Annotated in this window: 118 protein-coding genes, 4 tRNA genes, 2 pseudogenes and 2 riboswitches (2 of these 126 cut by a window edge); of the genes and pseudogenes, 106 read left to right on the top strand and 18 right to left on the bottom strand. The window is 69.5% G+C overall.

Annotated elements, in window-relative coordinates:
• The 3 genes from Aut01nite_RS43230 to Aut01nite_RS03840 form a co-directional block, all read left to right on the top strand.
• Positions 1 to 387, top strand: the end of a protein-coding gene (locus tag Aut01nite_RS43230; RefSeq protein ID WP_052164389.1) for a DUF3152 domain-containing protein. The gene continues 1,815 nt to the left of window position 1, outside the view; the window shows 387 of its 2,202 coding nt (coding positions 1,816-2,202); its start codon lies off the left edge, out of view; the stop codon is at positions 385 to 387.
• 121 nt (positions 388 to 508) lie between these two features.
• Positions 509 to 1,690 carry an adenylyltransferase/sulfurtransferase MoeZ gene (gene moeZ / locus Aut01nite_RS03835; protein ID WP_043531199.1) on the top strand — a complete coding sequence of 394 codons (1,182 nt, stop codon included), beginning with the start codon at positions 509 to 511 and terminating at the stop codon, positions 1,688 to 1,690.
• Between the two features lie 85 nt (positions 1,691 to 1,775).
• Complete coding sequence (locus Aut01nite_RS03840; protein ID WP_043531197.1) at positions 1,776 to 2,579, top strand: prenyltransferase/squalene oxidase repeat-containing protein; 804 nt, start codon at positions 1,776 to 1,778, stop codon at positions 2,577 to 2,579.
• A gap of 10 nt (positions 2,580 to 2,589) precedes the next feature.
• Here the strand turns inward: Aut01nite_RS03840 and Aut01nite_RS03845 are convergent, their stop codons facing one another.
• Together Aut01nite_RS03845 and Aut01nite_RS03850 are read right to left on the bottom strand one after the other, a co-directional pair.
• Complete coding sequence (locus Aut01nite_RS03845) at positions 2,590 to 3,747, bottom strand: glycosyltransferase family 2 protein (RefSeq protein WP_043531195.1); 1,158 nt, start codon at positions 3,745 to 3,747, stop codon at positions 2,590 to 2,592.
• Positions 3,744 to 4,829: a polysaccharide biosynthesis protein gene (locus Aut01nite_RS03850; RefSeq protein ID WP_236643077.1), complete on the bottom strand. Its 1,086-nt coding sequence runs from the start codon at positions 4,827 to 4,829 to the stop codon at positions 3,744 to 3,746. Before Aut01nite_RS03850 ends, Aut01nite_RS03845 begins: the two co-directional genes overlap by 4 nt.
• Positions 4,830 to 5,400: 571 nt before the next feature.
• On the opposite strand from Aut01nite_RS03850, the gene Aut01nite_RS03855 reads away from it, so the two are divergent.
• On the top strand, positions 5,401 to 5,922 hold the full coding sequence (locus Aut01nite_RS03855) for a hypothetical protein (protein ID WP_152629025.1): 522 nt from the start codon (positions 5,401 to 5,403) through the stop codon (positions 5,920 to 5,922).
• A 175-nt stretch (positions 5,923 to 6,097) separates the two neighbouring features.
• Positions 6,098 to 7,246 carry a prolipoprotein diacylglyceryl transferase gene (locus Aut01nite_RS03860; RefSeq protein WP_152629024.1) on the top strand — a complete coding sequence of 383 codons (1,149 nt, stop codon included), beginning with the start codon at positions 6,098 to 6,100 and terminating at the stop codon, positions 7,244 to 7,246.
• A 44-nt stretch (positions 7,247 to 7,290) separates the two neighbouring features.
• Here the strand turns inward: Aut01nite_RS03860 and Aut01nite_RS03865 are convergent, their stop codons facing one another.
• Together Aut01nite_RS03865 and proB are read right to left on the bottom strand one after the other, a co-directional pair.
• Positions 7,291 to 8,532, bottom strand: a complete 1,242-nt coding sequence (locus Aut01nite_RS03865) for a glutamate-5-semialdehyde dehydrogenase (RefSeq protein WP_043531189.1) — start codon at positions 8,530 to 8,532, stop codon at positions 7,291 to 7,293.
• A gap of 53 nt (positions 8,533 to 8,585) precedes the next feature.
• Positions 8,586 to 9,698: a glutamate 5-kinase gene (gene proB / locus Aut01nite_RS03870; protein ID WP_173476735.1), complete on the bottom strand. Its 1,113-nt coding sequence runs from the start codon at positions 9,696 to 9,698 to the stop codon at positions 8,586 to 8,588.
• Between the two features lie 62 nt (positions 9,699 to 9,760).
• On the opposite strand from proB, the gene Aut01nite_RS03875 reads away from it, so the two are divergent.
• On the top strand, positions 9,761 to 10,063 hold the full coding sequence (locus tag Aut01nite_RS03875) for an MGMT family protein (protein WP_043531186.1): 303 nt from the start codon (positions 9,761 to 9,763) through the stop codon (positions 10,061 to 10,063).
• Positions 10,064 to 10,069: 6 nt separating this feature from the next.
• On the opposite strand, the gene Aut01nite_RS03880 is transcribed toward Aut01nite_RS03875, so the two are convergent.
• A complete protein-coding gene (locus Aut01nite_RS03880; protein WP_083999810.1) occupies positions 10,070 to 10,792 on the bottom strand; it encodes a TetR/AcrR family transcriptional regulator in 723 nt (240 codons plus the stop codon).
• 110 nt (positions 10,793 to 10,902) lie between these two features.
• Here Aut01nite_RS03880 and Aut01nite_RS03885 point away from each other — a divergent pair, with 110 nt between their 5' ends.
• Positions 10,903 to 11,826 carry an NAD-dependent epimerase/dehydratase family protein gene (locus tag Aut01nite_RS03885; RefSeq protein WP_043531185.1) on the top strand — a complete coding sequence of 308 codons (924 nt, stop codon included), beginning with the start codon at positions 10,903 to 10,905 and terminating at the stop codon, positions 11,824 to 11,826.
• A 140-nt stretch (positions 11,827 to 11,966) separates the two neighbouring features.
• Here Aut01nite_RS03885 and Aut01nite_RS03890 read toward each other — a convergent pair whose 3' ends face one another.
• Positions 11,967 to 13,358, bottom strand: a complete 1,392-nt coding sequence (locus Aut01nite_RS03890; protein ID WP_043531183.1) for a gamma-glutamyltransferase — start codon at positions 13,356 to 13,358, stop codon at positions 11,967 to 11,969.
• Between Aut01nite_RS03890 and Aut01nite_RS03895 the strand changes: the two genes are divergently transcribed.
• The 6 genes from Aut01nite_RS03895 to Aut01nite_RS03920 all read left to right on the top strand — a co-directional run bounded on the left by Aut01nite_RS03895 (position 13,327) and on the right by Aut01nite_RS03920 (position 20,703).
• Entirely contained in the window at positions 13,327 to 14,745 is a 1,419-nt protein-coding gene (locus tag Aut01nite_RS03895; RefSeq protein WP_373871444.1) for an MFS transporter, read from the top strand. The genes Aut01nite_RS03890 and Aut01nite_RS03895 overlap by 32 nt on opposite strands.
• 22 nt (positions 14,746 to 14,767) lie before the next feature.
• Entirely contained in the window at positions 14,768 to 16,060 is a 1,293-nt protein-coding gene (locus Aut01nite_RS03900; RefSeq protein WP_043531179.1) for a beta propeller repeat protein, read from the top strand.
• Positions 16,061 to 16,115: 55 nt separating this feature from the next.
• Entirely contained in the window at positions 16,116 to 17,561 is a 1,446-nt protein-coding gene (locus tag Aut01nite_RS03905; RefSeq protein ID WP_043531176.1) for a pyridoxal phosphate-dependent decarboxylase family protein, read from the top strand.
• A 29-nt stretch (positions 17,562 to 17,590) separates the two neighbouring features.
• The gene (locus Aut01nite_RS03910; RefSeq protein WP_043531174.1) at positions 17,591 to 18,736 is read left to right on the top strand and encodes a Fic family protein; all 1,146 of its coding nucleotides are present in this window, start codon (positions 17,591 to 17,593) and stop codon (positions 18,734 to 18,736) included.
• Positions 18,737 to 18,740: 4 nt separating this feature from the next.
• Positions 18,741 to 19,274 carry an NADH-quinone oxidoreductase subunit B gene (locus tag Aut01nite_RS03915; protein WP_043531172.1) on the top strand — a complete coding sequence of 178 codons (534 nt, stop codon included), beginning with the start codon at positions 18,741 to 18,743 and terminating at the stop codon, positions 19,272 to 19,274.
• Positions 19,275 to 19,428: 154 nt separating this feature from the next.
• Positions 19,429 to 20,703, top strand: coding sequence for a vanadium-dependent haloperoxidase (locus tag Aut01nite_RS03920; protein WP_043531170.1), 1,275 nt, complete (start codon positions 19,429 to 19,431; stop codon positions 20,701 to 20,703).
• On the opposite strand, the gene hemC is transcribed toward Aut01nite_RS03920, so the two are convergent.
• Positions 20,693 to 21,613, bottom strand: a complete 921-nt coding sequence (hemC, locus tag Aut01nite_RS03925; RefSeq protein ID WP_083999808.1) for a hydroxymethylbilane synthase — start codon at positions 21,611 to 21,613, stop codon at positions 20,693 to 20,695. The genes Aut01nite_RS03920 and hemC overlap by 11 nt on opposite strands.
• Before the next feature lie 49 nt (positions 21,614 to 21,662).
• Between hemC and Aut01nite_RS03930 the strand changes: the two genes are divergently transcribed.
• A complete protein-coding gene (locus Aut01nite_RS03930; protein WP_083999820.1) occupies positions 21,663 to 22,955 on the top strand; it encodes a DUF2252 domain-containing protein in 1,293 nt (430 codons plus the stop codon).
• A gap of 6 nt (positions 22,956 to 22,961) precedes the next feature.
• Here Aut01nite_RS03930 and Aut01nite_RS03935 read toward each other — a convergent pair whose 3' ends face one another.
• Together Aut01nite_RS03935 and Aut01nite_RS03940 are read right to left on the bottom strand one after the other, a co-directional pair.
• Positions 22,962 to 23,939, bottom strand: coding sequence for a hypothetical protein (locus Aut01nite_RS03935; RefSeq protein ID WP_043531166.1), 978 nt, complete (start codon positions 23,937 to 23,939; stop codon positions 22,962 to 22,964).
• Entirely contained in the window at positions 23,932 to 24,468 is a 537-nt protein-coding gene (locus Aut01nite_RS03940; protein ID WP_236643083.1) for an RNA polymerase sigma factor, read from the bottom strand. The genes Aut01nite_RS03935 and Aut01nite_RS03940 overlap by 8 nt, the downstream gene beginning before the upstream one ends.
• Before the next feature lie 134 nt (positions 24,469 to 24,602).
• On the opposite strand from Aut01nite_RS03940, the gene Aut01nite_RS03945 reads away from it, so the two are divergent.
• The 10 genes from Aut01nite_RS03945 to Aut01nite_RS03990 all read left to right on the top strand — a co-directional run bounded on the left by Aut01nite_RS03945 (position 24,603) and on the right by Aut01nite_RS03990 (position 34,116).
• Positions 24,603 to 25,319 carry an NADH-quinone oxidoreductase subunit C gene (locus tag Aut01nite_RS03945; protein ID WP_083999804.1) on the top strand — a complete coding sequence of 239 codons (717 nt, stop codon included), beginning with the start codon at positions 24,603 to 24,605 and terminating at the stop codon, positions 25,317 to 25,319.
• Positions 25,319 to 26,275 (top strand): NADH-quinone oxidoreductase subunit NuoH, encoded by a 957-nt coding sequence (gene nuoH / locus Aut01nite_RS03950; protein WP_043531162.1) that lies wholly within the window; start codon positions 25,319 to 25,321, stop codon positions 26,273 to 26,275. The genes Aut01nite_RS03945 and nuoH overlap by 1 nt, the downstream gene beginning before the upstream one ends.
• A gap of 52 nt (positions 26,276 to 26,327) precedes the next feature.
• The gene (locus Aut01nite_RS03955; RefSeq protein ID WP_043531160.1) at positions 26,328 to 26,975 is read left to right on the top strand and encodes a NuoI/complex I 23 kDa subunit family protein; all 648 of its coding nucleotides are present in this window, start codon (positions 26,328 to 26,330) and stop codon (positions 26,973 to 26,975) included.
• Positions 26,972 to 27,490, top strand: coding sequence for an NADH-quinone oxidoreductase subunit J family protein (locus Aut01nite_RS03960; protein WP_204037435.1), 519 nt, complete (start codon positions 26,972 to 26,974; stop codon positions 27,488 to 27,490). The genes Aut01nite_RS03955 and Aut01nite_RS03960 overlap by 4 nt, the downstream gene beginning before the upstream one ends.
• Positions 27,490 to 27,873 (top strand): NADH-quinone oxidoreductase subunit NuoK, encoded by a 384-nt coding sequence (gene nuoK, locus Aut01nite_RS03965; protein WP_043531157.1) that lies wholly within the window; start codon positions 27,490 to 27,492, stop codon positions 27,871 to 27,873. The genes Aut01nite_RS03960 and nuoK overlap by 1 nt, the downstream gene beginning before the upstream one ends.
• Entirely contained in the window at positions 27,870 to 29,840 is a 1,971-nt protein-coding gene (locus Aut01nite_RS03970; RefSeq protein WP_043531155.1) for an NADH-quinone oxidoreductase subunit 5 family protein, read from the top strand. The genes nuoK and Aut01nite_RS03970 overlap by 4 nt, the downstream gene beginning before the upstream one ends.
• Positions 29,837 to 31,354, top strand: coding sequence for a complex I subunit 4 family protein (locus Aut01nite_RS03975; protein WP_043531153.1), 1,518 nt, complete (start codon positions 29,837 to 29,839; stop codon positions 31,352 to 31,354). The genes Aut01nite_RS03970 and Aut01nite_RS03975 overlap by 4 nt, the downstream gene beginning before the upstream one ends.
• Positions 31,351 to 32,823 carry an NADH-quinone oxidoreductase subunit N gene (locus Aut01nite_RS03980; protein WP_043531151.1) on the top strand — a complete coding sequence of 491 codons (1,473 nt, stop codon included), beginning with the start codon at positions 31,351 to 31,353 and terminating at the stop codon, positions 32,821 to 32,823. The genes Aut01nite_RS03975 and Aut01nite_RS03980 overlap by 4 nt, the downstream gene beginning before the upstream one ends.
• A gap of 218 nt (positions 32,824 to 33,041) precedes the next feature.
• Positions 33,042 to 33,791, top strand: a complete 750-nt coding sequence (locus tag Aut01nite_RS03985) for an HNH endonuclease (protein ID WP_052164388.1) — start codon at positions 33,042 to 33,044, stop codon at positions 33,789 to 33,791.
• A 118-nt stretch (positions 33,792 to 33,909) separates the two neighbouring features.
• Positions 33,910 to 34,116, top strand: coding sequence for a hypothetical protein (locus tag Aut01nite_RS03990; protein ID WP_043531149.1), 207 nt, complete (start codon positions 33,910 to 33,912; stop codon positions 34,114 to 34,116).
• Between the two features lie 196 nt (positions 34,117 to 34,312).
• On the opposite strand, the gene Aut01nite_RS03995 is transcribed toward Aut01nite_RS03990, so the two are convergent.
• Entirely contained in the window at positions 34,313 to 34,759 is a 447-nt protein-coding gene (locus Aut01nite_RS03995; RefSeq protein ID WP_043531147.1) for a hypothetical protein, read from the bottom strand.
• Between the two features lie 306 nt (positions 34,760 to 35,065).
• Here Aut01nite_RS03995 and htpX point away from each other — a divergent pair, with 306 nt between their 5' ends.
• The 7 genes from htpX to Aut01nite_RS04030 all read left to right on the top strand — a co-directional run bounded on the left by htpX (position 35,066) and on the right by Aut01nite_RS04030 (position 41,688).
• Positions 35,066 to 35,986 (top strand): zinc metalloprotease HtpX, encoded by a 921-nt coding sequence (gene htpX / locus Aut01nite_RS04000; RefSeq protein WP_052164387.1) that lies wholly within the window; start codon positions 35,066 to 35,068, stop codon positions 35,984 to 35,986.
• Between the two features lie 93 nt (positions 35,987 to 36,079).
• Entirely contained in the window at positions 36,080 to 37,348 is a 1,269-nt protein-coding gene (locus Aut01nite_RS04005; RefSeq protein WP_043531145.1) for an MFS transporter, read from the top strand.
• Positions 37,349 to 37,397: 49 nt separating this feature from the next.
• Positions 37,398 to 37,829, top strand: coding sequence for a DUF1707 SHOCT-like domain-containing protein (locus tag Aut01nite_RS04010; RefSeq protein ID WP_043531143.1), 432 nt, complete (start codon positions 37,398 to 37,400; stop codon positions 37,827 to 37,829).
• 7 nt (positions 37,830 to 37,836) lie between these two features.
• Positions 37,837 to 38,847 carry an LLM class flavin-dependent oxidoreductase gene (locus Aut01nite_RS04015; RefSeq protein WP_043531141.1) on the top strand — a complete coding sequence of 337 codons (1,011 nt, stop codon included), beginning with the start codon at positions 37,837 to 37,839 and terminating at the stop codon, positions 38,845 to 38,847.
• The gene (locus Aut01nite_RS44205) at positions 38,844 to 39,683 is read left to right on the top strand and encodes a GNAT family N-acetyltransferase (RefSeq protein ID WP_043531139.1); all 840 of its coding nucleotides are present in this window, start codon (positions 38,844 to 38,846) and stop codon (positions 39,681 to 39,683) included. The genes Aut01nite_RS04015 and Aut01nite_RS44205 overlap by 4 nt, the downstream gene beginning before the upstream one ends.
• On the top strand, positions 39,680 to 40,339 hold the full coding sequence (locus tag Aut01nite_RS04025; RefSeq protein WP_043531137.1) for an MOSC domain-containing protein: 660 nt from the start codon (positions 39,680 to 39,682) through the stop codon (positions 40,337 to 40,339). The genes Aut01nite_RS44205 and Aut01nite_RS04025 overlap by 4 nt, the downstream gene beginning before the upstream one ends.
• A gap of 389 nt (positions 40,340 to 40,728) precedes the next feature.
• Complete coding sequence (locus tag Aut01nite_RS04030; protein ID WP_043531135.1) at positions 40,729 to 41,688, top strand: hypothetical protein; 960 nt, start codon at positions 40,729 to 40,731, stop codon at positions 41,686 to 41,688.
• A gap of 347 nt (positions 41,689 to 42,035) precedes the next feature.
• Here Aut01nite_RS04030 and Aut01nite_RS04035 read toward each other — a convergent pair.
• Positions 42,036 to 42,116: transfer RNA gene (locus Aut01nite_RS04035), tRNA-Tyr, on the bottom strand.
• A gap of 148 nt (positions 42,117 to 42,264) precedes the next feature.
• On the opposite strand from Aut01nite_RS04035, the gene Aut01nite_RS04040 reads away from it, so the two are divergent.
• The 4 genes from Aut01nite_RS04040 (at position 42,265) to Aut01nite_RS04055 (ending at position 44,675) form a co-directional block, all read left to right on the top strand.
• Positions 42,265 to 42,756 carry a YajQ family cyclic di-GMP-binding protein gene (locus Aut01nite_RS04040; protein ID WP_043531133.1) on the top strand — a complete coding sequence of 164 codons (492 nt, stop codon included), beginning with the start codon at positions 42,265 to 42,267 and terminating at the stop codon, positions 42,754 to 42,756.
• 107 nt (positions 42,757 to 42,863) lie between these two features.
• Positions 42,864 to 43,175: a hypothetical protein gene (locus tag Aut01nite_RS04045; protein ID WP_052164386.1), complete on the top strand. Its 312-nt coding sequence runs from the start codon at positions 42,864 to 42,866 to the stop codon at positions 43,173 to 43,175.
• A 51-nt stretch (positions 43,176 to 43,226) separates the two neighbouring features.
• On the top strand, positions 43,227 to 43,862 hold the full coding sequence (locus Aut01nite_RS04050) for a LysE family translocator (RefSeq protein ID WP_043531131.1): 636 nt from the start codon (positions 43,227 to 43,229) through the stop codon (positions 43,860 to 43,862).
• 9 nt (positions 43,863 to 43,871) lie between these two features.
• On the top strand, positions 43,872 to 44,675 hold the full coding sequence (locus tag Aut01nite_RS04055; protein WP_043531305.1) for a sulfurtransferase: 804 nt from the start codon (positions 43,872 to 43,874) through the stop codon (positions 44,673 to 44,675).
• Here the strand turns inward: Aut01nite_RS04055 and Aut01nite_RS04060 are convergent.
• Positions 44,672 to 45,064 carry a hypothetical protein gene (locus Aut01nite_RS04060; RefSeq protein WP_043531129.1) on the bottom strand — a complete coding sequence of 131 codons (393 nt, stop codon included), beginning with the start codon at positions 45,062 to 45,064 and terminating at the stop codon, positions 44,672 to 44,674. The two genes, Aut01nite_RS04055 and Aut01nite_RS04060, sit on opposite strands and share 4 nt — an antisense overlap.
• Positions 45,065 to 45,323: 259 nt before the next feature.
• On the opposite strand from Aut01nite_RS04060, the gene Aut01nite_RS04065 reads away from it, so the two are divergent.
• The 56 genes and pseudogenes from Aut01nite_RS04065 to truA all read left to right on the top strand — a co-directional run bounded on the left by Aut01nite_RS04065 (position 45,324) and on the right by truA (position 87,593).
• A complete protein-coding gene (locus tag Aut01nite_RS04065; RefSeq protein ID WP_161790734.1) occupies positions 45,324 to 45,464 on the top strand; it encodes a hypothetical protein in 141 nt (46 codons plus the stop codon).
• A gap of 57 nt (positions 45,465 to 45,521) precedes the next feature.
• Positions 45,522 to 48,047 carry a putative bifunctional diguanylate cyclase/phosphodiesterase gene (locus tag Aut01nite_RS04070; RefSeq protein ID WP_043531127.1) on the top strand — a complete coding sequence of 842 codons (2,526 nt, stop codon included), beginning with the start codon at positions 45,522 to 45,524 and terminating at the stop codon, positions 48,045 to 48,047.
• 97 nt (positions 48,048 to 48,144) lie between these two features.
• Positions 48,145 to 48,217, top strand: a tRNA-Thr gene (locus Aut01nite_RS04075).
• Positions 48,218 to 48,256: 39 nt separating this feature from the next.
• Positions 48,257 to 48,329, top strand: a tRNA-Met gene (locus Aut01nite_RS04080).
• A gap of 111 nt (positions 48,330 to 48,440) precedes the next feature.
• On the top strand, positions 48,441 to 48,608 hold the full coding sequence (gene rpmG, locus Aut01nite_RS04085) for a 50S ribosomal protein L33 (RefSeq protein WP_014687739.1): 168 nt from the start codon (positions 48,441 to 48,443) through the stop codon (positions 48,606 to 48,608).
• Between the two features lie 134 nt (positions 48,609 to 48,742).
• On the top strand, positions 48,743 to 49,189 hold the full coding sequence (locus tag Aut01nite_RS04090) for a MaoC family dehydratase N-terminal domain-containing protein (RefSeq protein WP_043531303.1): 447 nt from the start codon (positions 48,743 to 48,745) through the stop codon (positions 49,187 to 49,189).
• A complete protein-coding gene (locus Aut01nite_RS04095) occupies positions 49,189 to 49,584 on the top strand; it encodes a MaoC family dehydratase (protein ID WP_043531123.1) in 396 nt (131 codons plus the stop codon). Before Aut01nite_RS04090 ends, Aut01nite_RS04095 begins: the two co-directional genes overlap by 1 nt.
• An 81-nt stretch (positions 49,585 to 49,665) precedes the next feature.
• A tRNA-Trp gene (locus tag Aut01nite_RS04100) sits at positions 49,666 to 49,738 on the top strand.
• A gap of 106 nt (positions 49,739 to 49,844) precedes the next feature.
• Positions 49,845 to 50,216, top strand: a complete 372-nt coding sequence (gene secE / locus Aut01nite_RS04105; RefSeq protein WP_043531122.1) for a preprotein translocase subunit SecE — start codon at positions 49,845 to 49,847, stop codon at positions 50,214 to 50,216.
• A gap of 59 nt (positions 50,217 to 50,275) precedes the next feature.
• On the top strand, positions 50,276 to 51,016 hold the full coding sequence (gene nusG / locus Aut01nite_RS04110; protein WP_043531120.1) for a transcription termination/antitermination protein NusG: 741 nt from the start codon (positions 50,276 to 50,278) through the stop codon (positions 51,014 to 51,016).
• 77 nt (positions 51,017 to 51,093) lie between these two features.
• The gene (gene rplA, locus Aut01nite_RS04115) at positions 51,094 to 51,810 is read left to right on the top strand and encodes a 50S ribosomal protein L1 (protein WP_043531118.1); all 717 of its coding nucleotides are present in this window, start codon (positions 51,094 to 51,096) and stop codon (positions 51,808 to 51,810) included.
• A gap of 94 nt (positions 51,811 to 51,904) precedes the next feature.
• Entirely contained in the window at positions 51,905 to 52,840 is a 936-nt protein-coding gene (locus Aut01nite_RS04120) for an ATP-binding cassette domain-containing protein (protein WP_063958856.1), read from the top strand.
• The gene (locus tag Aut01nite_RS04125; RefSeq protein ID WP_043531116.1) at positions 52,837 to 53,535 is read left to right on the top strand and encodes a hypothetical protein; all 699 of its coding nucleotides are present in this window, start codon (positions 52,837 to 52,839) and stop codon (positions 53,533 to 53,535) included. Before Aut01nite_RS04120 ends, Aut01nite_RS04125 begins: the two co-directional genes overlap by 4 nt.
• Before the next feature lie 324 nt (positions 53,536 to 53,859).
• On the top strand, positions 53,860 to 54,405 hold the full coding sequence (gene rplJ / locus Aut01nite_RS04130) for a 50S ribosomal protein L10 (RefSeq protein ID WP_043531114.1): 546 nt from the start codon (positions 53,860 to 53,862) through the stop codon (positions 54,403 to 54,405).
• 51 nt (positions 54,406 to 54,456) lie between these two features.
• Positions 54,457 to 54,840, top strand: coding sequence for a 50S ribosomal protein L7/L12 (gene rplL, locus Aut01nite_RS04135; RefSeq protein WP_043531112.1), 384 nt, complete (start codon positions 54,457 to 54,459; stop codon positions 54,838 to 54,840).
• Positions 54,841 to 55,416: 576 nt separating this feature from the next.
• Complete coding sequence (gene rpoB / locus Aut01nite_RS04140) at positions 55,417 to 58,857, top strand: DNA-directed RNA polymerase subunit beta (RefSeq protein WP_043531110.1); 3,441 nt, start codon at positions 55,417 to 55,419, stop codon at positions 58,855 to 58,857.
• Positions 58,858 to 58,959: 102 nt separating this feature from the next.
• Positions 58,960 to 62,850 carry a DNA-directed RNA polymerase subunit beta' gene (locus Aut01nite_RS04145; RefSeq protein WP_043531109.1) on the top strand — a complete coding sequence of 1,297 codons (3,891 nt, stop codon included), beginning with the start codon at positions 58,960 to 58,962 and terminating at the stop codon, positions 62,848 to 62,850.
• Between the two features lie 84 nt (positions 62,851 to 62,934).
• On the top strand, positions 62,935 to 63,282 hold the full coding sequence (locus Aut01nite_RS04150) for a hypothetical protein (RefSeq protein WP_043531107.1): 348 nt from the start codon (positions 62,935 to 62,937) through the stop codon (positions 63,280 to 63,282).
• 77 nt (positions 63,283 to 63,359) lie between these two features.
• Positions 63,360 to 64,097: a phage holin family protein gene (locus Aut01nite_RS43240; RefSeq protein ID WP_239124591.1), complete on the top strand. Its 738-nt coding sequence runs from the start codon at positions 63,360 to 63,362 to the stop codon at positions 64,095 to 64,097.
• Between the two features lie 425 nt (positions 64,098 to 64,522).
• Positions 64,523 to 64,897 carry a 30S ribosomal protein S12 gene (gene rpsL / locus Aut01nite_RS04160; protein WP_014440718.1) on the top strand — a complete coding sequence of 125 codons (375 nt, stop codon included), beginning with the start codon at positions 64,523 to 64,525 and terminating at the stop codon, positions 64,895 to 64,897.
• Between the two features lies 1 nt (position 64,898).
• A complete protein-coding gene (gene rpsG / locus Aut01nite_RS04165) occupies positions 64,899 to 65,369 on the top strand; it encodes a 30S ribosomal protein S7 (protein ID WP_043531103.1) in 471 nt (156 codons plus the stop codon).
• Positions 65,370 to 65,454: 85 nt separating this feature from the next.
• Positions 65,455 to 67,557: an elongation factor G gene (gene fusA, locus Aut01nite_RS04170; RefSeq protein WP_043531299.1), complete on the top strand. Its 2,103-nt coding sequence runs from the start codon at positions 65,455 to 65,457 to the stop codon at positions 67,555 to 67,557.
• 118 nt (positions 67,558 to 67,675) lie between these two features.
• Entirely contained in the window at positions 67,676 to 68,869 is a 1,194-nt protein-coding gene (gene tuf / locus Aut01nite_RS04175; RefSeq protein ID WP_043531101.1) for an elongation factor Tu, read from the top strand.
• Positions 68,870 to 69,234: 365 nt separating this feature from the next.
• A complete protein-coding gene (rpsJ, locus tag Aut01nite_RS04180; protein ID WP_007073037.1) occupies positions 69,235 to 69,543 on the top strand; it encodes a 30S ribosomal protein S10 in 309 nt (102 codons plus the stop codon).
• Between the two features lie 10 nt (positions 69,544 to 69,553).
• Positions 69,554 to 70,213, top strand: coding sequence for a 50S ribosomal protein L3 (gene rplC / locus Aut01nite_RS04185; protein ID WP_043531099.1), 660 nt, complete (start codon positions 69,554 to 69,556; stop codon positions 70,211 to 70,213).
• Complete coding sequence (gene rplD, locus Aut01nite_RS04190) at positions 70,210 to 70,857, top strand: 50S ribosomal protein L4 (protein ID WP_043531097.1); 648 nt, start codon at positions 70,210 to 70,212, stop codon at positions 70,855 to 70,857. The genes rplC and rplD overlap by 4 nt, the downstream gene beginning before the upstream one ends.
• A complete protein-coding gene (gene rplW / locus Aut01nite_RS04195) occupies positions 70,854 to 71,156 on the top strand; it encodes a 50S ribosomal protein L23 (protein WP_043531095.1) in 303 nt (100 codons plus the stop codon). The genes rplD and rplW overlap by 4 nt, the downstream gene beginning before the upstream one ends.
• Positions 71,157 to 71,170: 14 nt before the next feature.
• Positions 71,171 to 72,010, top strand: a complete 840-nt coding sequence (rplB, locus tag Aut01nite_RS04200) for a 50S ribosomal protein L2 (RefSeq protein WP_043531093.1) — start codon at positions 71,171 to 71,173, stop codon at positions 72,008 to 72,010.
• 13 nt (positions 72,011 to 72,023) lie between these two features.
• Complete coding sequence (rpsS, locus tag Aut01nite_RS04205; RefSeq protein WP_014687760.1) at positions 72,024 to 72,305, top strand: 30S ribosomal protein S19; 282 nt, start codon at positions 72,024 to 72,026, stop codon at positions 72,303 to 72,305.
• 31 nt (positions 72,306 to 72,336) lie between these two features.
• Positions 72,337 to 72,780: a 50S ribosomal protein L22 gene (gene rplV / locus Aut01nite_RS04210; RefSeq protein WP_043531091.1), complete on the top strand. Its 444-nt coding sequence runs from the start codon at positions 72,337 to 72,339 to the stop codon at positions 72,778 to 72,780.
• Complete coding sequence (rpsC, locus tag Aut01nite_RS04215; RefSeq protein WP_043531089.1) at positions 72,780 to 73,640, top strand: 30S ribosomal protein S3; 861 nt, start codon at positions 72,780 to 72,782, stop codon at positions 73,638 to 73,640. Before rplV ends, rpsC begins: the two co-directional genes overlap by 1 nt.
• Before the next feature lie 3 nt (positions 73,641 to 73,643).
• Positions 73,644 to 74,069, top strand: coding sequence for a 50S ribosomal protein L16 (gene rplP / locus Aut01nite_RS04220; protein ID WP_014440729.1), 426 nt, complete (start codon positions 73,644 to 73,646; stop codon positions 74,067 to 74,069).
• Positions 74,069 to 74,302, top strand: a complete 234-nt coding sequence (rpmC, locus tag Aut01nite_RS04225; protein ID WP_043531087.1) for a 50S ribosomal protein L29 — start codon at positions 74,069 to 74,071, stop codon at positions 74,300 to 74,302. The genes rplP and rpmC overlap by 1 nt, the downstream gene beginning before the upstream one ends.
• Entirely contained in the window at positions 74,299 to 74,571 is a 273-nt protein-coding gene (gene rpsQ, locus Aut01nite_RS04230) for a 30S ribosomal protein S17 (protein ID WP_043531085.1), read from the top strand. Before rpmC ends, rpsQ begins: the two co-directional genes overlap by 4 nt.
• Before the next feature lie 95 nt (positions 74,572 to 74,666).
• Positions 74,667 to 75,035 (top strand): 50S ribosomal protein L14, encoded by a 369-nt coding sequence (gene rplN, locus Aut01nite_RS04235; protein ID WP_043531082.1) that lies wholly within the window; start codon positions 74,667 to 74,669, stop codon positions 75,033 to 75,035.
• On the top strand, positions 75,032 to 75,352 hold the full coding sequence (gene rplX / locus Aut01nite_RS04240; protein ID WP_152629023.1) for a 50S ribosomal protein L24: 321 nt from the start codon (positions 75,032 to 75,034) through the stop codon (positions 75,350 to 75,352). Before rplN ends, rplX begins: the two co-directional genes overlap by 4 nt.
• Positions 75,352 to 75,921 carry a 50S ribosomal protein L5 gene (gene rplE / locus Aut01nite_RS04245; RefSeq protein ID WP_043531078.1) on the top strand — a complete coding sequence of 190 codons (570 nt, stop codon included), beginning with the start codon at positions 75,352 to 75,354 and terminating at the stop codon, positions 75,919 to 75,921. Before rplX ends, rplE begins: the two co-directional genes overlap by 1 nt.
• 2 nt (positions 75,922 to 75,923) lie before the next feature.
• Positions 75,924 to 76,109, top strand: coding sequence for a type Z 30S ribosomal protein S14 (locus Aut01nite_RS04250; protein ID WP_014440734.1), 186 nt, complete (start codon positions 75,924 to 75,926; stop codon positions 76,107 to 76,109).
• Between the two features lie 119 nt (positions 76,110 to 76,228).
• Positions 76,229 to 76,636, top strand: coding sequence for a 30S ribosomal protein S8 (rpsH, locus tag Aut01nite_RS04255; RefSeq protein WP_014440735.1), 408 nt, complete (start codon positions 76,229 to 76,231; stop codon positions 76,634 to 76,636).
• A gap of 14 nt (positions 76,637 to 76,650) precedes the next feature.
• Complete coding sequence (gene rplF / locus Aut01nite_RS04260; protein WP_043531076.1) at positions 76,651 to 77,190, top strand: 50S ribosomal protein L6; 540 nt, start codon at positions 76,651 to 76,653, stop codon at positions 77,188 to 77,190.
• Positions 77,187 to 77,582: a 50S ribosomal protein L18 gene (gene rplR, locus Aut01nite_RS04265; protein ID WP_043531074.1), complete on the top strand. Its 396-nt coding sequence runs from the start codon at positions 77,187 to 77,189 to the stop codon at positions 77,580 to 77,582. The genes rplF and rplR overlap by 4 nt, the downstream gene beginning before the upstream one ends.
• Positions 77,583 to 77,595: 13 nt before the next feature.
• Positions 77,596 to 78,219, top strand: a complete 624-nt coding sequence (gene rpsE, locus Aut01nite_RS04270) for a 30S ribosomal protein S5 (protein ID WP_043531072.1) — start codon at positions 77,596 to 77,598, stop codon at positions 78,217 to 78,219.
• A complete protein-coding gene (gene rpmD / locus Aut01nite_RS04275) occupies positions 78,219 to 78,401 on the top strand; it encodes a 50S ribosomal protein L30 (RefSeq protein WP_043531070.1) in 183 nt (60 codons plus the stop codon). Before rpsE ends, rpmD begins: the two co-directional genes overlap by 1 nt.
• Positions 78,402 to 78,851: a 50S ribosomal protein L15 gene (gene rplO / locus Aut01nite_RS04280; protein ID WP_043531069.1), complete on the top strand. Its 450-nt coding sequence runs from the start codon at positions 78,402 to 78,404 to the stop codon at positions 78,849 to 78,851.
• 395 nt (positions 78,852 to 79,246) lie between these two features.
• Positions 79,247 to 80,587, top strand: a complete 1,341-nt coding sequence (secY, locus tag Aut01nite_RS04285; RefSeq protein ID WP_043531297.1) for a preprotein translocase subunit SecY — start codon at positions 79,247 to 79,249, stop codon at positions 80,585 to 80,587.
• A gap of 74 nt (positions 80,588 to 80,661) precedes the next feature.
• The gene (locus Aut01nite_RS04290) at positions 80,662 to 81,315 is read left to right on the top strand and encodes an adenylate kinase (protein ID WP_043531067.1); all 654 of its coding nucleotides are present in this window, start codon (positions 80,662 to 80,664) and stop codon (positions 81,313 to 81,315) included.
• 88 nt (positions 81,316 to 81,403) lie between these two features.
• Positions 81,404 to 82,237, top strand: a complete 834-nt coding sequence (gene map / locus Aut01nite_RS04295) for a type I methionyl aminopeptidase (protein WP_043531065.1) — start codon at positions 81,404 to 81,406, stop codon at positions 82,235 to 82,237.
• A gap of 49 nt (positions 82,238 to 82,286) precedes the next feature.
• A pseudogene (locus Aut01nite_RS44735) lies at positions 82,287 to 82,452 on the top strand (DUF1707 SHOCT-like domain-containing protein); the annotation flags it as partial.
• Between the two features lie 493 nt (positions 82,453 to 82,945).
• Positions 82,946 to 83,167 carry a translation initiation factor IF-1 gene (infA, locus tag Aut01nite_RS04305; RefSeq protein ID WP_007073013.1) on the top strand — a complete coding sequence of 74 codons (222 nt, stop codon included), beginning with the start codon at positions 82,946 to 82,948 and terminating at the stop codon, positions 83,165 to 83,167.
• Between the two features lie 55 nt (positions 83,168 to 83,222).
• A complete protein-coding gene (gene rpmJ, locus Aut01nite_RS04310) occupies positions 83,223 to 83,339 on the top strand; it encodes a 50S ribosomal protein L36 (protein WP_014440745.1) in 117 nt (38 codons plus the stop codon).
• Between the two features lie 151 nt (positions 83,340 to 83,490).
• Positions 83,491 to 83,871, top strand: coding sequence for a 30S ribosomal protein S13 (gene rpsM / locus Aut01nite_RS04315; RefSeq protein WP_043531063.1), 381 nt, complete (start codon positions 83,491 to 83,493; stop codon positions 83,869 to 83,871).
• A 17-nt stretch (positions 83,872 to 83,888) separates the two neighbouring features.
• On the top strand, positions 83,889 to 84,296 hold the full coding sequence (gene rpsK / locus Aut01nite_RS04320) for a 30S ribosomal protein S11 (RefSeq protein WP_014440747.1): 408 nt from the start codon (positions 83,889 to 83,891) through the stop codon (positions 84,294 to 84,296).
• Between the two features lie 13 nt (positions 84,297 to 84,309).
• The gene (gene rpsD, locus Aut01nite_RS04325) at positions 84,310 to 84,936 is read left to right on the top strand and encodes a 30S ribosomal protein S4 (protein ID WP_043531061.1); all 627 of its coding nucleotides are present in this window, start codon (positions 84,310 to 84,312) and stop codon (positions 84,934 to 84,936) included.
• Between the two features lie 92 nt (positions 84,937 to 85,028).
• Positions 85,029 to 86,051: a DNA-directed RNA polymerase subunit alpha gene (locus tag Aut01nite_RS04330; RefSeq protein ID WP_014440749.1), complete on the top strand. Its 1,023-nt coding sequence runs from the start codon at positions 85,029 to 85,031 to the stop codon at positions 86,049 to 86,051.
• A 36-nt stretch (positions 86,052 to 86,087) separates the two neighbouring features.
• The gene (rplQ, locus tag Aut01nite_RS04335; RefSeq protein ID WP_043531059.1) at positions 86,088 to 86,651 is read left to right on the top strand and encodes a 50S ribosomal protein L17; all 564 of its coding nucleotides are present in this window, start codon (positions 86,088 to 86,090) and stop codon (positions 86,649 to 86,651) included.
• 120 nt (positions 86,652 to 86,771) lie between these two features.
• Complete coding sequence (truA, locus tag Aut01nite_RS04340; protein WP_043531056.1) at positions 86,772 to 87,593, top strand: tRNA pseudouridine(38-40) synthase TruA; 822 nt, start codon at positions 86,772 to 86,774, stop codon at positions 87,591 to 87,593.
• A gap of 21 nt (positions 87,594 to 87,614) precedes the next feature.
• Here truA and Aut01nite_RS04345 read toward each other — a convergent pair whose 3' ends face one another.
• Positions 87,615 to 88,364: a hypothetical protein gene (locus tag Aut01nite_RS04345; RefSeq protein WP_043531054.1), complete on the bottom strand. Its 750-nt coding sequence runs from the start codon at positions 88,362 to 88,364 to the stop codon at positions 87,615 to 87,617.
• 148 nt (positions 88,365 to 88,512) lie between these two features.
• On the opposite strand from Aut01nite_RS04345, the gene Aut01nite_RS04350 reads away from it, so the two are divergent.
• The 9 genes and pseudogenes from Aut01nite_RS04350 to thiC all read left to right on the top strand — a co-directional run bounded on the left by Aut01nite_RS04350 (position 88,513) and on the right by thiC (position 96,659).
• A complete protein-coding gene (locus Aut01nite_RS04350; protein ID WP_043531294.1) occupies positions 88,513 to 89,130 on the top strand; it encodes a class I SAM-dependent methyltransferase in 618 nt (205 codons plus the stop codon).
• 28 nt (positions 89,131 to 89,158) lie between these two features.
• Complete coding sequence (locus Aut01nite_RS04355; protein ID WP_043531052.1) at positions 89,159 to 90,805, top strand: ABC-F family ATP-binding cassette domain-containing protein; 1,647 nt, start codon at positions 89,159 to 89,161, stop codon at positions 90,803 to 90,805.
• 151 nt (positions 90,806 to 90,956) lie between these two features.
• Positions 90,957 to 91,067: riboswitch (TPP riboswitch) on the top strand.
• On the top strand, positions 91,061 to 91,645 hold the full coding sequence (locus Aut01nite_RS04360; protein WP_043531050.1) for a thiamine phosphate synthase: 585 nt from the start codon (positions 91,061 to 91,063) through the stop codon (positions 91,643 to 91,645). (Overlaps the previous riboswitch by 7 nt.)
• Positions 91,642 to 92,655 (top strand): glycine oxidase ThiO, encoded by a 1,014-nt coding sequence (gene thiO / locus Aut01nite_RS04365; RefSeq protein WP_043531048.1) that lies wholly within the window; start codon positions 91,642 to 91,644, stop codon positions 92,653 to 92,655. Before Aut01nite_RS04360 ends, thiO begins: the two co-directional genes overlap by 4 nt.
• Complete coding sequence (thiS, locus tag Aut01nite_RS04370) at positions 92,652 to 92,852, top strand: sulfur carrier protein ThiS (protein WP_043531046.1); 201 nt, start codon at positions 92,652 to 92,654, stop codon at positions 92,850 to 92,852. The genes thiO and thiS overlap by 4 nt, the downstream gene beginning before the upstream one ends.
• Before the next feature lie 2 nt (positions 92,853 to 92,854).
• Positions 92,855 to 93,601 (top strand): thiazole synthase, encoded by a 747-nt coding sequence (locus Aut01nite_RS04375; protein ID WP_043531044.1) that lies wholly within the window; start codon positions 92,855 to 92,857, stop codon positions 93,599 to 93,601.
• Positions 93,595 to 94,170: pseudogene (locus Aut01nite_RS04380) on the top strand (thiamine phosphate synthase); the annotation flags it as partial. The gene Aut01nite_RS04375 and the pseudogene Aut01nite_RS04380, both read left to right, overlap by 7 nt.
• A 119-nt stretch (positions 94,171 to 94,289) precedes the next feature.
• Entirely contained in the window at positions 94,290 to 95,057 is a 768-nt protein-coding gene (gene thiD, locus Aut01nite_RS04385; RefSeq protein WP_043531043.1) for a bifunctional hydroxymethylpyrimidine kinase/phosphomethylpyrimidine kinase, read from the top strand.
• A 72-nt stretch (positions 95,058 to 95,129) separates the two neighbouring features.
• Positions 95,130 to 96,659, top strand: a complete 1,530-nt coding sequence (gene thiC / locus Aut01nite_RS04390; RefSeq protein WP_052164385.1) for a phosphomethylpyrimidine synthase ThiC — start codon at positions 95,130 to 95,132, stop codon at positions 96,657 to 96,659.
• A gap of 23 nt (positions 96,660 to 96,682) precedes the next feature.
• On the opposite strand, the gene Aut01nite_RS04395 is transcribed toward thiC, so the two are convergent.
• The 4 genes from Aut01nite_RS04395 to Aut01nite_RS04410 form a co-directional block, all read right to left on the bottom strand.
• Positions 96,683 to 99,898, bottom strand: a complete 3,216-nt coding sequence (locus Aut01nite_RS04395) for a DUF5305 family protein (RefSeq protein WP_052164384.1) — start codon at positions 99,896 to 99,898, stop codon at positions 96,683 to 96,685.
• Positions 99,899 to 100,007: 109 nt separating this feature from the next.
• Complete coding sequence (locus Aut01nite_RS04400; RefSeq protein WP_043531039.1) at positions 100,008 to 100,460, bottom strand: hypothetical protein; 453 nt, start codon at positions 100,458 to 100,460, stop codon at positions 100,008 to 100,010.
• Positions 100,461 to 100,476: 16 nt separating this feature from the next.
• A riboswitch (cyclic di-GMP riboswitch) is annotated at positions 100,477 to 100,551 on the bottom strand.
• Between the two features lie 328 nt (positions 100,552 to 100,879).
• Complete coding sequence (locus Aut01nite_RS04405) at positions 100,880 to 101,299, bottom strand: ribonuclease domain-containing protein (RefSeq protein WP_043531037.1); 420 nt, start codon at positions 101,297 to 101,299, stop codon at positions 100,880 to 100,882.
• Between the two features lie 390 nt (positions 101,300 to 101,689).
• Positions 101,690 to 103,702, bottom strand: a complete 2,013-nt coding sequence (locus Aut01nite_RS04410; RefSeq protein ID WP_043531035.1) for a hypothetical protein — start codon at positions 103,700 to 103,702, stop codon at positions 101,690 to 101,692.
• Between the two features lie 563 nt (positions 103,703 to 104,265).
• Here Aut01nite_RS04410 and Aut01nite_RS44210 point away from each other — a divergent pair.
• From Aut01nite_RS44210 to Aut01nite_RS04430, 4 genes are read left to right on the top strand one after another with little or no spacing between them, the layout of a single operon-like run.
• Positions 104,266 to 107,064 carry a sensor histidine kinase gene (locus Aut01nite_RS44210; RefSeq protein ID WP_043531033.1) on the top strand — a complete coding sequence of 933 codons (2,799 nt, stop codon included), beginning with the start codon at positions 104,266 to 104,268 and terminating at the stop codon, positions 107,062 to 107,064.
• The gene (locus Aut01nite_RS04420) at positions 107,061 to 107,468 is read left to right on the top strand and encodes a roadblock/LC7 domain-containing protein (RefSeq protein ID WP_063958855.1); all 408 of its coding nucleotides are present in this window, start codon (positions 107,061 to 107,063) and stop codon (positions 107,466 to 107,468) included. The genes Aut01nite_RS44210 and Aut01nite_RS04420 overlap by 4 nt, the downstream gene beginning before the upstream one ends.
• A 40-nt stretch (positions 107,469 to 107,508) precedes the next feature.
• Positions 107,509 to 107,871 carry a DUF742 domain-containing protein gene (locus tag Aut01nite_RS04425; protein ID WP_043531029.1) on the top strand — a complete coding sequence of 121 codons (363 nt, stop codon included), beginning with the start codon at positions 107,509 to 107,511 and terminating at the stop codon, positions 107,869 to 107,871.
• Positions 107,852 to 108,463, top strand: a complete 612-nt coding sequence (locus Aut01nite_RS04430; protein WP_043531027.1) for a GTP-binding protein — start codon at positions 107,852 to 107,854, stop codon at positions 108,461 to 108,463. The genes Aut01nite_RS04425 and Aut01nite_RS04430 overlap by 20 nt, the downstream gene beginning before the upstream one ends.
• A gap of 45 nt (positions 108,464 to 108,508) precedes the next feature.
• Here the strand turns inward: Aut01nite_RS04430 and Aut01nite_RS04435 are convergent, their stop codons facing one another.
• On the bottom strand, positions 108,509 to 109,663 hold the full coding sequence (locus Aut01nite_RS04435) for a uroporphyrinogen-III synthase (protein ID WP_083999796.1): 1,155 nt from the start codon (positions 109,661 to 109,663) through the stop codon (positions 108,509 to 108,511).
• Between the two features lie 682 nt (positions 109,664 to 110,345).
• Between Aut01nite_RS04435 and rplM the strand changes: the two genes are divergently transcribed.
• Both rplM and rpsI read left to right on the top strand, forming a co-directional pair.
• On the top strand, positions 110,346 to 110,789 hold the full coding sequence (gene rplM, locus Aut01nite_RS04440) for a 50S ribosomal protein L13 (protein WP_043531025.1): 444 nt from the start codon (positions 110,346 to 110,348) through the stop codon (positions 110,787 to 110,789).
• Positions 110,790 to 110,809: 20 nt separating this feature from the next.
• Positions 110,810 to 111,188 carry the 5' portion of a 30S ribosomal protein S9 gene (gene rpsI / locus Aut01nite_RS04445; RefSeq protein WP_152629022.1) on the top strand. Its footprint extends 146 nt past the window's final position, so 379 of the gene's 525 nt are visible here — the first part of the coding sequence; the start codon lies at positions 110,810 to 110,812; its stop codon lies beyond the right edge, outside the window.

The raw sequence follows: 111,188 nt of genomic DNA on the forward strand, positions 1-111,188 counted from the left end.
CTGCGGCTGCGGCGGGTGCCGAAGGCCGGCGCCGACGCGGACTTCACCGTCTACCTGGCCTCGGCGAAGACGTCGGAGCGGATGTGCGCGGCCGGTGGCCTGGACACCGAGGGTTACACCTCGTGCCGTGTGCCCGGCCAGGTCGTCATCAACGCCGATCGGTGGGACGGCGCGGTCCCCGACTACGACGGCAAACTGGACGTCTACCGGCGTTACACGATCAACCACGAGGTCGGTCACGAGCTCGGGCACGGGCACGAGGCCTGCCCCGGCAAGGGCGAGCCGGCGCCGGTGATGCAGCAGCAGACCTTCGGCCTGAAGGGCTGCACCGCGAACGCATGGCCCTATCTGGACGGCAAGCGTTACGCGGGCAAGCCGATAGCGTGAATTATTCCGCGATCCCGCATGTCGGGCCCGTGGCCAACGTCATGGGTGCTGGTGCGCGAATCGAGCGACAATGGGCGGCGTTCCAACACATCCGAATTCACCGAACCCCGGGGAGTGAACTGTGGCTCTGCCCCCGCTCGTCGAGCCGGCCGCCGAGCTGAGCGTCGACGAGATCCGCCGCTATTCGCGTCACCTGATCATCCCCGACGTCGGGATGGACGGGCAGAAGCGGCTCAAGAACGCCAAGGTCCTCGCCGTGGGCGCGGGCGGCCTCGGCTCGCCGACCTTGCTCTACCTGGCCGCGGCCGGCGTGGGCACGCTCGGCATCATCGACTTCGACACCGTCGACGAGTCGAACCTCCAGCGCCAGATCATCCACGGCGTCTCCGACATCGGCACGCCCAAGGCGGAGTCCGCGGCCCGGAGCATCGCCGAGGTCAACCCGCTGGTGAACGTGGTCATCCACAACACCGCGCTGGACCGGGACAACGTCAAGGAGATCTTCTCCCAGTACGACCTGATCGTCGACGGCACCGACAACTTCGCGACCCGTTACATGGTCAACGACGCCGCGGTGCTGCTCGGCAAGCCGTACGTCTGGGGTTCGATCTACCGCTTCGACGGTCAGGCCTCGGTCTTCTGGGAGGAGCACGGTCCCTGCTACCGCTGCCTCTACCCGGAGCCCCCGCCGCCCGGCATGGTCCCGAGCTGCGCCGAGGGCGGCGTGCTCGGCGTGCTCTGCGCGTCGATCGGCTCGATCCAGGTCAACGAGGCGATCAAGCTGATCACCGGGATCGGTGAGCCGCTCGTCGGGCGTCTGATGGTCTACGACGCCCTGGAGATGGAGTACCGCAAGATCAAGGTGCGCAAGGACCCGAACTGCGCGCTCTGCGGTGACAACCCGACCGTCACCGACCTGCTCGAGGACTACGAGGACTTCTGCGGCGCCGTCTCCGAGGAGGCGCAGGAGGCGGTCACCGGCTCCACGATCACCGTCCGCGAGCTCAAGGACTGGCAGGACAGCGGCAAGGACATCTTCCTCGTCGACGTCCGCGAGCCCGCCGAGTGGGAGATCAACCGGATCCCCGGCGCGGTCCTGATCCCCAAGGGCGAGATCCTCTCCGGCGAGGCGCTCGCGAAGTTCCCGCAGGACAAGCAGATCGTCCTGCACTGCAAGTCGGGCGTGCGCTCGGCGGAGGCGCTGGCCGCGCTCAAGACGGCCGGCTTCAAGGACGCCGTCCACGTGCAGGGCGGCATCGTCTCCTGGGTCAGCGTCATCGACCCGTCCCTGCCGTCGTACTGATCCACGCTTTGGGGAGTCACCTTCGGGTGACTCCCCGGGTGGGACGGGCCTGCGGTTCGCCGATCCGGCCGGTACCGTCTTTATCGTGATCGATATAGATGCCGCGATCGGTTACGTGGTCGCCCATGGTGATCCGGTGGAACGGGCGCGGTTGTCACATCTGCGCACCGGGCATCCGGCCCCGCCGGAGGTCATGGTCCGGATCGCTGCCGGGCAGATGGCCGAGGGCGGCTGGCCCGCCTCCGCCGACGGTGCGATCCCGTCGATCGACGCCACCTGTTTCCGCCTCGCCGAGCTCGACGACATCGGCGCCCTCAACGACGCGGTCGGTGTGCGCGCCCTGCACTGGCTGGCCAGCGCACAGCGCGGCGACGGGACCTGGCAGGAGCACGAGTCGCTCGCCGACCAGGCGCCACCCTGGGCGCTGCCCGGCGACCCCGAGGCGACCCTCTATCTGACCTCGGTCGCCGGTTTCTGGCTCACCGTCGCGGCCGTCCAGATCGACCCTCATCAGACCCGGTCGCCGTGGGGCGAGGTCCTGCGGTCCGCCGCCGGGTGGGCGGTCTCCCAACTGCGCCCGGACGGTACGTGGCCCTCGTTCCTGGCAACCGGCTGGCACGCCGCCGGATTGCTGCACCAGCAGCAGTTCTTCTACGAGTCGGCGCGGGTCCAGCAGATCCTCGGCGACCGCCTGCCGGACATGTCGCCGGCCGATGTCGCCTCGATGGCGGCGGCCCTGCGCCGGGTGAACCTGGGCGACGACTGGCTGTTGCAGAGCGCCCGCAAGCGGCTGGCCGCGACCCAGCGCGGCGACGGCGGCTGGGACAGCGACGAAGGCCCGCTCTTCGACGTCAACATCACGCTGACGGCGCTGCGGGCCTGTCGTTGAAGATCTGCCGCTATGCGGTGGCCGGCACTCGTGGGCGGGCGGTGCGGATGAATCCGGCGTTGCGGTCGGCGATTGCCATCCGTACGTACCAGACTGCTCCGAGCGGGGTCATGACCAGGCTGTTGAACAGGGAGTACAGCGGGAGGAGCGCCAGCATGGGGCTGCGTACCCGCCAGTGGACGATCACGGTGGCGATGGCGTGCAGGGTGAAGATGGCCAGTAGCGCCCAGCCGCCGGTCGCGAGAGTGATCCAGCGGAACGGCAGTCCCACAGTGGTCACGATCGCGCCGTAGATCCAGAAGAACGGGTGCCGGGCGAGCAGGTGCAGGTTCATCACGAACAGCCGGAACTCGCCGCCGGACCACGCCAGACGCTGCCGGTACCAGCTCTTGAGGGTGTCCGGCACCGCGGTGCGGACAGCGAACGGCAGGTGCCCGACCCGATAGCCGAGAGCCTTCGCCAGCAGGCCGGCCTCGACGTCGTTGCCCTGGAAGAACAGTGAGTGCCGGCGCATGACCTCGCGGTGTGCCTCGGCCCGCGCCACATGGCAGGCTCCCGACACCTGCCAGGGGGCGATGAGGCGCAGCTTCATGGCGCTGCGGTACTCGTAGGCCTGGAGACGGGCGAGCACCGACCGCGTGTTCGTCGGGACGAGCGGCACGGACGCGAAGTCGTACCCGTTGGCGGCGAGCATGCCGACCAGGACGCCGAACGGCTGGTCGGTGATGCTGTCCGCGTCGATGCACACCACGTACGGTGCGCGCACCTGATGTTCGAGCGCTTCCCGGACGAGCATGTCCCGTGCCGCCCCGGAGGTCGCCCGCTTGCCGTCCGCGCCGATCCCACCGGCCACGGCGGCGGCGCGGAAGATCCGGAAGCCGTACTGGTCCGCGATGGCGGCGAGTTCCCGGTAGAACTCCGGGCTCTCGCCGTTCGTCGTGCAGAGCAGTACCCGGTCGCCGTATTGGCGCAGGTACTGCACGTTCTCCAGGTAGGTGACCGACCCGTAGATCGGGACCAGGACCTCGAAGTCCTCGACCGCGGGGCCGACGGCCGGCTTACGACCGCCGAACGCGGCGACCAGCGTGGGCGACCGGTCGATGAGCACCCATATCACCGGGATGATCAGGAACGACAGAGCGAAGACCGACCAGGAGACCGGCGTCATCGAACACCGGCCAGATCAGCCGCCGTGCTGTCGACGAGGTCCCACAGCTGGTCGCGCAGCTCCTCGTCGGCCAGCGTGGTCAGGTCATCGGCGAGCCGATCGACCCGGTCCAGCAGGGTGGCCGGGGCCGGCCCGTTGGCGATCACGGCTGACACCCGGGAGTGCCGGGTGCCGGTGAGGTTCTCGATCCCGTCCAGCAGTTCCTCGTGCAGCTTCTCGCCGGGCCGGAGCCCGGTGTAGACGATCTCCGGCGTCACCTCGAGATCGATGGCGAACCGGCGAACCAGGTCCTCGATGCTGACCGGGTCACCCATGTCCAGCACGTAGGTCTCACCGGTACGGGCCATCTCACCGGCCTCGATCACGAGACTCGCCGCCTCCGGGATCGTCATGAAGAACCGGGTGATCCGCGGGTCGGTGATGGTCACCGGCAGGTCGTTGCTCAGCTGCCAGTGCAGTGTCGGCAGGAAGGATCCACGACTGCCGAGCACGTTGCCGAACCGTACCGAGGCGACCCGCATCGGACCGCCGGACCAGGCCGCCACGACCCGCTCGGCGAGCCGCTTGGTGGCGCCGAGAACACTGGTCGGGGCCGCCGCCTTGTCGGTCGAGATGTTGACGAACGTGCCGGTGCCGGCGTGGGCTGCCGCCGCGATCATGTTGGCGGTGCCGAGGAGGTTCGTCTTGATGCCCTCGGCCGGGTACCGCTCGAGCAGCGGGAGGTGCTTGTGGGCGGCGGCGTGGAAGACGATGTCCGGGCGGATCCGCTCCATCAGGCGGCGCATGACATCGCCGTCCCGGATGTCGGCCAGCACCGTCCGGTCGTCGTCCAGCAGTCCGTGGCCGTTCAGCTCGACCTGAAGGCTGTGCAGCGCACCCTCGTCGTGGTCGAGCAGGTAGACCGGACCGGGGGAGAGGCGGTGCAACTGGCGGACGATCTCGCTGCCGATGGAGCCGCCGGCGCCGGTGACGAGCACCGAACGGCCTTCGACCGACGCCCGCGCCGCCGCGCTGTAGGTCGGATCGGAGTCCTTACCGAGCATTCGGGCCAGGGTGGCCGGGTCGGCCAGGAACTTGTGCACTGAGCGATCTCCTTGGTTGACCAAGGACGTCGGTTTCGCCGCTGGCTCCCCGCCGGACATGGGCGACCAACTCGCCCGACGGTTCAGTGCCTCGCCCACGGCCTCCTGCAGGCCGCATGCGAATATCATTCCTTTGTCATAGATTCCCGGCATCAGCTGATCAGTCGGTATCAGGTGGGTTTGCGGTAGCCCTTGATCAGGCGGATGTGGTCGCCGACAGTCAGGACCCGTGGTTGCTCTCCGTAGTCCTTACTTCAGGCGTTCGGGCGCTGCCGACGCCAAGAGGAGCCGACGTTTCGCGGTGGTGTGCGCGGGATGTCAAGAGACGCCGCGCCTTTGTGCCGGGAAAAGACCGAAAGGCTATGGTCCTGCTGTCCGGCTGATGGGTCACGCACAGTAATAAGGGCTATTGGGTCAAGGCGGGCATGTCACGCATAGTTGTGGCAGGCCCGGCGAGGGCCTAGGCGAGACGAAGATCCGCTGGGCGATGAAGATGGTCGCTCCAGTCCGGCGGGGAGTCAGTAGCGAAACCGGCGCCTGCGAAGCATTTCTACTTCGGAGGAACGCCATAATGCGTAAGTCTGTCAAGCGTGCAGTTGTTGCCGGTGCGATCTTCGCCGTGACTGCCGGCGCCGGTACCGCGGCCCTGGCCGCCTGGAACGTCCAGGGTGCCGGTACCTCCTACGCCAAGGCCGGCACCGCCGTTGAGCTGAAGACCGTCGAGACGGTCGTCGACGCCTCGCTCTACCCCGGTGTCACCGGCAATGCCAAGATCCGGGTCCAGAACGACAACAAGTTCCCGGTCAAGATCACGAAGATCGTCTGGAACCCGGCGGATGGCGTCGCCGCCACCCCGCTGCCGGGCAAGAACTGCAACAACACCGGTGTCTACTTCGGTGACTTCAGCGCCAACACCATCGGCACCAACGGCGTCCTCGGCGTCGCCGGCAGCAACATGATCGTCGACAAGGACGGCTCCGCCTCCTTCACGCTCAGCAAGGCCGTGCGCATGATCAACAACTCGGAGGACGGCTGCCAGGGCGCCACCTTCCGCATCCCGGTCAAGGTCTACGGCGAGAGCGCCGCCAACTGATTCCCGGCCGAGGGGCGAGGCGTCCGCCTCGCCCCTCGGTGGTGTGTCTCCCCACATCCGACCCTAGGAGAGGCCTCTCATGCGACTGCCGCTCAGTGCGTACGTTCTGACCGGCGGCGGCCTGGTCGCCGGCGCTCTGCTGGCCGCGCCGGGAGCCGCCTACGCCTCCTGGTCGGTGGAGAGCGACGGCGGCGCCGCAACCGCGCGGGCAGCCGAACTCCCCGCTGTCGACAGCCCGGAGGCGCGTCCCGGCGGATCGACGTCCTCGGTGATCGTGAGCTGGCCGACCACCGACCTCGCCGACGGCTACCACCTGTCCCGGATCGACACCGTCACCGGTGCGACTGTCGGTCTCGTCGGCAGTTGCGCCGGCGTGATCACCGGAACGACGTGCACGGACATCGGTGTTCCCGACGGCCGGTGGACCTACCGCGTCCGTGCCGTCCTGGGAGCGTCCTGGGCCGGCCCGTGGAGCACACACAGTGATCCGATCCTGGTCGAGACCACACCGATCAAAGCCGCGATCACCTTCCCGGCCGCGGGCGGGCGCTATGACACCGGATCGTTCGACGACTGCGGCACCACCGGCTTCTGCGGCACCGCGACTCCCGCCGGGGGTGCCGAGTCGACCGACGTCCGGATCAGCCTGAAACAGGGCCACAGTTACTGGAACCCGGTGACCGGCGCGTTCAGTGGTGCCGCCGAGATCCTCTTCCCGGTCGAACACCGCGGCGGCACCTGGCTTTCGGGCTTCGACGTGAATGACTTCCGCAACGGCAATCCGGCCTACACCCTGCGCGTCGTCGCCCGCGACGATGCCGGCGGAAGCACCGACGACACGGCGAGCTTCCACTTCAAGAATGAAAAGCCGGAGCCGGCCGTGGTCCAGAAGCCGACCGAACCGGTTGACCCGTCGACGCCCGGGAAGGCCACGGATCCGGCTCCGGCCGACGATCCCGGCATGATCTCCCCCGGAAGCGGTGAATCGGGCGACGGCTCCGGCCCGGCGGGCGGGAGCTCCGGCCCGGACGGGGGGACGAAGCCCGGCGACGACTCGGATGCCGGTGATAAATCGGGCGAGGGCGAAAAGCCCGGCGAGAGTGAAAAGCCTGGCAAGAGCGAAAAGCCCGGCAAGAGCGAAAAGCCCGGCAAGAGCGAAAAGCCCGGCGATAACAGCAAGCCGCACGAGGCTACCGAGCCGGACGATGCCACCGAGCCGGAGAAGTCCGTCGAGCCGGAGAAGACGCCCGAGACCGACGGCGGCAAGGGCAACGACGACGGCAAGGCGAAGAAGGAAGACGCCGCCGAAGCAGAACAGAGCTGACCCGTCGTGGCGCCTGGATCATCCAGGCGCCACGAAGCCGTACGTCAGCGGGTGTGGCCGTTGCCCGTCACGATGTACTTGGTGGAGGTCAGCTCGGGCAGGCCCATCGGCCCGCGGGCGTGCAGTTTCTGCGTGCTGATGCCGATCTCCGCCCCGAACCCGAACTCGCCGCCGTCGGTGAACCGCGTCGACGCGTTGACCATCACCGCCGCCGCGTCCACGCCGGCCACGAAACGCCTGGTCGCGGCGATTGACTCGCTGACGATGGCCTCGGTGTGGCCGGTTCCGTACTGCCGGATGTGGTCGAGCGCGTCGTCCAGGGAGTCGACGACCGCCACCGAGATGTCCGCGGACAGGTACTCCGTACCCCAGTCCGCTTCGGTGGCCGCGACCACCGCATCGCTGTAGCCGGACACCCGGGCGTCGCCGTGCACGGTGACGCCACGCTCGGCGAGCTCTTCGAGGACCAGCGGCAGGAACGTGTCGGCGATCTCGGCGTGCACCAGCAGCGACTCGGCGGTGTTGCAGGTCGAGAGCCGTTGGGTCTTCGAGTTGACGGTGACGGCGAGGGCCTTCTCCAGATCGGCGGCCGCGTCCACGTAGACGTGACAGTTCCCGACCCCGGTCTCGATCACCGGCACCGTGGACTGCTCCACCACCGTCTTGATCAGTGAGGTGCCGCCGCGTGGGATCAGCACGTCGACCAGGCCGCGGGCCCGCATCAGCTCCTTCACCGAGTCGCGGGTGGTGGCGTCGAGCAGCTGGATCGTGTTGGTCGGCAGGCCCGCGTCGGCGACCGCCTTGCGCAGCACCGACACGATCGCCGCGTTCGACGAGAAGGCCGAGCCGGAGCCGCGCAGCAGCGCCGCGTTGCCGCTTTTGAGGCAGATCCCGGCGGCGTCGACGGTCACGTTCGGCCGGCCCTCGTAGATCATGCCGACCACCCCGAAGGGCACCCGGACCTGCCGCAACTCCAGCCCGTTCGGCAGGGTGGAGCCGCGCACCACGTCACCGATCGGGTCGGGCAGGGCGGCGAGCTGCCGCAGGCCGTCGGCCATCGCGGCGACCCGCTCCGGGGTCAGGATCAGTCGGTCGATCATCGCCTCGCTCGTCCCGTTCTCCCGGGCGTTGGCGATGTCGACGCCGTTGGCGTGCACGATGTCGTCGGTCCGCTCGACCAGCCGGTCGGCCATCAACAGCAGCGCCGCGTCCTTCTCGGCTCGGGTGGCCCGGGCGAGATCGATGGCGGCGACCCGGGCGGCTGCCGCCTGCTCCAGCACACTCATGACAAACCCTTCAAGATCAAACGGGGGGTACGAACTCCACACGCGGCCGAGGCTTACAGCAGCACCAGGTCGTCGCGGTGGACGACCTCTCGTTCATATCCCGGCCCGAGCTCCGCGGCCAACTCGGGTGTGGACCGCCCGAGCAGCGCCGGCAACTCGACCGCGTCGTAGTTGACCAGGCCGCGCGCGACGGGCGTACCGGATCCGGCATCGACCAGATCCACCGGATCGCCGGCGGCGAAGGAACCGTCGACCGCGGTGATGCCGGCCGGCAGCAGTGACTTGCGCCGGGCCACGACCGCCGCGACCGCGCCCTCGTCGAGGTGCAGCCGCCCGCGCGGCGAGGTGGCGTGCGCCAGCCAGAACAGCCGGGCCGCCGGCCGGGTGGGGGAGGCCTCGAAGAGGGTGCCGACGTCCTCGCCGGCGAGGGCCGCACCGGCCAGCGGGGCGGCGGTGAGCACGACGGGGATGCCGAAGCCGGTGGCGATCCGGGCGGCCTCGACCTTGGTGACCATGCCGCCGGTGCCGACCCCGGACCGGCCCGCGGTGCCCACCTGCACACCGAGCAGGTCGCTGTCGTCGCGGACCAGCGGAATCTTGCGGGACGCCGGGTCGGCCGGGTTGCCGGTGTAGAGCGCGTCCACATCGGAGAGCAGCACCAGCAGATCGGCGTCGGCGAGCGCGGCGACCAGCGCGGCGAGCCGGTCGTTGTCGCCGAACCGGATCTCCTCGGTGGCGACCGTGTCGTTCTCGTTGACGATCGGCAGCGCACCCAGATCGAGCAGTTTGCGCAGCGTGCGATAGGCGTTGCGGTAGTGCGCCCGCCGGGTCACGTCGTCGACGGTGAGCAGCACCTGCCCGACCGTCAGCCCGTGGCGTGCGAATCCGGCCGCGTACCGCCCGATCAGCAGACCCTGACCCACACTCGCGGCGGCCTGCTGAGTGGCCAGGTCCCGCGGTCGGCGGCGCAACTGGAGCGGAGCCAGCCCGGCGGCGATCGCGCCGCTGGAGACCAGAACCACCTCACGCCCGCCGGCTGCCAGCTTGCCCAGCACGTCCACCAGGGCGTCGACCCGCTGCTCGTCGATGCCGCCCGCCGCGGTGGTCAGCGAGGACGAACCCACCTTGACCACGATCCGGCGCGCACCGGTAACCACTTCCCGCACCCGGCCCATTGTGCTCGGCTGGCCGCTGTCGATCGTTGTCAGATCCCATATCGTGGCGGGTGATGACACCGCAGGAGTACGTGGAAGAGGTCCTGGCCCTGGTGGAGAGCATCCCTGAGGGCCGGGTCATGTCGTACGGCTCGATCGCCGACGCCCTGGCCGAGCGCTCCGGCCGGAACTCGCCGCGCCAGGTCGGGCGGATCATGTCGTTGCACGGCGGTGGTGTCCCGTGGCACCGGGTGTGCAGCGGCGGCGGCCGGCTCCCGCCCGGTCACGAGGCCCGCGCGAAGGCGTTGCTGCTGGCCGAGGGCGTCCCGATGCGCGGCGACCGGGTGCTGATGGCCTCCGCCGGCTGGACGCCCTGAGCCCGCTCAGGGTTTCTCCTCCAGGCCGGCGGTCCGGGCCAGTGTGCGCAGCTGATATTCGAAGAAGCCCCGACGGTCCTCCTCGATCGACTTGTTGAGCTGCCCGAACAGTTCCGCGCTGATCGCGCCACCCATCTGGATGAACGCGGTGATCGCGTCGGCCACCACCCGGACCGGCAGGTCGGGAAGGACCGAAGCGGCGATCGGTTCGAGTTCTTCGGCGAAGAGCCCGGCGAGCGGTTCGCGCGGAGCCAGGACCCCCGCGGTGTACGCCTCCGTCAGGATCGCCCCGAGCAGCAGCAACACCCGCGTGGCCGGGATGACGGTGTCCTGGGGCGCCTGGTACCCGGGCACCGGGCTGCCGTAGATCAGCGCCCACTCGTGCGGGTTCGCCAGCGCCCAGTCCCGTGCCGCGTGCCCGGCCGCCAGCCACTTGTCCAGCGGTGCCGCCTTCTCGGCCGCGGCTCGCTCGGCGGCTTCGCCGATCGCGTTGTACGCGTCGATGATCAGTGCCGTGAGCAGGTCGTCCCGGCTGGCGTAGTACCGGTAGACGGCGGACGAGACCATCCCGAGGTCCCGGGCGACGGCTCGCAGCGACAGGTTCGCCCCGTCGGTCGCCAGGTGCTGCCGTGCCACCGTCTTGATCTCTTCGGTCATCTCGGCCCGCACCCTGGCCCGCAGGTTCGCCGCGCCTTTCGTCCGGGTGGGGGGCGTTTCGTTCGCACTCATGTGGCCAGTGTGCCATAACGAGAGCACTGCTCTTGCATCTGCGGCACTGTCTGTGTAATCGTTGTTCTCAGCAGAGAGCAGTGCTCACAAAAGCGAGCAGGGAGAACGTCATGCATGTCGTCATCGGTTCCGGCCCCATCGGCTCCACCGTCGCCCGCCTGCTCGCCGAGCGTGGCGAGCGCGTCCGCATCGTCACGCGCAGCGGCAGCGGCCCGGAGCATCCGCTGATCGAGCGGGCCGCCGCCGACGCGTCCGACGCCCGCCGCCTCACCGAGCTGTCCACCGGCGCCGAGGTCGTCTACAACTGCGCGAACCCGAAGTACACCGAGTGGGCCGAGAAGTGGTTCCCGATGAACAACGCGATGATCGCCGCGGCGAAGGCGTCCGGCGCGGTCTACGCCATCACCGGCAATCTGTACGGTTACGGCCCCCAGCCCGGCGGCCTGATGACCGAGCACAGCCCGCTCGCCGCGACCGGCCGTAAAGGCCGCATCCGCATCCGGATGTGGCAGGACGCCCTGGACAGCGGCGTCCGCACGGTCGAGGCCCGCGGCTCCGACTACCTGGGCGCCGGCGCGGTCGGCGTCTTCTCCGCGGTCCTGCTCCCGGCGATGAAGGCCGGCCGCACCGCCTGGGTCCCCGGCGCCCCGGACGCCCCGCACACCTTCACCTACACCGGCGACATGGCCCGCGCCCTGGTCGAGCTGGCCCGCGACGAGCGCGCCTGGGGCAAGGCCTGGCACGTCCCGTCCGCCCCGGCGATCTCCATCCGCGAGCTGGCCGACCGCTACGCTGCCCTGACCGGCCAGCCCCGCCTGACGATCCGCAAACTGCCCCGCTTCGTCATGCGCACTGCCGGCCTGGCCGTCCCGATGGCCCGCGAGATGGCCGAGATGGACTACCAGTTCTACGCGCCGTTCCTTCTGGACGCCGCCCTGACCGAGCGCACTTTCGGCCTCACCGCCACCAGCCTCGACATCCCGCTCCGCGAAACCGCCACCGACGCCGCCTCCATCGCCGCCCGCACGATGTGAGTCAGCTCGCACGATGTGGCCAGCTCGCACAATGTGAGCCAGCTCGCACAATGTGAGCCAGCTCGCGCGGGGTGGGCCGCCCGCGCGGGAAGCCGCTCGCGCGGAATGAGATGTCCGCGCGGGGTGAGCGGCCCGTCCTGTCAGAGCAGGAGGCCGACCCCGCCACGGCGGGGGTCGCCGGCCGCGCCGGCGCGGCCCACGGCGGTGACGCCGCCGAAGTAGTGGTCGATGTCCGGCCACTCGACGATCTGCCAGCCGGCCGCCGCCAGCTCCGCGAGTTCGCCCGGCGGGCAGCCGGCCTCGGCGTGCACGGTGTCCCCGACCACGTGGAACCGGGGCCGCGCGATCGCCTCGGGCACGCTCAGCCCGTCGACCAGCACGCCGAGCAGCGTGTCCACCAGGGCGGTCCGGATCCGCGAGGCTCCCGCCGACCCGGCCGCCACGGCGAGGCCGCCGTCGGGCGCGGTCACCACGAGCGGGCACATGTACGACGACATCCGCCGCCCCGGCGCCAGTTCGTCGGTGAGCAGTTCGCCCTCGCCGAGCATCGAGTTCAGGTTGACGCCGAGGCCGGGCAGCCACACCCCGGCGCCCAGCCCGAGCGTCGTGGTGATCACGCAGGCGTTGCCCTCGGCGTCCACCACCGAGACGTTCGTGGTGTCGCCGAGCCGCTGCTGACCCCGGTTGATCAGCGCCGTCGCGACGGCGGGCGCCCGCGACGGCCGGGACAGATCGGACGGCAGCGCGGCGATCGTGTCGATGGTCCGGTTCAGATCGTGCCTGGCGTGGACCTGGTGCCCGGCGAACGTCGCGTGGGCCACCCCGACCGACTCGACCCGGTACGAGGCGAGGTCGGCCGGCCCGATCGTCCCGCCGGCTGCCCGTACCGTCTCGACGAGCAGTTTCCCGTACTCCCCGGTGTAGAAGATCTCCGGACCGTCCACCGCCAGAGCGTCCATCGCGGTCGCCAGCCCCGGCAGGAACAGCAGTTCGTCGCCCTGCAGCAACCGCCCGCCCGGCTGGTAGAGGGCGGCCCCGTCGCCGTACGCCAGCGCCGGCGCGCACGATTCCAGGGTCCGGGCGTGCGCGTCCGGCAGCAGCACCCCGGTCCGGGCCAGGCCCGCGGCCGGCGCCACCACGTCCGGCCACGGCAGCTTGCCCCACCGCCGGTGCACCTCGCCGAGCCCGGCGGGGACGCCCGGCACGGCCACGCTGGCCCCGCCGATCGAGTAGATCTGTGGCAGCCCGCCGAAGAACACGTCCACGGCCACCATCGGTGACGGTTTGCGATCGTCGTCCAGCCCGGGCACCGCGACGAAGAAGTCCAGGCAGGTGACCTCCTGCGTGGCGGCCTCGAAGAAGGTGGCGAAACCGCCGCCGCCGAGCCCGGTGTAGACGGTCTCCGACACACAGCAGGCCAGTACGGCGGCCACTGCCGCGTCGGCGGCTGTACCTCCGGACTGCAGAACGCGCAACCCGGTGCGAGCGGTCGCCGGGTGACTGGCGGCGACGCCGGCAGCAACGCTTTTCATAGCGGCGAGCGTAGGCGGAGCAGCCCGATCATGGTTACGATGCGCGTCGATGACGGCCGCCGGTCCCCCTCCCGTGGTAACCCCGTCGAGTGTTCTGCCTCGCGGCGTTTTGGCTGGTTATGCCCTCGGGTCCCTGGTCACCGGCGCGTTCGGCACGGTGCCCGGTTTGCTTCTTCTGCCTTATCTGACCGACACGCTCGGTGTAGCCGCTGGCGTGTCCGGACTCCTCGTGCTCCTCCCGAAAGCGTGGGACGTACTGGTCAACCCGGTGGCCGGCCGGATCTCCGACCGCACCGGTTCGCGCCGCCCGTTCCTGCTGGTGGCGGGCCTGCTGCTGGGCGTGCTGTTCGCCGCGATCTTCGCCGCGCCGTTCGCCGGCGGGGCCGCCTCCGGCGCGTACGTCGCCGTCGCCTTCCTCGCCGCCGCCACCGCGTTCGCCTTCTTCCAGGTGCCCTACGTCGCGATGCCGGCCGAGCTCACCGACGGCTACGCCGAGCGGACCCGCCTGATGACCTGGCGCGTCGCGGTCCTGGCCCTGGCCATCCTGGTGTCCGGCGCGCTCGCCCCGCTGGTGGTGGAGACCACCGGCGGCGGCCGTGAGGGTCACCGGTGGTCGGGGTTGTTCGTCGGCTCACTGATCATCGTGGGCACGATCGCCACCTTCCTCGGTACGCGGAAAGCACAGTCCCGTACCGCCGGCGAATCCGAGCCGACCCTCCGTGCGCAACTGCGCGTGGCCGGCGGCAACGCCCCGTTCCGCGCCCTGCTGATCTGCTGGGTCGTCCAGGCCGCCGGCATCGGCACCATGCTGGCCGGCGTCCAGTACTTCGCCGATCACGTGCTGGGGCAGAAGTCCGGCGCCACCTTCCTGTTCGCCGCGTTCGTCGGCCCGGCCCTGCTGGTCATGCCACTGTGGACCGCGGTCGGCAGGCGACACGGCAAGCTCCGCTCCCTCGTCGCCGCCTCGGTTCTCTTCGTCGTGGGCGCGCTGGCCCTGCTCACCGCCCGGGCGCTGTCGCCGGTGGCGGTCTACCTGATCGTCGCCGTGGTCGGCGCCGGTTACGCCGGCCAGCAGGTCTTCGCGCTGGCGATGCTGCCGGACTGCATCGCGTACGACACCGAGCGCACCGGCCGCCGCCAGGCCGGTGTCTTCACCGGCCTGTGGACCGCCGGCGAGACGCTCGGACTGGCCCTCGGCCCCGGCATCTACGCGGTGCTGCTGCAGATCTTCGGGTACGCCTCGTCGTCCAGCGGCGAGTCGGCGGCGCAGAGCGGCACGGCCCGCCTCGGGGTGCTGCTCGGCTTCACGCTGGTGCCGGCGATCCTCGTCGGAACGGCGATGGTGGCGCTGCGCGGTTACCGGGACACCCGGCAGACCGCGTCTTGACGACGGCGGTCAATATCGCCGGGTGAGTCCTCAGCTCTCCCGCCTCCGGGCGATCACCGCGCTGGCGGCCGGCGCCGTCCTCCTCGCCTCCTGCGTCCGGACGGCCCCCGGCGGCGGCCCGAGTGCGGGTCCGGAGCCGCACCGGGGACTCGGTGACGTGCCGGCGGCGGATCTCGGGTTCGTCCAGCATCCCGATGCCGTCCAGTGGGCTTCCGCGAGCGACTGGATCCCGCCCGGCGACGGCGTGCGCGCGCTGCTTCCGGTCGGCGACTGCGCCCTGGGCCTGGGCACCTACCAGAACGGCCACCGGGCGGTCACCGCGAATTGGACCGGACCGGCCACCTGTGACCGTCTCGATCTGGATCCGGCGCCGGACGGGAGCACCCGGGCCGGCGACGGGCCGCCCGATGTCTCGAGCGGCTGGCCCGGCGGTGGCATCGGGGCGGACGCGGCAGTGCTCGAGCGCGACGGGTCGATCCTGGCCGCCGACAGTTCCGGCCTGATCCGGTACCGGCCCGGAGGACAGGTCGAGCGGCTGGCCCGGGACGACTTCGCCGAGCCCGGCTTCGAGGGGCAGGGCACCCGCAGCTCGATCCGGCAGCTGGCGGTCACCGGTCGTGGCACGGTGGTGCTCGACGCCGGACGGAGCAACCCGGGCAGTACCGCGCCGGTGCTGCTGATCTCCCGCGACGGCGGCCGGACGCTGAGCCCGGTGAACCTGCCCGGACCGGCTGCCGGGATGGAGGCGCAGCCGGTGATCGGGGTGCTCGCCGCGGCCGGCGAGACGATCGTCGCCATCGGGTCCGGCCCGCGCCGGGCGGCCACCTGGCGTTCCACCGACAGCGGTCGGACCTGGCAGGTGTCCGCGGTCGAGGATCTGCCCCAGCATCTGCTCCTGACCCGGCTGGTCCGGGCCGGCGACCGGTGGCTGGCCTTCGGCGGCGTCGACCACGAGTCCGGCGCACAGGACGACACCGTCGTGCTGACCAGCACCGACGGCCTGCGCTGGGATCGGGGTGTCACCACCGGCATGGGGGTGGGCCGGATCCGGGACGTGACGGTGACGCCCGGCGGCACGATCGTCGCCGTCGCTTCGATCGACGACGCCACCCGGCCCGCCGTCGACCAGCGTCCCGAGTACTGCGGTGTGGTCTGGGTCGGTGACGGCGGCAAACCGTGGAGACGGGGCGAACTCGGGTGCGGCGACTCGCCACCCCAGGCAGTGACCACCCTGCGTGACGGGCGGGTGCTGATCGCCGGGAACCGGGATCTCTGGCTGCGTCCCGCCGCCGTGGGGGCCGCGGCCGGCGGTTGACGCCGGCTATGTTTCGCCGATGCGCGGGCCGCGGCCGGCGACTAGCGTCACGGGCATGATCGATGCGCTGCCGGAGAAGGGCGTCCCCGCCGAGCAGATCCTTGCTGAGCTGCACCGGTTGCGGGGCGCTGACCTGCCGACGCACGGGGGTCGCCTCTTCGCGTACGTCTATGATCCCGCCCTGGACGGCCTGGACGATCTGGCCCAGGCCGCCCACGCCACGTCGGCGCACGTCAACGGCCTCGACCCGACCGCGTTCCCGTCCCTGCTGGCGATGGAGAACGCCCTGGTCGCCGCCGCGGCCAAACTGCTCGGCGGGGATGAGCGGACGGTCGGCAGTGTTACCAGCGGCGGCACCGAGTCCCTGATCCTGGCCGTCAAGGCGGCCCGCGACGCCCACCCGTCGATCCGCGCGCCTCGGCTGCTCATCCCGTCGACCGCGCATGCCGCGTTCGCGAAGGCGGCGCATTACCTGCGGGTGGAGCTCGACGTCGTACCGGTGAAAGGGTGGAGAGCCGACCCGCAAGCGATGGCCGCGGCAGTCACCCCGGAAACCGTCCTGATCGCGGCCTCCGCCCCGAGTTACGCCCACGGCGTCGTCGACCCGATCCCGGAGATCGCCGCGATCGCCGCCGCCCACGACATCCGTTTTCACGTCGACGCCTGCTTCGGCGGGTGGATCCTGCCGTACCTGCGCCGCCTGGACGCTGCCCGGCCCGCTTTCGACCTCTCCGTGCCGGGCGTCACCAGCATCTCGGTCGACCTGCACAAATACGCGTACGCGCCGAAGGGTGTGTCGATCCTGCTGCACGCCTCCGAGGAGTTGCGCCGACCGCAGTACTTCGCCTACGCCGACTGGCCCGGCTACACCATGATCAATCCGGTGATCTCGTCGACCCGCTCGGGCGGCCCGATCGCCGCCGCCGTCGCCACCCTCCGCAGCATCGGCGACACCGGCTACCTGGACCTGGCCCGCAAGACCCGCGACGCGGTCACGGTCCTGGCCTCCGCGGTCTCCCGGACCGACGGGGTACGCCTCTTCGCCCCGGCCGAGACCAGCGTCGTCTGCCTGGCCTCCGACGGCGTCGACCTCTTCGTCCTGGCCGACGAGCTCGCCGCCCGCGGCTGGCACACCCAGCCCCAGATGGCCTACGCCGACTTCCCGCCGACCCTCCACCTGACGGTCACCGCCGCGGTCCACGACACCGCCGCCTCGTTCGGCCCCGACCTGGCCGACGCGGTGGCCGCCGCCACCGCCCGCGGCCCGATCGAGCTTCCCCCGCTCCCGCCGCTGACCCCCGAGACGGTCACCCCCGACCTGATCGCCTCCCTCGCCGACGGCGTGGGCCTCACCGGCGGCGACTTCACCGAGATGGCCACCGTCAACACCATCCTCAACGCCGCCCCACCGGCCCTCCGCGAAGCCTTGCTGACCGGCTTCCTCAGCTTCCTCCAGCGCCCGGCCGAGCCGCCACGGCAGGGGAACGGCGAAACGCGATGACGCGATGACGGCGTCGTAGGATCGATTCCATGTTGTATCCGGCTCCGGTCCTGTCCGCAGCCGACGGTCAGGTTCTGGCCGAGATCGACGAGATGCGCCACAGTCTGCGTCATCGACTCCAGGCCGGCCCCGCCAAGTGGGTCATGGGGCTCCGTGACTTCCTCACCGCTGACGCGGTGGCCGCCTCGAACACCATCGAGGGCTTCCGCGTCTCGACCGTCGATGTCCAGGATCTGATGGCGGGTGAGAGGGACGTCGACGTCTCCGACGAGAATCGGGAGGAGACCCTTGCCTACCTGCGCATGATGACCTATGTGCAGTCCTTGCACGACGTCCCTGACTTCGCATACAGTAAAGGTCTCCTGAACTCACTGCACTGGATGTTGCAGGGCCATCGCCACACTCGGGACAAGGTCGCCGGCCAGTGGCGGCGTGGTTCCGTCTACGTCACCGACGGCGGCAACCGGAGGTCCGTCGCCTATACGGCGCCGGATGCGGCCGAGGTTCCCCGACTGATGGCTGAATTGGTGGAATGGCTCAATGCCGACTGCAGCGATCACCCACTGGTTCGCGCAGCCATGGCACATCTGCAGTTGGTGTCGATCCACCCGTGGCCTGACGGCAACGGCCGGATGTCTCGATCGCTGCAGACCCTCGTGATCTCTCGAGAGGGCGTACTCGCTCCGGAGTTCTCGTCGATCGAGGCATGGCTCGGCCGGTCGCAGAACACTTGGAGCTACTACCTGGAACTCAAGCGCCGAGGTGCCACCTATCGCCCGGATCAGGATGTCTCGAGTTGGATCCGGTTCAATCTCACTGCCTATCACCAGCAGGCGCAGGCTGTGCAAGGTGAAGCGAGTCGATCCGCTGCGGTGTGGGACCTTCTCCTGTCCTTCGCCGGTTCTGCAGGCCTGGATGAGCGAATGGTTTCAGCGTTGCATGATGTCGCGGTGCACGATCGTGTCCGACGGGCTCGGTATGAGCAGGCCGAAGGATTGACGCTGCAGCAGGCGCAGCGGGATCTGCGGGATCTGGTGGCGGCGGGGCTGCTGGAGCCGGTCGGGCGGACGCGGGCGCGCTACTACACCGAGGGGCCGCGGTTCCCGGAGCGGGTGCTGGAGGTGGCGCGGACGCCGATGACGCTGAGCCGGCCGTACCCGGATGCGTTAGGTTGACCGGATGGCCGGTCTGCCAGGAGTGCTCGGGGAACCCATCCGGTTCGTGCTGAACTGGGGGCGCCGCTATTCCCTGTGGGTGTTCAATTTCGGGCTGGCGTGCTGCGCGATCGAGTTCATCGCGTCCAGCATGGCCCGGCACGACTTCATGCGGCTCGGGGTGATCCCGTTCGCGCATGGTCCGCGGCAGGCGGATCTGATGGTGGTCTCGGGTACGGTCACCGACAAGATGGCTCCGGCGATCAAGCGGCTGTACGACCAGATGCCCGAGCCGAAGTATGTGATCTCGTTCGGGTCGTGTTCCAACTGCGGCGGGCCGTACTGGGATTCGTATTCGGTCACCAAGGGTGTCGACCAGATCGTCCCGGTGGATGTCTACGTGCCCGGTTGCCCGCCGCGGCCGGAGGCGTTGCTGCACGGCATCCTGCGCCTGCAGGAGAAGATCGCCGCTGAGCAGTCCGGTCTCGGCGGCGTGCACCGCCCCGACCCGCTGGCCCTGACGGCCCCTCTGGTGAGACCGCCGGCGCAGCCGGAGTGAACGGTGGCACGCGGATCTGACAGCCTGCCTCATTTATCCACGGATATGAATGGATGAGGCGGAAGTCCGTCACTGCGTTGCACCCGCTCCATCCCGCTTGAAGGCTGGATGCCGTTCGTGCGAAACGGCAACTCCAGCCAACCGGGGGTTTCACATGCCACGTTTCCGCAGGTTCTTCGGCGTGGTCGTCGCGACCGCGCTCACCTTGACCGTTCCATCGGTGCTGGCGCCGGCCCCGGCTCGGGCCGACGCCGCCCGCCCCAACTCCGTCGTCGCCTGGCACGCCCACGCCCAGGCCACCATCTACGACACCGCGCGGCAGTCGCCGAACGCGGCCGCCCGCAGTTTCGCGATGGTGCAGGGAGCCGTCTACGACGCGGTCAACGCGATCTCCGGCACCCCGTACGAGCCGTACCTGATCGCGCCACGCGCCCACCGTGGCGATTCGGTGCCCGCCGCGGTGGCGGCTGCCGCCCACCACGTACTGCTGTCGCTGTTCCCGGCGCAGGCCGATGCGCTCCGGGCCCGGTACGCCGAAGAGCTTGCCGAGATCCCTGATGGTCGTGCGAAGCGCGGCGGCATCGCCGTCGGTGAGGCGACCGCCGCCGCCATGATCGCGGAGCGCGCCGGTGACGGCGCGTTCGACACGAGCGTGACGTGGCCGGTCGGGACGGCGCCGGGCGAGTACCGGCTGACGCCGCCGGGCTTCGTGCAGACCGGCGCCTGGTACGCGTTCCTGAAGCCGTTCGTCGTCCGCGACCCGAGCCGTTACCGTGTCGCCGGCCCGCCCTCGCTGACCAGCGCCGAGTACGCGCGCCAGCTGAACGAGGTGAAGGCTCTCGGGTCGGCGACGAGCACGGTCCGCACGCCGGGGCAGACGGAGGCGGCGATCTGGTGGGACGACTACGACATGGTGGAGTGGGATTTCCGGCGAGTGCTCGCCACGAGCCGGCGGCTCAGCGACCTGCAGACGGCCCGCCTGTTCGCGCAGACCGACATGGCGACCGTGGACGCGCTGATCTCGTGTTATCAGCAGAAGCGCCGCTGGAGCCTGTGGCGGCCGGTGACCGCGATTCCGCTGGCCGACACCGACGGCAACCCGGCGACGGTCGCGGATCCGTCGTGGCAGCCGTTGCGGGTGACGGCCCCGTCGGCGGAGTGGCCGTCCGGGCACACCTGTTACACGTCGGCGACGATGGTGAGTTTCCGGACGTTCTTCGGGCGTGACGACGTGCCGTTCCACGCCTACAGCCCGGCTTCCGGCACGACCCGCTACTTCACGAGCTTCGCGGCGGCGCAGGCCGAGGTGCAGCTGGCCCGGATCTGGGCGGGTGTGCACTACCGGGAGGCGGCCGTTCTGGGTGACCGGCTCGGCACGGCGGTCACGAAGGAGGTGCTCCGCGGGTTCGCCCGGCCGGTCAGGCGTTGAGGATCTCCCGGGCGCCCTGGCGGAGCAGGGACGCCGCCACCGACGTGCCGAGGACGACGGGATCGGACGCCCACTCGTGGGCGTCCAGGACCGTCTTGCCGTCCAGGCTGATGACCCGGGCGCGCAGGCTGATCCGCCCGTCCGGCTCGCTGCGCGCGTAACCGCCGATCGGCGAGCTGCAACTGCCCTGGAGGATGTGCAGCATGGTGCGCTCCGCCTCGGTCTCCAGCGCGGTCGTCCGGTCCCCGAGCGCGGCGGCGATCTCCAGCAGCGGCTCGTCGTCCTGCCGGCACTGCAGCACGAGCGTGCCGGAGCCGACCGCGGGCACGAAGGTGTCCACCTCGATCGGATGGGTGATCCGTTCCGGCAGGCCGATGCGGTGCAGGCCGGCGACGGCGAGGAGCAGCACGTCGTACTCGCCGGCGTCGAGTTTGGCCAGGCGGGAGTTGGCATTCCCGCGGATCGGGAGGGCGGTCAGGTGCGGGTGGTGCAGGGCGAGCTGGGCGATGCGGCGTACGGCCGACGTGCCCACCCTCGTCCCCGGCGGAAGGTCCTCGATCCGCCGCCCGGCCGGGTCCACCAGGGCGTCGCGCACGTCGTCGCGGGCCAGGTAGGCGGCGAACACCGTCCCGGCCGGCGCGGGCCGGTCCCCGGGCACGTCCTTGACGCAGTGCACGGCCAGGTCGGCCCGCCCGTCGAGCAGCGCCTGGTCGACCTCTTTGGTGAACGCGCCCTTGCCGCCGAGCTCGGACAGCGCGCCCTGCCAGCGGTCGCCGCTGGTGGACAGCGCCACCACCTCGACGGTGACGTCCGGCCGCCGCTCGGCGAGCATCCGGCGGACCCGTTCGACCTGGGCCAGAGCCATGGGGGAGGAGCGGGTGCCGATACGCACCAAGCGGGAAGCGGACATAGCGGAAAGGGTAACCGCTGGCAGGCTCCGGCTGAGTACCGTGACCGGCATGAGGGCCGACTTCATCATCGACGTACTGACCCGTGAGTTCGGCGAGCTGATGGCGCTCGACCCGGCCGCGTTCCGCCGCAAGTTCCGGAAGATGGCGGCGTCCCCGTTCGCTTTCTATCGGGGCAGCGCCGCGCTGTTCTACGCCGACCTCAGTGGCGACTACCGTGACGACAGTTTCCTGGATGCCCGGACCAGCCGGGTCTGGATCCACGGTGACCTGCACGCGGAGAACTTCGGCACCTACATGAACTCGTCGGGCCACCTGGTCTTCAACGTCAACGACTTCGACGAGGCGTACGTGGGCCCGTACAGCTGGGATCTGAAGAGGTTCTCGGCGAGTGTCGCGCTGATCGGCTATTCGAAGGCGCTCTCCGACGAGAGCATCACCGCGCTGGTGACGACGTTCGCGCAGGCGTACCTGACCGAGTTGCGGGCGATCGCGCACGGCGGCGACGACGCGATCGGCTCGATCACCCTGAAGAACGCGACGGGCGTGCTGCGGCGGGTGCTTCAGGAGGCGCGGCTCAACACCCGGGTCGGCCTGCTCGCCCAGCAGACCACGATCGACGACTACGAGCGGCGGTTCTCGCTCGGCGACGGTGTCTACGAGGTGGACGAGGCTGTCGACGCCAAGGTCCGGGAGGCGTTCGGCCGTTACCTGTCCACGCTGCCGAACGACGGCGCCCGGCCGGTGTCGCTGCACATCAAGGACATCAAGCTGCGCAAGGGCGTCGGGATCGGGTCGGCCGGGCTGCCGTCGTACAACCTGCTGCTCGAGGGGCACACCGAGGCCCTGGAGAACGACGTGATCATCTATATGAAGCAGGCGCAGGTCCCGGCCGTCGCCCGCTGGATCGACGACGACCGGGTCCGCGGCTACTTCACGCATCAGGGGCACCGGACGGCCGAGTCGCAGCTGGCCCTGCAGGCGCACGCCGACCCGTGGCTGGGCTACACCGAGCTGGACGGGGTGGGGCAGCTGGTCGCCGAGGTGTCGCCGTACGCCGCGGACCTGGACTGGTCGGACGTCAACGAGCCGGAGGAGCTGTCCGGGGTGATCGCCGACCTGGGCCGCGCGGTGGCCAGGATGCACTCGGTCGCCGACGACGAGTCCAGTCACGACCTGGTCGACTTCTCCACCGAGGAGGCGATCGTCGCGGTCGTCGACAAAGACGAGGCCGGTTTCGTCCGGCACCTGGTGGAGTTCGCGCACCGGTACGGTGACCAGGCCCGCGAGGACCACCAGGACTTCGTCGACGTGTTCCGCAACGACCGCCTGCCCGGCCTGTGACAGTGGCTACCGCTTCTCCAGCTGGATCATGAAGTCGGCGCCCGCCCGCGAGTCGGTGGTCGGCTGGTAGGCGACGTGCAGGACGAGTTTCCCGCTGCCCCGGGCCGGTTCCCAGTCGTACCGTTTCGCCGGCCACCGACAGGTCGCCGTGGTCGTGTCGACGAGCTTCCCGCCGGCCTGCCGGAGCTCGATGGTGAGCGTGCCGATGCCGGTGCAGGCGGTCATCACCCGGAACCGTGTGCCGAACCGGGACGGCACCTCCTCCTCGTGGCTCCGGTTCTCGTCGATGGGGGAGCCGAACCCGTACCCCGTGTTGCTCTGCTCCTCGGTGAGTCGCAGGGCGCTGATCGCGTACGAGTCGTCCCCCGACCCGTCGAGCGGTTTGCCGGTCTCGACGGTGACCCGGAAGGCGAAGACGGCCCGGCCTTCGGCGTCGGCCGCGTCCTCGATCCGGTATTCGACGGTGGTGAAACCCTGCCCGAGCACATACCGTTCGGTCGCCGGCTCCGGCCGGTCCGTGCACGGCAGCTTCAGCCGGGTCACCTCGACGGGTTCCTTCTCGAGGCTCTCGCCACCCGGGATGCCGTCGACGATCAGCGTCATCGTGCCGGTTCCGGCGCAGGCGGCCCGCAGCGTCAGCTCACCGAGGTGACTGGCGCTGGTGGCCTTCCATGTGGACTTCACCGCGGCCTGCTGCGCGACGGCGACGGCGGCCGGGGCGGTGACCGGCCCGAGCGCGGCCTTCGCGGCGCCGGGCAGATCGACCGGGGTGGCGGCGGGCGGTGTGGGCGGAGGTGATGACGGCGCGATCCAGGTGACCACGCCCCCCAGGACGGCGAACACGGCGGCGGTGGCGAGCACCACGGCCCGGCGGCGACGGCGGCGGCGTACGGTCGACCGGGCCGCCTCCGCACCCGGCGGGCGCACCTCCCGGATCGCGTCCGGGCGCGCCCGAACGAAGATCTCTTCCAGCTGGTCAGACATTGGCCACCCCCGAGGCCTCGGCGCCGAGCAGCCCGGCGAGTGTTCCACGGGCCCGGTGCAGCCACGACTTGACCGTCCCCGGAGCCACCCCTTCCCGTTCCGCGATCTCGGCGATCGTCAGGTCGCCCAGGTAGTGCAGCACCATCGCGCGGCGCTGCGTCGCCGGCAGTTCGGCGAGGGCGGCCACCAGCGCCACCCATTCACCGGTCGGCCCGGCCAGTTGCGGCTCGTCGGTCCGCTGCCGGCGCAGGAAGTTGAGCGCGGTACGGGCCCGCCGCCACCGGCTCACGGCCAGGTTCCAGGCGGTCCGGCGGATCCAGGCGGCCGGGCTGTCGTACCGGGAGACCGTGGACCAGCGTGCCAGCGCCCGGCAGAACGCCTCCTGCACGACGTCCTGGGCCTCCTGCCGGTCGCCGAAGTATGCGTACAGCTGCACGGTGAGGCCCGCATAGTGCGCGGCGTAGACCTCATCGAACGACGGTGGGTCGTGGTGCACGGCGGCCGGCGTCTCCGATCGGTGTCTGGCGATGACTGTCACGGCGACTACACGTTCCGGTCCGGCGTGCGGTTGCGGTTCGACCCCGGCCGGCTGTCAGTGCTGTCTCGGCCCGGCCGAGACAGCACTGACAGCCGGCCGGATCTCCAAACCCTAGGATGTGACGCATGACGCCCGAAGAGGTCGGTGAACGCCTGGTCCACCTGCTGGCGACCGACGACCCGGAGAAGGGCACCATCACCGCCGGCGTGTCCGGCGGCGGCCCCGGCCACGCCCGTGCCGTCGTCGACGTGCCGGCCGCCCGCTGGTGGTTCGCGGCCGAGGCGGCCCGCGACGCCGGTGCTCTGGGCTGTGACTTCTTCGACTGGCTGTCCGCCGTGGACGAGCTGGACGGCGGTTTCTCGGTGCTCGCCCACCTGTGGTCGACCCGACGCCGGCACGGTGTGCTGCTCCGGGCCCGGGTCCCGCGGGAGAGTCCCGAGATCGAGTCCCTGGTGGACCTCTATCCGGGCGCCGACTGGCACGAGCGGGAGACGTTCGAGATGTTCGGCATCGTCTTCGCCCGGCATCCGGGCCTGCGCCCGCTGCTGCTGCCGCCGGAGTTCGAGGGCCATCCGCTGCGCAAGGAGTTCGTGCTGGCCGCCCGGGTGGCGAAGCCGTGGCCGGGCGCCAAGGAGCCGGGGGAGTCGGAGGGCGGCGCCGCCAAGCGTGCCCCGGTGCGCCCACCCGGCGTCCCCGACCCGAACGAGTGGGGCCCGATGAAGGGGAAGGTGCCCCCGCCGGAGACACCGGCCCGTCCGGCGCGCGGTGAGCGGCCGGTGCGCCCGGCCGGTGAGCGCCCGGCTCGGCCCGTGCGCCCGCCGAGGACCGAGGGGGAGAGCTGATGCCGCTCTGGTTGGACCTCCTGATCCGGGTCGCCGCGGTGATGGCCGGTTTCCTGGTGCTGCCGCTGGTCATCGGCCAGGCCGAGCACAAGGTGATGGCGCACATGCAGGGCCGGGTCGGCCCGATGTACGCGGGCGCCTTCCACGGCTGGGCGCAGCTCGTCGCCGACGGGGTGAAATTCGTCCAGAAGGAGGACATCACCCCGCGCGACGCCGACCGGGCCGTCTTCCAGCTGGCCCCGATCGTCGCCCTCTTCCCGTACCTCGTGGTCATCCTGACCATCCCGCTCGGCCCCGGCCTGGTCGCGCAGAGCCTGGACATCGGGCTGTTCCTGGTTCTGGCGGTCCTCGGCATCGGCGTGGTCGCGGTTCTGATGTCCGCCTGGTCGTCGGCCAACAAGTACAGCCTGCTCGGTGGCGTCCGCGGCGCCGCCCAGCTGCTCGGTTACGAGCTCCCGCTGGTCCTGGCCGCGGCGAGCGTCGCGATGGCGGCCGGCACGCTGAGCCTGCCCGGCATCGTCGAGGCGTGGCAGCCGTGGTGGCTGATCTGGCAGGCCCCGGCCGCGCTGGTGTTCTTCATCGCCGGCCTGGCCGAGATCCGCCGCCCGCCGTTCGACATGCCGATCGCCGACTCCGAGCTGGTCTTCGGCTACATGACCGAATACACCGGCCTGCGCTTCGCGTTCTTCCTGCTCGCCGAGTACGTCGGCATCGTGGTGATCGCCGCCCTGACCACCGTCCTGTTCCTCGGCGGCTGGCACGGCCCGTTCGAGGAGACGTTCGGCTGGCTGTGGACGCTGCTGAAGATCGGCGCGCTGTCCTTCGTGATCATCTGGCTGCGGGTCACCTACCCCCGCCTGCGCGAGGACCAGCTCCAGCGTCTCTGCTGGCTGGTCCTGGTTCCCGTCTCGCTGGCCCAGCTCGTCCTCACCGTCGCGGTGAAGTCACTCCTCTGAAAGGCCGGGGCAAGGTCGCGCCGACCGGGCCGAACGGGCAGGATGTTCCCTTGTGAGTGAGAACGGTGAGCGCAACGTGCCCGGCAAGGGCCTGCTCGACGGGCTCGCCGTAACGCTGAAGACCTTGACGCGGCGGTCCACCACCCAGCAGTACCCGGACGTGCAACCCGATCTGCCCCCGCGGTCCCGGGGCGTGATCGCGCTGTCCGAGGAGAACTGCACGGTCTGCATGCTCTGCGCCCGTGAGTGCCCCGACTGGTGCATCTACATCGACTCGCACAAGGAGGAGGTCGTCGTTCCCGGCGCCGCGCGCGCCCGCCAGCGCAACGTGCTGGACAAGTTCGACATCGACTTCTCCCTCTGCATGTACTGCGGCATCTGCATCGAGGTCTGCCCGTTCGACGCGCTGCACTGGACGCCGGAGTTCGAGTACGCCGAGACCGACGTCCTCTCGCTGCTGCACGACAAGGACCGGCTGGGCGAGTGGATGCGCACGGTTCCGCCGCCTCCGGTGCACGACGTGCTCGGCGAGCCCTCCAAGGAGGAGGCGACGGCGGCGCGCAAGGCAGCCGGTCCGGGTGCGGCCACTGCCGCCAAGACCGCAAGACCGGGTGGCGTACGTACGAGGCCGCCCGCCACCGCGCCGCCCGCCGTCCCGCCGCCCCCGGCAGCCGAGCCCGCCCCGGAGACGGACAAGTGACCGTCGCCGACGTGCTCCTGCTGGCGCTCGGCGCTGTCGCGGTCGGCTCCGGCGCCCTCGTCGTCACCAGCTCCCACCTGGTCCGCTCCGGCCTCTACCTGGTCGTCAGCCTGGGCGCGATCGCCGGCCTCTACCTGGTCCTCGGCGCCGAACTGGTCGCCTGGGTGCAGATCCTGGTCTACGTCGGCGCGGTCGTCGTCCTGCTGCTGTTCGCGGTGATGCTGACCCGCGCCCCGATCGGCCCGTCACCCGACCTGGACCGGCCCGCCCTCCCGGCCGCCCTGATCGGCGGCGGCATCGGCATCGGCCTGGCCGTCCTGTTCGCCGACGCGTTCCGCTGGGTGCGTCACCCGTACCCGGAGCCGGCGACCGCCGAGCGGGTCGGCGAGCAGATCTTCGGCGCCTGGGTGCTGCCGTTCGAGGTCATCTCGATCCTGCTGCTGTCGGCCCTGGTCGGCGCGATCGTCCTGTCCCGCCCCGACATCGGCGCCCGCGCGGCCACGGAAGGGGACTGATGCACGTCGTCATCCCGTACGTCGTCGCCGCTCTGCTCTTCGGCCTCGGTGTCTACGGCGTCCTGCGCCGGCGCAACGCGGTCCTGGTGCTGATGGCCGTCGAGTTGATGCTGAACGCCGTCAACCTGATCCTGGTCACCGCCGACGTCTCCCTGCGTTCCGCGCTGACCGGCGTCGCCGTCGAGTCGTGGGCCCGCCCCGCGGCTGCGGCGCCCGGCACCGGCGGGGTCCTGGCCCTGTTCGTGATCGTCCTGGCCGCCGCCGAGGTCGGCGTCGGGCTGGCGATCATCCTGCAGTACTACCGGATGCGGAAGGCCGTCGTGGTCGACGACGTGCGGCTGGACCGCGACGAGGACACCGACGAGGAACGGGTGGCCGGGTGAGTGCCGACGTCCCCGGGCTCCTGCTCCCGGCCGTACCGCTGCTCGCGGGTCTGATCGGTCTTCTCCTGCCCCCGGGCGACGGTGACGGCGCCCGCCGGCGCCTCGCCGCCGGAATCGGTGTCGCCGGCGCCGGAGTCGCGCTGGTCCTCGCCGTCCTGGCCGGTATCGCCCCGATGACCGGCGCAGACGCCGTGGGGAACGGCATCGATCTGGCCACCTTCGGTTCGCTGACTGTCGGGCTCACCCCGTTCGTCGACGCCGCGGCCGCCTACGTCGCCGTCGCCGTCGCCCTGGTGGCCCTGTTCGTGCAGATCTACTCGATCGCCTACCTGCACGACGACCCCCGCTACGCGCCGTACGCCGCCCAGGTCAGCCTCTTCACCGGCGCCATGCTGCTGGTCGTCACCAGCGGCGACCTGATCGTCATGCTGATCGGCTGGGAGGTGATGGGCGCCTGCTCCTACCTGCTGATCGGCCACGACCGCCGGCTTCCCGAAGCGCCCGCCGCCGCGGTCAAGGCGTTCCTGGTGACCCGGGTCGGTGACGTCGGCTTCCTGCTCGGTCTCGCCGTGCTGATCGCCGGTGCGGACAGCACGAGACTCGCGACCGTCCTCACCCACGATTACTCGACGACGGCGCTGACCGCCGCCCTGCTGCTGATCCTGGCCGGGGTGGCCGGCAAGAGCGCGCAGTTCCCGCTGCACACCTGGCTGCCCGACGCGATGGCCGGCCCGACCCCGATCTCCGCGCTGATCCACGCCGCCACCATGGTCGCGGCCGGCGTCTACGTGGTGTTCCGGCTCTACCCGCTCTACCAGCAGTCCCCGGCCGCGCTCGCGACGCTGGCCGTGATGGCCGCGATCACCATCCTGATCGGCGCCCTGTCCGCGACCGCGCAGGACGACCTGAAACGCGTTCTGGCCTGGTCGACCGTGTCGCAGATCGGCTACATGACCGGGGCCCTGGCCGTCGGCTCGCCCGCCGCCGCCCTGTTCCACCTGCTCACCCACGCCGCCTTCAAGGCCCTGCTGTTCCTCGCGGCGGGCGCGGTGATCCACGCGGTCGGCACCAACCTGCTGTCCCGGATGGGCGGCCTGCGCACGCACATGCCGGTCACCTTCTGGTCGTTCGTGATCGGTCTCGGCGCGCTGGCCGGCCTGCCGCCGCTCTCCGGCTTCTGGTCCAAGGAGAACGTGCTGACCGCCGCCGCGCACGCCACCGAAGGCGGCGAGACGGCCCCGGCCTGGGCCGCCTGGCTGGTCTGGCTGGCCGCGCTGCTCTCGGTCGGGATCACCGCCTGGTACGCGACCCGCCTGCTGCTGCGTGCCTTCTTCGGCGCCTCCCGCGCCGACGGCCCTCCCTTGACCGACGGTCCTCCCTCGGCCGGTGGTCTCGACGACGCCCGGCTCCACAGTCCGTCCTGGCAGGTGGGTTTCGACGACGCCGGCTACCACCGCCCCGCCGAACCGCACGACCCACCGGCGCTGATGCGCTGGCCGTTGATCCTGCTCGCGATCCCGGCCGCCCTTCTCGGCCTCGCCGCCTTCGCCCCGGGTTTCCGGACCGCCCTCGAACTCGAGAACCCGCACCTCGGTGTGGCCGTCGCCCTGCCGATGCTGCTGCTCGCCACCGGCGCCGGAACCGCGTTCTGGCTCTGGTGGGCCGTCCCCGGCGCCGACCCGGCGACCGCGCTGGGCCGCGCCCGGCCGTTCCTGGCCGCCGGCTTCCGCCTCGACGACGTCCAGCACCGATTCGTCGTCCGCCCCGTCCAGGCCCTCGCCCGGTACGTCACCGCCGCCGACACCCACATCGTCGACGCGGCCGTCATGGGAACCGGCGCCGGAACCAGCCGGGCCGGCGACGCGCTCAAGGAGGCGCACCGACTTCCGCTGCCGGCCGCCGCCGTGGCCGTCTGCGCCGCCGCGCTGCTGCTCGGCGCCATCGCGTGGTGGGGAGCCGTCGCATGATTCACGGGGAACAGGCGCTGCTCCTGGCGCTGCTCGCGGTGCCGGCCCTGGGCGCCGCCCTGGTCGCGCTGATCCCGGCGACCCGGGACCGGCAGGCCCGGATCGTCGCCACCGTCTTCGCCGCCATGACGTTCCTGCTGTCCCTGGCCCCGCTCGCCTATCAGGGGGACATGCCGCGCAGATGGGACCAGTACACCAGTGGGCTGGAACCGTGGATCGACCTCGACCTGCCATGGGTGCCGGCCCTCGGGCTGGAGTTCCACCTCGGCGTCGACGGGGTGTCCGCGCCGCTGATCGCGCTCACCGGGCTGCTCACGCTGCTCTGCTGCGCGTACACGATCAGAAAGGTCCCCTCCGGCGGCGCCGGGCGCACCCTGGCCGCGCTGCTGCTGGTCCTGGAGGTCGGCGTCCTCGGCACCTTCCTGGCCCTGGACCTGGTCCTCTTCTTCCTGTTCTTCGAGGTCGTGCTGCTGCCGATGTACGCGGTGATCGCCGGCTGGGGCGGCCCGAGGCGCCGGGCGGCGGCCCGCAAGTTCGTCCTCTACACCCTGGCCGGCTCGGTCCTGCTGCTGCTCGGCGTCCTGATCGTGGTGGCGAGAGCGGGCACCGGCGACCTCGTCGACCTGACCGGCAGCGTGCAGCTCACCGCCACCACCCAGCAGGCCGTGTTCGCCCTGCTCGCCGTCGCGTTCGCGGTGAAGGCCCCCCTCTGGCCGCTGCACACCTGGCTGCCCGACGCGCACACCGAGGCCCCGACCGTCGGCTCGGTGATCCTGGCCGGAGTGCTGCTGAAAATGGGCACCTACGGCCTGATCCGGGTCGGTGTCGGCGTCGCCCCGCTCGGCGCCGCCTGGGCCGCGCCCGCCCTGGGCATCCTGGCCGTGATCGCGATCGTCGCCGGCGCCCTGATCTGCCTGCGCCAGACCGAACTGAAACGCCTGATCGCCTACTCCAGCGTCGGCCACATGGGTTTCGTGCTGCTCGGCATCGCCACCCTGTCGATCACCGGAATCCAGGCCGCCCTGGTCGGCAACATCGCCCACGGCCTCATCACCGGCCTGCTGTTCTTCCTGGCCGGCACGATCAAAGACCACACCGGCACCGGCTCGTTGAACCAGCTCAGCGGCCTCCGGGAGACCGCCCCCCGTCTGGCCGGCCTGTTCGGCTTCGCCGCCGTCGCCTCGCTGGGCCTGCCCGGCCTGGCCGGTTTCTGGGGCGAAGCCTTCGCGGTGGTCGCCGCCGTCCAGCGCGGTGGGCCCCTATGGATCACCCTGGCGTCGATCGCCGCGGTCGGCGGAGCCCTCACCGCTGCCTACTTCCTGCGTCTGCTGCGCCTGCTCACCCACGGCCCCGCCACCCCCGAGACGCACGCGATGCCACCGGCGCTCTCCCGTACCGAATGGCTGGCCTGGACCCCTCTGGTTCTGCTGACCATCGCCGTCGGCATCGTCCCGGCCCTGGTCCTGCAGGGCACTTTCGAGTCCCTCACCACCCTGCTGGGAGCCCGCCGGTGAGAAGCCAGGCCGTCGACCACATCGCGCTGCTGCCGCTGTACGCCGCGGCCGCCACCGCCGTCCTCGCCCTGCTGGCCGACCTGTTCGTGGCCAAGCGCGCGGTGACCGCCGCCGCAACCCTGCTGGGGGCGCTGGCCACCGCGGTCTGCGCCCTCGCGGTCGGCCCGTGGGACCCCACCTTCTGTACGACCGGTGGCTGCTCCTGGGTCCCCACCTGGCCGGCCGCCGTGACCGCCGCCCTCTTCGCCGCCCTGACCGCGGCCGTCCTCGCCCTCTCCCTGCCGGCCCTACGGCTCGGGACGGCCCCCGCCGGTGAGTTCTGCTTCCTGCTGGCCTGCTCGATGACGGGCGGAGTGACGATCGCCTACGCCGGCGACCTCCTCACCCTGATCGTCGGCCTGGAAACCCTCACCCTCCCGCTCTACATCCTGGTCGGCCTCCGCCGCTCCGCCCCGGACGACTCCGCAGCCGACGGCCGGGCCGCGACCCGAGCCGCCTCCGCCTCCGTCACGTTCTTCCTGATCAGCGTCATCTCGACGGCGATCGCCCTGCTCGGTATCGCCCTCAACTACGCCGCGACCGGGACCGTCCACCTGAACCTGCTCGGCCCCGCCCCGACCCCGTTCGCCGCGCTCGCCGGCGTCGGCGCCGCCCTGCTGGTGATCGGCCTCGCCTTCAAGGTCGCCGCGGTCCCGCTGCACGCCTGGGCCCCCGCCACCTACGACGACTCGCCGCTGCCGATCGCCGCCTTCCTCTCCACCGCCTCCAAGCTCGGCGGTGTCCTGGCCCTGGCCGCCATCGTGTCCCGGCTGGACACCGGCGCGGTCATGTCCGCCTTGGCCGTCCTGACGATGACCGTCGGCAACCTGGTCGCGCTCCGGCAGACCCGGATGGTCCGCCTCCTGGCCTGGTCCTCGATCGCCCAGGCCGGTTACATCCTGGCCGCCCTGACGATGGGCGCCCCCGGCGTCCCCGCCGCCCTCGCCTACGCCACGTTCTTCGTGATCCTCGAACTCATCGCCTTCGGCGTGGTGACCGCCCTGCGCCCACCCGGCGCCGACGGCGGAACCCTCGACGACCACCGCGGCGCCGCCCGCCGCCACCCCTGGCTGGGTGCGGCAATGGTGCTCGCCCTCGCCGGCCTCGCCGGGCTGCCACCCGGCCTGGCCGGCCTCTTCGCCAAGGTTTCGGTGGTAGGCGCGCTGGTCACCGAAGGCTGGACCTGGCTGGCCGTCGTCGTCGTGATCAACGCCGTGATCGCGCTCGCCTACTACATCCGCGTCGCCGCCCTCCTCTACACCCTTCCCGCCCAGCCCGGCATCGCGGTCGCCGACCCGATCCTGGTCTACGACGCCACCCATCCCCGGGTCACGGTCACCCGCCCGGTCATCGTGACCCTCCTGATCGCCGCGACGGTTGCCGTCGTTGTCGGCTTCGCTCCCCAGTTGGTCTTCAGCGCGCTGATGTAGACGCCGATCGGCATGCCGTAACTTGCCGTGGGTTGCCGCGAATCAATCATTTGACCAGTTCCACGCGCCGCGTGCCCCATGCGGTCTTGCCTCGACCTGTGACCTCCGTGTGGGCCATGGGCGTGAATACCTCATTGCCGCGAATCGTTCGAGGGCGCGGCAGGGGACGACTCACGAACTTGCCGTAGATGCCGTAGCATCCTGCGGCATGCTATGGTGTGACCGTGGAGGAGAGAGCGAATGAGCCCCTGAGCCGGGAGGGTGAAGCTGCCACGCTCCCGGATTGGCGTGACGAGAAATGGGGGCTGCGGGTCCGGCTGGCCCTGTTCTTGGTGTCGCAGGTCGGCGAAGGAAACACGTTCACACTGGCTCAGCTCCGGGAAGCGTTCCCGGGTCACTCGGAGATCGGGCGGCGGCTCCGTGACCTCCGCCCTGGCGGTTGGGGGATTGAGGGGCCGCGCGACGATCGATCCCTTCGGCCCGACGAATACCGTCTGGTCAAGATCGGCTCACCGGTCTGGGAGAAGGCGCACCGCTCCGACGGTCTCCGCATGATCTCGGCGAGCGTCCGCCATCAGGTGCTATTGCGCGACGGATATCGGTGTGCCGCTTGCGGTGTCCTCGCCGGCGAGCCGTACGCGGAGGATCCCACCTCGCAAGCCCACCTGACGGTCCAGCACATCACGCCGATCATGCATGGCGGCGGGACCGATGCGAGCAACCTGATCACCCTGTGCTCGCTCTGCAACGTCGCCGTCGGCTCCGCCCCACCTGTCGCGTCAGCTGAGGAGGCGTGGTCGCGGGCCGTCAGCCTTTCCCCGAAAGACCAGGCCAGATTGTTGGCCTGGCTGATCCGTGGCCGACGTGAGGCGTCCCCGTTGGAGTCCGCCGCTTCCGCGATCTTCCGCCTGCCGCCCGGCGAGCGTGCCGAGATCCTCGGCCGATTGGCCGATCACCTGGCGCAGTGACCGTCTGCCCCCGGGATCGCCATCGTCCCGGGCGGCAGTGACAAGTGTGGCGGCACCCGCTCCAACGGGTGCCGCCATGAAGGAACCCGCCCCAAACCCATGGAGAAAGGATCCAACCTTGAGCCTACGTCAGATCCCGCCGCCGGAGCCGCCGCGGAATCCCGGAGACGGTGAGGTGTCTCTGCGTGTCCTGCTGATCGCCCTCGTGGCGCTGGCGCTCGGCGCGATCGCATGGCGCTTCCCGTTCACGGTGAACCCGATTCTCGTCACCGTGGCGGCCTACGCGGTCTTCGACCGCCTGACGGCGAAGCAGCCGGCCCGCTAGGAGTCGTGCCAGGGGGCATCCTGGCGTTCACTACCCGACGGCCGGGCGGTGAGAGCCGGGATGCTCCCAGCACGGCAGGGGGCTTTTCGGGAAGAGGTGAACGCGGGGCATTGCCCTGGCCGTCCCGCGCTGTTGTCACCCGCCGTCGTTCGTCGAAGCCACCTGATCGGCGGCCGGCGACGGTGAGCCTCCGCGGTCAATCCCCGGAGAAACCCCAGAAGTAGATCTCCGCCGGCTCACCGGCCTGGTCGTGCAGGACCGCGCAACGCCCGACCCACCGCTCCGTGGCGAGCGGCTCCAACTCCGCCACGTGCTCCCGGGTCGGTCTCGCCACCCCGACCCGCTCCAGGGCCTCCGCCTCATCGACGACATGAACGGTCCCGCACGTGGCCCGCCCCGGGACGGTGACGATCTCCCGCACGTCGAGGATCGAGTGAGTGCCGGAATCCTGCACGATCTCCTCGGCCCACAGCTCCTCCTCGGTGCGTGGCCGGTCCGGGAAGTCGGCGGCCGAGGTCTTGTTCTGACGGGGGACCGCCCACCAGTAGTCACCCTCCGCGAAGGCCCGCTCCCGCAACCCGTCGAGCGCCGCCTGCAGATCAGGCTGGTAGGGGACGTGGTAACTCCACCAGGAAGCGCCCATGATTCCTCCTCATCGTTCTCCCGAGGACGCTATCCGGACCCCCTGACATTTTCGGCGGAGCGGGAGGCGTGCTCGCGAAGGCGGGGCGGGAGGCGTGCCCGTGAAGGCAAGGCGGGAGGCGTGCCCGTGAAGGCGGGGCGGGAGGCGTGCCCGCGAAAGGCGGGGCGGGAGGCGTGCCCGCGAACGCCGCGACGCACGGCGTACCCCCGAAGAAAGCCGGCAAAGCCGGTCATGACCGCCATCCCGAGCCCTCGCTGGTGTTCAGCGAAGTCACAGCGGGCACTCGGATGAACACGATGCCGGCCGATGTTCCGTGGAGGGCGGGTCACAAGCCCGCAACCTGAAGGAGTGAACGTGCATCGCCACCACAACGGCCTCAAAACGGCCGCCCTGCTGGGTCTGCTGACCGGTCTCATCCTGACTGTCGGCTACTGGCTCGGAGGCAGCACCGGCCTGATCCTCGCGGTGATCATCTCGCTGGTCACCAACGCTGTCAGCTACTTCTATTCCGACCGGATCGCGCTGCGGGCGATGGGCGCCCGCCCGGTGACCGAGCCCGAGCTGCCCGGTCTCTACCGGATCGTCCGTGAGCTGGCGACGACCGCCGGCCAGCCGATGCCCCGTCTCTACGTCTCTCCGGCCTCGCAGCCGAACGCGTTCGCGACCGGCCGTGACCCGGAGCACGCCGCGGTCGCGGTGACCGCCGGCATCCTGAACCTGTTGGAGCCGCGTGAGATGCGCGCGGTGATCGGTCACGAGTTGTCCCATGTCTACAACCGCGACATCTTGATCTCCAGTGTCGCCGGGGGTCTGGCCGGCATCATCACGATGCTGGCGAACCTGGCGTTCTTCCTACCGTTCGGCGGTTCGGGCGATGATGACGGCCCGAATCCGGCCGGCTTGCTGATGATGATGATTCTCGGTCCGCTCGCCGCGTCGGTCATCCAGCTGGCGATCAGCCGGAACCGGGAGTTCCAGGCGGACGCCTCCGGCGCCACGCTGACCGGCGATCCGCTCGCGCTGGCGAGTGCCCTGGAGAAGATTCATTTCGGTACGCGACGCGCGGCCCTGCCCGCCGACGGCCGGTTGACGAGCGCCGCGCACCTGATGATCGCCAGCCCGTTCTCCGGTGGTGGGGTGGCCGCTCTGTTCTCCACCCACCCGCCGATGGTGGAGCGAATTCGCCGTCTGCATGAGCAGGCCGCTCTGACCAGGCACGCCGCGTGATCAACGTGACAGCGCCTCACGTTTGGATCGGGGTGGTCGGCCGCCGACGTTAACCTCGGAGCCCGTTACCGATCAGCACCCGGAGGCCAGTTCGTGACCGCATTGCGTCAGTACCTTGGCGTGTGGCAGCTTCCGGGCGCACGGACCCTGCTGATCGTCGGGATCCTCGCCCGGCTCGGCATCGGGATGACCCCGCTCGCGCTGCTCCTGCTGGTCGAGCAGGCCACCGGGCGGTACGCGGCGGCCGGCCTGGCCGGTGGCGTCTACGCGCTGGCCGGCGCCGCGCTCAGCCCGATCGCCGGCCGGCTCGCCGACCGGATCGGCGCCTCCCCGATCCTGCTGGCCACGGCCGTGCTGCACCCGCTCGCGCTGGGCGGTCTGCTGCTGGCCAGCCGGGGTGGCGCGGAGGCCCTGGAGTGGATCTTCGTGGCGTCGGCGGCGGCCGGGGCCACGTACCCTCCGCTGACCGCGGCGATCCGCCGCGCCTGGACCGACATGACCGCCCCCGGCACCGGCCGCCACGATCTGCGGTCCGCCGCCATAGCCGCCGAGACCTCGCTGTTCGAGCTGGTCTTCGTGCTCGGCCCGATGCTCGTCGCGGCGTTCATGGTGCTCACCGGTGAGCCGGAGTCCGCACTGATCAGTGCGGCCGTGGCGACGCTGGCCGGCACCGCGTGGATCGCCCGTCTCCCGGTGATGCGGCACCGCGGCGCCCATGACCCGGAGACCGCCGCCAAGGGCCTGGGCCCGCTGCGGACCGGCGGCTTCCCGGCGCTGTTGCTGTGTGTCGGCGCGCTCGGCGTCGCGTTCGGGGCGGCCGGTGTGATCGTTCCCGCGTACGCTGCCCAGCACGGCGGCGGCGACTCCCTCGGCGGTGTCCTGCTCGGCGTCTGGGGCATCGGCAGCGCGATCGGCGGCATCTGGTTCGGCACCCGGCGCCCGGCGATGGCGCTGACCAGGCAGTTCGCTTGGCTGCTGGCCGCGGTGTCGGCGAGTTTCCTGGTGCTGGCGTTCATGCCGAGCCCGCTCTGGCTGGGCGCCGCCCTGGTGTTCGGCGGCGCCACCATCGCCCCCGCCCTGACCGTGGAGAACAGTCTGGTCGGCCGGATCTCCCCGGCCGGCATGCTGAACGAGGCGTACACCTGGATGGTCACCGTGTCGGTCGGCGGCAGCGCGGCCGGCGGCGCCCTGGCCGGCGTGATCGTCGACCAGCCGGGCGGCCTGCCCTGGTCGTTCGGCTTCGCGGCCGCCGTGTTGCTGGTCGCCGCGGCGGTGGCGGCGCTCCCGGACGGGCCGATGGCCCGGGCCGACCGGCAGGCCGCCGAGCGGCTCGACTCGGCGCTCGCGGCGGACCCCGCATGATCGCCAGGATTGGATAGCCTGGCGGGAAGCGGGTAGCGAGGGGGCGGCGATGTCCAAAGAGGTCGACACCATGCGCGCTGCTGACGCCGACCGCCAGCAGATCGCCGACCGGTTGAAGACCGCCCTCGACGAGGGCCGCCTCTCCCTGCATGAGTACGACGAGCGCGTCGGCGCCGCCTACGCCGCACGCACCTACGCCGAGTTGATGGTCCTCGTCAAGGATCTGCCGCGGCCCGGGATGACGAGCGCCGAGGTGGCCGCGCAGGCCCGCCGGTCCGCCCGTCGTCTGCCCACCGCCCTGATCGTCCTCTGGACCGTCTGGGGCGCCGTCACCGCGATCAACGTCGTCGCCTACCTCCTGGTCGCCGTCACCGTCGACCTGGTCTATCCGTGGCCGCTCTGGCTGCTCGTGCCGGGCGCCGCGCTCGGCGCGGTGACCGTCGGCACCCAGGTGATCCGTAATCAGAATCGGAAAGATTGAGCTCCGCATGACCGCACCGACCCGCGTTCCCCTGTCCGTGCTCGACCTGGCCACGGTTCGGGAAGGACACGGCAGCGCCGACGCGCTGCGCGGCACCATCGAGATCGCCGAGGCCGCCGACGAGCTGGGCTACTCCCGTTTCTGGGTGGCCGAGCACCACAACATGCCGGCCGTCGCGTCGACCTCGCCGCCCGTTCTGATCGGCGCGATCGCCGCGCACACCCGCGACATCCGGGTCGGTTCCGGCGGCGTCATGCTCCCCAACCACATGCCGTTCGTGGTGGCCGAGCAGTTCGCCCTGTTGGAGGCGCTCTATCCGGGCCGGGTCGACCTGGGTGTCGGCCGTGCTCCCGGCACCGACCAGGCCACCGCGGCCGCGTTGCGCGGCGTCTCGCCGTACCTGACCGTCGAGCAGTTCCCCGAGCACCTGAAGACGCTGCTGGGCCTGCTCGGCGACGCCCGGGTCCCGTCGTCCCGGCTGACCGCGACCCCGGCCGCCGAGACGTTCCCCGAGGTGTGGATGCTCGGCTCGTCCACCTACGGCGCACAGATCGCCGCCGCGCTCGGCCTGCCGTTCTGTTACGCGTACCACTTCGCCATGTCCTCCGACGTGGACAGCGCCCTCGGCCTCTACCGGGACGGTTTCCAGCCGTCGCCGCGCTACCCGCATCCGTGGGCCATGGTCAGCGCCTCGGTCCTGGCCGCCGAGACCACCGAGGAGGCGCAGTTCCTGGCCGGCCCGAGCCGGATCATGGCGCTCAGCCTGCGCACCGGCCGCCTCGGCCCGATGGTGTCCCCGGAGACGGCCGCCGGCCGCGAGCTCACCGACCTGGACCGCGCCGTCCTGGAGTCCCTGCCCGGCACGCAGTACGCGGGCACCGCCGACGAGGTCGTCGCCGCCCTGGAGGCTCTGATCGAGCGCACCGGAGCCGACGAGCTCATGCTCGCCGGCTCGGTCTACGACCCCGCCACCCGGATCGACAGCCTGGCCCGCATCGCCAAAGCCTGGTCGAGATGACCTGGCATCTCACCTCCGACGTCCTTCTCTTCGAGAAGACCATCGGGCCGTTCCTGAGGTCCGCCCCGGTGCGGCACACCCTCCTTCTCACGGTGACCGCCGCCTTGCGCTTGCGAGGCCCGCATGTGTACGGCCCCCACGATCCGATCCTCGGCTGGTGGACCGACGACTCCACCGGCGCGATCTGCGGCGCCCTGCTGCGGACACCGCCGCACCCGCTGACCCTCACCGAGGTCCCGCCGGAGGCTCTCTCGGCGGCCGCCTCCGCCTTCGTGTCGCACCCGCTGACCGCGGTCAATCTGCTCGCCGCTGACGCGCCCGCCTTCACCGAGGCCTGGCTGTCCCTGGCCGGCGGCGTCGCGCGGGCCGGCCGCCGCACCCGCCTGTTCCGCCTGTCCGGTCTGGAGGAGCCCACCGTGCCCGGCACCGCCCGGCTCGCCACCAGCGCCGACCGCTTGCTGCTCCACCACTGGTCCCGCGCGTTCCACGACGACATCGACGAGCAGCCCGGAGACCTGGGTGCCACCATCGACGACCGTCTGAGCTACCAGGGCATCGTCCTGTGGGAGTCGGCCGGCACTCCGGTGTCGATGGCCGCGTACAGCCGCATCGAATCCGGCATGGCCCGCATCCAGTCCGTCTACACGCCGCCGGAGCACCGCCGTCAGGGTTTCGGTGGCGCCGTCACCGCGGCCGCCACCGGGAATGCGCTGGACGCCGGCGCGATCGACGTGGTCCTCTTCACCGACGTGGCCAACCCGACGAGCAACGCCCTGTATCAGCGTCTCGGCTACCGGCCGATCGAAGACCGAGTGGTGGTGGAATTCTCCTCATGACAAGCGGAATCGTTCTCTCCCTGAACGTCGGCCGAGCCGAACCCAACCCGGCCAAGGGCGTCAACGAGACCGGCATCGGCAAACGCCCGGTCGACCACGCCGTGACGGTCCGCCCACCCGGCCCCAAGACGACCGGCCTGCACAGCGGCGTGGTCGGCGACTTCATCGGCGACACCAAGCATCACGGCGGCGACGACCAGGCCGTCTACGCCTACGCCATCGAGGACTACGCCTGGTGGTCCGCGGAGCTGGGCCGCGATCTGCCACCCGCCCTGTTCGGCGAGAACCTGACCACCGAGGGCCTGGACCTCTACAACGCCGTCCTCGGCGACCGCTGGCGCGTCGGCGACTCGGTGATCCTGGAGACCACGTTCGGCCGCATCCCGTGCGCCACCTTCCAGCACCGGATGGGTGAGCCCCGCTGGATCAAACGCTTCGCCGCCTCCAACCGCACCGGCGCCTACCTGCGCATCCTCCAGGGCGGCGAGATCCGTCCCGGCGACTCCATCGAGGTCTTCGAACGCCCCGACCACGGCCTGACTCTGTCCGAGGCCTTCGACATCTACATGCACCACCCGGAGAACCTGTCCCGCCTCCTGGTCGCCGACGCCCTCCCCGCGTCCACGCGCACCGAGATCGAGAAGCGCATCCGCTGAGAAACCTCCAGCACCTCCCCGTCTAGGCCCGCCACCCCCAGCAGTACCGCCGACCGGCGACCCGGCCACCGCGACCATCCCTTTCCAGCCCTGCTCCGCGTGCCATCCGGTACGCCCAGCACCGCGCCTACCGGCAGGACTGGATCCTGTCCGGCTGGCTATGACTGCTGTCTCCCGCCAGTTGAGACAGCACTGAGAGCCAGCCGCGGTTCTCCGGCTGGTCGTCACTGCTGTCTCGCCGGCTCCGAGACAGCAGTCATAGCCAGCCGGAAGGAACCCGGTGCCCGGCTTACCCGCCGGTCGGCCGCGAGACAGTCCCGTAGCGGCTGCCGCGGGGTGAGAGGGCCGAGCGCTGAAACCCGGTTGCCGGGTGGCGGAGGATGTCGTCGATGAGGAAGACACCAGCCGAACGCGATCGGGCTGACCTGGAGCGGCGGCTGGAGAGCTTGCAGCTGCCGGTCGTGCCGCTCCAACACCATGGGTTTCTGGCGCCGTCGGACCGTGCGGTGACCGAGGGCGTTCCGGAGGCGGTCGGCGTTGGGCCAGACGGCACTGCCTTCGCCGTCTGGCCACACCGGGAGGAGTCCTGTCGCAAGCAGGTGACCTGGCACTTCGGCGGGAAGGAAGTCGCCGGTGCGATCGATGTGGAGACGAACCTCCGCGTGTCGTTCGTGCAACCGCTACCGGAAGGACGGGTCGTGCTGGCGGCGGCTCGCGCTCGGCGTGGCACGCCCAACGGTGAGGTGTGGACGCGCGACGGCGGTCTGGAGCACAGGGGCAACCTTGGTGATGCCATCGAGGAACTCCAGACGACGCCCTCGGGCAAAATATGGGCGGGATACTTCGACGAGGGTGCGCTGGGCGGAGCCGGGCCGGAGGGCCATGGTCTTGCCCGGTTCAATCAAGACCTGACCGTCGACTGGCTTTACCCGCGAGGTGCCGGGCTGCCCTACATCTCCGACTGCTACACGCTCAACCTTCACGGCGAAACCGCCCACTTCTGCCCTTACACCGACTTCCGCATCCAGTCGGCGTCAGGTGACAAGGTCACGGACTGGGGAGCGTCTCCCTATCGGTTCGCCCACAGCATGCTGGTCAGTGGCGCAGACCGTGCGCTGCTGAAGGGATCCGGCTCCGAGTACGACGTCGTGACCCTGCTGCGAATCGACAGCGACGGGGTGCGCCGCGTCGGCGGGCAGTGCCGCATCGTTCTGCCCAACGGCATCGAAGCGCAACGGCTTCGCTACACCTGCAGGGGCGGCGATCTGCACGCTTTCGACAAGTGGGGAAAGTGGTACCGCACCAGCTTGGACGCGCTGAGCGCGGTGGCCGGCGCTGCTCAACCATGACGGTGATCCCGCAACTGTGATCAGGGTCCCTGGTCACAGAAGAGGGCCGGCGACGGAATCGAACCCGCAGTTCGGGCCGAGGGATGTGTACACGCTCGAGCTGCGGCTACGGGCGGTCCATCCGCGTCGTCGGAGGCCGGCCTTCTCTCTATGGGGTGACGCCCGGCGATGCGACTCCAACAAGTCCCACGGCGAGGTATCGGCGAGCCCCAGAACCGAGGTGAAGAGGGGGAGAGGCGTTCCCGTGGAGGGTCGTAGACAGCCGGATCTTGCCGGACTTGCTAGATCACAACGAGAACGGCCCCGGACCGCGTTTCCGCTGGTACCGGGGCCGTTCTGTGTGCCTGTGGCGGGTAGAGGATTCGAACCTCTGTAGCTTTCGCGACGGATTTACAGTCCGCTCCCATTGGCCGCTCGGGCAACCCGCCTGGGCAGCCACCCCGGTTTCCCGCGGCGGCGGACATAAGAATAGCCGTAGCGCGGACGGCTTCAACAACCGGGTACGGTCGGCATGTCGCGGGCCGTAGTGCGCCCGCTGTAGAGCATCGACAAGCATCCAGCCGCAGGAGTCTGATCATGGCAGCCAACCCGTCGTTCGACATCGTGAGCAAGGTCGACCGGCAGGAGGTCGACAACGCGTTCAACCAGGCGGAGAAGGAGCTCGGCACCCGGTTCGACTTCCGGGGTACGGGTACCACGCTGGCCAAGTCGGGTGAGGCGTTCACGATCACCTCGGAGACGGAGGAGCGGGCCACGGCCGCGCTCGACGTCTTCAAGGAGAAGCTGGTGAAGCGCAACATCTCGCTGAAGGCGCTGGACGCCGGGGAGCCGCGGCAGTCCGGCAAGACGTACAAGATCGACCTGAAGGTGGTCGAGGGGATCGAGGCCGACAAGGCCAAGGCGATCAGCAAGAAGATCCGGGACGAGGGCCCGAAGGGTGTGCAGGCCCAGATCCAGGGCGACCAGCTTCGGGTGACCGGTAAGAAGCGGGACGACCTGCAGGCCGTGATCGCGCTGCTCAAGCAGGAGGACTTCGGGGTCGCCCTGCAGTTCAACAACTACCGCTAGTCGTGCCGGCCGGCTCGGTGACGGGCCGGCCCACGGCGTACCCCCGAAAAGGGGCTGAAAGCAGCGAACCGGGAGCGGGCCGCCGGCCGGGAGCGCAGACTGGGCTGATGAGCAAGGCGGCGGCTCTGGTCGGGCTGGTGCTGGTGGTGCTGGGCGCTCGGATGGCGCTCACCGGCCGCGCGCCCGCGGTGATTGCGCGTTCCTTCCGCACGCCGCGGGAGGCGGGCGTCTATCACCTGCTTTTCGGTCTGGCTCTGCTGGTGTTCTCGTTCGGGATGGCGTTGCTGGCCGATCTCGCCGCCACGATCGCCACGGTTCTGGCGATCGGGCTGTGTGCGGTGGCCGTGGTCTGTTTCCGGCCGGGGGCGCGGGGTCGTGGCGGGCAGCGGCCGCCGGCCCGTACCCCGTCCGGCATGTGATTCCCGCCATGGGCGATGCGCTCGGCGCGGGTGACCGGTTACGAATGGCCCATGGATCTGACCGACGCCGTTCTCTCGTTCGCTGTGCTGGGCGCGCTGCTGACGATCACTCCGGGTCTGGACACCGCGCTGGTTCTCCGGGCCGCTGTCACGATGGGGCGTGGTCCGGCGTTCGCGACCGCGCTGGGCATCGGCGCCGGTTCTCTGGCCTGGGGTGCGGCGGCCGCGGTGGGCGCTTCGGCGCTGCTGGCCGCGTCGACTGCCGGTTACACCGTGCTGCGTGTGGTCGGCGCGGCCTACATGATCTATCTCGGGGTGCGGATGGTCCGGGACGCTCTGCGGCGTGACAAGGGCGCTGCCGAGGCCGAGGCGGCCCCGAGCACGCCGACGTTGTGGAGCACGTTCGGCCGCGGTCTGCTCACCAACCTGCTCAATCCCAAGGTGGGCGTCTTCTATCTGGCGGTGATCCCGCAGTTCATCCCGCAGGGAGCGGATCCGCTGGGCACCGGCCTGCTGCTGGCGCTGGTGCACGGTATCGAGGGTCTGCTCTGGTTCACCGTGATCATCCTGGGCGCGCAGGCGGCGCGTGGTTTCCTGGCTCGGCGCGCGGTGCGGCGTACCGTCGACGCCGGGACCGGAGCGGTTCTGCTCGGTTTCGGTGTGCGACTGGGTCTGGCGAGCGACTAGGGGTCTGTGATGATCGATCCGGTGGTGGACGTGTCCTGGATCCGGGGTCGTCCCGTGGTGCTCGCCGATGTCCGGTGGTACCTGGACGGTCGTTCCGGCCGGGCGGCCTACGAGCGGGGGCATCTGCCGGGCGCGGTCTTCATCGACCTGGACGCGGCTCTGGCCGGCCCGGCGTCGCCTGCCGAGGGGCGTCATCCGCTGCCGGATCCGGAGGTGTTCGCGGCGGCGATGTCGGCGGCGGGCATCAACGATCAAGATCCGGTGATTGGGTACGACGACGCGGGCGGAGTGGTGGCCGCCCGGCTGGTCTGGTTGCTCCGGGCGATCGGACACGACGCCGCCCTGCTGGACGGTGGGCTGACCGCCTGGCCGGGGGAGTTGAGCACCGAGGTTCCGTCCCGCCCGCCGGCCTCGTTCACCGCCCGCCCGTGGCCGGCGGACCGGCTGGCCTCGCTGGAGGAGGCGGCTGCCGGTCCGGCGATCGTGCTGGACGCCCGCGACCGGCCCCGGTTCCGTGGTGACACCGAGCCGGTGGATCCGCGTGCCGGTCACATCCCGGGTGCCCGCAACCTGCCGTGCCGGGACAATGTCGGCGCCGACGGCCGGTTCCTGCCGGTGGCCGATCTGCGGGAGCGGTTCGCCGCCGCCGGGGTGGACGGCGCCGCCGATGTGATCTCGTACTGCGGGTCCGGCGTGACCGCCTGCCACAACCTGATCGCTCTGGAGCACGCCGGCCTCGGGCCGGGCCGTCTCTACCCCGGCTCCTGGTCGCAGTACAGCCACACGGGCCGTCCCGCGGCCATCGGAGACTAGTCCGGCCGTCCGGCGAGGTTGCGTGCCCGTGCCTCGGTGGCCGGGTCGAAACCCTGGTACCCGGTCTCGGTGTGCTGGCGGGCCTGGTCGTCGATCCAGCGCTGATGGGATTCCCAGGCGGCCTGTTTGCTGGTGCCGAGGGCGGTGCCGATCTGGGACCAGGAGGCGCCGGCTCCGCGTGCGGACCGGATCATGGCCTGTCGCCCGTACCCCGCCTTGCGAATGATCACTTCGCTCAGCGCGAGCATCTCGAGGGTCTCCTCACGGGAGAGCGCCGGCTCGTCGTTGGGGTCCATCGCGGCGAGGGCGTCGCGCATCCGCAGGGCGTCGTATCGGTTGGTGGCTGTGGTGAGGGTGTGCTGCCGCTCCAGTTCGTCGGGATCGCTCATCCGCCGAGTCTGTCGTCAGGCCAACTTGACGTCAAGCCATCCTGACGATTCCGGATGAATACAGTTCGCTTCTCCCCCTAAACCGGCTACAAAACCGCCAATTCTTCAGGGGTAGACCTGATGGCATGCTCCACCGTTCGGCCAGGATTTGCTGGAGCGTCGCCACGACCCGCCGATGAACGCTCCCTGTCGCACAACTGGTGTGGCACCATCATGTGCACCCCCAATTGACACGAGTTCCCCAATGGAGGAGCAGGCTATGTCTGCACGGAAGCTGGGCCGGTTCGCCGGTCTGCTATTGGCTCTGGCCATTGCCTTCGGTGGTCTCAGTGACGTGGCTTCGGGCCCGGAGAGCACTCAGGCCGAGGTGCTGCGGACCCAGGTCTGGGAGTGGGCCTGACAACTCGATCCGCGTTGACGAGCTAGGACGGTTGGCGCCGGCTGGAGAGGGGTCACGATGGCCAAACATCCCCCGGCGCGGCCGGCCTCGGATCGTGCTTGGCTGATCACCTACCCGCTGGCGCTGGTGGCGCTCATCCTCACCGTCGGGTTCTGGATCGCCGACCCAGACTGGTGGAAAGCCTGGCCCGTCGCCTGTCTGTTCTTTCTGGGTTACCTGCTCGCGCTGCGAGACGCCTTCTTCATCGTGATCCGGCGGGGCACCTTCACCTTCGCCGTGACCGATGTGCCCTTCGTGCTGGCGCTCTTCTATCTGCCGCCGGTGATGGTGATCATCGTGGTGGTCGGCGCCACCTTGACCTCGCAGTACTGGTCGAGGATGCCACCCGCCAAACTGTGGTTCAACGGCGCGAAGTCGGCAGCCGGCAGTACCGCGGCGGTGTTGCTGCTCGCCGCCCTGCCCGACCTCACCGAGCCTGATCCCGGCACGTGGCTGGCGCTGGCCGCCGCCGCCGAGGTGGCGTCCCTGGTCGAGTTCCTCAGCCTGACCGGCGTGCTCAGCCTGGTGCAGGACGTCCGGACCGGCCGGGCCGCTTTCCGGGCCGGCTGGACCGCGTTCGTCGCCAATGCCGTCTGCGTCGTGATCGGCCTGACCTTCCTGGTCGCTCTCGAGGCCACCATGTGGTCCGCGATCCTGCTGGCGATCCTGACCGGCGCCCTGGTCGTCGTCCTCCGGTCGTACACCGAGTTCTACCGGCGCCACCAGACCCTCGCCGACGTCTACGAGCTCACCCAGGCGCTGCGCGACTCCGGCAGCCACAGCAGCATGCCGGACGTGCTGCTGGGCCGGGTGCGCGCGCTGATGCAGTCCGAGTTCGCGACCCTGTGGCTGGCCCCGCAGGGCCGCCATCCCGAGGTGCTGCTCACCGCCCGGCTCGAGCACAAGGGCCTGCTCGACATCGAGCCGACACCCGAGGTGGTCCGGAAACGGGCCCTCGAGACGCAGGCCGCCACCGGGGTCGGCAACCGGTTCCCCGGCACCGAGGACCTCCGGCCGCACCTGCGGGCCGCCAAGGTCAAGGACGTCCTGGTGATCCCGCTCAGATCCGGCAAGGCGGTCATCGGCACGCTGGAGGTCGCGAACCGCCTCGGGGACAACCGCACCTTCCGCGAGACCGACGTACAGGTGCTCGAGACGATCGCCGCGCACGCCGCGGTCGCCCTGGAGAACTCCCGGCTGGTCGACCGGCTGCGGTACGACGCGTACCACGACCGCCTCACCGGACTGCCCAACCGTCGCCGGGTGATCGACGCGCTCGCCGAGGCGGTGAAGGTGCGGGCCGAGGACGAGGTCGTCGCGATCATGCTGTTCGACGTCGACGGCCAGCGCAACGTCAACGAGTCGATGGGCCACGCCGCCGGCGACAAGCTGCTCAGCGAGACGGCCGACCGGCTCCGCCGGATCGCCGACTCGGGGGCGCTGGTCGGCCGGATCGGCGGCGACGAGTTCGTGGTCACGCTCCGGGCGCCGAGCATCGACGCCACCATCGAGATCGCCACCCGGATGCGCGAGCGTCTGCGCGGCCCGATGGCCGTCGGCTCGCTCACCCTGGACGTGAACACCGCTGTCGGCGTCTCGGTCTATCCGGATCACGGCAACGACCCGGAGACCCTGCTGCAGCGGGCCGAGCTGGCCGCCAACGCGGCAAAGGTCCTGCCGTACGGTGTCCAGCCCTTCCACCCGGCCCTGGAGTCCCGTGCGGTCCGCCGACTGGGCATCGCCGCGGACCTGCGCCGCGCTCTCGACAACGACCAGCTGGAGGTCTACTTCCAGCCCAAGGTGACGCTCGCCGACCGGCACGTGGTGGGTGTGGAGTGCCTGGCCCGCTGGGTGCACCCGGCGCACGGCGAGGTCGCCCCGGAGGACTTCGTGGCGGTGGCCGAGCACACCGGCCAGCTGGCCCGGCTCACCGAGGTGGTGCTGGTCGCCGGCCTGAAGCGCTGCCGGTCCTGGTCCGACGCGGAGCGGCCGTTCTCGGTCGCGGTCAACCTGTCGGCCCGGATCCTGCTCGACTCCCGTTTCCCCGAGCTGGTCCGGGAGTTGCTGGAGGAGCACGGGGTCGAGCCCGGCCTGGTGACCTTCGAGATCTCCGAGCCGGGCATGCTCAGCGACATCGAGCGCGTCCTGCCGTCCCTCTACCGGTTGCGTGACCTGGGTGTGCGGCTGAGCGTCGACGACTTCGGCACCGGCGCCTCCTCGCTGGCCTATCTGCGGCAGTGGCCGGTGCACGAGGTGAAGATCGACGACAGCTTCGTGCAGGGGATGGCGACGGACTCCGGTGACCTCGCGATCGTCCGGGCGGTGATCGGGCTCTCCCGCGAGTTCGGTCTCACGGTGGTGGCCGAGGGCGTGGAGAGCGAACTCACCCTGGAGCTGCTCGAGGAGATGGGCTGCGAGATCGGTCAGGGTTACCTGTTCAGCCGGCCGTTGCCGTTCGAGCGGCTGGAGGCCTGGCTGAACGCCCAGACGGAGCCGGAATCCACCCCGACCGGTGAGGTCCGACGGCTCCGAGCAGTGATCTGAGCAGGCGTTCCGATCAAAGGGGGGTACTGATTTCACCCCCGCTCGCGGGCCGTGTAGTCTTACTTCTGCAAGCGAGCGAGAGATCGCAAGCGGGCAAGCCCCCTTAGCTCAGTCGGCAGAGCGTCTCCATGGTAAGGAGAAGGTCTACGGTTCGATTCCGTAAGGGGGCTCTACCGGGTTCGTTCCGCCTGGAGCTGGACTTGGAGCTCGGCGGTGTAGCTCAGATGGCAGAGCAAGCGGCTCATAATCGCTGTGTCGCCGGTTCAATTCCGGCCACCGCTACTTTCTCTCCTGTGGATCCCCATCCGGGGCCCCACTTTGCGAAGCGGCGGACTTAGCGTCTACGCTGGTTCGTCGTCAGTTAGAACCCCGTTAGCAGGAAGGCACCCCGCCGTGGCCAAGGCGACCGACGTCCGTCCGAAGATCACCCTGGCGTGCACGGAGTGCAAGGACCGGAACTACATCACCAAGAAGAACCGGCGTAACGACCCGGACCGCGTGGAGCTGAAGAAGTTCTGCCCGCGCGACGGGAAGCACACCCTGCACCGCGAGACCCGCTGAGGTTCAGCACCACGTTCTTTCACTGCGCCGCCCGGAGTCACTCCGGGCGGCGCAGTGCTGTTTCCGCAGTCCGCGGAATATTTCTGCACTCGTAGTGCTATATCTTTGCCGGGTCCGGCCGGTAGTTTGTGGACATGCCTCTGGACCAATCCTTCGTCGGCCGCAGCTGGCCGCCCACCGAGCCCTACCTGGTCGGCCGCGAGAAGATCCGGGAGTTCGCCCGGGCGATCGGCGCCACCGACGCCGAGTTCCACGACCCCGCGGCCGCTCGTGCCCTGGGCTACACCGATGTGGTGGCCCCGCCCACCTTCCCGGTCACGATCACGATGGCGGCCAGCCGCGAGGTGGTGGCCGACCCCGCGCTCGGCGTCGACTACAGCCGCGTCGTCCACGGCGACCAGCGCTTCGCGTACAAGCGGCCGGTCGTCGCCGGTGACGCGCTGGTCTGCGTCAACACGGTCGAGGAGATCACCAGCCGGGGCGGGCACGAGTTCCTGACCACCCGCACCGACGTGACCACCGAGGCCGGCGAGCCGGTCGTGACCGTCTGGTCGAAACTCGTGGTGCGAGGAGAGGGCTGATGACCGCAGAGCTGGAGCCGCAGACCTTCCGGGTGACCCGGGCCGATCTGGTGCGCTACGCGGGCGCCTCAGGCGATTTCAACCCGATCCACTGGAGTGACCGGATCGCCACCGGCGTCGGGCTGCCCGGCGTCATCGCGCACGGCATGTTCACGATGGCTCTGGTGGGCCGTGCCGTCACCGCGTGGGCCGGCGCCCCGGACGCGGTCGTCGAGTTCGGTGTGCGGTTCAGCCGCCCTGTCCCGGTGCCCGACACCGACGAGGGGACCGAGGTCGTGGTGACCGCCACGGTCAAGGAGATCACCGACGAGGGACACACTCGACTGAGCCTGACTGCGACATGCAACGGGGACAAGGTACTGTCCATGGCACAGGCGCTTGTCAGGAAGCGGTAACCCGGGTTGGGATAACGCCGGGCGTACCCGTACACTGGTGCGCCGTGGGGCTCTGAAGTCGTGAGGCATCAGGTCCCGCAAAGGGGTGTAGCTCAATTGGCAGAGCAGCGGTCTCCAAAACCGCAGGCTGCAGGTTCAAGTCCTGTCACCCCTGCGCAATCCTCCTCGACGTGCCCGCCCGGTGCGCGGTCCGCACAAACTCCGCGTCCGGTCGAGCCCTGACGGGAGCATCAGGACCACCACGACGGAAGTAGGGCGAAGTGGCCGAGAAGGACCGGCCCGGTGACGACGTCCCGGGCGACGACGCGCTCGGCGACGCCGCTACCGGCGGTGAGTTTCCCGATGACAACGCCGACGATGCGCTGACGAGCCGTGATGGTGGCGTCGCACTCGCCGAGGCGAAGGACGCGGACAGCTCGAAGGCCAAGAAGGTCCGGGGCGGGGGCCCGTTCGGCCGGATCGGCGGTTTCTTCCGCGAGGTGGTCAGCGAGCTGCGCAAGGTCATCTGGCCGACGCGCAAGGAGCTTCTGACCTACACCAGCGTGGTGATCGTTTTCGTGGTGATCATGACGGCCCTGGTCGCCGGCCTGGACTACGCCTTCGGCAAGGCCATCCTCGCGGCCCTGGGTTGATCCACGCGGACCGTGTCCCCGCCAGTCAGGACCGAGAGACATTCTGGAAGTGAGCGAGCGTGCCTGAGTACGACGACGAGACCGCGCAGTACGGTGACGAGCCGTCGTCGCTGGAGACCGACGAGTCGGTAGAGGCTGCCGACTCGCCGGCCGAGGTCGAGGCTGAGACCGAGGCCGAGGAGACCCAGGCGCCCGAGGCCGACGAGGACTACGACCCGGTCAAGGAGCTGCGGCAGAAGCTGCGGTACGCGCCCGGCGACTGGTACGTGGTGCACTCGTACGCCGGTTACGAGAACAAGGTCAAGACCAACCTCGAGACCCGGATCACCAGCCTCGACATGGAGGATTTCATCTTCCAGGTCGAGGTGCCGACCCGCGAAGAGGTCGAGGTCAAGAACGGCAAGCGCAACCAGGTGCAGGCCAAGGTCTTCCCCGGTTACATCCTGGTCCGGATGGATCTGACCCCCGAGTCGTACTCCTGCGTGCGCAACACGCCTGGGGTGACCGGCTTCGTGGGCGCCACCGACCGGGTCGACCGGCCGGCCCCGCTCTCCCTCGACGAGGTGCTGAAGTGGCTGGCCCCGGCCGTCCAGGCCGAGGAGAAGAAGCCGAAGGCCGAGGTCAGGGTCCTCGACTTCGAGGTCGGCGACTCGGTCACCGTCACCGACGGCGCGTTCGCCTCGCTGCCGGCGTCGATCAGCGAGATCAACGCCGACCAGCAGAAGCTGAAGGTCCTGGTGTCGATCTTCGGCCGAGAGACCCCGGTCGAGCTCAACTTCAACCAGGTCACCAAGATCTGATCGCCGGATCCCCGGCGATGTCAGTGGGAGGGGCCGCCATGGCGCGGCCCCGCCATCTACCACAGGAGTAATGAGAAATGGCTCAGCGCAGCAAGGCGTACCGCGCCGCAGCGGAGAAGATCGACGCGAACAAGCTCTACGAGCCCAAGGACGCGATCACTCTGGCCAAGGAGACCAACCCGGTCAAGTTCGACGCCACCGTCGAGGTCTCGATGCGCCTCGGTGTCGACCCGCGTAAGGCCGACCAGATGGTCCGCGGCACGGTCAACCTGCCGCACGGCACCGGTAAGACCGCCCGCGTCATCGTCTTCGCCCAGGGCGCGAAGGCCGAGGAGGCCGTCGCGGCCGGCGCCGACGAGGTGGGCACCGACGAGCTCGTCGCCCGGATCCAGGGTGGCTGGCTGGACTTCGACGCCGCGATCGCGACGCCGGACCAGATGGCCAAGATCGGCCGGATCGCCCGGATCCTCGGCCCGCGTGGCCTCATGCCGAACCCGAAGACCGGCACCGTCACCGTCGACGTGACCAAGGCCGTCAACGAGATCAAGGGCGGCAAGATCACCTTCCGGGTGGACAAGCACTCGAACCTGCACCTGATCATCGGCAAGGCCTCCTTCTCGGCCGAGCAGCTGATCGACAACTACGCCGCGGTGCTGGACGAGGTCCTCCGCTCGAAGCCGTCCGCGGCCAAGGGCAAGTACCTGAAGAAGGTCACCGTCGCCACCACGATGGGTCCCGGCGTCCAGGTGGACCCGAACGTGCAGAAGAACCTGCGCGGCGACGCCTCCGCCTGATCCAGCTCGACCGAGTGCCCCCGGGATTCTCCCCGGGGGCACTCGGCATTTCCAGGCCTGCGTCGTGGTCGCGATCTGTGAGAGGCTTCCGGCCGTGCGTTTCGACAAGGTCTGGTTCCGGTACGCCCGCCGCGCTCCCTGGACCCTGCACGACATCGACGCGTCCCTCGAGCCCGGCCGGACGATCGTGCTCCTCGGCCGCAACGGCGCCGGCAAATCCACGCTGCTGCAGCTGGCGGCCGGGGTGCTGCGCCCGTCCCGCGGCGTGATCCGGGACCGTCCCGCCGTGATCGGCTGGGTGCCGGAGCGGTTCCCCGCCGCCCAGCCCTTCACCACCCTCGGTTACCTGCGGGCGATGGCCGGGATCCGTGGCCTGCCCGCCACCGCGGCCGACCCGTGGATCGACCGTCTCGGCCTGGCGCCCTTCACCGAGACCCCGCTGCCGGACCTGTCCAAAGGCACCGCCCAGAAGGTCGGCCTGGCCCAGGCGCTGCTCGCCCCACCCGGCCTCCTCGTCCTCGACGAGCCCTGGGAGGGCCTGGACGCCCCCTCCCGCGAACTGATTCCGCAGATCGTCGCCGAAGTCACCACCGCCGGCGGCTCGGTCCTGGTCAGCGACCACCGCGGTGAGATCGCCAACCTTCCCGACGCCCTGCACTGGACCATCGCCGACCACACGCTCCACCGGCCCACTCCCGCCCTCGTGCCCACCGCCGGCCCGAACCCGCCCTCTGCCATGGGTTCCGGCGCCATCGCGCCCTTCTCCGCGGGAACGGCTGCACCGTCCTCCCGCCCGGCGCATGACGGTGGGGGAGTGGTGATCGAGGTGGTGGTGCGGCGGCACGAGGCCGCTGCGGTGGTGGACCGGCTCCGGGCCGAGGGACACCGCATTCTGGGGGTACGGGACGAGCACCCCACCCGGACCGCCGGCATGCTTGAGCACCTCCGGGACGACGACTCGGGTATCACGCCGATCGGGGACGCTCCGGGCGTACCCCGAAAGGAGACCGCGGAGAGGGAGGGGCGATGATCGCGCTCGCCCGGATGAGGCTGGCCGGTTTTCTGCGGGGTGGCCGGGCGCTCGCGCCGCTGATCGCCGTCCTGGCGGTCCTGTCCGTCATCTACGGCGGTGGCCCGTCGACGGCCGCCAGCGCCTACGGCTATTCGGCCGTCTGTCTGTTCCCGATCCTGGCCTGGCTCACCAAGGTCCTGCTGGACACCGAACCGGACGGTCAACGTCACCTGGCCCGCCTCGCCGTGGGCCCGTTCCGTGAGGGCGCCGCCGGTCTTCTCGCCGCGACGGTCCTGGCTCTGGGCGTCTCGGTGCTGGCGATGGCGACCCCGTGGCTGTTCCAGGGGATCCGCCCGCCGGAGCCGGGCAGCGGCGAGCCGCCGACCCCGGCCGGTGTCCTTCTCGGGATGCTGGCGCATCTGCTGGCCGTGGTCGCCGCGGTGGCGCTCGGTGCGCTGGCCGGCCGTGCCGTCACCCGCCGGGTGCTGCCGGGTGTCGCGGTCCTGGCCACCGGCTCGATCCTGACGATCGTGTTCGGTCTGCGCGATTCGATCGCGCCGTGGCTGGTGCCGCCGGTGATGGCGACCGCCCGGGAACTGGCCGCCGTGCCGCTGCCGGGCGCCGGCACGTTCGCTGTGCTCGCCGCCTGGACGGTTGCCTGGTGTGCCGTCGCCGCGGGCCTCTATGCCCGTCTGCGCCGATCCCGCTCCTGACCGGCGCGGGTCCGCATCCTCGGGGCCGGAGGAGGGCGGGACGGGTGAGTGGGGGCCGATTTGGCTTTCGGTGGCAGGGCCGCGTACTGTTGCAACTCGAAGTTCCACCCATAGACCGCTGGTCGCCGCAACAACCGTCGTCAAGGCGGACGTCGCGGCCGAAGGTTCCGCTGCAAGCGGGCGTCCTGCGTAGGGAGAACGGTTCGTGATCGTCCACCGCCGATGCGTGTGTTCGACTCCGCCCCGTGCCCTGCGCCCGGGGCGTTTTGCTTTTCTTGCGCGGACCCTCTCGACCAGTGGCTGAAGCACTGAGAGAGGAGGGACATGGCGGACAAGCCGGTCCGGGCCGACAAGGCTTCGGCCGTCGCTGAGCTCACGGACCACTTCCGTGCTTCAGCGGCCACCGTGTTGACCGAATACCGCGGCCTCACCGTGAAGGAGCTCACCGAGCTCCGGCGATCGCTGGGCGGCGAGAACAAGTACGCCGTCGCGAAGAACACGCTGGCGAAGCGTGCGGCGAACGACGCGGGTATCGAGGGTCTCGACGCGCTGTTCACCGGTCCTACCGCGCTCGCCTTCGTGAACGGTGACGTGGTCGAGGCGGCCAAGGGCCTTCGTGCCTTCGCCAAGGCCCACCCCGTTCTGGTCATCAAGGGCGGTGTCTTCGAGGGCAAGGCCATCACGGCGGACGAGGTCAACAAGCTTGCTGACCTCGAGTCCCGTGAGGTGCTGCTGGCCAAGCTGGCCGGTGCCATGAAGGCCAACCTGAGCAAGGCCGCTGCCACGTTCCAGGCGCCCCTCACCAAGACGGTGCGCACGGTCGAGGCCCTGCGGGCGCAGCGCGAGCAGGCTGGTTCCGCGGAGGCCTGAGCCCTCGCGTGAACCGTTAAACATCAAAGTTTCTTACGAAAGGTTGCCACCATGGCGAAGATCAGCACCGACGACCTGCTCGACGCGTTCAAGGAAATGACCCTGATCGAGCTCTCCGAGTTCGTGAAGCAGTTCGAAGAGGTCTTCGACGTCAAGGCCGCCGCCCCGGTCGCCGTCGCCGCCGCCGGTGGTGCCGCTGCTCCGGCCGAGGCCGAGGCCGAGAAGGACTCGTTCGACGTCGTCCTCGAGGGTGACGGTGGCAAGAAGATCCAGGTCATCAAGGTCGTGCGTGAGCTGACCGGCCTGGGCCTCAAGGAGGCCAAGGACGCCGTCGAGTCCGCCCCGAAGGCGATCCTCGAGGGTGTCAACAAGGAGAAGGCCGAGGCCGCCAAGGCCAAGCTCGAGGGTGAGGGCGCCAAGGTCACCCTCAAGTGATCTGACGCTCCACAGCGTTGTATGTCGATGGCGGGGATCCGTGACCGGGTCTCCGCCATCGCCGTACCCCCGGCGTCTCGGCATCTCAGGACAGCGGCCGCGACGGGATTGCGCAGAGGGCGGCAAAGGTCGTCAAAGCGCGCTATTCATGCGTTAAGGTCCGTTTGGTGCGTCGAGTGGATGACCGCGACCGTCCGACCCGCGGCACAGCCCTTGACTGTGTGTCGGCGGACAGGCACGCTGACATCAGCAAGTTTCCGCGCTTGCGACAGCCGCCCGATGGGTAACAGGGTCATACCCGATGCCCGGTTGGGCCGGCACCGAGGATTGTTGCCGCGTTTCTGAGCGGCCCCGCCAGGCATTGGCCGGCGGGGACACGTTCCGCAGGCAACCTCTGGTGTGGGCTGGACAGCGGTTAGCCAAGCGGCTACACTGCTAGTTTGCGCTGCCTTCTGCCTTGCCTTCGACTGAGATATCCATGTGGATAACTCTCTTGGGGGCTCATTGGAGTGCACGCAGACCAGTTGCACCAGCAACTCAGCCGCATAGCAGCACCGGTCCTCGGAAGGACGCATCTTGGCAGCTTCCCGCCCTGCGAAGACCAGCCGTACGTCGAGCGCTTACGCACCCCGCCGGGTCTCTTTCGGCCGGATCACCGAGCAGCTAGAGGTCCCCAACCTCCTCGCCCTCCAGACGGATTCGTTCGACTGGCTGGTCGGCAACGAGGCGTGGCAGGCCCGGACGACGGACGACCCGCACGCCCACTCGGGCCTCGCAGAGATCCTCGAAGAGATCAGTCCCATTGAGGACTTCTCCGGCACCATGTCGCTGTCCTTCTCCTCCCCGCGCTTCGACGAGGTCAAGGCCTCGATCGAGGAGTGCAAGGAGAAGGACCTGACCTACTGTGCCCCGCTGTTCGTGACCGCGGAGTTCACCAACAACACCACTGGCGAGATCAAGAGCCAGACCGTGTTCATGGGTGACTTCCCGATGATGACCCCCAAGGGGACGTTCGTCATCAACGGCACCGAGCGGGTCGTGGTGAGTCAGCTCGTCCGTTCGCCGGGCGTGTACTTCACCAAGGAGCCGGACAAGACCTCCGACCGCGACCTCACCAGCGTCAAGGTCATCCCCAGCCGGGGTGCCTGGCTGGAGTTCGACATCGACAAGCGCGACACGGTGGGTGTCCGCATCGACCGCAAGCGCCGGCAGGCCGTCACCGTCCTGCTCAAGGCGATCGGCTGGTCGGCGGACCAGATCCGTGAGCGGTTCGGGTGGTCCGAGCTGCTCATGACGACGCTGGAGAAGGACCACATCGCGGGGCAGGACGAGGCCCTGCTAGACATCTACCGCAAGCTGCGCCCTGGCGAGCCGCCGACGCGCGAGAACGCGCAGACCCTGCTCGACAACCTCTTCTTCAACCCGAAGAGGTACGACGTCGCCAAGGTCGGCCGTTACAAGTTCAACAAGAAGCTCGAGATCGACGTGCCCATCGTTCGCGGCACGCTTTCCGAGGAAGACATCGTCAAGACCGTTGACTACCTGTGCCGGCTGCACGCCGGTGAGGACGGTTACGAGGCTGACGACATCGACCACTTCGGCAACCGGCGCCTGCGTACGGTCGGCGAGCTCATCCAGAACCAGGTCCGCGTGGGCCTCTCCCGGATGGAGCGGGTCGTCCGTGAGCGGATGACGACCCAGGACGTCGAGGCGATCACGCCGCAGACCCTGATCAACATCCGGCCCGTCGTGGCCGCGATCAAGGAGTTCTTCGGCACCTCGCAGCTGTCGCAGTTCATGGACCAGACCAACCCCCTCGCGGGTCTGACCCACCGTCGCCGTCTGTCGGCGCTCGGCCCGGGTGGTCTGTCCCGTGAGCGGGCCGGCTTCGAGGTCCGCGACGTGCACCCGTCCCACTACGGCCGGATGTGCCCGATCGAGACGCCCGAAGGCCCGAACATCGGTCTGATCGGCGCGCTCTCGACGTTCGCGCGGGTCAACCCGTTCGGCTTCATCGAGACGCCGTACCGGAAGGTCGTCGAGGGTGTCGTCAGCGACGAGGTGCACTACCTCACCGCTGACGAGGAGGACCGGTTCATCAAGGCCCAGGCGAACGCCGTGCTGGCAAGCGACGGCACCTTCGCCCAGGACCGCGTCCTGGTCCGCCGTAAGGGCGGTGAGGTCGACTACGTGCCCGGCACGGAGGTCGACTACATGGACGTGTCGCCGCGGCAGATGACCTCGGTCGCCACCGCGATGATCCCGTTCCTCGAGCACGACGACGCCAACCGTGCCCTCATGGGTGCGAACATGCAGCGTCAGGCCGTGCCGCTGGTCAAGGCGGAGTCCCCGCTGGTCGGCACCGGCATGGAGTACCGCGCCGCCGTCGACGCCGGTGACGTGGTCGTCGCCGAGGTCAGCGGTGTGGTCGAGGACCTGTGCGCCGACTACGTGACGGTGCACCAGGACGACGGCCACCGCCGGACCTACCTGCTGCACAAGTTCCGTCGCTCGAACGCCGGCTCCTGCGTCAACCAGAAGCCGGTCGTCTTCGAGGGTGACCGGGTCGAGGCCGGCCAGGTCATCGCCGACGGTCCCTGCACCGACGAGGGCGAGATGGCGCTCGGGCGCAACCTGCTCGTCGCCTTCATGTGCTGGGAGGGCCACAACTACGAGGACGCGATCATCCTGTCGCAGCGCCTCGTGCAGCAGGACGTCCTCACCTCGATCCACATCGAGGAGCACGAGGTCGACGCCCGCGACACCAAGCTGGGCCCGGAGGAGATCACCCGCGACATCCCCAACGTCAGCGAGGAGATGCTCGCTGACCTGGACGAGCGCGGCATCATCCGGATCGGCGCCGAGGTCGTCCCCGGCGACATCCTGGTCGGCAAGGTCACGCCGAAGGGCGAGACCGAGCTGACCCCGGAGGAGCGCCTGCTCCGCGCCATCTTCGGCGAGAAGGCCCGGGAGGTCCGGGACACCTCGCTGAAGGTTCCGCACGGCGAGACCGGCACCGTCATCGGTGTCCGCACCTTCTCCCGCGAGGACGGCGACGAGCTGCCCCCCGGCGTCAACGAGCTGGTCCGGGTCTACGTCGCTCAGAAGCGGAAGATCCAGGACGGTGACAAGCTCGCCGGCCGGCACGGCAACAAGGGCGTCATCTCCAAGATCCTGCCGGTCGAGGACATGCCGTTCCTCGAGGACGGCACGCCCGTCGACATCGTGCTCAACCCGCTCGGTGTGCCCTCGCGTATGAACATCGGCCAGGTTCTGGAGACCCACCTCGGGTGGATCGCCAAGACCGGTTGGTCGGTCGAGGGTGACGACGAGGAGTGGAAGCGTCAGCTCCGCTCGATCGAGGCGCACGAGTCCCCCGCCGACAGCAACGTCGCGACCCCGGTCTTCGACGGTGCCCAGGAGGAGGAGATCAAGGGTCTGCTCGAGTCGACGCTGGTCAACCGCGACGGTAAGCGGCTGGTCAACGGCGACGGCAAGGCGCAGCTGTTCGACGGCCGCTCGGGTGAGCCGCTGCCGGACCCGATCTCGGTCGGCTACGTCTACATCCTGAAGCTGAACCACCTGGTCGACGACAAGATCCACGCTCGGTCGACCGGTCCGTACTCGATGATCACGCAGCAGCCGCTGGGTGGTAAGGCGCAGTTCGGTGGCCAGCGCTTCGGTGAGATGGAGTGTTGGGCCATGCAGGCCTACGGCGCGGCCTACGCGCTGCAGGAACTGCTCACCATCAAGTCCGACGACGTCCTCGGCCGCGTGAAGGTCTATGAGGCCATCGTCAAGGGCGAGAACATCCCGGAGCCGGGAATCCCGGAGTCCTTCAAGGTGCTCCTCAAGGAGCTGCAGTCGCTGTGCCTGAACGTCGAGGTGCTCTCCAGCGACGGCGTTGCTCTGGAGATGCGCGAGACGGACGACGAGGTCTTCCGGGCCGCGGAGGAACTCGGCATCGACCTGTCCCGGCGCCCGAACGAGGGCGTCAGCAGCGTCGAAGAGATCTGACGGAGAGCGTCCCCGGCCGGTCCCGACGCATGTCGGGGCCGGCCGGGACGCCCCCGCCGGCCTTGAATTCACCCGAGCAACGAAACACGAGGGATAGTCCAAGTGCTCGACGTCAACTTCTTCGACGAGTTGCGCATCGGCCTTGCTACCGCTGACGACATCCGGCAGTGGTCGCACGGCGAGGTCAAGAAGCCCGAGACGATCAACTACCGCACCCTCAAGCCCGAGAAGGACGGACTCTTCTGCGAGAAGATCTTCGGTCCGCAGCGGGACTGGGAGTGCTACTGCGGTAAGTACAAGCGGGTCCGGTTCAAGGGCATCATCTGTGAGCGCTGTGGCGTCGAGGTGACCCGGTCCAAGGTCCGCCGTGAGCGGATGGGCCACATCGAGCTCGCCGCTTCCGTCACCCACATCTGGTACTTCAAGGGCGTCCCGAGCCGTCTCGGCTACCTGCTCGACCTCGCCCCCAAGGACCTCGAGAAGATCATCTACTTCGCCTCGTACGTGGTCACGAGCGTGGACGCCGAGGCGCGTCACCGCGACATGTCCACCATCGAGAACGAGATCTTCGCCGAGAAGCGCCAGTCCGAGAACAGCCGCGACTCGGAGATCGAGAAGCGCGCTGCGAAGCTGGAGCAGGACCTCGCCGAGCTCGAGGCCGAGGGTGCCAAGGCCGACGTGCGCCGCAAGGTCAAGGAAGCCGGCGAGCGCGAGATGCGCCAGATCCGGGACAAGGCGCAGCGCGAGATCGACCGTCTCGACGAGGTGCTCGACACCTTCCGCAAGCTCGACTCCAAGCAGCTGGTCACCGACGAGCTGCTCTACCGCGAGCTGCGCGACCGCTTCGGTGAGTACTTCACCGGTGGCATGGGCGCCGAGGCCATCAAGGCGCTGCTGCAGAACATGGACCTGGACGCTGAGGCGGAGAACCTTCGGGAGATCATCCGCAGCGGTAAGGGCCAGCGGAAGATCCGGGCGCTCAAGCGGCTGAAGGTCGTCGCGGCGTTCCTGAACACCCGCAACTCGCCGCTCGGCATGGTCCTGGACTGCGTCCCGGTCATCCCGCCGGACCTGCGCCCGATGGTGCAGCTCGACGGTGGCCGCTTCGCGACCTCCGACCTGAACGACCTGTACCGCCGGGTCATCAACCGGAACAACCGCCTCAAGCGACTGATCGACCTCGGCGCGCCCGAGATCATCGTCAACAACGAGAAGCGGATGCTCCAGGAGGCCGTCGACGCGCTGTTCGACAACGGCCGTCGTGGCCGTCCGGTCACCGGCCCGGGTAACCGGCCGCTGAAGTCGCTCTCCGACATGCTCAAGGGCAAGCAGGGCCGGTTCCGTCAGAACCTGCTCGGCAAGCGGGTCGACTACTCCGGTCGTTCCGTCATCGTCGTCGGCCCCCGGCTCAAGCTGCACCAGTGCGGCCTGCCGAAGCAGATGGCGCTGGAGCTGTTCAAGCCGTTCGTGATGAAGCGCCTGGTCGATCTGAACCACGCGCAGAACATCAAGTCCGCCAAGCGGATGGTCGAGCGGCAGCGCCCGGTCGTGTGGGACGTCCTCGAAGAGGTCATCAGCGAGCACCCGGTTCTGTTGAACCGTGCGCCGACCCTGCACCGCCTCGGCATCCAGGCCTTCGAGCCGCAGCTGGTCGAGGGCAAGGCCATCCAGATCCACCCGCTCGTGTGTACGGCGTTCAACGCCGACTTCGACGGTGACCAGATGGCGGTCCACGTGCCGCTGTCGGCTGAGGCGCAGGCCGAGGCCCGGATCCTGATGCTGTCGTCGAACAACATCCTCAAGCCGGCCGACGGCAAGCCGGTGACCATGCCCACCCAGGACATGATCATCGGGCTGTACTACCTGACCCACATGACGCCCGGTGCCAAGGGCGAGGGCCGGGTGTTCAGCTCGGACGCCGAGGCGCGGATGGCGTTCGACAACGGTGAGCTGCACCTGCAGGCGAAGGTGAAGATCCGCCTCCAGGAGATCATCGGTGTCGACAACGGCGCCAAGGGCGAGCCGTGGGTCGCGCCGGAGGACTGGGCGGAGGGCGACCAGGTCCTGGTCGAGACCACCCTGGGCCGGGTCATCTTCAACGAGACCCTGCCGCCGGGCTACCGCTACGTGAACTACGAGATCCGTAAGGGTCAGCTCTCCGCGATCGTCAACGACCTCGCCGAGCGCTTCCCCAAGGTCGCCCTGGCCGCGACCCTGGACGCGCTCAAGGAGGCCGGCTTCCACTGGGCCACCTGGTCCGGTGTGACGATCGGTATGGGCGACGTCATCGCACCGCCGCGCAAGCCGGAGATCCTCGCCAAGTACCAGGCCGAGGCCGACCGGATCGACAAGCAGTACCAGCGTGGCCTGATGACCGGTGAAGAGCGCCGCGGCGAGCTCATCGAGATCTGGACCAAGGCGACCAACGAGATCTCCAAGGAGATGGAGACCGCGCTGCCGCAGGAGAACCCGCTCTGGGTCATGATCAACTCCGGCGCTCGCGGTAACCTCCTCCAGCTCCGGCAGATCGCCGCGATCCGCGGTCTGGTGGCCAACCCCAAGGGTGAGATCATCCCGCGGCCGATCACCTCGTCGTACCGCGAGGGTCTGACCGTTCTGGAGTACTTCATCTCCACGCACGGTGCCCGTAAGGGCCTGGCGGACACCGCCCTGCGTACCGCCGACTCGGGTTACCTGACCCGTCGTCTGGTGGACGTCTCGCAGGACGTCATCATCCGCGAGGAGGACTGCGGCACCGAGCGCGCGATCCCGATGCAGGTGGGTGAGCGCGAGGCGGACGGCACCGTGGTCGTGCACGTGCACGCGGAGACCGGTGTGCACGCCCGTACGCTGGCCGACAACATCGACGACGCCAACGGCAACCGCGTGGTGTCGCGTGGTGAGGACCTCAACTCGATCCTGGTCGACAAGCTTGTCGCCGCGGGTGTCGAGAACGTGCGGGTTCGCAGCGTGCTGACCTGTGAGTCGAAGCTGGGCGTGTGCGCGGCCTGCTACGGCCGTTCGCTGCCGACCGGCAAGTCGGTCGACATCGGCGAGGCCGTCGGCATCATCGCGGCCCAGTCCATCGGTGAGCCGGGTACCCAGCTGACGATGCGTACCTTCCACACCGGTGGTGTCGCGGGTGAGGACATCACCCAGGGTCTGCCGCGTGTCCAGGAGATCTTCGAGGCCCGCGTGCCGAAGGGTAAGGCGCCCATCGCCGACACCCCGGGACGTGTGCGCATCGAGGACGGCGAGCGGTCCCGGAAGATCATCGTGATCCCGGACGACGGCAGCGAAGAGATCGTGTACGACAAGATCTCGAAGCGCGTCAAGCTGCGGGCGCACGACGGCGACCACGTCAACGTCGGCGAGAAGCTCACCGAGGGCACCATCGACCCGCACGAGCTGCTGCGCATCATGGGCCCGCGCGCGGTCCAGGTCCACCTGACCAGTGAGGTCCAGGAGGTCTACCGCTCGCAGGGTGTGCTCATCCACGACAAGCACATCGAGATCATCATCCGCCAGATGCTCAAGCGGGTGACGGTCATCGACTCCGGCGCGACCGAGTTCCTGCCGGGTGTGCTGGTCGACCGGGCGCTCTTCGAGTCGGAGAACCGCCGGCTCGTGGGCGAGGGTGGCGAGCCCGCCGCCGGTCGTCCGGTGCTGATGGGTATCACCAAGGCCTCGCTGGCGACCGACTCCTGGCTCTCCGCGGCCTCCTTCCAGGAGACCACCCGGGTGCTCACCGACGCTGCGATCAACTCGCGCAGCGACTCGCTGGTGGGCCTCAAGGAGAACGTCATCATCGGTAAGCTCATCCCGGCCGGTACCGGTATCTCCAAGTACCGCAACATCCGGGTCGAGCCGACCGAGGAGGCCAAGGCCAAGGTGTACTCGATGACCGGGTACCCGGAGACCGACTACGGCTTCGGGCCGGCCAGCGGGCAGGCTGTGCCGCTGGACGACTTCGACTTCGGGTCGTACCGCTAAGGGTTTCTCCGCACAGGGCGGTCGCGCTTCGGCGCGGCCGCCCTGTGCCGTTCCCCGGGCCGCACGCGTTTGTAAGGTAGGTGGGTGACCCTTCCCGCCGTGCCCACCCGCCACCCGCTCGATCCGGAGCCGGTGCCGTCGACGAAGGCGCGGGCGGTCTTCGCGCTGGGGCTGGTGGCGCTGCTGACCGGCCCGCTGATCGGTGGGGTGATCCCGGCCACGGTCGCGCTCCTGCTGGCCCGGCAGTCGGCCCGCCAGGCGTACGCGGCCGGGGGTTTCCTGACCGGCTCGGCCTGGATCCGCCGGGGCCGTGCGCTGGCCTGGGGCGGCATCGTCCTGGCCATCGCCGCGCTGGTGGTGCTGTCGATCGCGGGGTTGCTGCATCTGGCCGCCGCGCCCGGTGGGCAGGATTTCGCGCCCGGCACCGACTGACCCCGCCGGCAGGGGCCGGGTGAGCCCCGGGACCGGGCGGGCTGCGGCTGTCCTCGGGGGAGTGACATGCTTCGGTTATGACGCAACCCCCGGGCGCCGCCTATCCGCCGCCGCAGCCGGGCCAGCAACCGCAGGCCGGCGGCTATCCGCCGCCGGGTCAGCAGTCTCCGGCCGGCGCTTATCCGCCGCCGGGGCCTCCGGCCGGGGCCTATCCGCCGCCGGGTCAGCAGTCCCCGCCCGCCGTCTATCCGCCGCCGGGTCAGCAGTCCCCGCCCGCCGTCTATCCGCCGCCGGGTCAGCCGTACCCCGGGGCGTATGGTTCGCCCGCGCCGTACGGCTCTCCGGTGGCGCAGGCCGCGCCCGGGCCGTACGGATCGCCCCATGGTTTCGCGCCTCAGCCACCGGCCTCCGGAGGCTGGCAGCCGGAGCGGGTGGACCAGGTGACCGGGACCGGGTTCGGCCTGGTGCATCTGCAGGTGCCGCCGATCACCTCCGGCCCGGCGATCGGCTCGCTGATCGCTGGCATCGCCGCGATCCTGGTCTCGTTCGCGGTCCTCTGTTTCGGTCTCACCGGCGCCGAGGAGGGCTGGGGCGCCCTGGTGGCCGGGGCTTTCACGTTGCTCAGCGTGCTGGCCGGTGGGGGAGCGGTGGCGGCCGCGGTGATCGCGCGCCGACGGATCGCGGGGAGCGGGGAGACGGGCCGGGTCCGGTTCACCGGACGTGGGCTCACCATCGGTGGGATGGTGTGCGGGATCGCCGGTGCCGCACTGGCTCTGATCGGCCTCGTACTGGGACTGGTGTTGCAGTTGGCGTGATCGGACAGGCCGGTGTGAGGCAGCACGCACCGGATCCCGGCACCGCGACGTGGGCACGCTGAGGCACCCGGTACACTGGTATACGGAGATGTCCATCGTGGGAGCCTGGGTTCATTTTGACCTGGGTGCGCAGGGTGGGTAGTCTTTCCCCTCGTGCCCGGGCTCGCCCGGGCAACTCGTGCGTGCACCCGTTTCGGAACGTGCGACGGGTTAGAGCACCACGACGGGCAGGGCCGATCAAAGCCCTGCTCACACAGACAACATCCGGAGCGCGTGAGCCTTCATGCGTGATGGGACCGTGAGCCGGACGACACGCCCGACCGCGGGTGCGGGACACTCCCCTCGGGGAGCGGTCAGCACACAGAGCCAGAAATACTCGGTGCGGCCGTATTACAGGAAGCGGCCGAAGGGAGCGGAGAAACCCGGTGCCCACGATCCAGCAGCTGGTCCGCAAGGGCCGCCAGGCGAAGACGAGCAAGACGAAGACGCCGGCGCTGAAGGGAAGTCCTCAGCGGCGCGGCGTGTGCACGCGCGTGTACACCACTACCCCCAAGAAGCCGAACTCTGCGCTGCGCAAGGTCGCTCGTGTGAAGCTCAGCAGCCAGATCGAGGTGACGGCGTACATCCCGGGCGTCGGCCACAACCTGCAGGAGCACTCGATCGTGCTCGTGCGTGGCGGTCGTGTTAAGGACCTCCCGGGCGTCCGCTACAAGATCGTTCGTGGTTCGCTGGACACCCAGGGCGTCCGGAACCGCAAGCAGGCCCGCAGCCGTTACGGCGCGAAGAAGGAGAAGAGCTGACATGCCGCGTAAGGGACCCGCTCCGCGCCACCCGGTGGTCGCTGACCCGGTGTACAACTCCCCGCTGGTGACGCAGCTGGTCAACAAGATCCTGATCGGCGGTAAGCGTCAGCTCGCCGAGCGCATCGTGTACGGCGCCCTGGAAGGTGCCCGCGAGAAGAGCGGCACCGACCCGGTGGTCATCCTCAAGCGCGCCATGGACAACGTGAAGCCGACCCTCGAGGTCCGCAGCCGCCGTGTCGGTGGCGCGACCTACCAGGTTCCGGTCGAGGTCCGCACCCCGCGTCAGACCACCCTCGGTCTGCGCTGGCTGGTCCAGTACTCCAAGGCCCGCCGCGAGAAGACCATGATCGAGCGCCTCCAGAACGAGCTGCTCGACGCCAGCAACGGCCTCGGCGCCGCGGTGAAGCGTCGCGAGGACACCCACAAGATGGCGGAGTCCAACAAGGCCTTCGCGCACTACCGCTGGTAAGACCCTGCTGCGGGCCCGGCATCCGCCGGGCCACGGCAGTCGTACCGGTCCTTAGAGACGACGACGAAGAAAAGTAGGGATGGAAGTGGCTGCCGCAGACGCGCTCGCCCTCGCCAAGGTTCGCAACATCGGCATCATGGCGCACATCGACGCTGGTAAGACCACGACGACTGAGCGCATCCTGTTCTACACCGGCATCACGTACAAGATCGGTGAGGTCCACGAGGGCGCTGCCGTCATGGACTGGATGGAGCAGGAGCAGGAACGCGGTATCACCATCACTTCCGCCGCCACCAAGTGCGAGTGGAAGGGTCACACGATCCAGATCATCGACACGCCCGGCCACGTCGACTTCACGGTCGAGGTCGAGCGGTCGCTGCGTGTGCTCGACGGTGCGGTCGCGGTGTACGACGGTGTGGCCGGCGTGGAGCCCCAGACCGAGAACGTGTGGCGCCAGGCGGACAAGTACAACGTCCCCCGCATGTGCTTCGTCAACAAGCTCGACCGGACCGGTGCCGACTTCTTCCGCTGCGTGCAGATGATGATCGACCGGCTCAACGCCACCCCGCTGGTCCTCCAGATCCCGATCGGGCTCGAGGGCGACCACATCGGTGTCGTCGACCTGATCGAGATGCGTGCCCTCACCTGGCGTGGTGAGACCCAGAAGGGTGAGGACTACGCCATCGAGGAGATTCCGGCTGACCTGGCCGAATCTGCCGCCGAGTGGCGCGAGAAGCTGATCGAGACCCTCGCCGACGTCGACGACGCGGTGATGGAGAAGTACCTCGAGGGCGAAGAGGTATCGATCGACGAGATCCGGGCCGCCATCCGGCGCGCCACGATCGCGAGCAAGGCCAACCCGGTGCTCTGCGGCTCGGCGTTCAAGAACAAGGGTGTGCAGCCGATGCTGGACGCCGTTGTCGAGTTCCTGCCGTCGCCGCTGGACATCCCGGCCATCGAGGGCACCGCGACCGACGGCGAGACCCCGCTGCTGCGGAAGCCGTCGAACGACGAGCCCTTCTCGGCGCTGGCCTTCAAGATCCAGACCGACAAGCACCTCGGCAAGCTGACCTACGTGCGGGTCTACTCCGGAACGCTCGAGACCGGTACCCAGGTGATCAACTCCACCAAGGACCGCAAAGAGCGGATCGGCAAGATCTACCAGATGCACGCGAACAAGCGTGAGGAGCGCACCACCGCGCAGGCCGGCGACATCATCGCCGTCCAGGGTCTGAAGCAGACCACCACCGGTGACACGCTCTGCGACCCGGCGAAGCCGGTCATCCTCGAGTCGATGACCTTCCCGGAGCCGGTCATCCAGGTGGCCATCGAGCCGAAGACCAAGTCGGACCAGGAGAAGCTGGGCACCGCGATCCAGCGTCTGGCCGAGGAGGACCCGACCTTCCGCGTCTTCAACGACGAGGAGACCGGGCAGACCATCATCGCCGGCATGGGCGAGCTTCACCTCGACATCCTCGTCGACCGTATGCGCCGCGAGTTCAACGTCGAGGCGAACATCGGCAAGCCGCAGGTGGCGTACCGCGAGACGATCCGCGGCACCGTGGAGAAGCACACGTACGTCCACAAGAAGCAGACCGGTGGCTCGGGCCAGTACGCGAAGGTCATCGTCAACGTCGAGCCGCTTCCGCTCGACGCGGACGGCCCCACGTACGAGTTCGTGAACGCGGTGACCGGTGGTCGCATCCCCAAGGAGTTCATCCCCTCGGTGGACGCGGGTGCGCAGGACTCCCTGCAGTACGGCGTCCTCGCCGGCTACCCGCTGGTCGGCGTGAAGTTCACGCTGGTCGACGGTCAGTACCACGAGGTCGACTCCTCCGAGATGGCCTTCAAGATCGCCGGCTCGATGGCGATGAAGGAAGTGGCTCGCAAGGCCGACCCGGCTCTCCTCGAGCCGATGATGTCCGTCGAGGTCACCACCCCTGAGGACAACATGGGTGACGTCATCGGCGACCTCAACTCCCGGCGTGGCATGATTCAGTCGATGGAGGAGCGTCACGGCGCTCGCGTCGTCAAGGCTCTGGTCCCGCTCTCGGAGATGTTCGGCTACGTCGGCGACCTCCGGTCGAAGACTGCGGGCCGGGCTAGCTACAGCATGCAGTTCGACTCCTACGCCGAGGTTCCCGCGAACGTGGCGAAGGAGATCATCGCTAAGGCCACCGGCGCCTGACGCGTTGAGGCACGTGCGGCCTGTCGAGGGCCGCACGTGCACGAGCAGTCGACAGAGTCCTGAGCGCCTTATCGGCGTGCCGGGCGAAAAGTAATGATCAGTCCACAGGAGGACACCAGTGGCGAAGGCGAAGTTCGAGCGGACTAAGCCGCACGTCAACATCGGCACCATTGGTCACATCGACCACGGTAAGACGACGCTGACTGCGGCCATCACGAAGGTCCTGCACGACGAGTTCCCCGAGCTGAACCCGTACACCCCGTTCGACGAGATCGACAAGGCGCCGGAGGAGAAGGCTCGTGGTATCACGATCTCCATCGCGCACGTCGAGTACCAGACCGCGGCGCGTCACTACGCGCACGTGGACTGCCCCGGCCACGCGGACTACATCAAGAACATGATCACCGGTGCGGCCCAGATGGACGGCGCGATCCTGGTCGTGGCCGCCACCGACGGCCCGATGCCGCAGACCAAGGAGCACGTGCTCCTGGCCCGCCAGGTCGGCGTTCCGTACATCGTCGTCGCCCTGAACAAGAGCGACATGGTCGAGGACGAGGAGCTCCTGGAGCTCGTCGAGCTCGAGGTTCGCGAGCTGCTCAGCACCTACGAGTTCCCGGGCGACGACCTGCCGGTCGTGCGCGTGTCGGCGCTCAAGGCGCTCGAGGGCGACCCGGAGTGGACCGGCAAGCTCCTGGAGCTGATGAACGCGGTCGACACCGCGATCCCGCAGCCCGAGCGTGAGACCGAGAAGCCGTTCCTCATGCCGATCGAGGACGTCTTCACGATCACCGGCCGTGGCACCGTGGTGACCGGTCGCGCCGAGCGTGGCATCCTCAAGCCGAACGAGGAGGTCGAGATCGTCGGTATCCGCGAGAAGTCGACCAAGACCGTCTGCACCGGCATCGAGATGTTCCGCAAGCTGCTCGACGAGGCCCGCGCGGGTGAGAACGTCGGTCTGCTGCTCCGCGGTATCAAGCGCGAGGACGTCGAGCGCGGCATGGTCGTCGTGAAGCCGGGCACCACGACTCCGCACACGGAGTTCGAGGGCCAGGTCTACATCCTCTCGAAGGAGGAGGGTGGCCGGCACACCCCGTTCTTCCAGAACTACCGGCCGCAGTTCTACTTCCGCACCACGGACGTCACCGGCGTCGTCACGCTGCCCGAGGGCACCGAGATGGTCATGCCCGGCGACTCCACCTCCATGTCCGTGAAGCTGATCCAGCCGATCGCCATGGAGCAGGGCCTGAAGTTCGCGATCCGTGAGGGTGGCCGCACCGTCGGCGCCGGAACGGTCACGAAGATCAACAAGTGATCGGACGTTGTTCACGACACAGTCGTGAACAACGCCTGAAGGTGACCCCGATTAGCAATGCCGGATTCAATCCGGCATACTAGTCAGGTTGCGTCCGCGCGGGGTGGGTGACTCGATGGTGGCTAGCGCTGCCTGTTCAGTCACCCACCCTCGCCGGGTGTCCGGGTGTGTTCCTTTGCCGCCCGACACCACAGATCCCCGTGATCGACTGGAGTGCCAAGCACTCTGCCTGGGCATCATCTGCCCGAAGGCGCGACACGCCCGACCGCGGGGGTCGGACAACGCAGGATCAACCGTCCTGCGGGCATGCGGAGGCCACCCGCTTCCGCAGGTAGCGGCATCGAGAGAAGGAAACAGAAGCCACCATGGCGGGACAGAAGATCCGCATCCGGCTCAAGGCCTATGACCACGAGGTCGTCGACTCCTCGGCGCGGAAGATCGTCGAGACGGTGACGCGTACCGGGGCGCAGGTCGCGGGCCCGGTGCCGCTGCCCACGGAGATCAACCGTTTCTGCGTGATCCGTTCGCCGCACAAGTACAAGGACTCGCGCGAGCACTTCGAGATGCGCACGCACAAGCGGCTGATCGACATCATCGACCCGACCCCCAAGACGGTCGACTCGCTCATGCGCCTCGACCTGCCGGCTGGCGTCGACATCGAGATCAAGCTGTAGGGACCGGACAATGGACAGGCAAGTTAAGGGGATCCTGGGCGCCAAGCTCGGCATGACCCAGGTCTGGGACAACAACAAGGTTGTCCCGGTGACCGTGGTGCAGGCCGGCCCGTGCGTCGTGACCCAGGTCCGCACCGATGAGAAGGACGGCTACTCGGCTGTCCAGCTGGCTTACGGCGCGATCGACCCGCGCAAGGTGAACAAGCCCGAGAGCGGCCAGTTCGCCAAGGCCGGCGTTTCGCCGCGCCGCCACGTGGTTGAGCTGCGCACCGTCGACGCCGGCGAGTACGAGCTCGGCCAGGAGGTCAGCGTCGACACGTTCACGGTCGGCCAGCCGATCGACGTGACCGGCAAGACCAAGGGCAAGGGCTACGCCGGTGTCATGAAGCGGCACGGCTTCCACGGTCTGCGCGCGAGCCACGGTGTCGAGCGCAAGCACCGCTCGCCCGGCTCCATCGGCGCCTGCGCGACCCCGGGTCGCGTCTTCAAGGGTATGAAGATGGCCGGTCGCATGGGTGGCAAGCGCTTCACCGTGCAGAACCTGGTCATCCAGGCCGTCGACACCGAGCGCAACCTGATCCTGGTCCGCGGCGCGGTTCCCGGTCCCAAGGGCGCGCTGATCCTGGTCCGTTCCGCTGCGAAGAAGACCGCGAAGGGCGGTGCCAAGTGAGCTCCGTTGACGTGATCAACGCTGAGGGTGCGAAGGCCGGCTCGGTCGACCTGCCCGGCAACGTCTTCGACGTCGCAGCGAACATTCCGCTGATGCACCAGGTCGTCGTGGCGCAGCTGGCCGCGGCCCGGCAGGGCACGCACAAGGCCAAGACGCGCGGCGAGGTCGCCGGTGGCGGCAAGAAGCCGTACAAGCAGAAGGGCACCGGCCGGGCTCGTCAGGGCTCGATCCGCGCGCCGCAGTTCACCGGCGGTGGCGTCGTGCACGGTCCCGTGCCGCGCGACTACAGCCAGCGGACCCCCAAGAAGATGAAGGCCGCGGCTCTCCGCAGCGCCCTCTCCGACCGGGCTCGTGACGGCCGCGTCTTCGTGGTCGAGTCCTTCCTCGCCGGCGAGAAGCCGTCGACGAAGGCCGCGATCGCGACCCTGCGCAAGGTCGCCCAGAGCAACAAGGTCCTGGTCGTCCTGGACAGCCAGGACGAGCTGAACTGGGTGTCGCTGCGCAACGAGCCGACCGTCCACCTCATCGAGGCCGGCCAGCTCAACACCTACGACGTGCTGGTCGCCGACGAGGTGGTCTTCACGAAGGTCGCGCTCGACGAGTTCCTCGGCGGGACCGCGAAGTCCGAGGAGGGCGACAAGTGAGCACGATCGCCGACCCGCGCGACATCATCGTCGCCCCGGTGGTCTCCGAGAAGAGCTACAGCGTTCTCGACCAGAACTGGTACACGTTCCAGGTTCACCCGGACGCGAACAAGACGCAGATCAAGATCGCTATCCAGCAGATCTTCAACGTCCGCGTGCTGACCGTGAACACCGCGAACCGCGAGGGCAAGCGCAAGCGCACCAAGACCGGTTGGGGTCAGCGCAAGGCGACCAAGCGCGCGATGGTCAAGCTGGCTGACGGTGACCGTATCGAGGCCTTCGGCGGCCCGGTCAGCTAAGGGGTTTGTGAATCATGGGAATCCGTAAGTACAAGCCGACCACGCCGGGCCGTCGTGGCTCCAGCGTCGCCGACTTCGCCGAGATCACCCGGTCGACGCCGGAGAAGTCTCTGCTGGTTCCGCTGCCCAAGAAGGGCGGCCGCAACGTCCACGGCCGGATCACCACCCGGCACCAGGGCGGTGGCCACAAGCGGCAGTACCGGCTGATCGACTTCAAGCGGAACGACAAGGACGGCGTGCCGGCCAAGGTCGCTCACATCGAGTACGACCCCAACCGCACCTCCCGCATCGCTCTGCTGCACTACGCCGACGGTGAGAAGCGCTACATCCTCGCGCCGAAGGACCTGAAGCAGGGCGACCGCGTCGAGTCGGGCGTGGGCGCGGACATCAAGCCGGGGAACAACCTTCCCCTGCGCAACATCCCGGTCGGTACGACGGTCCACGGCGTGGAGCTTCGTCCCGGCGGTGGCGCCAAGCTGGCCCGCTCGGCCGGCGTCGGCATCCAGCTGCTCGGCCGTGAGGGTGCCTACGCCACGCTGCGTATGCCGTCCGGTGAGATCCGGCGCGTCGACATCCGCTGCCGCGCGACGGTCGGCGAGATCGGCAACGCCGAGCAGTCGAACATCAACTGGGGTAAGGCCGGCCGTATGCGGTGGAAGGGCAAGCGCCCCACCGTCCGTGGTGTCGCCATGAACCCCGTCGACCACCCGCACGGTGGTGGTGAGGGTAAGACCTCCGGTGGTCGTCACCCGGTCAACCCGGCTGGTAAGCCGGAGGGCCGTACCCGCCGCAAGGGCCAGGAGAGCGACAAGCTGATCGTTCGCCGCCGCTACGCCACCCGCAAGCGCGGGTAACGGGAGTTAAAAGATGCCTCGCAGCCTGAAGAAGGGCCCGTTCGTCGACGACCACCTGCTCAAGAAGGTGGAAGTTCAGAACGAGAAGAACTCGAAGAACGTCATCAAGACCTGGTCGCGGCGTTCGACCATCATTCCGGACATGCTCGGACACACGATCGCCGTGCACGACGGGCGCAAGCACGTCCCGGTGTTCGTCACCGAGGCCATGGTCGGTCACAAGCTCGGCGAGTTCGCTCTGACCCGTACGTTCAAGGGTCACGAGAAGGACGACCGCAAGAGCCGTCGTCGCTAGTCAGTCCACGGATAAGAAAGGGGTTACAGCGATGCCAGTTAAGAATGACGCTCCGGCGCTTCCGGGCTCTCGCGCAGTTGCGAAGCACGTCCGCATTTCGCCGAGCAAGGCTCGCCGTGTGATCAACCTCGTCCGCGGTCTGCCCGCGAAGGAGGCTCTGATCGTCCTGCAGTTCGCGCCGCAGTCGGCGAGCGAGCAGGTCTACAAGGTGGTCGCCAGCGCGATCGCGAACGCTGAGAACAACGAGCGGCTCGACCCCGACACTCTCCTCATCAGTGAGGCGTTCGTCGACGAGGGTCCGACGCTGAAGCGTTTCCGTCCGCGGGCGCAGGGCCGGGCGTACCGGATCCGCAAGCGCACGTGTCACATCACCATCGCGGTCGAGGCGGTCCAGACGGCCCGCCCGGCGAAGAAGGCTGCGGCCAAGAAGGCTGCGCCGCAGGCCGAGTCCCAGAGCACGGAGGGTGCCGAGTAATGGGTCAGAAGGTTCACCCCACCGGGTTCCGTCTCGGCATCTCCACCGACTGGCGGAGCCGCTGGTTCGCGGACAAGCTCTACAAGGACTACATCGGCGAGGACGTCAAGATCCGCCGCATGATGTCCAAGGGCCTCGAGCGCGCCGGCATCTCCAAGGTGGACATCGAGCGGACCCGTGACCGGGTTCGTGTCGACATCCACACCGCCCGGCCGGGCATCGTCATCGGCCGTAAGGGCCAGGAGGCCGACCGGATCCGCGGCGAGCTCGAGAAGCTCACCGGCAAGCAGGTCCAGCTGAACATCCTCGAGGTCAAGAGCCCCGAGTCGGACGCTCAGCTGGTCGCTCAGGGTGTCGCCGAGCAGCTGTCCTCCCGGGTCAGCTTCCGCCGGGCGATGCGTAAGGCCATGCAGTCGGCCATGAAGAACCCGATCTGCAAGGGCATCCGGGTGCAGGTCTCCGGCCGTCTCGGCGGCGCGGAGATGAGCCGCACGGAGTTCTACCGTGAGGGTCGTGTTCCGCTGCACACGCTGCGGGCCAACATCGAGTACGGCTTCTTCGAGGCCCGTACCACGTTCGGCCGTATCGGTGTGAAGGTCTGGATCTACAAGGGCGACGCCGTCCCGGGTCGCGAGGCCGTCGCTGAGGCGCCGGCTCGCCCGCGCCGTGACCGCGCCGACCGTCCCGAGCGTCCGCGTCGTGGCCGTTCCGGTTCGTCCGGCACGACCGCGGGCGGCACCGAGGCTGGCCGGGCCGCTCAGGCCCAGGCGCGGGGTGGCGACACCCCCGCCGGCGAGAACCTGAATGACGCTGCGGTCGCCGCCGCTCCGGCGCAGGCCGAAACGCAGCAGGAGGGCTGACAAATGCTGATGCCGCGTAAGCCCCCAAAGGGCTTCCGTAAGCCGCATCACCCGGACCGCAGTGGCGCGTCCAAGGGCGGCAACCGGGTCGTCTTCGGCGAGTTCGGTATCCAGGCTCTGGAGCCCGCGTACGTGACGAACCGGCAGATCGAGTCGGCACGTATCGCGATGACCCGTCACATCAAGCGTGGCGGCAAGGTCTGGATCTCGATCTTCCCGGACCAGGCCCTGACCAAGAAGCCTGCCGAGACCCGCATGGGTTCCGGTAAGGGTTCTCCGGAGTGGTGGGTGGCGAACGTCAAGCCGGGTCGGATTCTCTTCGAGATGTCCTTCCCGAACGAGACGGTCGCGCGTGAGGCGATGCGCCGCGCGATCCACAAGCTCCCGATGAAGTGCCGCATCGTGACGCGCGAAGTGGGTGAAAGCTGATGGCAGCGGGCGTTAAGGCAGCCGAGCTGCGCGAGAACTCCGACGAGGAGCTGATCGCGAAGCTGCGGGAGGCCAAGGCGGAGCTGTTCAACCTTCGTGTGCAGCGCGCGACAGGCCAGCTCGACAATCACCGTCGGCTGCAGGTCGTTCGCAAGGACATCGCGAAGATCTACACGATCATGCGTGAGCGTGAGCTTGGGCTCTCGGTCGCGCCGGATGAGGTGACGGCATGAGTGAGAACACCACCGCTCCGCGCGCTCAGCGCAAGACGCGTGACGGTCTCGTGGTCAGCGACAAGATGGACAAGACTGTCGTCGTCGAGGTCGAGGACCGGGTCAAGCACGCCCTGTACGGCAAGGTCATCCGCCGTACGCGGAAGCTGAAGGTGCACGACGAGCAGAACGCGGCCGGCGTCGGTGACCGCGTTTCGATCATGGAGACTCGTCCGCTCTCCGCCACCAAGCGGTGGCGCATCGTGGAGATCCTCGAAAAGGCCAAGTGAGTGCGCTGGGCCGGCTCCGGCCGGCCCAGCGGACCATCGTTCCGCCAAGCTTCGGGCTGCTTTTCCCGGAGAACTGGCAGACATAGGAGACAGACGTGATCCAGCAGGAGTCGCGACTGCGCGTCGCCGACAACACGGGTGCCCGGGAGATCCTGTGCATCCGGGTGCTCGGTGGCTCCGGTCGCCGTTACGCGAGCATCGGCGACGTCATCGTGGCCACGGTCAAGGACGCCATTCCGGGTGGCGGTGTGAAGAAGGGTGACGTCGTCAAGGCGGTCATCGTCCGCACCGCCAAGGAGCGGCGCCGTCCGGACGGCTCGTACATCCGTTTCGACGAGAACGCCGCCGTCATCATCAAGGACGGCGGGGACCCCCGCGGCACCCGCATCTTCGGCCCGGTCGGGCGCGAGCTGCGCGACAAGCGGTTCATGAAGATCATCAGCCTGGCGCCGGAGGTGCTCTGACCGTGAAGATCAAGAAGGGCGACACGGTCGTCGTCATCGCCGGCAAGGACAAGGGTGCCAAGGGTAAGGTCATCGCGGCCTTCCCGCGGCAGGACAAGGTCCTGGTCGAGGGCGTCAACCGAGTCAAGAAGCACGAGCGTATCCGCACGAACCAGCGCGGATCGAAGACCGGTGGCATCGTCACCCAGGAAGCCCCGATCCACATCTCGAACGTGCAGGTGCTGGACGACCAGGGCAAGCCGACCCGCATCGGCTACCGGATCGACGACAACGGCACCAAGGTCCGGATCGCGCGTACGACCGGTAAGGAACTCTGATGACTGCCGCTACCGAGGCCAAGACGCTGCCGCGTCTCAAGCAGAAGTACCGCTCGGAGGTCGTGCCGGCCATCCGTGAGCAGTTCAAGTACGGCAACCCGATGCAGACGCCGGGCCTGGTCAAGGTCGTCGTCAACATGGGTGTCGGCGAGGCTGCCCGCGATGCCAAGCTGATCGACGGCGCGGTCCGGGACCTGACCACCATCACCGGTCAGAAGCCGCTGGTCCGCCGGGCGACCAAGTCCATCGCGCAGTTCAAGCTGCGTGAGGGCATGCCGATCGGCGCGAAGGTCACCCTCCGCGGCGACCGGATGTGGGAGTTCCTGGACCGGCTGCTGTCGATCTCGCTGCCCCGTATCCGCGACTTCCGCGGACTCGACGGCCGCAAGCTGGACGGTCACGGCAACTACACGTTCGGTCTGACCGAGCAGTCGGTGTTCCACGAGATCGATCAGGACAAGATCGACCGCCCCCGGGGCATGGACATCACCGTGGTCACCACCGCCTCGACCGACGACGAGGGCCGGGCGCTGCTCAAGCTCCTCGGCTTCCCGTTCAAGGAGAACTGAGCATGGCTAAGAAGGCGCTGATCATCAAGGCGGCCGCGAAGCCGAAGTTCGCCGTGCGTGCCTACACCCGCTGCCAGAAGTGCGGTCGCCCGCACTCGGTCTACCGCAAGTTCGGCCTGTGCCGCGTTTGCGTGCGGGACATGGCCCACCGTGGTGAGCTGCCCGGCGTGTCCAAGGCCTCCTGGTAACTTCCGTCCTCTGGCCCGCCTTCACCGGCGGGCCATCAGGCGGACCCGAATGTAATGCCGCTTCGCCGTAGGCCTGAGCCCAGCTCGGGAACCCCGGCGAGAAAGGTTGACGAATACCCATGACGATGACGGACCCGATCGCAGACATGCTCACGCGTCTGCGTAACGCCAACCAGGCGTACCACGACAAGGTGACGATGCCCTACTCGAAGATCAAGGCGAACATCGCCGAGGTCCTCAAGGCCGAGGGTTACATCGCTTCGTGGACGTCTGAGGAGCCCGAGGAGGGCGCGGTCGGCAAGCGTCTGGTCGTTGAGCTCAAGTACGGCCAGAACCGCGAGCGCAGCCTCGCCGGCATCAAGCGCGTCTCGAAGCCGGGCCTGCGGGTTTACGCCAAGTCCGACGAGCTGCCGCGCGTGCTCGGTGGCCTCGGTGTCGCGATCATTTCGACGTCCCAGGGACTGCTGACCGACAAGCAGGCCCGCAAGCGGAGCGTTGGCGGGGAAGTCCTCGCCTTCGTCTGGTAACTGGAGACTTAGACATGTCGCGAATCGGACGTAAGTCGATCCCGGTCCCGGCCGGCGTCGACGTCACCATCACGGGGCAGACCGTCAAGGTCAAGGGCCCCAAGGGCGAACTCTCGCACACCGTCGCCGAGCCGATCACGGTCTCGCAGGATGGTGGCGAGCTGGTCGTCAACCGCCCCAACGACGAGCGCAAGGCCAAGGAACTGCACGGCCTCTCCCGTACCCTGGTCGCCAACATGATCGTCGGCGTCACCGAGGGCTACAAGAAGGTCCTGGAGATCAACGGCACCGGTTACCGCGTGACCGCCAAGGGCAAGGACCTCGAGTTCGCCCTCGGTTTCTCGCACCCGGTTCTGGTTCCGGCGCCGGCGGGCATCACCTTCTCCGTCGAGAAGCCGACCCAGTTCACCGTCACCGGTATCGACAAGCAGCTGGTGGGCGAGGTCTCCGCGAACATTCGCAAGATCCGTCCGCCGGAGCCCTACAAGGGCAAGGGCGTCAAGTACCAGGGCGAGGTCATCCGCCGCAAGGCTGGAAAGGCAGGTAAGAAGTGACCGCCACGCTGCTCAAGCGCCGCAACGGCGGCGGCATCGCCGCCAAGCGTGCCGTCGGCAAGGCGCGTCGGCACTTCCGGGTCCGCAAGAACGTCAGTGGTACGGCCGAGCGTCCCCGCCTGGTCGTCACCCGGTCCGCGCGGCACATCACCGCGCAGATCATCGACGACCTCAAGGGCCACACGCTGGCCTCGGCGTCCACGCTCGACACCTCGATCCGGGGTGGCGAGGGCGACAAGACCGCGCAGGCCGGCAAGGTCGGCGCGCTTCTCGCCGAGCGGGCCAAGGCCGCGGGGATTTCCAAGGTCGTCTTCGACCGGGGTGGCAACAAGTACGCGGGCCGCATCGCCAAGCTCGCGGACGCCGCTCGCGAAGCCGGACTCGAGTTCTAGGAGGGATTGACCAATGCCTGGTCAGCAGCGCCGAGGCGGCGGGTCCGGCGGTAACACCGAGGGTGGCAACCGCAGGGACAACCGTCGCGAGGGCGGCCGCGGCAACGCGCCCGTCGAGAAGACCCCGCATCTCGAGCGGGTCGTCGCGATCAACCGTGTCGCGAAGGTCGTCAAGGGTGGTCGTCGCTTCAGCTTCACCGCCCTGGTGATCGTCGGCGACGGTGACGGCACCGTCGGTATCGGCTACGGAAAGGCCAAGGAGGTGCCCGCGGCCATCGCCAAGGGCGTCGAGGAGGCCAAGAAGCACTTCTTCAAGGTCCCGCGGATCGGTGCGACGATCCCGCACCCGATCACCGGCGAGGCCGCCGCGGGTGTCGTTCTCCTCAAGCCGGCGTCGGCTGGTACCGGTGTCATCGCCGGTGGCCCGGTGCGCGCCGTGCTGGAGTGCGCGGGTATCCACGACATCCTGTCGAAGAGCCTCGGCTCTTCGAACCCGATCAACATCGTGCACGCGACCGTGGCCGCTCTGAAGGGCCTCGAGTCGCCGGAGGCCGTGGCCAAGCGCCGTGGTCTGCCGGTCGAGGACGTGGCGCCGGCGGCCATGCTGGCAGCGCGTGCGGAAGCGGCGGTGCACTGATGGCGCGCTTGAAGGTCACCCAGATCCGGTCCGGGATCGGGCGTAAGCAGAACCAGCGGGACTCCCTGCGGTCGCTCGGCCTGAAGCGGATCAACGATGTGGTGGTCAAGGAGGACCGTCCCGAGATTCGGGGCATGATCTTCGCCGTGAACCACCTCGTCACTGTCGAGGAGGTCGAGTAAATGGCGATCAAGGTCCACCACCTGCGCCCGGCGCCCGGTGCCAAGACCGCGAAGACCCGTGTGGGTCGCGGTGAGGGCTCCAAGGGCAAGACCGCCGGTCGCGGTACCAAGGGCACGGGTGCCCGTAAGAACACCCCGGCGTCGTTCGAGGGTGGGCAGATGCCCATCCACATGCGCCTGCCGAAGGTGAAGGGTCTGAAGAACCGGCCGCGTAACAAGGTCGTGTTCCAGGTCGTCAACCTGGACAAGCTCGCTGAGCTGTTCCCGAACGGCGGCGAGGTCGGCCCGTCCGAGCTGGTCGAGGCCGGCGCGGTCCGCAAGGGCCAGCCGGTCAAGGTGCTCGGCTCGGGTGAGCTGGCCGGTGTGGCGCTGACCATCTCGGCGCACGCGTTCAGCGACTCGGCCAAGGCGAAGATCGCCGCGGCCGGTGGCTCGGCCACCGAGCTGTAAGTCGTGATGCGGTGAGAGGCCGCGGCACCGGGGAGACCCGGGCCGCGGCCTCTTGTCGTTAAACGGCCCTGTGCGGCGCGTGTGGCCGTGATCGCGCTGTGGACTCCTCCCAGTGCGGCTGCGCCGTGAGAACGCCGTGACGGCCGTCTCAGAGCGTCAGGGCCCGGTGCCGTAGGGTGGGAGCCGGGTGCCGATCGACGCGCAAGCACCCGGATCAGCCATGAAGCCGGACAGTTGTGTTGTACTGGGACATCGGCCCGTACGATGCCGGTGGTTGTGCTCTCGGCCTTGCTGATACAGTGCTCCGCTGGCGGCCTCTACGGCTGCTCAATGATGTGTGCCCGAAGTTCCGGGATACCGCAACCCAGAGTGTGGCGACCACGCAGGAGGATCAGTTGTTGTCCGCCTTCTCGAGCGCGCTTCGGACGCCTGACCTGCGGAAGAAGCTACTTTTCACGGTAGCGATTGTGGGGATCTACCGTCTCGGTGCCACATTGCCCAGTCCTGGCGTGTCCTACGCCAACGTCAAGGCATGCCTGGAAATCGCCGAGTCGGACACCAGTGGCGTCCTGAACCTGCTGAATCTGTTCTCCGGCGGTGCGCTGCTCCAGCTCTCCGTCTTCGCGCTGGGCATCATGCCGTACATCACGGCGTCGATCATCCTGCAGCTGCTCACCGTGGTCATCCCGCGTCTGGAGCAGCTCCGCAAGGAGGGCCAGTCCGGTCAGGCGAAGATCACCCAGTACACCCGGTACCTGACGCTCGGCCTCGCGGTTCTGCAGGCCTCCGCGTTCGTGGCGCTGGCGCGTACCGGTCAGCTGTTCAACAACATGTGCGACCAGGACGACCCGGCGTACCAGATCATCCCCGAGAACACCGGCATTCCGATGTGGCTCACGCTCACCATCCTGGTGATGACGATGACCGCCGGCACCGGTGTGGTCATGTGGCTCGGTGAGCTGATCACCGACCGCGGCGTCGGCAACGGCATGTCCGTCCTGATCTTCACCTCGATCGCGGCCCGCCTGCCCGGCGAGGGCTGGAGCATCAAGGAGTCCAGCGGCAACGCCAAGTTCGCGCTCGTCATCGGCCTGGTGCTGGTCATCATCGCGCTGGTGGTCTTCATCGAGCAGGCGCAGCGCCGCATCCCGGTGCAGTACGCGAAGCGCATGATCGGCCGGCGGATGTACGGCGGCACCTCGACCTACATCCCGCTGAAGGTGAACCAGGCGGGTGTCGTCCCGGTCATCTTCGCGTCGTCGCTGCTCTACCTGCCGCAGCTGTACCTGCAGTTCTTCGACCAGAACAACCTCAAGGGTTACCAGATCTGGATCCAGAACCACCTGGCCGACCCGACGCACTGGCTCTACATCGCGGTCTACTTCCTCTTGATCATCTTCTTCACGTACTTCTACGTGTCGATCACGTTCAACCCGACCGAGGTCGCGGAGAACATGAAGAAGTACGGTGGTTTCGTTCCGGGTATCCGCCCGGGCAAGCCGACCGCCGAGTACCTGGACTTCATCCTCAGCCGGATCACCCTGCCGGGCGCGTTGTACCTTGGCTTGATCTCGGTTCTGCCGAACTTCTTCTTCATCTGGCTCAACCAGGACCAGTACATGAACTTCCCGTTCGGTGGTACTGCTGTTCTGATCATGGTGGGCGTGGGTCTGGAGACGGTGAAGCAGATCGAGAGCCAACTCATGCAGCGGAACTACGAAGGGTTCCTCCGGTAGTGGGTACGCGGGGCCGGGGGGCTCTGGCGTCGACGGTGGGCGTGGTTTCTGAGGACCGAAGCGAGGCGATGTAGGTGCGGCTGGTGTTGGTGGGCCCTCCGGGGGCCGGCAAGGGGACCCAGGCTGAGTTCATCGCCGCCCATCTCGCCGTACCGAAGATCTCGACCGGTGACATCTTCCGGGCCAACGTCTCGCAGGGGACGCCGCTGGGCGTCGAGGCCAAGCGGTACATGGACGCCGGGCAGTTGGTGCCGGACGAGGTGACCATCAACATGGTCCGGGACCGGCTCGCCGAGCCGGACGCCAGCGACGGCTTCCTGCTGGACGGCTTCCCACGGACCGTGCCGCAGGCCTCCGCGCTGGACAAGCTGCTGGCCGACCTCGGCACGGCGCTGGACATCGTGATGGAGCTCGTGGTCGACGACGACGAGGTCATCCGTCGGCTCTCCGGGCGCCGGACGTGCCGGGGCTGCGGAAAGATCTGGCACGTCGAGTTCGACCCGACGAGCAAGGAGAACATCTGCGACCGGTGCGGCAGCGAGCTGTTCCAGCGCGATGACGACAAGGCCGAGACGATCGCCAACCGTCTCGTGGAGTACGCGGACAAGACCGCGCCCCTGGTCGACTTCTACGGCGCTCAGGGCAAGCTGGTGGGCATCGACGCGACCGGCCCGGTCGAGGACGTCACCGTGCGCGCCATCGACGCCCTGCGGTCGTACGGCGGCTGATCCCGCCCGTTCCTCAAGACGACGACGCCGCCCCGGGGAGACCCGGGGCGGCGGCATGTAAAGACCGAAGAGAGTTAGGCTCACCGCCATGCGCCGCCAAGAGCTGGACATTCAGCTGAAGACGCCCGAGCAGATCGAGAAGATGCGGGCGGCCGGCCTGGTCGTCGCCGCGGCTCTGGACGCGATGCGGGCGGCGGTCGCCCCCGGTGTCTCCACCGGCGATCTGGACGCGATCGCCGAGAAGGTGATCCGCGACGCGGGCGCCACCCCGTCGTTCAAGGGCTACCACGGCTTCCCCGCGTCGATCTGCGCCTCCGTCAACGAGCAGGTGGTGCACGGCATCCCCAGCGCCGGGCAGGTGCTGCGGGAGGGCGATCTGATCTCGATCGACTGCGGCGCCGTCCTGGACGGCTGGCACGGCGACTCGGCGATCACCGTGGGGGTCGGCGAGACCGACCCCGCGCTGCTGAAGATGGCCGAGGTCGCGGAGGACGCGATGTGGGCCGGCATCGCGGCGGCGGCACGCGGCATCGCGAACGGGCGGGGCCGGCTGACCGACATCTCGTTCAACATCGAGAAGTCGATCCGCAAGGCCGGGCGGTACGGGATCGTCGACGGTTACGGCGGCCACGGCATCGGCACCGAGATGCACCAGGACCCGCACGTGCTCAACCACGGCAAGCCGGGCCGCGGCATCCGCCTGGAGGTGGGTCTGGCGCTCGCCATCGAGCCGATGATCACGATGGGCTCGCCGCGGACCGTGGAGCTCAGCGACGGCTGGACCGTGGTGACCCGGGACGGGTCCCGCGCGGCGCACGTGGAGCACACCATGGCGCTGCTCGAGGACGGGGTGTGGGTGACCACCGCGGTGGACGGCGGCCGGGCCCGTCTGGGCGATCTGGTGACCGCGCGACAGGGATAGATACCGGTGGTGCTCTGCTGCCATGCTGTGACGCATGGGGCAGGACAGCATGCGGGCCGGGGATCAGGATCGCCAGCGAGTCGCGGACCGGTTGCGTGTGGCGCTGGACGAGGGCCGGCTCGATCTGAGCGAGTACGACGAGCGCGTCCAGCAGGCGTACGCCGCGAAGACCTACGCGGATCTGGACGGCTTGCTCGACGATCTGCCGGGCCCGGTCCCGCTGGCGAAGTCACGGGTCGAGCCGCATCGTCCGGCCGCGGCCCCGGCGTCCGCGCCGGAGGAGGCGTGCGAACGCGATTCGCGGCCGGGTTATCACGGCATGCTGGCCGTCTTCGTGGTCTGCACGCTGGTCTGGGCGCTCTCCAGTCTGGGCTCCGGTGAGTTTCTCTACTTCTGGCCGGGCTGGGTTCTGATCCCGGTCGTCTTCGCCGTCTTCGCTCACTTGGGGAACCGGGGCAAACGCCGCCACTGAGGCGGATATGGTCGAGATGTCCGTCGCAAACACGCCCGACAGCGGGTTACGGAACCCTCGGTTTGGCGTCGCTGTTACGGGCGCGTAGACTGGCTCGCTGGCGCGTAGCGTCCACTCCCACATGCCCTCAAGCGCTTCGAGGGTGGGGGGAGCCGCGGCTGGTTCGGGTCCTCACGGACCCGGAAAAGACGTTGCGACAGCCTGCCCCAAGAACCCGATGTCAGGTAGCGGAGGACATGCCAAAGAAAGACGGAGCCATCGAGATCGAAGGCCGAGTGATCGAGCCCCTGCCGAACGCAATGTTCCGCGTTGAGCTCGCTAATGGTCACAAGGTCCTGGCACACATCTCCGGGAAGATGCGGCAGCACTACATCCGTATCCTTCCCGAGGACAGGGTCGTCGTCGAGCTTTCGCCGTACGACCTCACCCGTGGGCGCATCGTCTACCGCTACAAGTAAGCACGGGTCGCCGGGGGTTTTCCACATCCCGTCTGACTGAGAGTTAAGGCAAACCGTGAAGGTCAAGCCGAGCGTCAAGCGGATCTGCAACAACTGCCGGGTCATCCGGCGGCACGGCCGGGTCATGGTCATCTGCTCGACCGACCCGCGCCACAAGCAGCGCCAGGGCTAAAACCCGCGCACGGATCCGCACCACTGAACAAGCTCGTCCCGGCCGTGGGTGACCACAGCCGCACCCCCGGTCGGAGGCCGGGGCCCACCTGCGCAGGTGGGATGGGACGGGCGCAGACCTCCGAGATCACGAACGAGGAGTACCGCCAGTAATGGCTCGTCTCGTCGGCGTCGATCTCCCCCGCGAAAAGCGGTTGGAGATCGCGCTCACTTACATCTACGGCATCGGTCGCACCCGTGCCGTGGAGACATTGACTGCTACCGCGATTGACCTGAACAAGCGCGCCAAGGACTTGACGGAAGAAGAGCTGGTTCAGCTCCGGGACTACATCGAGTCCAACTTCAAGGTTGAGGGCGACCTGCGCCGCGAGGTCGCTGCGGACATCCGCCGCAAGGTCGAGATCGGCTGCTACGCCGGCATCCGCCACCGCAAGGGTCTTCCCGTGCGCGGACAGCGGACCCGGACCAACGCTCGTACCCGTAAGGGCCCGAAGCGCACGGTCGCCGGTAAGAAGAAGCCCGGTCGGAAGTAATAGGAGCGCACTGACTTATGCCACCGAAGGCACGCGCAGGGGCCGCAGTAAAGAAGGTCCGGCGCAAAGAACGCAAGAACGTCGCCCACGGGCAGGCGCACATCAAGAGCACCTTCAACAACACCATCGTGTCGATCACCGACCCGACCGGTGCTGTGATCTCCTGGGCCTCGTCCGGCCAGGTCGGCTTCAAGGGCTCCCGCAAGTCGACCCCGTTCGCCGCGCAGCTGGCCGCCGAGGCTGCCGCCCGTCGTGCCATGGAGCACGGCATGCGCAAGGTCGACGTGTTCGTCAAGGGACCGGGCTCCGGCCGGGAGACCGCCATCCGTTCGCTGCAGGCCGCCGGCCTCGAGGTCGGGCAGATCTCCGACGTCACGCCGCAGCCGCACAACGGTTGCCGCCCGCCGAAGCGTCGCCGGGTCTGAGGGGGATTCAGAGATGGCTCGTTACACCGGTGCGGACTGCAAGCGCTGCCGCCGCGAGAAGATGAAGCTGTTCCTCAAGGGCAGCAAGTGCGATGGGCCGAAGTGCCCGTTCGAGTCGCGTCCCTTCCCGCCCGGCCAGCACGGCCGCGGTCGGACCAAGGAGACCGAGTACCTGCTCCAGCACCGCGAGAAGCAGAAGGCCCGCCGCGTCTACGGCGTGCTCGAGAAGCAGTTCCGCGGTTACTACGAGGAGGCTGTCACCAAGCCCGGCAAGACCGGTGAGGTGCTGCTGCAGATCCTCGAGACGCGTCTGGACAACGTCGTCTACCGGGCCGGCTACGCCGCGTCCCGCGACGCCGCTCGCCAGCTGGTCAAGCACGGCCACTTCCTGGTGAACGGCAAGAAGGTCGACATCCCGTCCTACCGGGTCCGGGAGCACGACATCATCGCCGTTCGCGAGAAGTCGCGGGAGATGACCCCCTTCGTCGTCGCCCAGGCTCAGGCCGGTTCCCGGCCGGTTCCGGCGTGGGTCGAGCCGATCCCGGCCGAGATGAAGATCCTGGTTCACGCCCTCCCGGCCCGCGCTGTCATCGACACGCAGGTCCAGGAGCAGCTGATCGTCGAGCTCTACTCCAAGTAGCGCTCTTTGAAAGTGCCGGCCGCGAGGCCGGCACTTTTGAACACCACGGACGGCCATCAAATAGCGGGTGGCCCGACAGAAAGAAGAACAGCGTGCTCATCAGCCAGCGGCCGACCCTCTCGGAGGAGTCGCTCAGCGAGACCCGCTCCCGGTTCACCATCGAACCGCTGGAGCCGGGCTTCGGCTACACCCTCGGTAACTCACTGCGGCGGACCCTGCTGTCGTCCATCCCGGGCGCGGCGGTCACCAGCATCAAGATCGACGGCGTGCTGCACGAGTTCACCACGATCCCCGGGGTCAAGGAGGACGTGGTCGAGCTGGTCATGAACGTCAAGGAACTGACCGTCAGCTCCGAGCACGACGAGCCGGTCAGCATGTACCTGCGCAAGCAGGGCCCGGGCGACGTGACCGCCGGGGACATCCAGCCGCCGGCCGGTGTCTCGGTGCACAACCCCGATCTGAAGCTGGCGACCCTGAACAGCAAGGGCCGGCTGGACATGGAGCTGACCGTCGAGCGCGGTCGTGGCTACGTCACCGCGGCGCAGAACAAGAGCGCCGGCGCCGAGATCGGCCGGATCCCGGTCGACTCGATCTACTCGCCGGTTCTCAAGGTCACCTACCGCGTCGAGGCGACCCGTGTCGAGCAGCGGACCGACTTCGACCGCCTGATCATCGACGTCGAGTCGAAGGCCTCGATCTCCCCGCGGACCGCGCTGGCCTCGGCCGGCTCGACCCTCGTGGAGCTCTTCGGCCTGTGCCGTGAGCTCGACGAGACCGCTGAGGGCATCGACATCGGCCCGTCGCCCCAGGACGCGCAGCTCGCTGCCGACCTGGCCCTTCCGATTGAGGAGCTGGACCTCACCGTCCGGTCGTACAACTGCCTCAAGCGTGAAGGCATCAACTCGGTGGGCGAATTGATAGGGCGTACGGAGGCCGACCTTCTGGACATCCGGAACTTCGGCCAGAAGTCGATCGACGAGGTCAAGATGAAGCTCGCCGGAATGGGCCTGGGACTGAAGGACAGCGCGCCGTCCTTCGACCCGGCGCACGTGGTCGACTCGTTCGGCGACGTGGATTACGACACCGACGACTACCGCGAGACCGAGCAGCTCTAACAGCTCGGTTGCGCCACATTTCAAGGAGCAATTGAAATGCCCACGCCCACCAAGGGTGCCCGCCTCGGCGGCAGCCCGGCACACGAGAAGCTCATCCTGGCCAACCTGGCCACCGAGCTCTTCCGGCACGGGAAGATCAAGACCACCGAGTCGAAGGCCAAGCGGCTGCGCCCGCTGGCCGAGCAGCTGGTCACGAAGGCCAAGCGCGGCGACCTGCACTCCCGTCGCCGGGTTCTGGCCACCGTGAAGGACAAGGACGTCGTGTACGCCCTGTTCGAGCAGATTGCTCCGCGGTACTCCAACCGCCCCGGTGGGTACACCCGGATCACCAAGATCGGCCCGCGCAAGGGTGACGCCGCTCCCATGGCCGTCATCGAGCTGGTCGAGGAGCTCGAGGTCGCGGCCACCACCGCCGCGCCGTCGAAGGAGGCCCGCAAGGCCGCCGCGCAGCAGGCCAAGGTCGAGGCGCTCGCGCCCGAGGAGGAGACGCCGGCCGGCGCCCCCGCCGAGGCCGAGGGTGACCAGGACGCTGAGGCTCCGGTCAGCGCGTCCGGTGACAAGCCCGGTGACAAGGCCGAGGGCGAAGACACCAAGGCCTGAGTCGTCATCACGTGAGACCCGGCATCCTTCGGGGTGCCGGGTCTTTCGCTTTCTTAAGATCGAGACCGTTTTCTGGTACGGGTCTGCAAGGTCCCGTCGTTCCCCGGGACAGGTGATGTCATGGCTCCTGGAGATTCCATCCGGCTGCGTCTGGACGTGTCGTATGACGGCGCCGATTTCTCCGGCTGGGCCGCCCAGCCCGGTCGCCGTACCGTCGCGGGGGTTCTGACCGAGGCTTTCGCCCGTCTCCTCGGCCCGGAGACGCCCCTGGGCCTGACCGTCGCCGGTCGTACCGACGCCGGCGTGCACGCCACCGGCCAGGTGTGCCACGTCGACCTGCCCGCCGGCCGCTGGACCGAACTCGAGGGCTCGCTGCTGCGCCGGCTCGCCGCGCTGATGCCGCCGGACGCCCGGGTGCGTGCCGTGCGGCCGGTGCCGGACACGTTCGACGCCCGGTTCTCGGCGACCTTCCGCAGGTACGAGTACCGGGTCGCGGACACCCCGTGGGGGCCGGAGCCGCTGCGCCGCCACGACACCCTCGGCTGGGTGCGCCCGCTCGACCTGGACCGGCTCAACGAGGCCGCGGCCGGGCTGGTCGGCGAGCACGACTTCGCCGCGTTCTGCAAGCGCAAGGAGCACGCCACCACGATCCGGGCGATCACCCGGCTGTCGTGGCGGCGCGACCCGGACGGCATCTGTGTGGCGACCGTGCAGGCCGACGCGTTCTGTCAGGCGATGGTCCGCAGCCTCGTCGGTGCGATGCTGACCGTCGGTGACGGCCGGCGCGCCCCGGAATGGCCGGCCAAGCTGCTCACCCTGCGGGAACGCTCCAGTGACGTGGTGGTCGCCCCGGCGCACGGGCTGACCCTGATCGCGGTCGGTTACCCCGACGAGACCGAGTACGCCGCCCGCGCCGAAGCCACCCGCCGCCTCCGCGCGTGAACCCCACGACCAGCTGAGGGGTCAGCCGGCGCGGCGGACCAGGACGGTGTCGTGCAGGTGGGTGTCGAGGATGTCGGCGGTGATCTGCTGGACCTGGGGCGTGCCGGCCGGTACGAGCTCGCCGGACGGGCCGGTGATCAGGCAGTACATGACGAAGTGGCCGCGGGTGCGCCAGAGGACCGGGGTGCCCGGCCCGGTGGCCGCGCCGGACATCTCGGCGAACCCGCCGTCACCGGTCTCGACCAGGGAGCGGACCTGGTCGCCGACGGCCGTCGCGCTGGTGGCGTCGGGCAGGTTCAGCATGCCGGCGGTGATCCGGTAGTCGGCGTACGGGACGGTCAGGGCGGCCTGGACCGCCTGCGAGCACCCGTACCGCGCAAGGGTCTGCCGCAAGGCGCCGGTGGCCGCGGCCGGGCAGTCCGCCGTGAGGGACGCCCGCGTCACCCGGAAGCCGGCGGCGCCGGTGGGGAAGACCTCGTCGGCGGTCAGTGGCGCGGTGTCCACGGTCCGGGCCGCGATGCGGGCGTCGACCTCGGCGGAGGCGAGAGTCCGGGCGGGGGTGTGCCGGTCCTCGGCCACGATGAGGACGCCCAGCATGACGAAGATGCCGAGCACGATCAGCGCGGCCAGGCCGCGGGTGAGCAGGTGGGCGGTCGGGTAGGGCTCGCGCCAGAGGTGTCGCCGGGCCCGGCGGCGGCCGTGGAAGGGAAGGCGCAGCTGGAGTGCCGGGGTGGCGCGGTGGGCGGAGCGCGTCGGGGTGGCGTGCCGCATCCGCTCAAGCTAGGCGCGCACACCGGTCGATGAACGCACAACCGGTCCGTCGTGGTTTCGCCGCGCGTGGATTAGAGGCGGGTGTGACGGCGGCGTGTGTATGGAGGCCGAAGCACACACGCTGATGAGGGCCGTGCAGACTTGGCAGGTGAGCGCCGACCACTACTTCACCGCAGAACCCGACGCGCCGTTCCGCAAGGGCGAGATCGAGTTCACCGTCGCCGGGCGGGACTACCGGCTGGCCGTCGCGTCCGGGGTGTTCTCGGCCGGGCGGTTGGACCCGGGCACCGCCGTGCTGCTGCGCAAGGCCGGTCTGCCGGACGCGGCCACCGAGGGCACGCTGCTCGACATCGGCTGCGGTTACGGCCCGATCGCCTGCGTGCTGGCCAGCGAGGCGCCGCGGACCACGGTCTACGCGATCGACGTGAACTCCCGCGCCCGGGAACTGGCCGCGGAGAACGCCGAACGCCTCGGGCCGGCCGGCCGGGTGCTGGTGACGGCGCCCGACGAGGTGCCGGACCAGGTCGCGTTCGACCAGATCTGGAGCAACCCGCCCACCCACATCGGCAAGGCCGGCCTGCACGCCCTGCTGGAACGCTGGCTGCCCCGGTTGGCGCCGGGCGGCACCGCCTGGCTGGTGATCAACCGGCACCTGGGCGGTGACTCGTTGCACGCCTGGCTCGTCGCCGGTGGCTGGACGGTCCAGAGGGTGGCCAGCCAGAAGGGCTTCCGGGTGCTGCGGGTCACCCGAAATTCGGCTGACTGAACGTAGTCCCGACCGGGAGGATGCCCGCATGGGTTATGTGGACGTCGCCGGCGCCGGATTCGTGCTCCCGGACGGTCGTGAGCTGTTCGCCGACGTGTCGTTCCGGGTCGGTGAAGGCGCGAAGGTGGCCCTCGTCGGGCCCAACGGGGCCGGCAAGACCACCCTGATGAAGATGGTGGCGGGCGACCTCCCGATCCAGAGCGGCACCGTGGCGCGATCCGGCGGGCTCGGGGTGATGCGGCAGTTCATCGGCATGATCGGCGACGACCGTACCCTCGAAGATCTTGCGCTGTCCCTGGTCGCACCCACGCTGGGCGCCGCGGGTGAGCGGCTGCGCAAGGCGGTGGCGGCCCTGGACGAGACCGAGAAGAGCCAGATCGCGTACGCCAACGCGCTCACCCACTGGGGCGAGGCCGGCGGCTACGACGCGGAGGTGCTCTTCGACACCGTGACCGTCGCCATCCTCGGCAAGCCGTGGGAGGAGGCCCGATCCAGGATCGTGCGTACGCTCTCCGGCGGCGAGCAGAAACGGTTCGCCCTCGACCTGCTGCTCCGCGGCTCCGACGAGGTGCTGCTGCTCGACGAGCCGGACAACTTCCTCGACGTGCCCGCCAAACGCTGGCTGGAGCAGCGGCTGCGCGAGTCGAACAAGTCGGTGCTCTACGTCTCGCACGACCGGGAGCTGCTGGCCGAGACCGCCGACCGGGTGGTGGCCGTGGAGGGCGGCGGCGCCTGGACCCATCCGGGCGGCTTCACGTCCTGGCACGAGGCCCGCTCCAACCGGCACGAGCGGATGGAGGAGAACCGCCGCCGCTGGGACGAGGAGCACGAGAAGCTCAAGGAACTGGTCTTCACGCTGAAGAACAAGGCCGCCTTCAACGACGGCCTCGCCTCCCGCTATCAGGCCGCGCAGACCCGGCTGCGCAAGTTCGAGGAGGCCGGCCCGCCGCCGCTGCCGCCGAAGGACCAGGCGGTCCGGATGAACCTGCGCGGCGGCCGCACCGGCAAGCGTGCCGTCATCTGCGAAGGTCTCGAACTGGAGAACCTGACGTTCCCGTTCGACCTGGAGATCTGGTACGGCGACCGGGTCGCGGTCCTCGGCGCCAACGGCACCGGCAAATCGCACTTCCTGCGCCTGCTCGCGGCCGGCGGCAGCGACCCGGACATCGAGCACAAGCCGGTCGACGGGGCGCCGCTCGCGCACGTGGCGCACGAGGGGAAGGCGCGGCTCGGCGCGCGGGTCCGGCCCGGCCACTTCTCGCAGACCCACGACCGGCCCGAGCTGCTGGACAAGACCCTCGTCGAGATCCTCTGGCGCGGTGACGAGCACCGGTCCGGAATGGACCGGGCGGGCTCGATGAAGGTTCTCAACCGGTACGAGCTGGCGGCGCAGGGGGATCAGCGGTTCGGCACCCTGTCCGGCGGGCAGCAGGCCCGTTTCCTGGTGCTGCTGCTCGAGTTGTCCGGTGCGACCGTTCTGCTGCTCGACGAGCCGACGGACAACCTGGACCTGGCGTCCGCGGAAGCCCTGGAAGAGGGCCTGAAGGCGTTCGACGGCACGGTGATCGCGGTCACCCATGACCGCTGGTTCACCAGGTCCTTCGATCGGTTCGTGCTGTTCCGGGGCGACGGTGAGGTGGTCGAGGTCCCGGAGCCGGTCTGGGACGTGCGCTAGCTGCGCGGATCCGCCGGTCGGGGCGGCCGACCGGCGACAGTGGACGCGGATCTTCGTCGTCCGGACCGCCACGGACGACGGGAAACCGAGTCCTAAGTCACCGGCGGCGAGAGCTAGCGTGGAGTGTCACGGACCGGTTATGGTCCGGTTACAACAACCCCACGGGAGTCCGGGCATCGGGCTGAGAGGGGGGCTGACGCCGCCCCCGACCGTCAAACCTGATCCGGGTAATGCCGGCGCAGGGAGGACTGCTCCATGGTTATCCCCTTTCCCCGTATCCACGTCATAACGGACGACATCGACGTTGTTCGCGGCGTTGCCGGGCTCGAAGACGTGGCCGTTCAGATCCGGGTCAAGACCACCGCGGCGTACGCCTACGCGCTCGCCGTCGAAGCGGTCGCGATCTGCCGCCCCGCCGGGACGATGGTGCTGGTCAACGATCGGGTCGGGGTCGCGCTCGCGGCCGGCGCCGACGGTGTGCACGTCGGTGCCGACGACCTGCCGGTCGAAGCGGCCCGGCGGGTCCTCGGCCCAGGCGCCGTCGTCGGAGCGACCTGCCGCACTCCGGCGGGCGCCCGCGCCGCCGTCGCCGCCGGCGCCAGCTACCTCGGCGTCGGGCCGGCATTCCCCACGTCCACGAAGGACGGCCTGCCACCACCGCTCGGACCGGCCGCGATCGCCGCCGTCGCCGACGCGGTGCCGGGCACGCCCGTCCTGGCGATCGGCGGCATCACCGCCGACCGGGTGCCGCTGCTCGCGGTGCACGGGATCGCCGCGGTCGCCGCCTTCACGGCGGATCCCAAGGGGGCGGCCGCCGAGTTCCTGGCAGCCCTCCGATGACCCGGGTCGCCGTCGTCGGCGGTGGGATCATCGGGCTCGCCATCGCCGCCGAACTGCTGCGCCGCGGCGCGGACGTGACCGTGCACGACCCCGCGCCGGCCGGAACGGACGGCGCCTGGCACGTCGCCGCCGGGATGCTCGCGCCCGGCGGAGAGTCGGCCTTCGAATACCCGCACCTGGTCAGACTGCTGGAAGCCTCGTACGAACGGTGGCCGGGTTTCGTCGCCGCGCTCGGCGACGTCGGTTACGACACCACCGGCACGCTGTCGCTGGCGCTCACCGCCGACGACGTGGCGGAGGCGGCCCGCGAGTGGAGACACCAGAAGCTGACCCCGCTGACCGGCTCCCAGGTGCGCGACCGGGAACCCGCCGTGTCCCCGAGAGTCCGGGCCGGGGCGCTCGCGGCCACCGAGTATCAGGTCGACCCGCGCAAGGTCGTCGCGGCACTGCGCGCCCTCCTCGCCGAACGCCTCGTCCCACAGCGCGTGACCGACCTGTTCGACCTGGACGCCGACACTGTCGTCGTCGCGGCGGGATGCGGAACGGCGGCCCTCACCGGACTCCCGATCCGCCCGGTCAAAGGCCAGGTCCTCCGCCTGCGCGGCGAACCCGGCCTGCTCCGGCACGTGATCGACGGCGTGGCCGACGGACGGCACGTCTACCTGGTCCCGCGCGCGGACGGCGAAGTCGTCGTCGGCGCCACCCAGGAGGAACGCACCGACGGCGCGGCCACCGCCGGGGGAGTCCACGACCTGCTCCGGGCCGCTCTCGACCTGATACCCGGTCTGGCCGAGCACGAACTCACCGAGATCACCGTGGGGCACCGGCCCGGCACTCCCGACAACGGGCCGCTCCTGGGCCGCCTGGACGAGCGGACCGTGGTGGCCGCCGGTCACTTCCGCAACGGGATCCTGCTCGCCCCGATCACCGCACGACTCATCGCCGACCTGGTGCTCACCGGATCGGCCGACCCGCTGCTGGAAGCGTTCGCGCCCGGGAGGTTCCGATGAAGCTGACGATCAACGGCCAGGCGCAGAGCCGGCCCGCCACCTGCTCGGTCGCGACCCTCGTCGCCGAGCTCATCGCCGCCCAGCGTGGGGTGGCGGTCGCGGTCAACGGGACCGTGGTGCCACGGTCCGCCTGGGCCACCGTCGACCTCGCCGACGGCGACCGGATCGAAGTCCTCACCGCCGCGCAGGGAGGCTGACCATGTCGTTCCTGCCGGACAACGGGCTGATCATGGGCACCGGCGGCGCGAACAGCCTCGCCGCCCTGGAACAGGCGATCGTCGCCTCCGAGAGCACCCTGGTCACCGTGGCGCTGCGCCGCGTCGACGCGGCCGGACCCGGACTGCTGCCGATGCTGGACCGGCTCGGCGTACGGGTGCTGCCGAACACCGCCGGCTGCTACACCGCCGGGGACGCGGTCAAGACCGCGCAGATGGCCCGGGAGGCATTCGAAACCGATCTGATCAAGCTCGAGGTGATCGGGGACGAGCGGACCCTGATGCCGGACGGGATCGAACTGCTGCGCGCGGCGGAGACCCTCGTCGCGGACGGGTTCACGGTCCTGCCGTACACCTCCGACGATCCGATCCTGGCCCGCCGCCTCGCCGACGCCGGATGCGCCGCGGTGATGCCCGCCGGCTCGCCGATCGGCTCCGGCCTCGGCATCTCCAACCCGCACCACATCGAACTGATCGTGCAGAGCGTCGACGTGCCGGTGATCCTCGACGCCGGCATCGGCACCGCCTCCGACGCCGCCCGGGCCATGGAACTCGGCTGCGACGCCGTCCTCATCGCCAGCGCCATCACCCGCGCCGACGATCCGGCGGCGATGGCGGCGGCGATGCGGCACGCGGTCACCGCCGGGCGTCTGGCCCGGGCCGCCGGGCGGATCCCGCGCCGGTTCCACGCGGTGGCGTCCACAGCGGACGAAGGCATCCCGCAGTGGTGACCCCCGGCGGGCTCGTCGTCCTCACCGATCGGCGGTCCGCATCCGGCCCGCTCGTGGAGGTGGTGCGGCAGGCGGTCCGCGGCGGCGCCGCCTGGGTCGTTCTCCGCGAGAAGGATCTGGGGTACGCGGACCGCGCGGCCCTCGCCACCGAACTCCGCTCGGTCGTCCCCGCCGGGCGGCTGATCATCGCCGGGCCGGACCCGCTCGGCGGCGGCGCCGTGCACCTGGCCGGAACCGACCCGGTGCCACCCGGTGTGCCGCTGGTCGGCCGGTCGTGGCACGGCGTCGAAAATCTGTCCGGAGTGGACTACGTGACGGTGTCGCCGGTGTATCCGACGACGTCCAAGCCGGGGTACGGGCCGGCACTCGGGGCCACGGGGGCCGCCGAGATGCGGGCGCCCGTGCCCTGGCTGGCGCTCGGCGGAGTGGACTCGCCGGAGCGGGCGGCGGAGTGTGCGGCGGCGGGGGCTGCGGGGATCGCGGTGATGGGTGCGGTCATGCGCTCCACCGACCCGGAGTGGACGGCTCACGAGCTGGCGTCGGGCTTCTCCTCAGCTGGCTCTCATGGCTGTCTCGACCGCGTTGAGACAGCAACCACGACCAGCTGGTCAAGAGCGACTCCGGCTGGCTCTCTTGGTTGTCTCGGCGGCGTTGAGACAGCAACCACGACCAGCCGAGGGGGTTTGCTGTGACGCCGCCGGTGGTGCTCACGATCGCCGGCTCGGACTCCGGCGGCGGCGCCGGGATCCAGGCCGATCTGAAGACGTTCGCGGCGCTCGGCGCGTTCGGGACGTCGGTGATCACGGCGATCACCGCGCAGAACACGCTCGGCGTGACCGCCGTCCACTCGGTCCCGGTGGAGAACGTCGCGGCGCAGTTGGACGCGGTGCTGTCGGATCTGCCGGTGGCGGCGGTCAAGGTCGGGATGATCTCCGATGCGGCGGTGGCGAAGCTGATCGCGGAACGGGTGGACGATCTGCCCAACCTGGTCGTCGACCCGGTGCTGGTGGCGACGGCGGGGAGCCGGCTCGGGGAGGCCGCGGTCGTCGGGGTGCTCACGGCGTACCCCTGTGTCCTCACCCCGAATCGGCACGAAGCCGGCGCCCTCCTGGGGCGGCGGGTGGAGACCACCGAAGAGATGGTCTCGGCGGCGGCCGAGCTCGCCGCGCTGGGCGCGCGTGCCGTCGTGGTGACCGGCAGTGAGATGGCCGTCGACGTGCTGCACCATGCCGGCGAGACCACGTTGCTGCGCGGTGAGCCGGTGGCGACGGTCAACAACCACGGTTCGGGGTGCACGTTCTCGTCGGCGATCGCGGTGCGCCTGGCGCGGGGCGACGCGGTGCCGGACGCGGTCGCGGCGGCGAAGGACTACGTGAACCGGGGTCTGCGGGGCGGCAGTTCCTGGCGGCTCGGTGCGGGCCCGGGCCCGCTGGACCACTTCGGCTGGTCCGTCTAGATCTCCCGGCGGTTAGCTTCCGGTGGCCTCGCGCTGCCATCTACCGCCGGTTTTATCCAACTTTGGGGAGGAATGGGCATGCGTCGTAAGGTCTATGTGGAGGGCTCCCGGCCCGACATCCAGGTGCCGTTCAGTGAGGTCGTGCTGACCGGCGACAACCCGCCGGTCCGGCTCTACGACACGTCCGGTCCGGGCAGCGATCCCACCGTCGGGCTGCCCGAGATGCGGAAACCGTGGAGAACCGGGCGGACCCAGCTCGCCTCCGCGCGGGCCGGGATCATCACACCCGAGATGGAGTACGCCGCGATCCGCGAAGGCGTCGCCCCCGAGGTCGTACGGGACGAGATCGCCGCCGGGCGGGCCGTGCTGCCGGTCAACGTCAACCACCCCGAGTCCGAGCCGATGGTGATCGGCTCCAAGTTCCTGGTGAAGGTCAACGCCAACATCGGCACCTCGGCCGTCACCTCGTCGGTCGCCGAGGAGGTGGAGAAGCTCACCTGGGCCACCCGCTGGGGCGCCGACACCGTGATGGACCTGTCCACCGGGCCGCGGATCCACGAGACCCGGGAGGCGATCGTACGCAACTCGCCCGTCCCGATCGGCACCGTCCCGATCTACCAGGCCCTGGAGAAGGTCAAAGGCGACCCGCTCCAACTGACCTGGGAACTGTTCCGGGAGACCGTCATCGAACAGGCCGAACAGGGCGTCGACTACATGACGATCCACGCCGGCGTGCTGCTCGCCTACGTCCCGCTGGCCGCCGAACGGGTCACCGGCATCGTCTCCCGCGGCGGATCGATCATGGCGGCCTGGTGCTTGGCGGAGCACCGGGAGAACTTCCTCTACACCCACTTCCGGGAACTGTGCGAGATATTCCGCGAGTACGACATCACCTTCTCCCTCGGTGACGGGCTCCGCCCCGGATCGATCGCCGACGCCAACGACGAAGCCCAGTTCGCCGAACTGCGCACCCTCGGCGAGCTCACCCACATCGCGTGGGAGTACGACGTACAGGTCATGGTCGAAGGCCCCGGCCACGTACCCATGCACAAGATCAAGGAGAACGTGGACCTGCAGCAGGAGATCTGCGGCGGCGCCCCGTTCTACACGCTCGGGCCGCTGGCCACCGACATCGCACCCGCCTACGACCACATCACCTCCGCGATCGGCGCCGCGATGATCGGCTGGTTCGGCACGGCGATGCTCTGCTACGTCACCCCCAAGGAACACCTCGGCCTGCCGAACAAGGAGGACGTCAAGGCGGGCATGATCGCGTACAAGATCGCGGCGCACGCGGCCGACCTCGCCAAGGGACACCCGGGCGCACAGGAGTGGGACGACGCGCTGTCCCGCGCCCGGTTCGACTTCCGGTGGGAGGACCAGTTCGAGCTGTCGCTGGACCCAGAGACCGCCCGGTCGTACCACGACGAGACCCTGCCGGCGGCGCCCGCCAAGACCGCGCACTTCTGCTCCATGTGCGGCCCGAAGTTCTGCTCCATGCGGATCAGCCACGAGATCCGCGAAGCCGGCATGAAAGCCAAATCCGCGGAGTTCGTCGACGCGGGCGGCCGCGTCTACCTCCCGGTCACCCCGACCGCCTGACCCCGGTTTCACCGATCACCCGGTCACAGCTCGTCGGCGTCCTCGTCGGCGAGCTGGTTGGCTGGTTGCTTCGCCGCCGGCAGGAAGTCGTAGATCGGTTCCTGGGCGGGTCCCGGATCCGCGATCGGCCGATTGCGTTCGGCCAGCTCGGCCATGGCGGCGCGGGCGGCCTCCGCGTCGCGTTCCGGTTTTGCGGCGGGCGTGCGGTCCGTGTCGGTTTCTGGTTTTTCAGTGGGCGTGCGGTGCGCGTCGCGTTCCGGTTTTGCGGTGGGCTTGCGGTCCGCCTCGACTTCCAACCCCTCGGGGGTACGGGGTGCGCGTTCGAGTTCCCCGCCAGTGTTCTCAGTGGTGCCGATGGGGTCGTCCGGCGCGCCCTTCCGGGAGCGGGACGTGCGGCGGCCGCCTCGCTTCCGGGCGGGGCGTTTCGGTTCCTCGCTCTGCGGACCGCTGGGAGTATCGGTCCGAGGGCTGCTGCCCTCGCTCGCGCCCTCCGGTTGCGTGGTCACCTCTGCCAGTTCGGCGAGTTCCTTCTTGAGCTCCTCGATCGATTCCGGCGCGGTCGGATCCACGGAACCCTCGGCGGCGCCGGTCTCGGCCTTCTCAACGGAGTCGGCACTTCCGGCGGCGGCCTCGGCCTTCTCCGACGGCTCGGCACTCTCGGTGGTCCCGCTGCGCCCGTCAGCCTCGGCTCGCTCATCGGTCCTGGTTTGCCCGACGGCTTCGATCCGCTCGTCCGGGCTGGTCTGCTCGTCCCCCGCTGCCTCGGCTGAGTCGGTGCCTTCGCTCTTCCGGTGCCTGCCACCCGTCGGACTCTCCGGCTCTGTGGCATCAGACACAGCCGCTTCCGGAGACACCGACCCGGGCCCGATCCTCCCGCTCGGGCGGGCCTCGGATTCGGCCCGCTCCAGCAGCGAGACCTCGGATTCCGGCAGCGGGGCAGGCCGATCTCCAGCAGGCGCGGAATCGGCCTGGCCGGGCAGCGCTTCGGACCTTTCGTCAGGCTGCTCTCCGGTCGATGCGTCGAGTGGCTTGCCGGGCACCACGTGGGGCCTTTCAGCCGGTGCATCAAGCGGCTCGCTGGGCAGCGTGCCGGACACTTTGCCGACCAGGCCGGCCGGTTCGGGAAGCTGGGTGTCGCTCGGCGTGGCCGGTTCGCGATGCTCGGCGTCGCTTGCCGTGGCGGTGGAAAGCTTCGGGGTGAGGTGTGCCTGCCTCGTTCCGGAGGACAGTACTTCGAGAGGTGCCGCGGTCCGGGGACCGAAGGGCGGAAGGTCTCCGACAGTGACGGCCGACTGCTCGGGCCCGGCGCTCGGCGGGACCGCCGCGGCAACCTTCGCCTTGGCACGTGAACGCTTGGCCACCGCTTTGGCGGGCGCCTTCGCCGGGCCTGCGGAGGCAGCGGCCTTCGTTGTCCGCTTCCTGGCGGGAGTCCTCTTCGCTGAGGCGCTCGTGGCCACCGGGGCTGCTGGTTCCCCGGATTGTGCCGCCTGGGCGGTCGCCATGCTGCCGTCGACATCGCCCGGCTCTGCGGGCCGGGCGGCTTCCTCGGCTTTCGAAGTCTCCTCGAGCCCGCCTTCGCTGACAGGCACGAGGGGCGAAGGCTGATCGGGAGAGCCGGAACCGGCAGGCTCGGTACCAGTAGCCGCCGTCGACGGCGGGCCCGAGCGGGTGACCGCACCCTCCGTCGCCGGCATCTCCGCCCGTCTGGCCGGTGATCTGGGCTTGGGCGTAGCTGGAGCAGCTTCGGAGGTTCCGGCCGCCGCCTCGATCCGATACCGGTAGAGAATCCCCTCATCCCTGACCACGAAGTCGTCGGCGCCATCCGGCCGCCGCCAGGTGAGGATCATCTGCCCGTACTTCTCGGCCAGCTTCACCAACGCCGGAAACGTGTCGACTACGACGACCGGCTTCCCCGGCGGACTGGCCATCGGCTCCACCGGAACGATCAGATGCGGGTAGCGGCGCTGGATCTGCGCCCGCGTCCGCAGCGGGACGTGGCGTGCTGCCATGGCGGCCACGATCCCCGCCGCGGTCAGCGCCATGAGGAGGAGATACACGGCATACAGTCGTGCTTGTGGCGCGGTGAGGACGGTGTGACCGAACGCGCCTATCTGCCGCGTTCGAACCACGCTGCCGGTGCTCGATTGATCGACGACCAGCGCATCCGGGCCGCCCACGAGGGTGAGCAGCAGCGGGGCGAGATTCAGGGAGATCCGCGGCGCGAAGGTGGAGCCGTCGTCATGTTGAACCGCCGCTGTGATCTCGGCCGTGATCGGCCCCATGTCGGCGCCGATCGCTTCACCTGCCGCCTTCACCCGTTGCGTCCAACTGTCCAAGTCGAGCTGAACGGTGTCGGCGTATCGCTCGCTGGTGAATCGCTTCTGCTGCATCAACTGCAGCGTTTTGTGCCAACCGTTCTCCGCGGACAGCCGGGCGGTGACGGTGATGTTCCCGGCTTCGCCCGCATACTGCATGTGCAGATTGACGAGGTCGGTCAACTTCCGGAAGACCGGGTCGGGTGAGTAGACCGTGGTGCCGTCGTAGGCCGCCGACGGCGTGACCTCCGCCGAATAGGAGAAAGTCATCGACTCACCGGGCCGCCCACTGCCCTCCACAGTCTCGGTCACCGGTTTCATCCAGCCGAGGACTCCCAGCGCCAGGCCTACCGCGCCGGCTAGCGCAGCAACGGCGGCGAGCGCACGTAGTGCGGGGTGAAGGCGGCTGACAGCCTTGATCACCACCGCCGCGGTAGCCCACGAGCCGCCTCCGCCAGACATGCCCTTCGCTCTCTTCTTCCGGCGACCACGCGAGATGTCTCTTCGCGTCTTGGCCGCGCCCGCTCCGCCGCTGACGAACAGGAAGCTGAGCATGCCCAGGCCGGTCGGGCTGAGTATCGGTTGCAGCCAGGCTCCGCCCCCGGGAACATGCAGGACGGCACGTCCGATCATCTGTTCGGCGGTGGGGTTGTCGACGTCTATCGACTCGTTGTTGTCTCCTTTGAGGACATAGCCGGCCGCGCCGTCGCCGCCGATGATGCGATGCAGCACCTCGATCTGGCCGTTGGCACCATGGTAGGCAGCTATCTGCCCCGTTTCGTACGTATCGAATTTGATGACGAATACCAGGTCGCCCTGGTGGTACACCGGTTGCATGCTGATGCCGTGAGTGACGACATATGAAATGCGATCCGTGGTGACCGCCCAAGCGCCAATGGCCGCCATCACGAGGATGGCGGCCATTGTCAGACGTCGAACCTTGGAAACGATGGTGAACTCCAGGCGAGCGGATCGCGCCCGCGGCGAGTGACTGACCCCCGGCTTCGCTTACGGTTCGAGCATCTCAGTTGCGTTACGCGACCGTGGGCACAACGGCGACGTCGAGCGTGGTCACCCCGGTGTAGTTGCCGGTCGGGTCCAGGCAGGTCCACGCGGTGCCGCCGGCGCTCGTGCACGCGTAGAAGAGGCTGTTCTTGTTCGTCGAGGTGCCGCCACCCGACGCGATCTTGACCTTGACGGAGGATGTGACGGGCAGTGTGACGCCGCTGCCGCCGTCAATCTTGATGTTCACGCCGGTGATCAGGTTGGGGTCGGTGCCGTCGTGGGTGAAGACCGCCTCGGTCAGCCGGGCGCCGACGACAGACTTCGGGGCGGCCAGCGCACCACCAGCGATGATCTGGCCGGTGCCGTCGATGTTGCCGCCGACGAGTGCGGCGGTGACGCCGTTCGCGGTGAAGGCGGTGGAACCGGCGGCGACCGCACCGGCGACAGCGACGCCGCCGATGAGCTGAATGATGTTACGCATATGTATGTCTCCCCTGGTCGGTAACCCAGCCGGCCTCGTGGGCCCTGTGGCTTTGCGTCCCCGGCTCACACCGGGTTTGCGTTTGTCGGCCCGAGCGAGTTGCTCGTTTTGCTTACGCCGGGTTGTTCGGTCGGGGAGGGGTGGGGATGAGCCCGAAGCCCATGATTTCTTGCGGCGATTTCGCGGTTTCCGCACCTGAGACCGAGGGAGGTGCTATCGAGTTGCCGGACGGTTTCCGAGGCTGGTCGCGGGCCGGAGGAAACGGGCGGAACGGCGCGGGGCGACCGTCGAGAGGACGGTCGCCCCGCGTACCAGGAAAGGGTTTTTTCGGGGGGTGAAGTTCGTCGGCCGTCGCTCGGGGATGTCATGCCGGGAGGGTGACGGGCGTGGGTGAGGCCGACGAGCCGGGCGGCTGTGGGTCAGAGCTTGTAGAAGGTGACGTAGTGGTCGGGGGTGAAGTAGGCGACGCGGGTGCTGCGGTTGACGACGATGCGGTAGGCGTCCCGGGAGGCGCCGCGGTTGCGGGAGTAGACGTCGTACTCCGAGTAGGTCGCGGAGGGGAGCTGGCCCTCGCGGTTGTAGAAGGTGCCGCCGGTGTAGTTGTAGTTGCCGTAGGGCCACGAGTACCAGCCGGCGGAGGTCGGCCAGCCCAGGGACTTCCAGCCGTTGAAGGCGGTGCGGGCGGCGGAGCAGCGGCTGATCGTGCAGCTGGAGTAGACGGCGGCATGGGCGGCGTCGGTGGCGGTCGGGGCCACTACCGCGGGGGCGACGAGGGCGGTGCCGGAGAGGGCGAAGACCAGGGCCAGGCCGGAGAGGAACCGGCCGATGCGGGTGCTCATGATCGGGCTCCGATGCGTCGAGGGATGTGACCCGGATATCGATCATCGTTACCGGCCGGTGGTGTCCGCGGTACCTCCCGAACTCATCGTTTCATCGGTGTTCGCCGATCTTTTATGAGACGGAAACCGTGTGCGGACGGTGTCCGGCAGTCCTTCACCCAGGCGAAACCCGCCATTGGCGTCGGCCGTAACCGGAACATGCCGACGAGGCGGTAGCGGTCTGGTGGGCGCGCATGGCTGCGCTGGCCGGCCGGGTACGGCGCGCGAGGTGGGTGGGTGCGGAATGGCCGCGAAGTGGGAACGGAATTCGCTGCCGGAAACGGATCAGCCCGCCGGGCGCCTGGAGTGGGCGCCGGCGGGCTCGCCGGGAGGAAGCCGGATTGCGGATGGTCAGGCGCCGCCGAGGCCGTTGACCCAGTCGACGTAGTCCTCCTCACGGCCGCCTTTCTGGCCGCGCTTCTGGTCCTGCGGGGCGGGGGCAACCGGAGGCGGGGACACCGGCTGCGGGTGTGGCAGCGGGGCGCTGGCGGCGGTCGGCTCGGGGACGAGCGGGCCGCGCGGGGTGCGCGACCCGCGGGCGGCGACCCGCGGATGCTCGGCCGTGTCGATGCCGACGCGAGGGCTGGGCTGGGTGGCCGTGAAGCCGTTGAAGGAGCCGGTGTCGCCGGTCAGGGCGGCGGACGGTGTGGCGGGGGGCGGCGGCTCGGGGGTGGACCGGCGGGTACGCCATCCGCGCCGCAGGCCGCCGCTCGCGTTCTTGGCCGCCGGCTGCTGTCCGGAGAAGCGGGCCTCCGCGGAGGAGTCCTGCGGGCCGCCGAAGCCGGGCGCTTCCGCTGACGCCGGGCCGCCCGGGCCGGAGGGCTGGGTGGGGATGCCGGAGGCGGCGGCACGGACCGGGACGCCGGAACCGCTGACCTGGGCCGAGGCTTTCCGGGCGACCGGCGCGGGAATGCCGGGAACGGCGGCCGGGGCGAGGGCACCCGGAACGCCGGCCGACGCGGGGCCCCCGGGGGCCGGAGTGCCGGGAACCGTGCCCGAGCCGGACCGGCCGGGAACCGAGCCTGAGGCGGACCGGCCGGGAACCGAGCCTGAGGCGGACCGGCCGGGAGCCGGGGCCGCGGCCGGGATTCCCGGGGTGGCTCCGGTGGCCTGGCTGCCGGACGAGGGGAAGCCGGCGGTGGGGTTCTGGGTGAAGGTGGTTCCGCTGCCCGAGGTGAAGGGTGACGAGGCGGCGGGCGTGGCGGCCAGGTCCTGGAGCGGGTGTGGCCGGTCGGCGACGGAGAAGACACCGGTGTCGGACGGGCGCAGCTGGTCGTCGGGGCGCTGCGCGGCGGCGGCCGCGGCGGCCGCGATGGCGGACTGGTGGGGGACGTCGCGGCGGGGGAGACCGGTGGCGGCCTCCGGCCCGGCGGCGGAGAGGTTGCCGGTGGCCGAGGGGTTGCCGGTGGGGGAGGGGTTGCCGGTCGGGAGGTTGCCGGCGGAGGGGGCGGGGTCGGAAGGGTCGGCGGCGGAGGGGGCGCCCGCGGAAGTGGCCGGCTCGGCGGAGCGGGCCCGCTCGGGCGCGCCGCGGAGGATGGCGGCCAGGACCGAACCGAGGACGCCGGCGCCGCTGGCGGTCATCGCCGCCCAGTACGGGTGGAGGCCGAGGCCGGAAGCCGAACCGGGGCCGGCGATCAGGTAGGCCAGGGTCAGCAGTGCCGGGCCGGCCAGGCCGCTGAGTGCGACGGCCGTGGTGGAGAACTTTCGGCCGCGGGCGGCCCAGCCGATGGAAAGGCCGGTGAGCAGGGCGATCAGCGGCATCGTCGCGAAGGCGATGTAGTCGGCGGCGGAGGCCGGGATGAAACCGCCTTCCAGCACACCGAGGCGGACCGCCGCGGGGGTCTTGCCGGGTGCCAGGGACGGCACGACCGAGATCAACGCCACAGTCCAGACGGCGAGGCTCAGGGTGGTGAGGCTCCAGCGGGCGACCGCCTTGGCCGCCGCGGCGTATCCGGCGAAGATGCCGATCGCCGCGCCGAGGCCGGCGCAGATGCCGATGACGAGGACCGGCTGGACTCCGGTGATCTGGGCGGATCGGGCCGGCTGCATGGTGAGCGGCAGGACGGCGAGGGCGCCTGTTCCGGCGGCCAGGCCCATCGCGAGCGCGCCGCCGCTGCCGACCGGGCGGGGTGACCAGCGGGGCCGCAGCCCGGTGGCGACCACGGCGCCGATCGCCGCGGCGGTCATGGTGATCCATGCGACCCAGGCGAGTTGCGCTGTCCATTGGTCACGCTGAGTGATTTCCAGGGTCTGGTCGAGCCGCACCATGCCGAGCCCGTAGGCGATGCCGAGTTGGCCGGCCCCGACGACCGCGGCGGCCGTGATGGTAGCGGCCAGCAGCTTCAGCCAGCTCCGAAATGCCATGCCGCGCACGTTACGGAATGTTCCGCATGGTGCGCCAGTCCGGGGTTTGCTTCTTAAGGCACCCTAAAGTCGAGATCATCTATGATCGAGAATCTTCTATGAATATCAGTCACCTACGGTGATCCATGGGCGACGTAGGGGCCACTTGCCAGACGATGGGTCCGAAGTGGACACTGTCGCGCACGGACACCGAGTCCGTCACGTCACGCTGTTTCTTGCCACCGTGTTCACCGAGGTCGGGGAGGGGAGCTCCCACATAGTGGTTGGAATCGCGATGCTGTCCGGTGACCGGGATCTCACGGATGGTGGCGTGTGAGGCATTCGTGCACGTCAACCTCGCCGACGATGGACGTGCGGCAGACTCGCGCGCGGTTATCACCCGGACAGGTGAGCCTTTTGCGGGACCTTCCAGGCTTCCCAAGAGGTCGGTGTTCTGGTGAAATCGCCGCCGTGCCGGAAACGGCGCGGGCCTTGCTGCGGGCGCCGGACGGGGCCGGGCCGCGGCCTTCCATGGGCCGGCTCCTGCCGTGGTGCGGAGCGGGGACGACCGCGAAGGAGAAGTCGTGAGCACGGGACCCTCGCCCCAGGCCGCGCGGCCGACGTCGGGCGGCGGTTTCCGCGGGCTGCGGAACGCGCGCCTGCGCGTCAAGATCGCCGGTCTGCTGCTCGTGCCGCTGACCGCGGTGGTCGGTATGGCGTTCATGCGGTCGCTGGAGATCCGGCAGCAGTCCGAGGATTCCACCCGGGTGGTCCGGCTCGCCGTCCTCGGTTCCGAGCTCTCCGGGCTGGGCCGGCTCGTGCACGACGAGCGGATGGCCGCTCTCGAATACCTCGCCGACGCGAACGCGCCGGAGACCGCGTACCGGGAGACGGGCAAGGCGGTGGACTCCCGGGTACGGGCGTTCCGCACCGCCCGCACCGAGATCACCGAGGTGCCGGCCCGGGTCCGGGACCGGCTGGACCTGATCGACAAACAGCTCACCGGCCTGGCCCAGGCCCGGGTCGAGGTCAGCAGCCGGGCCGGTTCCGGTCTGGCCGCCACCTCGGAGCGGTACGGCGAGATCCTCGACGGCATCACCGGGTACGAGACGCTGCTGAGCCTGGAGGCCGGGCGCGGCCCGGTGGCCGACGGCCTCCGCGCGCTCGCCGACTTCTCCCGGGTCGAGTCGGCGGTCGCCGATCAAGCCGCGGTGGCGTTCGTGACCCGGGCCACGAACGACCGGGGCGCCGACCGCCAGCGGCAGTTGATCGCCGCGCAGGAGGCCCGCGCGAGCGCGTTGGCCGAGTTCCGTGCGATCGCCGGTGCCGGCCAGGTCGCGTCCGCTGACGCGGTGCTCGCCGACGAGGCGGTGGCCCGGGCCGACCGGTTGTCCGCCGGGCTGGCCGGTGCCCAGCCGGCCGGCCCGGCCGAGCTGACCGACGCGTTCGGCGACGTGCTGGTGCTGGTCCGCGGTGCCGAAGTGGAGATCGAGAAGCAGGTCGGCGCGCTCGCCGAGGACGAGCGCTCGAAGACCGACCGGCTGGCCGCCGTCGAGTTCGTCAGCGTGCTGCTGGTCGTGTTCGCGGCGGTGGCGATCGGGGTGCTGCTGGGCCGGGCGCTGCTGCTGGCGGTGCGCCGCCTGCGGGACGGCGCCCTCGCCGTCGCCCACCGGGACCTGCCGGCCGCGGTGGACCTGCTGCACGACGTCGGGAGCCTGGGCGAGGGTGGCGTGGAACGGGTCGTCGCGCAGACCCGCGATCCGATCCCGGTCACCGACCGGGACGAGTTCGGCCAGGTCGCCGAGGCGTTCAACATGGTCCATCGGGAGGCCGTCCGGATGGCCGCCGAGCAGGCGGCCCTGCGGACCAGCCTCTCCACCATGTTCCTCAGTCTGGCCCGGCGCAGTCAGTCGCTGGTCGACAAGATGATCGGCGAGCTCGACCAGATCGAGCGGATCGAGGAGGACCCGAAGCGGCTGGCCCGGCTCTTCGAGCTGGACCACCTCGCCACCCGGATGCGCCGCAACGACGAGAACCTGCTGGTCCTGGCCGGCGCCGAGGTCGGCACCCCGCGCCGCGAGGACGCCCTGCTGGTCGACGCGCTGCGGGCCGCACAGTCCGAGGTGGAGCTGTACCACCGGATCGAGTTCGGCACGGTCGACACCGACGTGCTGATCAGCGCGGCAGCGGTCAACGACGTGGTCCGCCTGATCGCCGAGCTGCTCGACAACGCCACCCGCTTCTCCCCTCCGGCCACCGTGGTGGTGGCGCACGGCGGTGTCGTCGGCGACCACGCCGTGGTCCGGATCGAGGACCGTGGCCTGGGCATCTCCGCCGAGCAGATGGAGTCGCTGAGCAAGCGGCTGTCGGCACCGGCCGAAGTGGACGCGGGAACCTTCCGGCTGATGGGTTTCGCGGTGATCGGGCGGCTGGCAGCCCGGCACGGCATCCGGGTCGAGCTGCGGTCCCCGAGCGAGGGCGGCACGGTCGTCGAGGTGACGCTCCCGGCCGGCATCGTGGTGCTGCCCGGCCGGGCAGCCGCCCCGCAGCCCCGAGCGGCCAGCTGGACCCGGCCCGGCCCGCCGCCGCAGGCGCCGCCGGGGGCGCCGCGCAGTCCCGAGGTGCGGCCACCGGTCCGGACCGCCCCCGCGCCGGCTCCGCCGCCGGTCCGGCCGCTCCCACCGATCGGCCCGCTGCCCGATCTGGATCTGCAGCCCACCCCGGACCGGCCGCCGCTGCCGTCACGTGTTCCCCGCGACCCCGAGCCGCCGACCCCGGACCGGCCGCCGCTCCCGACGCGGGTGCCCGGCGCGGCCGACACCTTCGCCCCGGACCCGGCGCCGCTGCTGTCACCCGTACCCCCGGCGCCGGAAGGAACCCCGGCCCCGGCGTGGGCGCAAGCCGCGGCAGCCTCCGTGACCGCGGAGGGAATCCGCTGGGAGATGCAGCACAGCTGGTTCGAGGGTGAGGCGGAGCCCGATCCGAGGCACGACATGCCGACCGCGGGGTACGCGCCACCACCGACCCCGGTGACCGTTTCGGCGCAACCCGCACCGGAGCCGCCCCGTGCCGTCCCGACGCCCCGCCCGTCCGGGGACGACCGCTGGCGCACGTCGGCCGACGACGGCTGGCAGCGGGCGATGGCGGCGGCCGACCCGCAGGACGCCGGCACCACCGGTTCCGGGCTTCCGAAACGGATCCCGCAGGCCCAGCTCGTCCCCGGCGGGGTGCAGACGGCGCCGCGGGCACAACATCGTCGTAGTCCGGATGAGGTTCGCGGGCTGCTTTCCGCGTACCACAGGGGAGTGCAACGGGGGCGGACGGACGGCGTTGCCGAAACCGCCGCCCCGGCAGGACAGGCTCCGAAGGAGAAGGATCAGTGACCAGGCCCCCCACCATGCAGGACATGGGCTGGCTGCTCAGCAACTTCGCGGACAGCGTCGCCGGTATCGCGCACGTGGTCGCGGTCTCCGCGGACGGGCTGCTGCTGGCGTCGTCCCGCGATCTGCCGCCGGATCGTGCCGACCAGCTCGCCGCGATCACCTGCGGCGTGGTCAGTCTCACCGAAGGCGCGTCCCGGATGTTCAACGCCGGTGTCGTGCAACAGACCATCATCGAAATGGACAGCGGTTATCTTTTCCTGATGTCCATCAGCGACGGTTCGTCGATGGCGGTCCTGGCGGCGCGCAGCTGCGACGTCGGTCAGGTCGGCTATGAGATGGCCCTGCTGGTGGAACGCGTCGGCGCGGCACTGTCGCCGGCGCCACGTGAGGCCGTCAGCCACTAGTCGCCGGGGTTCGCCCCGGCGGAGACGAGGTGACCGCGACATGACACAGCCGCACGATCCCCGGGGCAACCTGGTGCGGCCGTACGCGGTCACCCGCGGCCGGACCGAACCGATCCGGGACATCCCGATCGAGGCGGTTCTGCTCGCCAGCCCGGCGGCCGTGCAGGAAGCGCGATTCGCCGGGCACGACAAGTACCGCATCGCCGCGCTGTGTGAGCCGAAGGCACTATCGCTCGCCGAGATCGCGGCGTTGACCCGGCTGCCCCTCGGGGTGGCCCGGGTGCTCGTCGCCGACATGGTCGCCGACGGGTTGCTTCAGCTGCACAGTGCCGCTCCCCGGACCGGGTTCACGGAGCGGATGGACCTGCTGGGAAGGGTGTTGGGTGGACTTCGCAACCTCTGAGCGGACGCGGGCGCACCCCGCTGAGATCACCTCCGCGAAGATCGTCGTCGCGGGTGGTTTCGGCGTGGGCAAGACGACCCTCGTCGGTGCGGTCTCCGAGATCGAGCCGCTCACCACCGAGGCGGTGATGACCGTGGCCGGGGCCGGCGTCGACGACGCGTCGAAGGTGCCGGGCAAGGAGAGCACCACTGTCGCGATGGACTTCGGCCGGATCACCATGGCCGAGGATCTGATCCTCTACCTGTTCGGGACCCCGGGGCAGACCCGGTTCTGGTTCATGTGGGACGAGCTGATCCGGGGGGCGGTCGGTGCGGCGGTCCTGGTCGACACCCGGCGGCTCAGTGACGCGTTCGCGCCGCTCGACTACTTCGAGAACCGGCATCTGCCGTACCTGGTCGCGGTCAACTGCTTCGACGGCGCGCCCCGCTACGAGCCGGAGGAGGTCCGGGAGGCGCTCGCCATCCCGGCGCGGGTGCCGCTGCTGATGTGCGACGCCCGGCACCGCGATTCGGTGAAGGCCGTGCTGATCGGGGTGGTCGAGCACGCGATGGCCACCCTGGTGGCCGAGCACGAGCAGGCGGCGCCGGTCTAGACCCGGAACGGGGTGTGGATCCCGGCCGCCAGGTGCGCCCGGGACTCACCCACCCTGGACCGGGATGCGGTAACCCCGTTTCACCACGGTCTGGATGACGTTGGGGATGGCCAGGCCCGCCCGCAGGCGGGCCACCGCCATCTCCACCGCGTGCTCGTCGGCGCCGCGGGGCAGAGCCTGGAGGAGGGCGGCCCGGGAGAGGACCCGGCCGGGTGCGTTCGCCAGGGCCCGCAGCACCGCCATCGGGGCGGGCGCCAGCGGGCGCAACACCCCGTCCACCTCGGCGGCATGGCCGCGGAGGGTCAGCGAATGCCCGGCGACCTTGAGGGTCACGGCCCGCTTGGGGAGCTCTTCCACGATGGTACGGACCAGCGCGCTCAACCGGGCCCGTCCCGGCGTCACCACCGGCACCCCGTGCCCGCGCAGCGGAGCCGAGGTGACCGGCCCGACGCAGGCGGCCATGACGTCGGCCCGGAGCGCGTCCAGCAGCGCGTCGGTGCCCGTGCCGGCGGCCCGGATCAGGGCCTGGACGGCGGCGGCCGAGGTGAACGTGACGGTGTCGACGAGCCGGGCGACGACCAGGTCGACCAGCCGGTGCAGCGGCGCCGGGTCGGTGGGCGGCGCCCAGCGGTAGACCGGCAGCTCGATGACCCGGGCGCCGGCCGACTCCAGCGCCTCGGTGTACTCCGGCTGGCTCTCCCCGTGCAGCTGCATCGCGACGGTCCGGCCGGTCAGGCCACGGGTGAGGAGGTGCTCCATCACCTCCTCGAAACCCTCGCCCTCCGGGGACCACTGGTCGGACAGGCCGGCGGCGTGGACGGCGGCGCGCGCCTTCGGGCCGCGGGCCACCAGATGGCTGCGGGACAGGACCGCGCGCAGCGGCTCGGCCAGGCCCCAGCCCTCCGCCGCCTCCAGCCAGCCGCGCATGCCGATGCCGGTGTTGACGAGCACGATGTCGGGGGGAGTGTCGAGGCAGGCCCGGGTCGCGGCGCGCAACTCGGCGTCGTCGGAGATGGGGACGATGCGCAGGGCGGGGGCCAGCACCACGCGGGCGCCACGCGCCTCCAGGAGGGTGGCCAGCTCGTCGTTGCGGCGGTCGGCGGTCACCCCGACGGTGTAACCGGAGAGCGCCGCGGCCGGCGCCGCGAGGGCGGCAGGCGTCAGCAGCGCCCGGCGGGCACCCGGGGTCCGCTCGATCATCCGATCCCCGGGTCGGCGAGGAGCCCCTGGCGGAGAGATGTCCCCTGGTCCAGGGCGCTGCGGCCGAGAAGTCGCGGCGTGGCCGAACGGTCCACCGAAGGGCACGCTCGAAGCCCGCCGTCCTCAGCGTCGACCCGCTCCCATGTCACGCCTGCGGTCATCGCCGTGCCTCCGTCCGGGGCACGCCGCGACTCCTCCTCGCCGAGCCGGAACCCGGCTCGGCGAACATCGTCAGGTCCGTCCTCAACCCTGACGATGGTCTCTCCATGGTGCGCCCGCGAAGGCGGCGTCGGTCGATGCCGGGCCGCTTCGTCAGGGGAACCGCACCGTTGGCCATGCATCGAAGCGTGCCGTGGGGGAATTTCGGTGAAGCGTCCCGTTTGTTTCAAGCCTGCTAAGTCAGGCAGAGTGGGTTGTGCCACCCGCTTCGGGCGTGTCCACGTCGCGGAGTATGCTTGCCGTGCAAAGGGTTCCACCAGGGCTGAGCGTCTGCAACCAGGATGCTCGCCGGTTCCGTGGTGCCCGTAAGTACCACCTGTTTTGACCACGCGCTGCGCAGCCGGGTATTGTTGCCTGCTGTTGTGCGACTGTTGCGAGTGGTCCCTGTGCGGGGTCGCTTGACGCATCTTCCTCGATGCGACCAGTGCGCGCCCCCAGACCGACGACGAGACAAGGTAATTCTGTGCGTACGTACAGCCCGAAGCCGGGTGAGATCGAGCGTCAGTGGCACATTATCGACGCTTCTGACGTCGTTCTGGGCCGCCTGGCTACCCACACCGCGACGCTGCTGCGCGGTAAGCACAAGCCGACGTTCGCCCCGCACGTCGACTGCGGCGACTTCGTTGTGATCATCAACGCCGGCAAGGTCGCTCTGACCGGCAACAAGCGCCAGACCAAGGTCGCCTACCGCCACTCGGGCTACCCGGGTGGTCTGAAGCAGGTCGGCTACGAGGAGCTGCTCACCAAGCGGCCGGAGAAGGCGATCGAGCTCGCTGTCAAGGGCATGCTCCCGCACAACAAGCTCGCGCGGCAGATCCTCAAGAAGCTGAAGGTCTACCCGGGCGCTGAGCACCCGCACGCCGCTCAGCAGCCCCAGCCGTTCGAAATCAAGCAGATCGCGCAGTGAGCGCGGGAGAAGGCAGCAGCATGACCGACATCACCGAGCCCGAGGCCGTTGAGACCGTCGAGGCCGTTGAGACCGTCGAGACCGTCGAAGAGCCCGCCGAGACGGTGGTCGTCGTCGAGGCTGCCGCGCCGGCCCCGGTGCGCGCCCTGCGTCCCGGTGACCGTCCGGTCCAGACCGTCGGCCGCCGCAAGGAGGCCATCGTCCGGGTGCGCCTCATCCCCGGCACCGGCAAGATCACCTGCAACGGCCGTGACCTGGAGAACTACTTCCCCAGCAAGGTCAACCAGCAGCTCATCCGCGAGCCGCTGGTGACCGCCGAGCGGGCCGAGCAGTTCGACGTCATCGCGAACCTGCGTGGCGGCGGCATCACCGGCCAGGCCGGCGCCCTGCGTCTCGCCA

It is taken from the genome of Actinoplanes utahensis, assembly GCF_016862455.1.
GTDB classification, from domain to species: domain Bacteria; phylum Actinomycetota; class Actinomycetes; order Mycobacteriales; family Micromonosporaceae; genus Actinoplanes; species Actinoplanes utahensis.

Coding starts and splice junctions, on each gene's coding strand:
- Aut01nite_RS03845 (WP_043531195.1), bottom strand. CDS start 3,747: ATGACGCCGGTCTCCTGGTCGGTCTTCGCTCTGTCGTTCCTGATCATC.
- Aut01nite_RS03855 (WP_152629025.1), top strand. CDS start 5,401: ATGCGTAAGTCTGTCAAGCGTGCAGTTGTTGCCGGTGCGATCTTCGCC.
- Aut01nite_RS03865 (WP_043531189.1), bottom strand. CDS start 8,532: ATGAGTGTGCTGGAGCAGGCGGCAGCCGCCCGGGTCGCCGCCATCGAT.
- Aut01nite_RS03875 (WP_043531186.1), top strand. CDS start 9,761: ATGACACCGCAGGAGTACGTGGAAGAGGTCCTGGCCCTGGTGGAGAGC.
- Aut01nite_RS03880 (WP_083999810.1), bottom strand. CDS start 10,792: ATGAGTGCGAACGAAACGCCCCCCACCCGGACGAAAGGCGCGGCGAAC.
- Aut01nite_RS03885 (WP_043531185.1), top strand. CDS start 10,903: ATGCATGTCGTCATCGGTTCCGGCCCCATCGGCTCCACCGTCGCCCGC.
- Aut01nite_RS03890 (WP_043531183.1), bottom strand. CDS start 13,358: ATGAAAAGCGTTGCTGCCGGCGTCGCCGCCAGTCACCCGGCGACCGCT.
- Aut01nite_RS03905 (WP_043531176.1), top strand. CDS start 16,116: ATGATCGATGCGCTGCCGGAGAAGGGCGTCCCCGCCGAGCAGATCCTT.
- Aut01nite_RS03910 (WP_043531174.1), top strand. CDS start 17,591: ATGTTGTATCCGGCTCCGGTCCTGTCCGCAGCCGACGGTCAGGTTCTG.
- Aut01nite_RS03915 (WP_043531172.1), top strand. CDS start 18,741: ATGGCCGGTCTGCCAGGAGTGCTCGGGGAACCCATCCGGTTCGTGCTG.
- Aut01nite_RS03920 (WP_043531170.1), top strand. CDS start 19,429: ATGCCACGTTTCCGCAGGTTCTTCGGCGTGGTCGTCGCGACCGCGCTC.
- hemC (WP_083999808.1), bottom strand. CDS start 21,613: ATGTCCGCTTCCCGCTTGGTGCGTATCGGCACCCGCTCCTCCCCCATG.
- Aut01nite_RS03930 (WP_083999820.1), top strand. CDS start 21,663: ATGAGGGCCGACTTCATCATCGACGTACTGACCCGTGAGTTCGGCGAG.
- Aut01nite_RS03935 (WP_043531166.1), bottom strand. CDS start 23,939: ATGTCTGACCAGCTGGAAGAGATCTTCGTTCGGGCGCGCCCGGACGCG.
- Aut01nite_RS03945 (WP_083999804.1), top strand. CDS start 24,603: ATGACGCCCGAAGAGGTCGGTGAACGCCTGGTCCACCTGCTGGCGACC.
- nuoH (WP_043531162.1), top strand. CDS start 25,319: ATGCCGCTCTGGTTGGACCTCCTGATCCGGGTCGCCGCGGTGATGGCC.
- nuoK (WP_043531157.1), top strand. CDS start 27,490: ATGCACGTCGTCATCCCGTACGTCGTCGCCGCTCTGCTCTTCGGCCTC.
- Aut01nite_RS03975 (WP_043531153.1), top strand. CDS start 29,837: ATGATTCACGGGGAACAGGCGCTGCTCCTGGCGCTGCTCGCGGTGCCG.
- Aut01nite_RS03995 (WP_043531147.1), bottom strand. CDS start 34,759: ATGGGCGCTTCCTGGTGGAGTTACCACGTCCCCTACCAGCCTGATCTG.
- htpX (WP_052164387.1), top strand. CDS start 35,066: ATGTTCCGTGGAGGGCGGGTCACAAGCCCGCAACCTGAAGGAGTGAAC.
- Aut01nite_RS04010 (WP_043531143.1), top strand. CDS start 37,398: ATGTCCAAAGAGGTCGACACCATGCGCGCTGCTGACGCCGACCGCCAG.
- Aut01nite_RS04015 (WP_043531141.1), top strand. CDS start 37,837: ATGACCGCACCGACCCGCGTTCCCCTGTCCGTGCTCGACCTGGCCACG.
- Aut01nite_RS44205 (WP_043531139.1), top strand. CDS start 38,844: ATGACCTGGCATCTCACCTCCGACGTCCTTCTCTTCGAGAAGACCATC.
- Aut01nite_RS04025 (WP_043531137.1), top strand. CDS start 39,680: ATGACAAGCGGAATCGTTCTCTCCCTGAACGTCGGCCGAGCCGAACCC.
- Aut01nite_RS04030 (WP_043531135.1), top strand. CDS start 40,729: ATGAGGAAGACACCAGCCGAACGCGATCGGGCTGACCTGGAGCGGCGG.
- Aut01nite_RS04040 (WP_043531133.1), top strand. CDS start 42,265: ATGGCAGCCAACCCGTCGTTCGACATCGTGAGCAAGGTCGACCGGCAG.
- Aut01nite_RS04045 (WP_052164386.1), top strand. CDS start 42,864: ATGAGCAAGGCGGCGGCTCTGGTCGGGCTGGTGCTGGTGGTGCTGGGC.
- Aut01nite_RS04050 (WP_043531131.1), top strand. CDS start 43,227: ATGGATCTGACCGACGCCGTTCTCTCGTTCGCTGTGCTGGGCGCGCTG.
- Aut01nite_RS04055 (WP_043531305.1), top strand. CDS start 43,872: ATGATCGATCCGGTGGTGGACGTGTCCTGGATCCGGGGTCGTCCCGTG.
- Aut01nite_RS04060 (WP_043531129.1), bottom strand. CDS start 45,064: ATGAGCGATCCCGACGAACTGGAGCGGCAGCACACCCTCACCACAGCC.
- Aut01nite_RS04065 (WP_161790734.1), top strand. CDS start 45,324: ATGTCTGCACGGAAGCTGGGCCGGTTCGCCGGTCTGCTATTGGCTCTG.
- Aut01nite_RS04070 (WP_043531127.1), top strand. CDS start 45,522: ATGGCCAAACATCCCCCGGCGCGGCCGGCCTCGGATCGTGCTTGGCTG.
- Aut01nite_RS04090 (WP_043531303.1), top strand. CDS start 48,743: ATGCCTCTGGACCAATCCTTCGTCGGCCGCAGCTGGCCGCCCACCGAG.
- Aut01nite_RS04095 (WP_043531123.1), top strand. CDS start 49,189: ATGACCGCAGAGCTGGAGCCGCAGACCTTCCGGGTGACCCGGGCCGAT.
- rplA (WP_043531118.1), top strand. CDS start 51,094: ATGGCTCAGCGCAGCAAGGCGTACCGCGCCGCAGCGGAGAAGATCGAC.
- Aut01nite_RS04125 (WP_043531116.1), top strand. CDS start 52,837: ATGATCGCGCTCGCCCGGATGAGGCTGGCCGGTTTTCTGCGGGGTGGC.
- rplJ (WP_043531114.1), top strand. CDS start 53,860: ATGGCGGACAAGCCGGTCCGGGCCGACAAGGCTTCGGCCGTCGCTGAG.
- rplL (WP_043531112.1), top strand. CDS start 54,457: ATGGCGAAGATCAGCACCGACGACCTGCTCGACGCGTTCAAGGAAATG.
- Aut01nite_RS43240 (WP_239124591.1), top strand. CDS start 63,360: ATGACGCAACCCCCGGGCGCCGCCTATCCGCCGCCGCAGCCGGGCCAG.
- rpsG (WP_043531103.1), top strand. CDS start 64,899: ATGCCGCGTAAGGGACCCGCTCCGCGCCACCCGGTGGTCGCTGACCCG.
- rpsJ (WP_007073037.1), top strand. CDS start 69,235: ATGGCGGGACAGAAGATCCGCATCCGGCTCAAGGCCTATGACCACGAG.
- rplC (WP_043531099.1), top strand. CDS start 69,554: ATGGACAGGCAAGTTAAGGGGATCCTGGGCGCCAAGCTCGGCATGACC.
- rplB (WP_043531093.1), top strand. CDS start 71,171: ATGGGAATCCGTAAGTACAAGCCGACCACGCCGGGCCGTCGTGGCTCC.
- rpsS (WP_014687760.1), top strand. CDS start 72,024: ATGCCTCGCAGCCTGAAGAAGGGCCCGTTCGTCGACGACCACCTGCTC.
- rplV (WP_043531091.1), top strand. CDS start 72,337: ATGCCAGTTAAGAATGACGCTCCGGCGCTTCCGGGCTCTCGCGCAGTT.
- rpsC (WP_043531089.1), top strand. CDS start 72,780: ATGGGTCAGAAGGTTCACCCCACCGGGTTCCGTCTCGGCATCTCCACC.
- rplP (WP_014440729.1), top strand. CDS start 73,644: ATGCTGATGCCGCGTAAGCCCCCAAAGGGCTTCCGTAAGCCGCATCAC.
- rpmC (WP_043531087.1), top strand. CDS start 74,069: ATGGCAGCGGGCGTTAAGGCAGCCGAGCTGCGCGAGAACTCCGACGAG.
- rpsQ (WP_043531085.1), top strand. CDS start 74,299: ATGAGTGAGAACACCACCGCTCCGCGCGCTCAGCGCAAGACGCGTGAC.
- rplE (WP_043531078.1), top strand. CDS start 75,352: ATGACTGCCGCTACCGAGGCCAAGACGCTGCCGCGTCTCAAGCAGAAG.
- Aut01nite_RS04250 (WP_014440734.1), top strand. CDS start 75,924: ATGGCTAAGAAGGCGCTGATCATCAAGGCGGCCGCGAAGCCGAAGTTC.
- rpsH (WP_014440735.1), top strand. CDS start 76,229: ATGACGATGACGGACCCGATCGCAGACATGCTCACGCGTCTGCGTAAC.
- rplF (WP_043531076.1), top strand. CDS start 76,651: ATGTCGCGAATCGGACGTAAGTCGATCCCGGTCCCGGCCGGCGTCGAC.
- rpsE (WP_043531072.1), top strand. CDS start 77,596: ATGCCTGGTCAGCAGCGCCGAGGCGGCGGGTCCGGCGGTAACACCGAG.
- rpmD (WP_043531070.1), top strand. CDS start 78,219: ATGGCGCGCTTGAAGGTCACCCAGATCCGGTCCGGGATCGGGCGTAAG.
- rplO (WP_043531069.1), top strand. CDS start 78,402: ATGGCGATCAAGGTCCACCACCTGCGCCCGGCGCCCGGTGCCAAGACC.
- map (WP_043531065.1), top strand. CDS start 81,404: ATGCGCCGCCAAGAGCTGGACATTCAGCTGAAGACGCCCGAGCAGATC.
- infA (WP_007073013.1), top strand. CDS start 82,946: ATGCCAAAGAAAGACGGAGCCATCGAGATCGAAGGCCGAGTGATCGAG.
- rpsM (WP_043531063.1), top strand. CDS start 83,491: ATGGCTCGTCTCGTCGGCGTCGATCTCCCCCGCGAAAAGCGGTTGGAG.
- rpsK (WP_014440747.1), top strand. CDS start 83,889: ATGCCACCGAAGGCACGCGCAGGGGCCGCAGTAAAGAAGGTCCGGCGC.
- rpsD (WP_043531061.1), top strand. CDS start 84,310: ATGGCTCGTTACACCGGTGCGGACTGCAAGCGCTGCCGCCGCGAGAAG.
- rplQ (WP_043531059.1), top strand. CDS start 86,088: ATGCCCACGCCCACCAAGGGTGCCCGCCTCGGCGGCAGCCCGGCACAC.
- truA (WP_043531056.1), top strand. CDS start 86,772: ATGGCTCCTGGAGATTCCATCCGGCTGCGTCTGGACGTGTCGTATGAC.
- Aut01nite_RS04345 (WP_043531054.1), bottom strand. CDS start 88,364: ATGCGGCACGCCACCCCGACGCGCTCCGCCCACCGCGCCACCCCGGCA.
- Aut01nite_RS04355 (WP_043531052.1), top strand. CDS start 89,159: ATGGGTTATGTGGACGTCGCCGGCGCCGGATTCGTGCTCCCGGACGGT.
- Aut01nite_RS04360 (WP_043531050.1), top strand. CDS start 91,061: ATGGTTATCCCCTTTCCCCGTATCCACGTCATAACGGACGACATCGAC.
- thiO (WP_043531048.1), top strand. CDS start 91,642: ATGACCCGGGTCGCCGTCGTCGGCGGTGGGATCATCGGGCTCGCCATC.
- thiS (WP_043531046.1), top strand. CDS start 92,652: ATGAAGCTGACGATCAACGGCCAGGCGCAGAGCCGGCCCGCCACCTGC.
- Aut01nite_RS04375 (WP_043531044.1), top strand. CDS start 92,855: ATGTCGTTCCTGCCGGACAACGGGCTGATCATGGGCACCGGCGGCGCG.
- thiC (WP_052164385.1), top strand. CDS start 95,130: ATGGGCATGCGTCGTAAGGTCTATGTGGAGGGCTCCCGGCCCGACATC.
- Aut01nite_RS04395 (WP_052164384.1), bottom strand. CDS start 99,898: ATGGCCGCCATCCTCGTGATGGCGGCCATTGGCGCTTGGGCGGTCACC.
- Aut01nite_RS04400 (WP_043531039.1), bottom strand. CDS start 100,460: ATGCGTAACATCATTCAGCTCATCGGCGGCGTCGCTGTCGCCGGTGCG.
- Aut01nite_RS04405 (WP_043531037.1), bottom strand. CDS start 101,299: ATGAGCACCCGCATCGGCCGGTTCCTCTCCGGCCTGGCCCTGGTCTTC.
- Aut01nite_RS04410 (WP_043531035.1), bottom strand. CDS start 103,702: ATGGCATTTCGGAGCTGGCTGAAGCTGCTGGCCGCTACCATCACGGCC.
- Aut01nite_RS04425 (WP_043531029.1), top strand. CDS start 107,509: ATGACACAGCCGCACGATCCCCGGGGCAACCTGGTGCGGCCGTACGCG.
- Aut01nite_RS04435 (WP_083999796.1), bottom strand. CDS start 109,663: ATGATCGAGCGGACCCCGGGTGCCCGCCGGGCGCTGCTGACGCCTGCC.